The organism is Ferrovibrio sp. (assembly GCF_046297895.1).
Lineage (GTDB): Bacteria > Pseudomonadota > Alphaproteobacteria > Ferrovibrionales > Ferrovibrionaceae > Ferrovibrio.
Map to the genome: position 1 here is coordinate 112,085 of NZ_JBKBHC010000009.1, position 115,343 is coordinate 227,427.

A 115,343-nucleotide genomic window follows, 5' to 3' on the forward strand; every position below is an offset into this window, starting at 1 on the left:
CATTGCCCCAATCCCGGCGCCATGCTGGGACTGGACGCCCCCGGCAGCCGGGTCTGGCTCAAGCCCGGCCGCGGCAAGCTGGCCTGGGGCTGGGTCCTGGCCGAGGCCGGTGGCACACTGGTCGGCATCGACACCACCCTGCCCAACCGGCTGGTGGCCGAGGCCCTGGCGCTGGGGCGTATCGCCGAACTGGCGGCCTATGACATCCACCGCCCGGAGGTCGCCTATGGCGGCAACAGCCGGGTGGATTTCCTGCTCTCGGCTACCGGCAGGTCCGACTGCTATCTGGAAGTGAAGAACGTGCACCTGATGCGGCAGGCTGGCCTGGCCGAGTTCCCCGACTGCGTGACGGCACGCGGCGCCAAGCATCTGCGCGAACTGACCGCCATGGTGGCTGCCGGCCATCGCGCCGTGATGCTGTTCCTAGTCCAGCGCGGCGACTGCAGCCGCTTCCGCATTGCCGCCGACTGCGATCCGGCCTATGCCGCCGGTTTCATCGAGGCTAGGAATGCGGGGGTCGAGGCGCTATGTTACGCCTGTCGCGTTACGGAGACCGGCATCGCTTTGGACCGACCTCTGCCGATTGGCCCGTAACATGCTGATTTTACAATAATATTGGATTTCTGCCGTGAACCAGACCCAGGCCCGCGCCATCATCGACACGGACGAGGACGACGACCTCCGCCCCGGCGCCATCCGGCTGCACAGCCCGGCGGATTTCGAGGGCATGCGCAAGGCCGGCCGCCTGGCCGCCGAGACGCTGGACTACATCACGCCTTTCGTGGTGCCCGGCGTGACCACCGGCCGGCTGGACGAGCTGTGCCATACCTTCATCGTCGAGCATGGCGCCGTCCCGGCGCCGCTGGGCTATCGCGGCTTTCCGAAATCGATCTGCACGTCGGTCAACCATGTCGTGTGCCACGGCATCCCGGGCGACAAGGTGCTGGAAGACGGCGACATCCTCAACATCGACGTGACCGTCATCCTCGACGGATGGCATGGCGATACCAGCCGCATGTTCCTGCTCGGCGATGTGGGTGTGAAAGGACGGCGCATCTGCGACATCACCTATGAGGCTATGATGCGCGGCATCGAGGTGGTGAAGCCTGGTGCCACCACCGGCGATATCGGCCACGCCATCCAGACCTTTGTTGAAAAGGAACGCTTCTCGGTGGTACGCGATTTCTGCGGCCATGGCCTGGGGCGCATCTTCCATGAGCCGCCCAACATCCTGCATTACGGCGAGCCCGGCATCGGCGTGCCACTGAAGGCTGGCATGTTCTTCACCATCGAACCGATGGTGAATGCCGGCAAGTGGCAGGTGAAGCTGCTCTCCGACGGCTGGACGGCGGTGACCAAGGACCGCTCGCTGTCGGCGCAGTTCGAGCACTCCATCGGCGTGACCGAGACGGGGTACGAGATATTCACGCTCTCACCCAAGGGCTGGCATAAGCCACCCTATAGCTGATCGCCCCCTAACCCTGCTGCCAGGACCTGTCAGCAGTCTTTGCGCATCCGCATAGCGGATGTGACGGCGGATATCGTTCCTGCAACAGAGCAGTGCCATACTCCGCTGCCCGAATCGCCACAGGTTGCCATGACCGAACACCATTCCGGCCCCGCCGCCACGATGCAATCCGCCACGATGCCGTCCGCCACGATGCAGGCTGACCCGCCGCAGGCCACGCGGCGGGAATGGATCGGCCTCGCCGTGCTGGCCCTGCCCTGCCTGCTCTACTCCATGGACCTGACGGTGCTGAACCTGGCGATCCCGCATCTCAGCGCCGACCTGAATCCGACCAGCGCGCAACTGCTGTGGATCGTCGACATATACGGTTTCCTGGTGGCGGGATCGCTGATCACCATGGGCACGCTGGGCGACCGCATCGGCCGCCGCCGCATCCTGATGATCGGCGCCACCGCCTTCGGTATCGCATCCGTGCTGGCCGCCTTCGCGCCCACGGCCGAACTGCTGATCGCCGCCCGCGCCGCTTTGGGCGTGGCGGCTGCCACGCTGGCGCCGTCCACGCTCTCGCTGATCCGCAACATGTTTCACGACCCGCGGCAACGCACCTTCGCCATCGGCATCTGGATTGCCAGCTTCTCGGCGGGCGGTGCTTTGGGGCCGGTGATCGGCGGCCTGCTGCTCACCTGGTTCTGGTGGGGATCTGTCTTCCTGATCGCCGTGCCGGTGATGGTGCTGCTGCTGGTGCTGGGTCCGCGTCTGCTGCCGGAGTATCGCGATCCCGATGCCGGCAACATCGACATCCCCAGCGCCATCCTGTCGCTGGCGGCCGTGCTGGCCGTGATCTACGGCATCAAGCGCATAGCAGAGATGGGGTTCGGCTGGCTGCCGGCCCTGATCATTCTTCTTGGCATCGGCATCGGCGTCGTCTTCGTGCGGCGGCAACGCCGGCTCGCCGATCCGCTGATCGACCTGGCCCTGTTCCGCAATCCCGCCTTCAGCGCCGCTCTGGCAATCAACATCCTGGGGATTTTCGCCGCATTCGGGATTTTCCTGTATGGCGCGCAGTATCTGCAGCTCGTGCTGGGCATGGACCCCTTCACCGCCGGCCTATGGAGCGCACCATCAGGCCTAGCCTTCATCGCCGGTTCCATCCTGGCGCCGGGCCTGACCCGCCGCATGCAGCCTGCGCAGATCGTATCTGTCGGGCTGGGCATGGCTGCCATCGGATTCGCGATGCTGACCGCCGCCATCGCTTTCACCAGTTTTGCCCTGCTGATAACGGCCTTTATCGTGTTTGCCATTGGCCTGTCGCCGGTTTTCACCTTCACCACCGACCTGATTGTCGGCGCCGCACCGCCGGAGCGTGCCGGCGCCGCTTCGGCCATATCGGAAACTGCCGCGGAATTCGGCGGCGCGCTGGGCATTGCCGTGCTGGGCAGCATCGCTACCGCCATCTACCGCGACAGCGTTGCGGCGCAGATGCCCGCCGGCCTCGATGCCACGGCCGCCGAGGCCGCCATCAATACCCTGGCCGGGGCCCTGTCGGTGGCGGCCGCGCTGCCGTCGGCCATCGGTGCCGACCTGATCCGCATCGCGCGCACCGCCTTCAACGACGGCTTCCTGCTGACAGCCGGCATCTGCACCATGATCACCATCCTCGCGGCCCTACTGGCCGCCGGCATGCTGCATCCCCGCAAGCCGGCCGCGGCTCCTGCCGACTGAGCGCTGCGTCTGATTCCCCTGCCATCGCCGGCATGCTAGGCTGCGGCACCGGACCGCGAAGGCCATGACTGCCGCAGACGACGACGCAGAGGCAAAACCGCATTACCACGGCCATCGCGCAAGATTGCGCGCCCGTTTCCTGGAAAGCGGCGGCGCCGGCATACCCGATTATGAAATCCTCGAGCTGATCCTGTTCGGCGTGTTCCGCAACGGCGACGTCAAGCCGCTGGCCAAGGCGCTGATTGCCGAATGCGGCTCTCTGGGTGCCGTTCTGTCGGCGGCGCCAGAGCGGCTGATGAAGGTGCCGGGCTGTGGCGAGGCGGTGATCGCCGCACTGAAGGTCACGCGCGAGGCCGGCTTGCGGCTGCTGAAGGAAGACGCCATGCAGCGGCCGGCGATTTCCAACTGGCAGGCCCTACTCGACTACTGCCGCGCCGCGCTGCAGCATGAAGGCGTGGAGCAGTTCCGGATCCTGTTTCTCGACCGCAAAAACCAGATCATCGCCGACGAGGCGCAGCAGCGCGGCACGGTGGATCACACGCCGGTCTATCCGCGCGAGGTGGTGAAGCGCGCGCTGGAACTGAATGCCGCTGCCCTGATCCTGGTGCACAACCACCCGAGCGGCGATCCGACGCCATCGCGCGCCGATATCGAGATGACGCGCCAGGTACGCCAGGCGGCCTCCGTGATGGGCATCGAGCTGCACGACCACCTGATCGTCGGCCGCAAGGGCCATGTGTCCTTGCGCGAGAAGGGACTGATCTAGGCGACCGGCGCGTTGGCCATGCGATCGGCGCCGAAGCGCACGGTCACGCAGGTACCCTGCCCCGGCGCGGAGTCGATGGACACGCTGCCGCCATGCAGCAGCGTCAGTTCCTGCACCAACGGCAAACCCAGGCCGGAGCCCTGATGCTGGCGGGTCAGGACGTTGTCGATCTGGCCGAAACGCTGCAGCGCCTTGGCGATATCGGCTTCGCCCATCCCTATCCCCGTATCGCGCACGCCGAAGGCAATGCCACCCCCCGCCTCCACCACGGCAAACAAGGTCACCCTGCCACCGGCAGGCGTGAACTTCACCGCGTTGCTGAGAAGGTTGATCAGAATCTGGAATACCGCGCGCTGATCGGCGAATAACGGCGGCAGGATGGCCGGCAGGCCGTTGTCCAGTTCGATGCCGCCATCGCGTGCCATGCCTTCGATCTGGCGCAGGGCGCGGCCGGCCACGGCCGGCAGGTCGATCTGGCTCTCGTTCAGCTCATAGGCGCCGGCCTCGATCTTGGAGAGATCAAGCACGTCGTTGATCAGGCTGAGCAGGTGCGACGCGCTGTCGTGGATATAGCCGGCATAGGCGCGATAGCGATCTTCGAGCGGACCGACCACCTGATCCTTCATAACCTCGGCAAAGCCAAGGATGGCATTCATGGGCGTGCGCAATTCGTGGCTCATATGGGCCAGGAAGGTGGATTTGCTTTTTGACGCGCGCAGGGCCTGGTCGCGCGCTGCGGCCAGGGCGTGGTTCATGTCCTCCAGGCGGCGGCGTTGCTGCTGCTCCTCGGTCACATCGCGGCCGATGCCGATATAGCCGATAAAGGCCCCGCTCTCGTCGTAGCGCGGCATGCCGCTGACGCTGATGCAGACCAGCCCGCGCGGGCGGTTGAGCCACTGCACCAGATCGGAGAATGGCCGGCGCGCCTGCAGATCCTCGATATGCCGGCGCAGGAATGGATCGGCGGTGGCAGAATCGCTGCCATACATCTCGATACGCGAGCGGCCGATATAATGGCTGGCCGGCAGGCCTGTCACGGTCTCCACGCGGTCCGACATGAAGGTGTAGCGCAGCGCAGCGTCGGTTTCCCATATCCAGTCGGCGCTGAGGCTGGTCACGTCGCGGAACCGGCCTTCGGCGGCGCGCCGCTCCTCCTGCAGGGCACGCAGCTGCGGTCCGGCGAAGAACCCGGCCAAGTAGCTCTGCAATCCCTTCATATGCGCAAGGTTTCCCGCCCGCCGATTCGGCCCAAACAGCATGAACAGCCGGATTTGCCCTGTAAACTGTGAACTAGATTGGCAAATTCGCATTGCGGTTGTCAGGTTGACGATTGGTAATCCCTGCGCCACCATCCGTCCTACCGAGGGGGGCGCCGCTAGGGCGCTGAGATTCGGCCGGCAAGTTCGTTCCTTGCAACGCCGTGACCCTAAGAACCTGATCCGGGTCATGCCGGCGGAGGGAACGGTCGTGAGGCGCGCCAGGTCCAGCTGCCGCCTGCATTCCGCGAACATCCACCACATCCCGGATTTCCTGTCGTCTCGCGAAGAGGAAATCCCATGGACAAGCTTACCGACGCCCCGAACTTCCACATCACCACGGGCCCGCTGCCGGCCTCGGTCAAGGTCTATCAGCCCGGCCATCTTTATCCCGAGCTGCGCGTACCGCATCGCGAGATCGCGACGCATCCCTCGGCCAATGAGCCGCCCCTGCCGGTCTACGACACTTCCGGTCCCTATACCGATCCCGAGGCCGAGATCGACATCAACCGGGGCCTGCCGCGCTGGCGCAAAGCGCTGATCGAGGCACGCGGCGATGTGGAGGCCTATGACGGCCGCGCCGTGCAGGCCGCCGATAATGGCGGCATCAGCAGCGTGCCTGCATTTCCGCTTTCTCACCGGCCGCTGCGCGCCAGAGGCGATGCCGCCGTGACGCAGTTCGAATATGCCCGGCGCGGTATCGTCACGCCGGAGATGGAATACGTTGCCATCCGCGAGAACGAGGCGCGCAAGGAACTGGCCCAAAAAGATCAAAATCTGCGTGATGGCGAGGACTTCGGGGCTTCCATCCCGGATTTCGTGACGCCCGAATTCGTGCGCGAGGAAATCGCCTGTGGCCGCGCCATCATTCCCTGCAACATCAACCATCCGGAGCTGGAGCCGATGATCATCGGCCGCAACTTCCTGGTGAAGGTGAATGCCAATATCGGCAATTCCGCCGTCACCTCTTCCGTGGCCGAGGAAGTCGACAAGATGGTCTGGGCGATCCGCTGGGGCGCCGATACGGTGATGGACCTCTCCACCGGCCGCAACATCCACAATATCCGCGACTGGATCATCCGCAATTCGCCGGTGCCGATCGGCACCGTACCGATCTACCAGGCCTTGGAGAAGGTGAATGGCCGCGCCGAGGACCTGACCTGGGAGATCTATCGCGACACCCTGATCGAGCAGGCCGAGCAGGGCGTGGATTATTTCACCATCCATGCCGGCGTGCGGCTCAGCTATATCCCGCTTACCGCCAATCGCATCACCGGCATCGTCAGCCGCGGCGGCTCGATCATGGCGAAATGGTGCCTGGCGCATCATGAGGAGAATTTCCTCTACACGCATTTCGAGGAGATCTGCGACATCATGCGGGCCTACGACATCAGCTTCTCGCTGGGCGACGGCCTGCGGCCGGGCTCGACGGCGGATGCCAACGATGCCGCGCAGTTCGCCGAGCTGGAGACTCTGGGCGAACTGACCAAAATCGCCTGGGAAAAAGGCGTGCAGGTGATGGTCGAAGGGCCGGGCCATGTCGCCATGCACAAGATCAAGGCCAACATGGACAAGCAGCTCAAATCCTGCGGCGAGGCGCCCTTCTACACGCTGGGGCCGCTCACCACCGATATCGCCCCGGGCTACGATCACATCACCAGCGGCATCGGTGCGGCGATGATTGGCTGGTATGGCTGCGCCATGCTCTGCTACGTCACGCCGAAGGAGCATCTCGGCCTGCCCGACCGCAACGACGTGAAGACCGGCGTGATCACCTATCGCATCGCCGCCCATGCCGCCGATCTGGCCAAAGGCCATCCCGGCGCCGCGCGCCGCGACGATGCCCTGAGCCGTGCCCGCTTCGAATTCCGCTGGGAGGACCAGTTCAACTTAAGCCTGGACCCCGAGACGGCGGCCCAGTTCCACGACCAGACCCTGCCGAAGGAAGCGCACAAGACCGCGCATTTCTGCTCGATGTGCGGGCCGAAATTCTGCTCGATGAAAATCAGCCAGGAGGTGCGGCAGGCGGCGCAGCAGGGCATGACAGAGATGGCGGAGCGCTTCCGCAGCGAGGGAGGCGAGATATATCATCCCGCCCCATGAGCCACGACCCGCCGGTCTTCGACGAAGGTTTCCAGAACAGGCTGGCCGAACTGCTGGCCTGGCGGCGCGACGTGCGGCATTTCCGCAGCAGCCCTGTGCCGCCGGCGCTAGTGACGCATCTGCTGGAGTTGGCCGCCCTCGCGCCCAGCGTGGGTAACAGCCAGCCCTGGCGCTTTGTGCTGGTGGAAGAGCCGGCGCGGCGCGCCAAGGTGATCGCCAATTTCGAGCGGGCGAATGCCGAGGCCCTGGCCGATTACAGCGGCGAACAGGCGAGGCTCTATGCCACGCTGAAACTGGCCGGCCTGAAAGAGGCGCCAGTGCATCTGGCCGTCTTCTGCGACGAGGACACGGCGCAGGGCCATGGCCTGGGCCGCCGCACCATGCCCGAGATGCTGGACTATTCCACCGTGATGGCGGTCTACGGCTTCTGGCTGGCCGCCCGGGCCCATGGCCTGGGCGTGGGCTGGGTCTCGATCCTGGAGCCGGAGACCCTCACCCGCGACCTCGAGGTGCCGGCAGGCTGGAAGCTGGTGGCGTATTTATGCGTCGGCTGGCCCGAGGATGAGGCCGACACGCCGGAACTGGAGCGCCGCGGCTGGGAGCACCGGCGCAGCGTGGCCGGGCAGATCATGAAGCGCTGAAACGAAAACGGCCGGGCAGAAACCCGGCCGTTGCGTTATTCATTCAAAGACGACTTACGCCGCCGCCTCGAGCATGGCGGTGTATTTCTCGACATTCGCCTGGGCGCGGGCGCGGGCGTGATCGTCCTTGGCGTCCTCGACATCCTCGCGGGCATCCTTGAGCGCCTGCTCCAGCTTGGCGCGGTCGAGATGCTTCACCGGCACGGCTTCTTCTGCCAGCACGGTCAGCTTGTCGTTGGCGACTTCGGCGAAGCCGCCGGCGACGAAGATGCGCTCGGCCACGCTGCCGTTCACCGTGACCTCGATGACGCCGTTGCGGATCGTCGAGATCAGCGGGGTGTGGCCCGGCAGCACGCCGAAATCACCGCCCTCGCCCGGCACGACCACCATTTCGGCGTCGACGGCCAGGAGCAGCTTCTCCGGCGATACCAGTTCGAACCTGACGCTATCCGCCATGGTTTAACTCCTTACCTTGCGGCTCAGGCCGCCTCGGCCGCCAGCTTCTTCGCCTTGGCAATCGCCTCGTCGATGGTGCCGACCATGTAGAAGGCCGATTCCGGCAGATGGTCGTGCTTGCCGTCGCAGATTTCCTTGAAGCCGCGGATGGTCTCGGCCAGCGGAACCTGCACGCCCGGCGAACCGGTGAAGACCTGGGCCACGTCGAAGGGCTGGCTCAGGAAGCGCTGGATCTTGCGGGCGCGGGCCACGGTGAGCTTGTCTTCTTCCGACAGCTCGTCCATGCCCAGGATGGCGATGATGTCCTGCAGCGACTTGTAGCTCTGCAGGATTTCCTGCACGCGGCGGGCGACGGCATAGTGTTCGTCGCCGACGATGCGCGGATCCAGGATGCGCGAGGTGGAGTCAAGCGGGTCCACGGCCGGGTAGATGCCCAGCTCGGCGATCTGGCGGCTCAACACCGTGGTGGCGTCAAGATGCGAGAACGAGGTGGCCGGGGCTGGGTCGGTCAAGTCGTCGGCGGGCACGTAAATGGCCTGCACCGAGGTGATCGAGCCCTTGTTGGTGGAGGTGATGCGCTCCTGCAGGGCACCCATGTCGGTGGCCAGCGTCGGCTGGTAACCCACCGCCGAGGGGATACGGCCGAGCAGCGCCGACACTTCCGAACCCGCCTGGGTGAAGCGGAAGATGTTGTCGACGAAGAACAGCACGTCCTGGCCTTCCTGGTCGCGGAAATATTCCGCCAGCGTCAGACCGGTCAGCGCGACGCGGGCGCGGGCGCCCGGCGGCTCGTTCATCTGGCCGTACACCAGGGCCACCTTCGAGCCCGGGCCGTCGGTCTTGATGACGCCCGATTCCATCATTTCGTGATAGAGGTCGTTACCCTCGCGGGTACGCTCGCCGACGCCGGCGAACACCGAGTAGCCGCCGTGCGTCTTCGCGATGTTGTTGATCAGCTCCATGATCAGCACGGTCTTGCCCACGCCGGCGCCGCCGAACAGGCCGATCTTGCCGCCCTTGGCATAGGGCGCGAGCAGGTCGACGACCTTGATGCCGGTGACCAGCACCTTCTGCTCGGTCGACTGGTCGACGTAAGCCGGCGCGGCGGCATGGATCGGGGCGGCCTGCTTGGCATTCACCGGGCCGCGTTCGTCGATCGGCTGGCCGATCACGTTGATGATGCGGCCCAGCGTCTCCTGGCCCACCGGCACCGAGATCGGCGCGCCGGTATCGGTGACTTCCATGCCGCGGACCAGACCGTCGGTCGAGTCCATCGCGATGGTGCGGACGGTGTTTTCGCCCAGGTGCTGCGCCACTTCGAGCACCAGATGGTTGCCCTGGTTGGTGCAATACAGGGCGTTCAGGATCGCCGGCAGATGCCCGTCGAACTGAACGTCGACGACCGCGCCGATAACCTGGGTGATGCGACCCGCCTTGTTCGTAGCCATGATGCTGCTCCGTCCTTCTATGTCGTTCCTGCCAGCGCGCGCCGTTACACGGCCTCGGCGCCGGAGATGATTTCAATAAGCTCTTTGGTGATCTGGGCCTGACGCGACCGATTGTAGACCGTCGTCAACTTCTTGATCATTTCACCGGCGTTGCGCGTGGCGTTGTCCATCGCCGTCATCTTCGCGCCCATCTCGGAAGCCGCGTTCTCCAGCAGAGCGCGATAGACCTGCATCGACAGGTTCCGCGGCAGAAGCTGGTTCAAGATGGCTTCCTCGTCGGGCTCGAACTCATAGATCGCGCCGCCAAGATCCGGAGCCGCACCGGCGCCCGCGCCGGCGACCATGGCCGGGATGAGCTGCTGCACGGTGGGGATCTGGCTTATCACCGACTTGAAGTTGTTGAAGAAGATATGCGCGACGTCGAACTCGCCGGCCTCGAACATGGCCAGCGCGCGGTCGGCGATTTCCTGTGCCTCGGCGAAACCGACCTTCTTGACCTTCGAGAGATCGACGGTGTCGATAATCTTGGAGGCATGATCGCGACGCAGCTGGTCGCGGCCCTTCTTGCCGACGCAGAGGATCTTGACTGTCTTGCCCTGGGCGGTCAGCTCCTCGATCTTGCGGCGGGCCAGCTTGACGATCGAGGAATTGAACGCGCCGCAAAGGCCGCGCTCGGCGGTGGCGACGATCAGGAGATGCACCTGATCCTTGCCGTTGCCGACCAGCAGCTTCGGCGCGTTTTCGGCGCCGTTCTGGCCGGCCGCCAGCGAGGCCAGGATGCCGGCCATGCGTTCGGCATAGGGCCGGGCCGCTTCCGCGGCCTCCTGGGCGCGGCGCAGCTTGCTGGCTGCCACCATCTTCATCGCCTTCGTGATCTTCTGGGTCGATTTGACCGAGTTGATCCGAACGCGGAGGCTCTTGAGGCTAGGCATGACGCGCTACCCTAAAGCCGGCTCAGGCGAAGGTCTTGGCGAGCTCGTCGAGCACGGCCTTGAGCTTGGCTTCCAGGTCCGGCGTCAGGGCCTGCTGCTCGCGGATGCCCTGCAGGATGTCGGCATGCTTGGAGCGCACCAGATTCAGCAGGGTCTGCTCGTAGCGGGTGACGGCACCCACCGGATGCTTGTCGAGATAGCCCTTCACGCCGGCATAAATCGACACGACCTGTTCCTCGACCGGCAGCGGCTGGTACTGCGGCTGCTTGAGCAGTTCGGTCAGACGGGCGCCGCGGTTCAGCAGGCGCTGGGTCGCCGGATCGAGATCCGAGCCGAACTGGGCGAAGGCGGCCATTTCGCGGTACTGCGCGAGTTCCAGCTTGATCGAACCGGCCACCTGCTTCATTGCCTTGATCTGGGCGGCCGAACCGACGCGGCTGACCGAGAGGCCGACGTTGATGGCGGGGCGGATGCCCTTATAGAACAGCTCGGTCTCGAGGAAGATCTGGCCGTCGGTGATCGAGATGACGTTGGTCGGAATGTAGGCCGACACGTCGCCGGCCTGGGTCTCGATGACCGGCAGGGCGGTGAGCGAACCGGCGCCCATCTTGTCATTCATCTTCGCGGCGCGTTCCAGCAGGCGCGAGTGGATGTAGAACACGTCGCCCGGATAGGCTTCGCGGCCCGGCGGACGGCGCAGCAGCAGCGACATCTGGCGGTAGGCGACGGCCTGCTTGGACAGATCGTCATAGATGATCACGGCATGCATGCCGTTGTCGCGGAAGAACTCGCCCATGGCGCAACCGGTATAGGGCGCCAGGAACTGCAGCGGGGCGGGCTCGCTTGCTGTGGCGGCGACCACGATCGAGTATTCCATCGCGCCGGCCTCTTCCAGGGTCTTCACGACCTGGGCGACCGTCGAGCGCTTCTGGCCGACCGCGACGTAGATGCAGTACAGCTTCTTCTTCTCGTCGCCGGCCTTGTTGACCGACTTCTGGTTCAGGATGGTGTCGACGGCCACGGCGGTCTTGCCGGTCTGGCGGTCGCCGATGATCAGCTCGCGCTGGCCGCGGCCGACGGGCACCAGCGCGTCGAGCGCCTTCAGGCCGGTCTGCATCGGCTCATGCACCGACTTGCGCGGAATGATGCCCGGGGCCTTCACTTCCATGCGGGCGCGCTTAACGTCGGTCAGCGGGCCCTTGCCGTCGATCGGGTTCCCGAGTGCGTCAACGACGCGGCCGAGCAGGCCCTTGCCGACCGGCACGTCCACGATGGCGCCGGTCCGCTTGACGGTATCGCCTTCCTTGATGCCACGGTCATCGCCGAAGATCACGACGCCGACGTTGTCGGTCTCGAGGTTCAGGGCCATGCCCTTCACGCCGCCCGGGAACTCGACCATTTCGCCGGCCTGGACCTTGTCGAGGCCATGGACGCGCGCAATGCCGTCGCCGATGCTGAGCACCTGGCCGACTTCAGAAACTTCGGCTTCGGTGCCGAAATTCTTGATCTGCGTCTTCAGGATTTCCGAAATCTCTGCGGCGCGGATGTCCATCACGCAACCCCTTTCATAGCGGACTTGAGATTATTGAGTTTGGTACGGACCGACGCATCGATCATGCGCGAGCCGAGTTTGACGACCAGACCGCCGATCAGCGAGGGATCGACCTTGGCGTTGATGACAACGTTGCCGGCGGCTTCCGACGACAGCGAAGACTTGATCTGCGCAAGCTGCGCATCCGACAGCGGCACGGCCGAAACGACCTCGGCAACCGCTTCGCCGCGATGGTGGCTGAGCAGGCTTTTGAAAGCGGCGATGGCATCCGCCAGCACGAACAGGCGGCGGTTGTTGGCCACCACGCCGAGGAAACGGCGCACCAAGTCGCCGAAGCCGGCCTTTTCGGCTACGGCGGCGATGGCGCGAGCCTGTTCCTCGCGGCTGAAGACCGGCGAACGAACCAGGCGTACCAGATCGGCCGACTGGGCCAGCATGGCAGACAGGCTGTCGAGATCCTTGGCGACGGTGTCGAGCTGGCCGGCATCGCGCGCCAGATCGAACAGCGCCGTTGCGTAGCGGCCGGCAATACCGGAAACGAGCGTTGATTCCTGAGCCACGAACGACCCTTCTTCTCTAGGACGCGGAACCGCCGGCCGGGACTCGGGCCCACTGGCCCTGGCCACCCTCCCGACGCTCCGCTTAAGACCTTGAACAGTCTAAGGAATTCACGGGGCGGCCGATGCCTTCACAAAGCCCCCCGGCGCGAAAGCCGCGCTTAACTAGCATACGGGTTTCGGCGGCGCAACAGCGAGGCCGGCGCGGTCTTCTGCGCCTTTCGCCGCACTTATCCGGCAGGTCATAAAAAGCGGCGTCGGAACCGGAGAGAACGGCCCAAACTGGCCAAAACCAGCCAATCAGTATCAATTATCGACAGTTATCCCCAACCCTCGCCAATCGCCGCCAGGGCCCGCGGGTTCTCGCACTGGCAACTGCCTCAGCTCAGGCAGGCTTCGGCATGGGCGATATCCTGGGCCGCGATGGCAAGACCCGGCGGGGGCGCCTCGCCTGCGGCGAGCAGAGTCGCCGCAACGAAGGCGCAGCGGTCTTCCAGCGCCTGCTTCTGCACCGCCAGCGCGACCAGGCGCGTTTCGACCCGATGCGCGAAACCGTCCAACAGATAGCTGGCGACGAAGGTGTTGGGCGGCGACATCGACAGCCAGTTGGCCATGCCGCCCTGTTCGGCCAGCAGGCCCGTCGCCGCCTCGGCCAGGCTGCGCGAGGCGCCATCCTCGGCGCCGGCCAATTCGGCAGCCTGCCTGTCGTCGAGATTCAGGGTGGGGTCGAATCCCTCGCCCCGCAGCAGGTTGCGGCCATTGCTGCCGGCGCGGGCGATGCAGGCCTCGATCCGCCCCACCAGCAGGCCGATATTATTGCGCAGGATATCCTGCTCCGGCCCGGCCAGGCCGCGTTCGCCCAGCACGGCAATCTGGGCGCGGATCTTGGCGATCTGCCGCGCAATGTCGTCGAGCGCGCCAAGCGCCGCCTCGCATTGCGCCACCGCCACCGCCAGGCCGGCCTGCATCGCCAGAATGGCATCGGCATCATGCAGCGGCAATGCCACCTGCGTACCGCCTCCATCCGCCTGCCGCCACGGCAATAAACCCGGCTCCGGCAGCGCCGGCGCCATCAGAGTTTCCCCATCAAGAACATCTTGCCGATCCATGATCATGCCCCCTTCTGTGGTTAACCATCCCGTTCTGGGATGGTGGAAAACTACCAGAAGGCGCACAGTCGGGATTGTCTAGGAATCTCGGAAATCTGTTGTTTGCGTCTCAGGTTACTGGAGGCGCCGCGCAAAATTCATTTCCATTAACCCAACCTGTCGTTGCTCTGGGCCAAAAGGCATGCCCTAATGCCCGCTAGGCAAAACAGCAGATATGGGGGCAAGGGCTGGCATGAGCGGATCGATCCCCAGCGCTGCCCTTCTGCCGGGCATGGTCCCCGACGAGGCCTTGCCCGAATTGTGGCGTCAGAGCCTGGCGATCTATTACGACACACAGGCTCTGGCACCCGCGGCCGCGCCGCCGGCGATCCGGCAATATCATCTGGGCCAGATGCTGCTGATCGACACCCGCTTCGGGCCGCAGCGCTTCAGCCGCGATGCCGCCTGGCTGGCCCGCCACGGCGATGTGGACCATTGCACCGTCCAGTTCTTCGTGTCCGGCCGCAACCGCGTGGTCAATGGCGGCAATGACTTCGTGCAGCATCCGGACAACATCACCATGGTCAATCTGGGCCGAGAGGTGCAGGCGGAATCAACCGAAGCCGATACCCTCACCCTCATCCTGCCGCGCGAACTGCTGCAAGGGGAATTGCCGCAATTGCTGGATCGCTGTGGCGCACTGTTCGAAGACCATTCAGCCTCGGCACGGGTCTTTGCCAATCACATGCTGTCGCTGCGCCAGACACTGGATCGAGCGGCGGCAGCCGAAGCCGACGCGATCGCGCAGGGCACGCTGGCGTTGCTGGATGCGCTGACCCGCCATCGCGACATCGCGGCGACGCCGGCCAAGGGCACGACGCTGACCACGATCTGCCGCCATATCGACGCCCACCTGAGCGACCCTGCGCTGGATGCCGAAAGCCTGTGCCGGCAGTTCCGCTGCTCGCGCGCCACGTTATATCGCCTGTTCCAGCCGCTGGGCGGCGTGCGCGAGCATATCCAGCGGCGCCGCCTGATGGCCTGTTTCCGCGCCATCAGCGCGCCGGCCCGGGCGCATCGCCGCATCTTCGACATCGCGCTGGATTACGGCTTTTCCTCGCCGAGCCATTTCAGCAGCCTGTTTCGCGCCCATTTCGGCATGACACCGCGCGAGGCGCGCGAGCGTGGCGGCAACCGCCCTGCCCTGCCTGCGCTGGCCAAAGGCGGCACGGCGGAAACGGCCGTGCAGGCGATGTGGACCTGGGCGCGCGGCCTGGCCGGTAGTTGAAAGATCAGTCGGTAACCGATTAGCCGGGCTTTCTGCTCAATACGCGGCCGACGGCATCCTGCCAGCCGGCATAAAGCCGCTGGCGCGTGGCGGCATTCATGCGCGGCTCGAAGCGGCGCTCGCGATGCCAGCCATAGGCCACGGCATCCAGCCCGGAATAGACGCCCTCCGCCAGCCCGGCCAGATAGGCCGCGCCGAGCGCCGTCGTCTCGATCACCTTCGGGCGCTCGACCGCCACATCCAGCATGTCGGCCAGGAACTGGCAGAGCCAGTCGTTGGCCACCATGCCGCCATCGACGCGGAGCGCCGTGGGCGAGGCGGCACCATCGGATTTCATCGCCGCGGTGAGGTCACGCGTCTGGTAGGCGACCGATTCCAGCGTGGCGCGCGCGATATGCGCCGCACCCGCATCCAGCGTGAGACCGAGCAGCGCGCCGCGCGCATCCGGGTCCCAGTAGGGCGCACCAAGGCCGACAAAGGCCGGCACCAGATAGACGCCATGGGTTTCCGGCACGGCGGCAGCCAGTGTGGCGGTCTCGGCGGCATCCTTCACCAGATGCAAGCCGTCGCGCAGCCATTTCACGGCCGCGCCCGCCACGAAAATCGAGCCTTCCAGCGCATAGGTGGTTTCGCCGTTCAGGCGATAGGCCACCGTGGTGAGCAGGCGGTTTTCCGAACGCACGGGTTTGTCGCCGATGTTGACCAGCGCGAAGCAGCCGGTGCCGTAGGTGGATTTCACCATGCCGGGCTGGAAACAGGCCTGGCCGAACAAAGCGGCCTGCTGGTCCCCGGCGATGCCGGCCACCGGAACGGCATGGCCGAGGATGTCGGGCGTGGCGGCACCAAACATGCCGCTGCAGTCCTTCACCTCGGGCAGCATGGCACGCGGCACGTCGAAGACTTTCAGCAGCGTGTCGTCCCATGCTTGAGCATGGATGTCGAACAGCATGCTGCGCGAGGCATTGGTAGCATCTGTCGCATGCACGCCAGTCTTTCCTGGTCCGCCGGTGAGGCGGAACAGCAGAAATGAATCGATGGTGCCAAAGCACAATTCACCCTTCTCCGCCCGCGCCCGCGCCCCGGGCACATGGTCGAGCAGCCAGGCGATCTTGGTGGCGGAGAAATAGCTGTCGATCAGCAGGCCGGTCTTCTGCTGCACATGATTGCCCAGGCCATCGGCCAGCTTCTGGCGGCAGGTTTCGGCCGTGCGGCGGTCCTGCCAGACGATGGCGCGGTGGATCGGCCGGCCGCTAGCGCGTTCCCAGACCACGGTGGTTTCGCGCTGGTTGGTGATGCCGATGGCGGCGATGTCGCCGCCGCGCAGGCCGGCCTTGGCCACCGCCTCGCGCATCACGCTCTGCACGTCGCGCCAGATCTCCTCGGCATCATGCTCGACCCAGCCATCGGCGGGATAATGCTGGGTCAGCTCCTTCTGGGCGACAGCGACGGGCAGGCCTCCGCCATCGAAGACGATGGCGCGCGACGACGTGGTGCCTTGGTCGATGGCGAGAACGAATTTACTCATGTCTTATTCCGCCGCAGCCGCGCAGCCCTCGGCCTTGAATACACGCTTGGTGCTGGCGGGGTATTTGCCCAGTTTGGATGCCGGGCGGATCGGCCGCGCCACCAGCCCGCCGCCGCAATTGGGACAGACGCCTTTCAGCGTGCCTTCGCCGCAGTCGCGGCAGAAGGTGCATTCGAAGCTGCAGATCATCGCAGCCGCGTCGGGCGGCAGGTCGGTGTTGCAGCACTCACAGTTCGGGCGGAGTTCAAGCATGTCTACGCTCCCTTAGCGATCTGCACGGCCTTTTTCGCCAGGGCGGTAATGCCGGCCCAGTCGTTTTTCTGCAGCATCTCCTTCGGCGCCAGCCAGGAGCCGCCGACGCTGGCCACGTTCGGCAGCGCGGCATAGGCGCCAAGGTTGCCTTCCGTGATGCCGCCGGTGGGGCAGAACCGCATCTGCGGGAAAGGCCCGGCCAGGCTTTTTAGCGCCGCAATGCCGCCCGTCGCCTCGGCGGGGAAGAATTTGGCGCGCGTGAAACCCTGCTCCAGAGCGCGCATGATCTCGCTGGCCGTGGCCACCGCCGGCAGATAGGGCAGACCGGTATCCTTGGCGGCATAATACAGAGCCTCTGTCGCGCCGGGCGAAATCACGAATTTGGCGCCGGCCAGCTGACTGGCGGCGAATTGCGCGGCATTCAGCACCGTGCCGGCGCCGACGATGGCCTCTGGCACTTCCGCCGCGATGCGCTTGATCGCCTCCAGGGCCGCGGCCGAACGCAGGGTGATTTCCAGCACGGACAAGCCGCCCGCCGCCAGGGCCTTGGCCAGCGGCACGGCCTGGGCGGCATCTTCCACGACCAGCACCGGAATCACCGGCGCGCGGTTCAGGATAGCATCGATGGCGGCGGTACGCTCCACAGTCTTCTCACTGGCCTTGTCCGGCATGATTCCTCCCTGTGTTTGTTTTGCACAGGATAGCCGGAGAAAACCGGGGAAGGCTACTGCCTAGGCGTAGGGGTGAGCCTCGCGTGGATCGGGGCCGTAGCGATTCGGGCCGCGCGTACCAGGGTAAAAGAGCAGCACCAGCCAGAAGGCAAAACCGAGAATTGGCACATAATTCATTAAGACGGCCCAGCCGCTCCACCCGAAATCGCGGCAGCGTTGCGCACCGGCGATATTATAGAGGGTGGAGACAGGAACGACATATAGCCAGATCAGGACAAGGCCGATGGGGGCAAGTGTCGAACCAATGATCGCCACAAGAACGGCTGAGAAGAGCACGACAAGGGTTAGATTGATAAACGAGCCACGGCGACGGCGGCCCGAAAACCGGAAAAGATCATGATGAAATGGCTCACCCGCCACTATGCCCTATTCCTTCAGCCCGCCGCTTTTCAGGATGAAATCGGCGATCTCGGCCACGCCCTTCTCGGCCTTCAGGTTGGCGAAAATGAAGGGGCGCTGGCCGCGCATTTTCTTCGCATCGCGATCCATCACCTCCAGCGAAGCGCCGACCAGCGGGGCGAGGTCGATCTTGTTGATCACCAGCAGGTCGGACCGCGTGATGCCCGGGCCGCCCTTGCGCGGAATCTTGTCGCCGGCTGAGACGTCGATCACGTAGATGGTGATGTCGGCCAGTTCGGGCGAAAAGGTGGCGGCCAGGTTGTCGCCGCCGGATTCGACGAAGATCACGTCGAGACCGGGAAATTTCTTCTGCATCTCGGCCACGGCCGCCAAATTGATCGAGGCATCCTCGCGGATTGCCGTATGCGGGCAGCCGCCGGTTTCGACGCCGGCGATACGTTCGGGTGCCAGCGCGTTGGCGCGGGTCAGGAATTCGGCGTCTTCCTTGGTGTAGATGTCGTTGGTGACGACGGCGATGTTCCAGTCGTCGCGCAGGTGACGGCAGAGCCGTTCGACCAAAGCGGTTTTGCCCGAACCGACAGGACCACCGATACCGACGCGCAGGGGATTGCTATTAGAGGAACTCATGACCGGAACAGCCTCGTATACTGGGTTTCGTGCAACATCGACATCAGGTCGACCATCGGCGCCGCCGTGCCGCACTCGTCCAGCGGGCAGGCCAGCGCGCAGTCTGCCACGCTGTCCACCACCGGCAACAGGATAGAAAGCGCCCGCTGGCCATCGGTCTGGCCCAGTGGGATCAGGCGCACGGCTGCCGAGACCAGGTTGGCGGCGAAGGCATGCAGGCAGGCGGCCAGCACGGGGCGCAGCGGCAATTTGTGCGCGGCGGCCGACACGCCGATGGCGATGCTCAAGGCCACCGGCCGCTCGCCGCGCGCGGCGGCAAAGTCATCGATGGTGGGATGGCCCCAAGCGGCGCGCGTGACCATCACGAAGGAGCCGCCCTGCTGCGCGCTTTCCAGCGCGGTTTCGGCCGTGCCGCGCCAGGCGACGGCGAGATCGGCCAACTCTTCCAGCCGTGCGGCATCGCCCTCTTCTGATGTACTGGCAGCCATGTAAGCTTCCTTCAGCAGCACGGCATCGACCCAGGCAGCGCCATGGCGCAGGATATGGCCGATCCAGGCGCTGAGCGTGGCGGCATTTTTCACCCGGCCGGTTTCGACCGCAAATTCGATGCCGTGGCTGTAGGAAAAGGCACCGATCGGATAGCTGGGCGAGAACCAGGCCAGCAGGCGATAGAGATCGCCGGGCGCGATGCGATCCGCCTCAATGCTTGTGGTCATGATCGTGGCTATGGTCGTGCTCGTGCCCGGGATCGTCGGCATGGGGATGCACATGGGCATGACCCCCATGGACATGGCCGTGTTCGTGTTTGCCATAGCGCGAGCCGAGGCCATAGGGATGCGCCGGATCGTGGTTATGCTGGCCATAGGCGCCGCCTTCGGGATCGAAGGGCGCCTCCACGGCCTGCACGCTGGCGCCGAGGCCTTTCAGCATGTCGACGATCACATGGTCGTCGCGGATCAGGATGCGGTCGGCATGGATGGCGGCCGGCAGGTGGCGGTTGCCCAGATGCCAGGCCAGCCTCGCCAGCAGCTGCGGCGAGGCGGCGCGCACTTCCACCAGCGGCTCGATGGCTGCCTTCACTTCAACATAGCCGCCCTGCTCCAGTTTCAGCCCGTCGCCGTCGCGCAGCAGCGTCGCCTCGGGCAGGTCGAGCAGGAAAACCATGCCGTCATCGGCGGTGAGACGGATGCGGCGGCGATGGCGATCATGATGCGCCAGCGTGACGGTGGCACGACGCTCGGACGCGGGCCAGTGGCCGGATGGCATGACTTCGGTGGCGCGCAGCATGATCAGAACAAAAAATACCGCTGCGCCATGGCGAGCACTGAAGCCGGTTCGCAGGTGAGCAGCTGGCCGTCGGCACGCACCACATAGGTTTCCGGATCGACCTCGATCTTCGGCATGTAGGCATTGTGAACCATGTCCTGCTTCTTCACCTTGCGGCAGCCCTTCACCGCCACCAGCGGGCGCTGCAGCCCGAATTTCGCGGTGATGTTGTTGTCGATGGCCGCCTGGCTGACAAAGGTGAGACTGCTCTGCACCATGTTGCGGCCGAAGCTGGCGAACATCGGACGGTAATGGACCGGCTGCGGCGTGGGGATCGAGGCATTGGGATCGCCCATGGGCGCGGCGGCAATCGAGCCGCCCTTCAGCACCATGTCGGGTTTCACGCCGAAGAAGGCCGGCGACCAGATCACCAGGTCGGCGAACTTGCCGATCTCGATCGAACCGATCTCGTGTGCCACGCCATGAGACAGTGCGGGATTGATGGTGTATTTGGCGATATAGCGTTTGGCACGGACATTGTCGTTGTCGCCTTTTTCCTCGGGCAGCCGGCCGCGCTGCTTCTTCATCTTGTCGGCTGTCTGCCAGGTGCGAATGATCACCTCGCCCACCCGGCCCATGGCCTGGCTGTCGGACGACATCATCGAAAAGGCGCCGAGATCGTGCAGGATGTCTTCGGCGGCAATGGTCTCGCGCCGGATGCGGCTGTCGGCGAAGGCCACGTCTTCGGGGATGCGCTGATCGAGATGGTGGCAGACCATCAGCATGTCGAGATGCTCGTCCACGGTGTTGACCGTGTAGGGCATGGTCGGATTGGTGGACGACGGCAGCACATTGGCCAGGCCGGCGACGCGGATGATGTCGGGCGCGTGACCGCCGCCAGCGCCTTCGGTGTGGAAGGCATGGATGGTGCGGTGCTTGAAGGCGGCGATGGTGTCTTCCACGAAGCCGCTTTCGTTCAGCGTGTCGGTGTGAATCGCCACCTGGATGTCATGCAACTCGGCCACGTTGAGGCAGTTGTCGATGGCGGCCGGCGTGGTGCCCCAGTCCTCGTGCAGTTTGAGGCCGCAGACGCCAGCGGCGACCTGCTCGACCAGCCCATCGGGCAAGGCGGCATTGCCTTTGCCCAGCAGGCCGATATTCATCGGGAAAGCCTCGGCCGCCTGCAGCATGCGCATGATGTGGAACGGACCCGGCGTGCAGGTGGTGGCCGAGGTGCCGGCCGCCGGGCCGGTGCCGCCACCCATCATGGTGGTGACGCCCGAGTAAAGCGCTTCCTCGATCTGCTGCGGGCAGATGAAGTGGATATGGGCGTCGAAGCCACCGGCGGTGACGATCTTGCCCTCGCCCGCGATCGCCTCGGTGCCCGGACCGATGATGATATCGACGCCGGGCTGGATATCGGGATTGCCGGCCTTGCCGATGCCGACGATGCGGCCGTTTTTAAGGCCGATATCGGCCTTCACGATGCCCCAGTGATCCAGGATCAGGGCGTTGGTGATCACGGTGTCGACCGCGCCGGCGGCATTGGTGACCTGGCTCTGGCCCATGCCGTCGCGGATCACCTTGCCGCCGCCGAACTTCACTTCCTCGCCATAAAGCGGCGTGTTAGCGGCATAACCATCCGGATGGCCCTTGCTGGGCGCATGGACCGGAGGCTGCGCGGTGAAATCCTTTTCCACCTCGATGATGATGTCGGTATCGGCCAGCCGGACCTTGTCGCCCAATGTGGGGCCATACATGCCGGCATAGGCGGAACGGGGAATGCGGATCGCCATGGTTCGTACTCCCCTGCCTACCTGAGCGTGCCCATGATCTCGGCGCGGAAGCCGTAAACGTTCCGCTTGCCGGCATAGGCCACCAGCGACACGGTGCGGGTCTGCCCCGGTTCGAAGCGCACCGCCGTACCGGCCGGAATGTCCAGCCGCATGCCGCGCGCCTTGTCGCGGTCGAACTTCAGTGCCGGGTTCGTCTCGAAGAAGTGGTAATGGCTGCCGACCTGGATCGGGCGGTCGCCGGTATTGGCAACGTCGATGCTCACCGTCGGGCGGCCGGCATTCAGCTCGATCTCGCCGGGGGCCGTGATGATTTCGCCGGGAATCATGCTGCGGCCTCCTTCAGCGGATCGGGTTATGCACGGTCACCAGCTTGGTGCCGTCCGGGAAGGTGGCCTCCACCTGGATCTCATGAATCATTTCGGCAATGCCGGGCATCACCTGGTCGCGAGTGATCACGCTGGCGCCGTCGCGCATCAGCTCGGCCACCGAGCGGCCGTCGCGTGCGCCTTCCACCACATAATCGGTGATGAGCGCCACGGCCTCGGGGTGATTGAGCTTCACGCCGCGCTCCAGCCGGCGACGCGCCACCTGGGCCGCCATGGCGACCAGCAATTTGTCCTTCTCGCGGGGCGTGAGATTCATGCCGCTGCGCTCCCCCTGGCAGACTGGATTCAGACGGTAAGATAGCGGCGGACGTCGTCGCCTTCCAGCCGGGACGCGTCGCCCTCGACCACAACTTCACCACGCTGGAGCAGGATGAAGCGGTCGGCCAGGGCCTTGGCGAAGTCGAAATACTGCTCGACCAGAATGATGGCCATGGTGCCGCGGTCGGCTAGGCTGCGGATCACCCGGCCGATATCCTTGATGATCGAGGGCTGGATGCCCTCGGTGGGCTCGTCCAGCAGCAGCAACCGGGGGCGCGTGACCAGGGCCCGCGCGATCGCCAGTTGCTGCTGCTGTCCCCCCGAAAGATCGCCGCCGCGACGGTTGCGCATCTCGTGCAGCACGGGAAACAGGGCAAAAATCTCGTCGTCGATGGTGCGCTCGGCCCGGGGCAGCGGCGCCAGGCCGGTCTCCAGGTTCTCGTAGACGGTCAGGCGCGGAAATATCTCGCGGCCCTGCGGCACCATGGCAATGCCGCGCCGGGCGCGCTCATGGGGTTTCAGCCCGACTATGTCCTCGCCTTCCCACAGGATGGCACCGCTGCGCACCCCCTGCAGACCGACCAGGGCCCGCATCAGCGAGGTCTTGCCCACGCCGTTACGGCCCAACACGCAGGTGATCCTGCCGGCTTCGGCCGTCAGCGCCACGTCGCGCAGGGCATGGCTGGCGCCGTAATAAAGATTCAGTCCTTCGGCTTTCAGCATGAGATCAGCGCCGCCCCTTCATCGGCCCAGGTAGACCTCGATCACGCGCGGATCGTTCTGCACATGGTCGACGCTGCCTTCCGACAGCACGCTGCCCTCGTGCAGCACGGTGACGCGCGCACCGAGGTCGCGCACGAATTCCATGTCGTGTTCTACCACCACCAGCGTGCGTTCGCCCTTCAGCGACAGGATCAGGTCGGCAGTCTGTTTCGTCTCGGCATCGGTCATGCCAGCCACCGGCTCGTCGAGCAGGATCAACTGGGTGTCCTGCACCAGCAGCATGCCGATCTCCAGCCACTGCTTCTGGCCATGGCTGAGCGCGCCGGCGGAGTCGCGCAGCCTGGCGGCCATACCAACGGTGTCCAGCGCCCAGGCGATGCGGTCGAGCGCCTCGGAGTCCAGCCTTGCCGTAAGCGTGCGGAAAGAGCCGCGCGGCGCCTTGAGTGCCAGCTCAAAATTCTCGAACACCGTGAGGTTCTCAAACACCGTGGGCTTCTGGAACTTGCGACCGATGCCGAGATTGGCGATTTCGGTCTCGTCCAGCTTGGTCAGGTCGACGCGGCCGGCGAACAGCACCTCGCCCTCGTCAGGCCGGGTCTTGCCGGTGATGATGTCCATCATCGTGGTCTTGCCGGCACCGTTCGGGCCGATGATGGTGCGCAACTCGCCAGGCGCCACCATCAGGGCGAGGTTGTTGATCGCCCTGAAACCGTCAAAGGAGACGGTGACGCCGTCAAGATAGAGCTGCGTATCCGAGACGCGCGGTTTGTGTACCACGTCAGGCGAGATCCCGGCCGTGGCCGGCTCGATCAGCGGGGTGGGCAGCGGCATGGCTGGGCGCATCATTCAGCCGCCTTTTCTGACGGTACGGCGTAACTGCGCCGCTCGGCACGCCAGGCCTGCCACTGGCCGACCAGGCCGACGATACCCCTCGGGAAAAGCAGGGTGGAGGCGACGAACAGCGCGCCCAGCACGAACAGCCAGAGTTCGGGCGCGGCACCGGTGAGCCAGGTCTTCACCAGATTGATCAGCACGCCGCCCAGCACCGCGCCATACAACGTGCCGCGGCCGCCGACCGCCACCCAGATGGCGATCTCGATGGAATTGGCCGGCGAGAATTCGCTGGGATTGATGATGCCGACCTGCGGCACATAGAGGGCGCCGGCCAGCCCGGCCAGCAAAGCCGACAGCACAAAGGCAAAGAGCTTGGCCGAGGTGGGCGAATAGCCGAGGAAGCGCACGCGGCTTTCGGCATCGCGTACCGCCAGCAGCACGCGGCCAAGCTTGGAGCGGGTGACGAAACGGCAGAGCAGGAAGCACAATCCCAGACTGAGCACCGACGCCACGTACAATCCGATGCGCGTCTCGGGCGCCTGCACCGGAAAGCCGAGGATGTCCTTGAAATCGGTGAGGCCATTATTGCCGCCGAAGCCCATGTCGTTGCGGAAGAAGGCGAGCAGCAGGGCAAAGGTCATCGCCTGCGTGACGATGGAGATGTAGACGCCGGTGACGCGCGAGCGGAAGGCAAACCAACCCAGCACCAACGCCAGCAGCCCCGGCACCAGGAACACCATCAGCAGCGCGAAGGGGAAGCTGTCGAAGCCGTACCAGTACCAGGGCAGCTCCTTCCAGTTCAGGAAGACCATGAAATCGGGCAGTTCGGGATGGCCATAGACGCCGCGCGCGCCGATCTGGCGCATCAAATACATGCCCATGGCGTAGCCGCCGAGCGCGAAGAACGCGCCGTGCCCAAGGCTGAGGATGCCGGCATAGCCCCAGACGAGGTCGAGGCTGAGCGCTAGGATCGCGTAACAGGCGTATTTGCCCAATAGCGGGATCAGGTAACCTGGCAGATGCAGAGCCGAGCCGGATGACGGCAGCAGGTTCAGCAGCGGCACCAGTACGATCAGCACGAAGCCGATGGCTAGGAAAATCGCCCAGCCGCGCCTATCGAGCAGGGGCTTGGGCTGCGCCAGCGCTTTTAAATCGTCAAGCATCTGCGGAGCGTCCCTTGGCGGCGAACAGCCCGCGTGGCCGTTTCTGGATGAACAGGATGATGCAGACCAGCACGACCACCTTGCCCAGCACGGCGCCGGCCACCGGTTCCAGCAGCTTGTTGACGATGCCCAGCGTCAGTGCCCCGACCAGCGTGCCCATCAGGTTGCCGACGCCACCAAACACCACGACCAGAAAGCTGTCGACGATGTAGATGGTGCCGAGATTGGGCGAGACATTGCCGATCTGGCTCAAGGCCACGCCGGCCATGCCCGCGATGCCCGACCCCAGGCCAAAGGTCAGCGCGTCGATGCGGGCGGTGGGAATGCCCATCACATCTGCCATAGCGCGGTTCTGCGTCACCGCGCGCATGTGCAGGCCAAAGCTGGTTCTGCGCAGAATCAGCGCGATTAGTCCCAGCACGGCGAAGCAGAAGACGATGATGTAGATGCGGTTCCAAGTGATGGCAAAGCCGCCGGCAATTTCCAGCGCGCCGGTCATCCATTCGGGATTGGCGACTTCCTTGTTCGGGGCACCGAAGATGGCACGCACCGCCTGCTGCAGGATCAGGCTGATGCCCCAGGTGGCCAGCATGGTTTCCAGCGGCCGGCCATAGAGAAACCGGATCACGCTGCGCTCCAGCGCGATACCCACCAGGGCCGCCACCAGGAAGGCGACCGGCAAGGCGGCAATCAGGTAACCGCCGATCCAGCCGGGTGGCAGAAAGGCGCGGAAGATTTCCTGCGTCACATATGCCGAGTAGGCCCCCAGCATGATCATCTCGCCATGGGCCATGTTGATGATACCCATCACGCCGAAGGTGATGGCGAGCCCGACGGCAGCCAGCAGCAGCACAGAACCGAGCGAAATGCCCTGCACCAGGTTTTCGGCATAGCCATAAAGCTGGAGCTTGAACTGCAGTTTGCCAAAAGCCGCGTTCAATGCCGCCTTCACATCCGGATCGCTCTCCTGGTTCAATCGCGCCTGCAGCTGGGCGCGTACCCGCAGGTCGGAGGAGCCGCTCAGCGTCTGGATCGCCAGCAGGCGCCGAGTCTTGTCGGCATCGGCCAGATCGACAGCGGCCAGGCTGAGGGCCATGGCCTGCTTGGCGTCGCCATTGGTCTCTCTTGCATGGGCCTCGCGCAGAAGGGTAATGGCGTCCGGGGTGGCGCCATCGAGCAGCGCGTTCGCCGCCGCGCGGCGCTGGGCCGGATCGGGACTGGACAAACCGAGCCGGCCGACCGCCTGGCGCAGCACGTTTCGCAGATTGTTGTTGACAAAGATCACGTCCAGATCGCCCGACGACACGATGCCGAGTTTCTCCTGCGTCACCGCATCGGTCAGCGCCTGGTCGTTGCCGCTGACATTGCCGATCACCACGGCGCCGTCGCTCTTGCGCTGGAACAGCCGGCCATCCGCCAAGGCGCGGAACACAGGAATGGCACGCGGATCATTCAGTTCGGTCAGGGCATCGATCGCCTTGGCCTTGTCGGCAAAATTGTCCGCCTTCAGTGCAGTTATAGCCCCGGCAAAGTCGAGTGGCCCGGATTTCTGCGCTGCGCCAGCATCGCCAAGCAGCGCGCGGGCATCGTCGGACAATGCGATTGGCTGCAGGTCTTCTGGCCGGGCCATGTCTTCGATGTCGCCGGTGGCGGCATTGGTGACGACGATCATCTCGCCGTCCTTCTCGCCAAGCACCACGGCATTGTCTGCCAGCCGCAGATAGAGCCTGCCCTGGGCCAGCGCGGCCAGGGCGGCCTTGGCTTTTTCGTCGTCGCTGGCGACGAGCGCCGCGATGGCGGGCCTGGGATCGCTTTCAGCCAGGCCGGCCAGCGTATCGGCCAGAGTCTGGGCATGGGCGGGCCGCATCACGGCCAGCAGCGCCAGCATCAGCGCGACCATCACGATAGGCAGGAAACGGTTCATCGACACCAGATGCTCTGCGAGTTTTGAAGACGGAACGGTTTTTATGATTGTTCTGGCAACGGAGTCTGTCTTGAGGGCGGTGCCGGCCCCTTCCCGCGTTGCAAAACGTAGGAAGGGGCCGATCGCCATTACGTCACGCCGCTCAGTTGGTCAGCGCCGCGTATTTCGGCTTCTCGCAGTTCCCGCAAACCCACGGGAAAGTCCAGTCCGCGGTCAGCTTGGCGCTTTCCGGGATATATTTCGACCAGGCGTCAGCCTTCACCGGGCCCTTGGTCTGCCAGACGATGTTGAACTGGCCGTCCGGGCGGATCTCGCCGATCATCACCGGCTTGGACAGGTGATGGTTGGTGTTCATCACCGCGGTGAAACCCGACGGCGCCTTGACCTTCTGGCCATACATGGCCTGCCGCACGGCATCCACATTGGTGGTGCCTGCCTGGGCAACGGCCTGCGCCCACATCTTGAAGCCGATATAGGTGGCTTCCATCGGGTCGTTGGTGACGCGCTTGTCGTTCTTGATGAAGGTCTTCCACTGCTTGATGAAAGCGTCGTTGACCGGGTTCTTCACCGACTGGAAATAGTTCCAGGCGGCCAGATGGCCGACCAGGTTCTTGGTGTCGATGCCGGCCAGTTCTTCCTCGCCGACCGAGAAGGCCACCACCGGGATGTCGGAGGCCTTGATGCCCGCGTTGGCCAGTTCCTTGTAGAACGGCACGTTGGCATCGCCGTTGATGGTGGAGACCACGGCGGTCTTCTTGCCGGCCGAGGCGAACTTCTTGATATCCGCCACGATGGTCTGCCAGTCGCTGTGACCAAACGGCGTGTAGTTGATCATGATGTCTTCCTGCTTCACGCCTTTCGACTTCAGGAAGGCCTCAAGAATCTTGTTGGTGGTGCGCGGATAGACGTAGTCGGTGCCGGCCAGGACCCAGCGCTTCACCTCGCCGCCGTCCTTGCCCATCAGGTATTCCACCGCCGGGATGGCCTGCTGGTTCGGCGCGGCACCGGTGTAGAACACGTTCTTCGAGCTTTCCTCGCCCTCATACTGGACGGGGTAGAACAGCATGCTGTTCAGTTCCTCGAAAACCGGCAGCACGGACTTGCGCGACACCGAGGTCCAGCAGCCGAACACCACCGCAACCTTTTCCTTCGAGATCAACTCGCGCGCCTTCTCGGCAAAGAGCGGCCAGTTGGAGGCCGGATCGACCACCACGGCCTCGACCTTCTTGCCGAGCAGGCCGCCCTTCTTGTTGATGTCGTCGACCATCATCAGGACGGTGTCCTTCAGGGTCGTCTCCGAGATGGCCATGGTGCCGGACAGCGAATGCAGGACGCCGACCTTGATCGTCTCCTGCGCCTGGGCGCCCTGGCTGGCAAAGGCGGCCGCCCCAAGCATCGCGCCTGCTGCGGCCACGGTCCGCATGAATTTGCTCATTCTCTTCCTCTCCTGCTTTGGGTCTGGCCCCCCCATGGGCTCAGCCGCACAGGTCAGGATTGGCAAGGAGCGTGCCAAGGCCGGAATGTCGTTAGGGCATGATCCGATACCTTGGATAATGCGCTGATTCCGCGCCGCAATATGACAGGGCCCGGTTTGTGGATGGATTACTACCCGGATGATTCCACAGCGATCTTGTGAACTACTTGGCCGCGCAGTTGCCTATATTTTAATCCAATACCACTTAAAAACAGGCAGAGATCAAAATTCAGGCAGAGAAACAGGCCGGGTAGCGCAACACCATCAGAAATGCCAATGCCGTGGCATGGCCGCCACCCGGCCCAGACCGGGGCGCAGGGCAGCCCATAACAGGCCGAAATGGCGACGCAAGCGGGCGGGTTCACGATCAAGCAGCCGCAGCAGCAGCAAATCTTCGATCACCGTAACGGCCCATAGGCTGCCCTCAGGCAGCGCATTTGCAGGCAGCAGATCGCGCAACCGGTCTCGCGCAGCCGCCGGTTCAGGCAAGCGGGCCAGAATCAGGCCCTGAGCCACGGCGCCATCGAAGCCGGCCGAATGGTGCAATGCCGGCAGGCCGGGCTCGTCCAGCCTGGCGGCATCATGCCAGATCAGGCGACCATCATGCCGCAGCTGCCAGCGATCGAACAGCGCGCCGGCGTCGAAACGCTCGCCGCGCGCAATCCGTCCGAATACGGTGATGTCGCCGGCCAGCAGCCGCGCATCATGCTGCAGATCGATTCCGACATCGCGGCGCAACCGCGCGCCAGCGAACAGTATGGTCTCCTGCGGCAGCCATTCCAGCACTGCGCCGGCCTCGACCGAAAGCGCGATGGCGATATCGGCCGCCTGGCTGCCGGTCTCGGCGCGGTAGATCTTTTCAGCAGCCTGCGGCGTGCACAATGCATCCGCACCCGCCGCCACGCTGACGCCCAGCCGCAGACGGTCGCCGCCGGTGAGGCCGCCGGCGGTGGTGACCAGCACCGCCGTGAAAGCCTCGCCTGGATCAGGCGCCGGCATCAGGGCGCGGCAGGGGTCATGCTGGTAGAGATCGGCGATGCGGCTGAGTCGGCCGGTCGCGCCCATTGCCATGGCCGGCGGCGCGATGCGCAGTTCCAGCACGCCATCAGCCCTCTGAAGGCGCGGCGCATCACCGGTAATCGCCGCCGCCATGGCGGATCAGAGCAGATCGGGCTGGTCGGCCAGCATCGGCTGGTCGACATCCTCGGCCGGCACGACCGCATCGGCCGGCCGCACCGGCCATGCCAGCCCCAGCGCCGGGTCGCGCCAGTTGATGCCGCGCTCCAGTTCAGGCTCGAAGCTGGCGCTGGTCTTGACCAAAACCTCCACTGCCGGCTCCAGACTGCACCAGCCGAGGGCGAATCCCTGCATGGCATAGAGCTGCTCGGCGCCCATGTAGGAAATCACGGCCTGCATTGCCCGGCCAAAGGTGGAAGAGGATTTACGCACATCGATGGCGACGACATGGATGCTGCCGCGCAGCACGCGCACCAGCATGGCCTGGGTGCCGGGGGCGATCTGGTACCGCGGGCCGCGCACCGTGCCGATCTTGTCGGCATAATGGATATAGTCTTCCACGAAACGGTCATGGATGCCGATCTGGCCCATATGCTGCTCGCTGTAGATCGGACTCGACCAGCCCTCGCCCAGCATCAGGGTGGGCGCGCGCATCAGCAGGCAACCGGGCAGGACGGGTTGGGCGATCTGGAACATGGCGGGCCGGACAAAAAGATAAGGGCCCTCATCATCGATAAGGGCCCTGCTCTTGGCAAGACGCAGGAACGTCTCACCTCATATTACGGACAGGTCGTGCCGTTGGTGAAACCGATGCTGCCACTGGCCGGTGTGCCGTTGCAGGCGCCGGAGCCGCGAATATTGCCGGTCGAGCCGGCATTGATGACGGTTCCGGCACCGACCCACACCATATTGTTTGTCGTGCCGCCTGAAGCACTGATGCTGTTGTTCGCCACCGTTATGGAGGGGGAGCCGACATTCGCGGCCAACGCCGTGATCGTCGTGGCCGCCCCACTGCCGGTTGCCGTGAGCGTATTGCCGCGCACCACGGCACTGACGTTATTGCCAAGCGTCAAGGCAACGCCCCCATTGGCGCCACTCTGGGTCACGGTGATCGTATTGTTGCTGATCGTTGCGTTGCTCACGCCATCCGCAACCAAGACAGCGCGACCGCCGGTGCCGCCACTGAAGGCATTGGTGACCGTCAGGTTGGAGACCGTGCCCCCGCTATTGACCTGAACCGTGGACCCCAGGTTGCTGGCATTGACCGTTGCGCCGGTACTGACCGAGGCGAGGCGACCCGAGGCGCTACGCACCGTGACGGCACCGGTCAGCGTCTGGCCGGTGGCCAGGCTGACGGTGTTGGTCGTGTTGAATGTGCCGGACAGCAGGACCGTTGAATTGTTGCCGGCATTGGTGACGGCCGTAGCGAGGTTGGCGCCGCTGGTGCTGGCGCTGTTCAGCACTGTAAGACTGCCGCCATTGGCCGTCTGCGTCGCCGTTTCAGGTGCGCCGAAGGCACCTGACCGGCTGACGATATCGATGTCGCGCACCACCGGATCGGCCATGCGGCGCTCCATGGGCATGAGCTGCGACGCGCTCCTGCCGAAGCTCTGCAGCGGGATGCGCAGCCGGGCCGAGAGGAACCCCTGGCTGCCGCGCGGATCGTCATGCTGCCATTCCGCGCCCAGGCTGAGGCGCGCGCCGTCCCACAGGCCAGGCACCGCGTCGAACACCATTTCGGCCCGCAGGCGCGGGCCCTGTACGTCGGGCACGGCATCGTCGTCGCCGGTGAAACGGTAGCCGCCGGCATAAAGGCGGAGCTGCTGCGCTGCTTCCGAATCGAAGAAGGGCAGCCGCCAGCCGATTTCGGCATCGAAGCCGCTCAGGCTGCGCTCCTCGCCGCCGCGGAAGATCACGTTGGTGCCGGAAACCTCGGCGGTGTTGAGGGCATCGACCTGATGGCTGCGCCGCCCCTGCGGCAGATAGGCGTTGGCGCGCAGGTCCCAGTCCAGCGACAGGGCCTCGAAGCCCAGCGTCACCTGGCTGAAGTAATTCTCCAGCTCGCTCTTGCGGCGGTCGAAATAGGCATAGGCGCCGAGGTTCCAGCCGCTTTCCAGCATGTGGCGCAGGCCGAGGCCGAAATTGCCTTCCAGGCCGTCGCTGTCGTCCATGCGGGTGCGCAGGCTGGTGAACAGCAGGGTCGTGCCGTCCTGCGCCAGCGGGACGAACAGATCCGCCTCGCCCAGGTTGCGCTTGGTGCCTGTCTTGCCTTCAACATCGATATGCGGAGTCCATTTGGGCGCACGCTCGGCCGGCTGGCTCGTTGCTGCCGCAGGCAGCAGCATGATCGCGATCGCAGCGATCGCGAGGCTCCCGACCCATTGCATACGATGATAAGCCACTCCGCCGGCCCTCCCCAAGCCGCCGGATTCCCTCATTTTCCACGATCCGGCCTGACCTTCATCGCCTCGCCGTCAGGCAGGGTCAAGTGATTTCGGCCAGCGGGAAGCCATACGAAGCCACCTGCAATTATGCGGAGGCCCCACCACGCATCTCCTGTATGAATAGAAATGATAAAATCATTCATCCAGCAATTGCAGCCCGCATCAGCCACGACTCGACGGGTGCGGGGCCGTGCCGGTCAGGCCCCGTCAGGCAGGGCACATGTGGCATAATCAGGGAAATGGCGAATAGAAACACGTGCCGGCGCCTCGTCGTTGTCGAGCACTGTGGCGGAACTGACCATGCCAGCCCCAGCGCCAGGTCGCGCCAGTTGATGCTGCACTCCAGTTCAGGCTCGAAGCTGGCGCTGGTCTTGATCAGGACTTCTACTGCCGGCGGTCTAGACGGCCGTGGCGTGCCGTTCCTTGCAGATGCGCAGCACCTCGTCGGCATCGCGCCGCCACCAGTTGCCTGCCGACATGATTTCGACCTCGCAGAAACCGTCATAACCCACGCCCTCCACCATGGCACGGATGGCGGGAATGTCGATCACGCCATCGCCCATCATGCCGCGGTCGAGCAGCAGGTCGGTGGTCGGTACCAGCCAGTCGCAGACATGGAAGGCCAGAACGCGCTTGGCCGCGCGCCCGATCTGCGCCGCCAGCGTCGGATCCCACCAGACATGATAGACATCGACGGCGACGCCGAGATGGCGGTCATTCGGCCCTGAGCCCAGGCCGTCGCAGATGTCGAGCGCCTGGCCCAGCGTGTTCACGCAGGCACGGTCGGCGGCATACATGGGGTGCAGCGGCTCGATGGCCAGCGGCACACCGGCTGCCCTGGCATGCTCCAGCACGGCTGCGATGCCGTCCCGCACCTGGCTCCGCGCCCCGGCGATATCCTTGGACCCGGCCGGCATGCCGCCCACCACCAGCACCAGGCATTGCGCACCAAGGGCCGCTGCATCGTCTATGGCACGCTTGTTGTCCTCGATGGCGGCGGCACGTCCGGCGGCATCGGCGGCAGGAAACATCCCGCCCCGACAGAGTCCGGTCACGGTCAGGCCGACATCGCGGATATGCTTCGCGGCCTTGGCGGTGGTGTATTCCGCCAGCTTGTCGCGCCAGGGCGAGATGCCAGTTATGCCGTGGCGCGCGCAGCCTTCGATACACTGCTGCAGCGACCACTGTTCTTTCACGGTCGCCGTATTGAGCGAGAGCGGACCTGGCTTCGTCATGCAGCAATTCCGTGCGTCGCCATCACGGCCCTCATGCGGCTGGCCGCGCGGTCGGGATCGTCAAGCAGGCCGGCGGCATCGGCCAGGCGGAACAGTTCGGCAAGATGCAGGGCCGAACGCGTGCTCTGCTGGCCGCCGACCATGACAAAGTGATCCTGATGGCCGTTCAGATACGCCATGAAGACCACGCCGGTCTTGTAGAAGCGGGTCGGCGCCCTGAAGATATGGCGCGAGAGCGGCACGGTGGGCGCGAGGATGTCGTGAAAGGTCTTCACATCCTTGCGGGCCAGCGCACCAAGAGCCGCCGAGGCCGCCGGTGCGATGGCGTCAAATATGCCAAGCAACGCATCGGAATGGCCTTCCGTATCGCCGGCGATCAGTTCGGCGTAGTTGAAATCGTCGCCGGTATACATGCGCACGCCTTTCGGCAGGCGACGGCGCATCACGATCTCCTTATCCTTGTCTAGAAGCGAAATCTTGATGCCGTCGACCTTCGCGGCATTGGCCGCTATCACATCCAGGCAGGTCTGCATCGCCTGCATGTGGTCGCCATTGCCCCAGTAGCCGGCCAGGGCGGGATCAAACATCTCGCCCAGCCAGTGTAGGATCACCGGCTGCTTCACCTGACTCAGAATCCGGCCATAAACCTTCACGTAGTCGTCGGGCGTTCTGGCACAGGCCGCCAATGCACGACTGGCCATCAGGATGATGCGACCGCCGAATTTCTCGATTGCCGCGCACTGTTCCTCATAGGCGGCGATCACCCGGTCGATGGTGACATCGGGGCCCGGCGCCAGATGATCGGTACCGGCGCCGGAGGCGACCACGGCGCCCGGCACGTCCTTCGCGGCATCCAGCGAACGGCGGATGAGCTCCAGCGCATCCTTCCAGTCCAGACCCATGCCGCGCTGGGCGGTATCCATCGCCTCGGCCACGCCAAAGCCAAGCGACCAGAGATGCCGGCGAAAGGCGATGGTGCGCTCCCAGTCGATGGCGGGCGCCAGCCATGGGTCGTTGTCGGCCAGCGGATCGGCCACCACATGGGCGGCGGCGAAGGCCACGCGGCTGAAGGGCGGTTGCGACACCGGGAAGGCCCTCGGCGCCTTCAGGCTGTAAGGCGCCAGCTTGCCGGGACCGGCGGGCAAGTTCAGCGTCGTCATGTCAGGCCTTCAGTTCCGGCAGATCGATCCAGCGGCGCTCCTTCCAGCTTTTCAGGCCGGCCTCGGCGAGCTGCACGCCCTTGGCGCCTTCCAGCAGGGTCCAACGGAAGGGTTCGTTGTCCACCACATGGCGGATGAACATTTCCCACTGGGCACGGAAGCCGTTGGGATAGACCTTGTTGTCGGGCATTTCCTGCCAGGTCTCGAAGAAGTTGATGCTCTGCGGGATATCCGGGTTCCAGACCGGCTTGGGCGTGGCCACGCGCGGCTGCACGAAGCATTTATGCAGGCCGGCCACAGCCGAACCCAGCGTGCCATCGACATGGAAGGTGACCAGGTCATCGCGCCGCACGCGCGTGACCCAGGAGGAATTGATCTGCGCGATCACCCCGCCTTCCAGCTCAAAGGTGGCATAGGCGGCATCGTCGGAATCCGCCTTGTAGGGCTTGCCGTTCTCATCCCAACGTTTCGGGATATGGGTGGCACCGAGGCAGGAGACGCTCTTCACGCCGCCGAACAGATTGTCGAGGACGTAGCGCCAGTGACAGAGCATATCCAGAATGATGCCGCCGCCATCCTTCGTCCGGTAATTCCAGGACGGACGCTGCGCCGGCTGCCAGTCCCCCTCGAAGACCCAGTAACCGAACTCGCCGCGCACCGACAGAATCTTGCCGAAGAAGCCGCTGTCGATCAGCACCTTCATCTTCTCCAGGCCAGGCAGGAACAGCTTGTCCTGTACCACGCCGTTCTTCACCCCGTATTTCCTGGCCGCCTTCACCAGGTCCATGGCCACGGCCAGCGTTTCGGCAGTGGGCTTCTCGCAGTAGATGTCCTTGCCGGCGGCCATCGCCTTTTTCAGTAGGCCGGCCCGCGCCTGGGTGGTGGCCGCATCGAAGAAGACGGTATCGTCCTTGTTCTTGAGCGCCGTGTCGAGATCGTCGGTGTAGCGCTCGATGCCATGGTCCCTGGCAAGGCGCGCCACCTTGTCGAGATTACGTCCCACCAGGATCGGATCGGGCATGACGCGGCGGCCATTTTTCAACACCACGCCGCCATCCTTGCGGATCGCGCAGATCGAACGGATCAGGTGCTGGTTCATGCCCATGCGCCCGGTGACGCCGTTCATGATAATGCCGAGACGGATATCCTTGCTCATTGGTTTGTGTCCTTCTTCAAGAATGCAGCGGCATGGGGGCGAGGTCGCCCCAATCGGGTTCGGCGCCACTGCCGTAAGCGGCGACATCCAGCAGGCTGTCGAGCGCGATGGCGCCATCACGGATGGCTAGCCGCACGCGGCCATCCTGGCGGCGATAAAGATCGGGATGGGCGGCAAGGAAGGCCGCCTGCTCTGCTTCCGGTGCATCGCCGAAACCGTCGACATAATGGTGCCCATTGCGCTCGACATGACTCAGGCCGAGGGCAGCGACCAGCACCAGATCCTGCTGCAGCGCCAGCCCGGCCTGGCAGGTCAGATCCTCGCCAGTGACAAAATAGCCGCCGCCCCACTGGATGCAGCGGGCCGCATTCAGGACGGCGCGGTACACGCCCTTGCAGGTCTTGGACGAGATGCCGCGATAGCCCAGTTCGCGGGCACGCGGGAAGACGTCGTAATCGGCATCCGATTCATCGACAATCAACGGCACCTGAGCCGACAGGCCGTGGACCGGCCGCTCCAGCGCCGAGGCGCGTTTGATCGGCTGCTCGATATAGCGGATGGAGGCACAGAGCCGGCGTAGCGCCGGTTCGTTCTGCATGGCCTGCCACAGCGCAGCAATGCCGGCGGCATCATCGTATTGTTCGTTGCCGTCAAGGCTGGACTGATAGCCGCCGGAAATACGGTCAAGCACGACGGCAATCGCCGTCAGCCGCGCGAGATCGGCCGCGATGTCGCCGCCCACCTTCAGTTTGAACCAGGCCTGCCCATAGGCGGCGATCACCGCCTCCAGGCTTTCGGGCAGGCCGTCATTCAGCCGGCGCGCGGGCCCCAGATCGGCCTCGGTAAGCGGGTCCAGCATGCCCACGGTGTGACGCGCAGCTATGTGCCGCACCGGCTGCAAATCCCTGAGAAAGCCATCTAGCGCAAAACCGGCGAGATCGGGCGTGAGCGTGGCGGTGATGCCGAACAGATTGCGCTGCAGCGCCGGAACGAAACCCATGCCCTGCATGCGGCAGAGCGCGTCGATCACGGCCCGGTCAAGCAGGGCCGGACCATAGACGGCGACCAGCGCATTCAGCCCCCGCTTCGCCCCGGCCCGCACCAGCGCCGCATGATGGGTGGCGGAATGACCGAAGGCGCTGCGCGGTGTGGCATCGGACAGATAGGCGTCGCGCGCCAGGCGCAGGCTGAGACGCAGCTGGTCAAAATTCTGCTCATTGCTGAGCGCCGGATTCTTGTCGAACCATTTCGGCACCATCAGTTCGGCGGCCATGCCCCAGGCGGAACGGCCGTCTTGTATGTCGATGCGCAGCCGCAGGAAGGCCTGCGGCGCCTCGGTCAGCGTCACCACGCCGAAGCGGAATGGCAGGCGCAGGCGCACTGGCCGCTCATACAGCGCGATTTCGGTTATGCGGAAGGCTGGCGCGGTCACCGCGGCGCCTCCAGGAGATCGCGCAGATAACGGATGGCGAAAGCCGCCGCACCCGGACCGTCAGGGTCGTAGACGAATGGTTCGACGCCCAGATCGCCGACGTAGCCATGGCGTTGCAGCGCCGCGATGACCGGCGCGAAATCCATCTCGCCCTGACCCGGGCCCTTGCGGTTGGGATCATTGACCTGGACATGCGCGATCAAACCGCTGGGCAGCCAGCGGTCCAGCAGCACAGGGACGGGATCGGCCTCGGTGAGTCCCGCGGCGCTGCAATCGATCATGGTGCGGAAGGCGCTGTTGCCGATGGCCTCCACCACACCGATCGCCTCGGCCACCGTGTTGATGAAGTTTGTCTCATGTCGCGACAGCGGCTCGAGGCAGTAATGCACGCCCGCCTGTTCCGCCGCCCGCGCCGCCGCGGCAAAGGCCTCCAGCGCCCAACCCTTGGCCGGCAACGGATCGTGCCCGGGCAGGCGCCGCTGGGCCGGCGAGCCATGCACCAGATAGCGGCCACCAAGATCGGCGCAGAGATCGCACAGGGCTGCCATGACGTTGATCGTGCGACGACGGATATCGGCATCAGGATCGGTGATCGACAGCCCCTTGGGCGCCACCAGCAGCCAATGCAGCCCGGTAACGGCGAGGCCGGTTTGCTCGACGGCGCGACGGACCGCCCGGCGTTCGGCGGCGGTGAGCGCCAGCGGATCGTCAGCCAACGTGAACGGTGCGAGCTCCAACCCGTCATAGCCCAGTTCAGCCGCCAGAGCGCATTGCGCCTGCAGCGACATACCGGCCAGGACCTCGTTGCACAGGCTGATCCGCATCGCCTTTTCCGTTGTAACCAGATAGTTACTTATACCGACACCTAGCTGCCACCGTCAATACGACGGATCAGCCGTTTCGACCGAACAGCCCGGCGACGGGCCGCTTGACCGCTGCCATCGCGCGGTCGAAAGCCCGGCGGAAAGATGGCACGCTCAGAAGAATCATCAGCAGCACCGCCGTGGCCATGACCGCGCTGATCGGGCGGGTCAGGAAGGGCGTGAGGTCGCCGTCCGACAGCACCAGGCCGCGGCGCAGGCTTTTGTCGAGGATGTCGCCCAGCACGATGCCGAGCACCAGCGGCGCGATCGGATAGTTGAAGCGGCGCAGCACGAAGCCGATCACGCCGAAGGCCAGCATCACGTAAACGTCGAACAGGCGCGAGGCGATGGCAAACGAGCCAACGGTGCAGAGTACAAAGATCACCGGCATGATCAGTGTGCGCGGCACCAGAAGGATCTTGACCAGCAGCTTGGTCAGCACCAAGCCGTAGAAGAGAATGCCGAAACTGGCGAGCAGCATCATTGCCACCACGTCGTAAACGAAGGTGGGATTCTCGACCATGATCAGCGGGCCCGGACGAATACCGTGGATCAGCATCGCGGCCAACAGCACGGCGGCAGGAGCCGAGCCCGGCACAGCCAGGGTCAGTACCGGAATCACCGCGCCGGGAATCGAGGCGTTATCGCCGGTTTCCGCCGCCATAAGGCCCTCCACCGAACCCTTGCCGAATTTTTCCTTCTCCTTGCTTGCCCGGCGCGCCGCGGCATAGGAACTCCAGGCCGCAACATCCTCACCCACGCCAGGCACGATCCCGATGAAGGTGCCGATCAGGCCGGAACGGATCACGGTGCGCCAGTACTGCAGCACGTCGCGGATGCGCGGTATGACGCGGTCGAGCGCGTTGATCACGTATTTGCGAGGCTTCTCGCGCATCACCATCAGCACCTCGGCAAAGCCGAAGGCTCCGACCAGCGCCGGGATCAGGCCAATGCCGCCCGAAAGATCGTGAATGCCGAAGGTGAAGCGGTCATAGGCATACATGCCTTCCTGGCCAATGGCGGCGATCAGTAGCCCGAGAAACCCGGCAATCCAACCCTTCAACGGGTCGGTGCCGGTGAGCGTGCCCGAGATCACCACGCCGAACACCGCCAGCCAGAAAAATTCGTAGGCGCCGAATTTGAGCGCCATCTCGCCCAGCACCGGAGTGAACAGGGCGAGCCCCACCATGCCGATCCAGGTGCCGACCACCGAACCGGAGGTGGCGATGCCCATGGCACGGCCGGCGAGCCCCTGCCGGGCCAGCGCATGACCATCGAGGCAGGAAGCAGCCGAGGCCGGCGTGCCGGGAATGTTGAGCAGGATGGCGGTGCGGCTGCCACCGTATATGGCCCCGATATAGGTGCAGATCAGCACCAGGATTGCCTCGTTGGGCGACATCTTCAGCGTCATCGTCGTCATCAGCGCCACACCCATGGTGGCGGTGAGACCGGGCAGAGCGCCGATGATCACGCCGATCAGCGTGGCGCCGAGCGTGTAGACTATCGTGGCCGGCGTGATGGCGCCGAGGATGGAAGACCCGAAAGCGAGCAGACCTTCAAACATGGATCCCGACCTCAGGGCAGGCGCAGAAGGAACAGGTCTTCGAACACGTACTGCACCACAAGGCCCGTGATCAGGCCATGAACGGCGGCGATGAGGGCGCCGCGCGCCAGTTGGCGGCTGGCGCGCCGGTCCTGGTATTCGAAGATGAAGACGAAAACAGCAATGAAGATGGCCGCCGCCAACCAGAAAGGCAGGCCACGACCGACCATACCGACGGCGAATGCGAGACAGAGCGCCATGAGAAGCAGCAGGCGCCAATGATCGGCAAGACGGCCGCTAGCCGACGCATGACGGGCAAGGGCACCCGCGCCGATCGCGCGCAGCAGCAGCGCGCCACCCATCAGCGCCAGCACCGCGCCCAGCAGCATCGGCACTAGGCCGGGAATCGAATAGACGGGAATCGAGAGATGCGCGAGCCGGTCCATGGTCCAACCGCCCCAGACAATCGACAGGCCCAGCATGATCCAGGCCAGACCCCACCACAGATCGGCACGCGGCGACGGCTTGTCGTCTTCCATCACTCAACTCGCAGGATTATGGTCGGAACAGGAAACGGACGGCCGCCCGGCTTGAACCGGGCGGCCGCGATACTTGCGGGCGACTTATGGCCGCGGGATGCCCAGCGTGTCGGGCGAGACCTTGGCCTTGCCGCCATCCTGCAGGATCCAGGCAGCACCCTGGATCGCCGGGAAGGCAGCCTTCTTTGCCGCCTCGCCATGCTCGACGCCGAACAGCGCGCCCTTCTCGGTGGCGTATTTCTTCAGCGCCGCCGATTTCTTCATCTGCTCGGACCAGATCTTGTCGAGCGTGGCTGTCACCTCGGCCGGTACACCCTTGTGCACGAATATACCGAAATAGTTGGTCTCAGTGCGGAAGCTGGGGATCGTCTTGGTCACGGGCTCGATCGGATCGACCCCCGCCACTTCCAGCGGCCGGTCGGCCAGCACGGCCAGCGGACGCAGGCGTTTGGCGCGGATCATCTCAACCTGCTCGACACCGAGCTGGGTCGTGACTTCGGTTTCGCCCGATACGGTGGCGATCACCGCCGGATTGCCGCCATCGTAGGAGACATGCTTGTAGGTAACGCCGGCGGCCTTGGCGAAGGCCTCGATGCCGAAATGCCCCGACGAGTTGACGCCCGCGGTGGCCACCGACACGGCGCCGGGCTTAGCCTTCATCGCCGCGATCAGGTCGGCCAGCGTCTTGTAGGGCGAATTCGGATTGACGCTGATGACCGACTGGTTGGCGACGGTGAGATAGAAGTTCCAGTCGGCCATCTTGGTATCGAGCAGGCCGGACACGGCATAGGTGCCGATATCCTTGGCGGCACCGGCGGTCCAGGTATAGCCGTCCTTGGGTGCCTCCAGCGCGCTCTTTGTGCCGATCGAACCGGACGCGCCGCCCTGGTTCACCACCACGATCTTCTGGCCCAGAATGCCTTCCAGTTCGGCAGCCGCCACGCGGGTGACCTGATCGGTCGAGCCGCCAGCCGCCCAGGGCACGATGATGGTGATCGGCTTGCTGGGTTTCCACTGCGCATATGCGCCCGGTGCGGCGAGCGCGATGGCTCCCAGCGCAAAGCCTGCAACGGCCGCGCGAATCAATTGGCTGCCTGTCATGACACTGCCCGTCATGGCGTTCTCCTCCGTTGTTGTCCCGGCCCGTGGCCGTGGATCGTTGTCGTTGCGGCACAGCATTTCGCCACGCAGCGCGCTTGTCAACGAAGAAGTAACCGTTCAGTTACGAAAAATGGAGATGCCCCGTCAGGGCCGCAGAAAGCCCAGCAGCACTTCCACCGAGTGGTCGAGCCGCAGCTTCTGCTGCCTGGGATCGAGCAGGTTGCGGCCAAAAATCGTGGATAATGTGTGGACATTGGAGAAGTAGAACCAGCCCAGCGCCGCAATGGTGATGTAGAGCTGTACAGGATCGACGCCCTTGCGGAACACGCCCTCCTTTTCGCCGCGCTGCAGCAAATCGCGGATCACCGCCAGAAGCGGGGTATAGAGCTGCTGAATCTTCTTGGAGTCCTTCAGATAGACGGCTTTGTGCAGGTTCTCCGTGTTCAGCAGGGCGATGAATTCGGGATTACGGGAGCAGAATCTGAAATTGAATTCCAGCAGGTAGCGCATGCCATCGGCCGGCTTCATGCGGGCGACGTCGATGGCATGCTCTTCCTCGCGCATCCGCTCGTAGGCCTGCTCCAGCACGATCAGCCAGAGCGCCTCCTTGTTGCCGAAATATTCATAGATCATGCGCTTGTTCGAGCCCGAGCGCTTGGCGATCTCGTCCACGCGCGCACCGGCCAGACCCTTGGCGGCGAAATCCACCAGTGCGGCATCCAGGATGTTGCGCCGGGTCACCTCGGGCTGGCGCGTGCGCTTTGGCGCGGCCGCCGCCTTTTTCTTCGGCTTGGTCATGCGACTCCCCCTGCTTCGGCACCAGTGATGCGGAAGCAGGCCGGCGCCGTCAAGCGGCAAGGCGGGCGGGATCGGGTGCGACAGCTAGGCCAGCATCGCGGGCAGGGTGACGATCTGCACCCCGGCCTGTTCCAGCCCGGCACGGATATGGCGGGCCATCGAGACCGCGCCGGCACTGTCGCCATGCACGCAGATCGAGTCGACATTGCAGGGAATCCGCTTGCCCGACAGCGAAACGATGGCCTTTTCCTGCACCATGCGCAGCACGTTGGCCAGCGCCTCGTCGTTGTCATGCACCATGGCCTTCGGCTGGCCGCGCGGCACCAGGTTGCCGTCATCGTCGTAATTGCGGTCGGCAAACACCTCCTGCGCCACCGGCAGGTTCATCTTGCGCGCCGCGTCCACCATGGCTGAGCCGGCCGGCGCGAGGAAGATCAGATCTTTTGAGACGCCGGCGATGCCGCGCGCCAGCGCCATGGCGAGGTCCATGTCGGTGGCTGCCTTGTTGTTGATCGCGCCGTGGGGCTTCACATGGGTGACTCTGCCGCCTTTTGTAGCCGCCACGCCCATCAGCGCACCAACCTGATAGGCGATCAGCGCCTCGACCTCCTTGTTGTTCATGGTCATCGGCCGGCGGCCGAAGCCCTGGAGGTCGGGGTAAGAGGGATGCGCGCCGATGGAAACGCCGTTCTTGACGGCCTCGGCCACCGTTGCCTGCATCACGCTCCAGTCGCCGGCATGGAAACCGCAGGCGACATTGGCCGAAGTGACGACTGAAAGCATCGCAGCATCGTCGCCCATGGTCCAGGCGCCGAAGCTTTCGCCCAGATCGCTATTCAGGTTCACCCTCAGGGTCATCGCCACACTCCGCTCATTTCCAGTGTCCACTGGGGGCATCCACAGCGCCGCTGATCAGGTTCGCAGTATACAGGGCATCAAGGTCAAGCCATACATCCGGCATCGCCGTGCGGATGCCATCGATCAGGCGACGGATGCCCTGCTCCTGCGTACGGCGGATCGCTTCGGCCTCAGCCACCGAAATCGCTTGGAAAGCGAGGTTGTTGCCCGGCTTCATGCGGCCGACGCGCGGCAGATCGGCTGAGATCACGGTGGCGATCTTGGTGTAGCCACCGGTGGTCTGGCGGTCGGCCATCAGGATGATCGGCTTGCCGTTGCCAGGAACCTGGATCGAGCCGGTGACCAGGCCTTCGGAGGCTATGTCGGCGCCGCGAACATGCTCCACCGTCTCGCCATCCAGCCGCAGACCCATGCGATCGGCCTCCTTGGTCACAGTGTAGGTGGCCGACAGGAAGGTCTCGATGCCTTTTGCGGTGAAACGATCTTGCTGCGGCCCGAGCACGACGCGAACCGGCCCGTCACCATAATCGATGGCATCGGCCAGTTCGCGCTCCTCGCTGTCCGGCGCGGCATTGAGCACCAGCGGCAGCCGGTCACCGGCCTTCAGGGCGCGGCCCTCGAAGCCGCCGAGACCGGAGCGCATATAGGTGGAATAACTGCCCATGAACGGCGGAATGGCGAAGCCGCCCTGCACCGCCAGATAGGCCACGCTGGCATCCTCGACGGCGCCGATGGAAAGCCGGTCGCCGCGTTTCAGCAGAACAGAGCGCCAGGGTTTCACGGCACGCGCCTCCGACCCGTCGGCCGGCTGCAGTGCAAGCTTGGCGACGCCACCAAAGGCGATGCGCAGGCTCTCGGCCGCCACGGTGAAGCCCGGGCCGAGATAGCCGATTTCAAGCGCCGCCGTGTTTTCCGGATTGCCGACCAAGCAATTCACCAGCCGAAACGCGATGGGGTCGGTGGCGCCGGCCACCGGCATGCCCAGGGCCTGCGCGCCGAAACGGCCGAGATCCTGCACGCTGGTCATCAGGCCTGGCGCTACGATGTCGAGGAAGCCGGCGGCGGTCATGGCTTCACCTGCCCTTCATCGACCCGCAGGGCGGCGTAGTCGAACACACCCTGCTCCACCCGATTGAGCATCGCGGCGTAATCATCGGAGGAGATTGCCGTGTAGGTGACCTCGTCGCCTGCGGCGAGCAGAATCGGCTCGGCCCGCGATGCATCGAACAATTTGAGCGGCGTGCGGCCGATCAGATGCCAGCCGCCCGGGCTTTCCCAGGGATAGATGGTGGTCATCGATTCCGCTATGGCGACCGAACCCTGCGGCACTTTCAGGCGCGGTTCCTTGCGACGCGGCAGATGCAGCGATGCGTCCAGGCCGCCCATATAGGCCAGGCCGGGCATGAACCCGAGCATATAGACGAAATAGCGGCCTGCAGTATGCGTGGCGATCACGGCATCGGGCGTGGTCTTGCAGCGTTCCGCCACATCGGGCAGGTCGGGGGCCAGATCGGGCGCGTAGCAGACCGGCAGGCGCCAGAGCCGGCCGGCGCGCTGCCGCGGTTTCAGTCCGTCCAGCAGGCCGCGCACATGGCCTTCCAGATCGGTCCGGCTTGTGACTAGCGGGTCATACTGCACCAGCAGGGCACGGAAGGACGGGATCGTCTCGATCAGTCCGGCCGGCCGCATGTCGGCCAGCGCGGCATGCAGGGCCATGACCTTGGCATTGATGCCGCGGTCGATGCCTTCCCCGAACTCGACGCTGAAGCCGGTATCGCCGAAGGAGCGGATCTGCGGGTAGCTGGTCATGCCGCAGTCATAGGGCTTCGCGCCTCAGGCGACAACAGGCAAGGCTTCGATGTCGTAGGCGTGGCCGATCTTGCGCTTGAGCACCGGATCTTCCAGTTCCATCTCGAAGCGCGTCGCCGGCCGGATGCCGCCGATGGCGCCGATGGTGCCGCCGAACATCAGGGTGCCGGGCGGCAGGGTGGCACTGTTGCTGTAGCGCTGCATCAGGTCAGCCGGGCTGCGCAGGCCGGAAACCGCGCCTTCCTGATACAGCACGCGCTGGCCGCCGATGGTGGCCCAGGCGCGCAGGATCAGGTCGTCCCAGTGCTTCTCGACCTCTTCGTAACGCCACAGGCTGCCACCAAGAACCTTGGAGCAGAGCTGCTTGGACAAGGCCACGCCGGCGGCCTCGGCCTTGCGGTCGGTATGGTCGGAGCCGACCGTGACCCAGAGGCCATCGGCCAGCGAAACGATCACCGGCTCGACCTCACCCGAGGTGTCGGGACCAAGCACCTGAAGATGTCCGGTCTGGATAAGCTGGCCGGTGCCGATGCGGTAGAACAGCGGCACGGAAGACGGCCGCGGCACGCCGATCGCGGCCAGTTCCTCGATGTGATGTTCGATGGCATGGTGATCACGCCCGGCCCAACCGGCCACAATCAGCGTATCGATCTGCACCGCGACGCGATCGCGCCGTTCACCCCAGAGACGGTCAAAGGTCAACATGCTCAGGTATCCCGCGTTTAGCCGAAAGTATTGGGCAGCCAGAGCGCGCTGCCGGGAAACAGCGCCAGCAAGGCGATCAGCGTAATCATCATCAACACGAAGGGCAGCGAACCCTTGATCACATCGTTCAGCGTGCCGCTGCTGCGCAGCGACTGCACGACGAAAAGGTTGAGGCCCACCGGCGGCGTGATCAGCGCCATCTCGATCAGAATGATGATGACGATGCCGAACCAGATGGGGTCGAAGCCAAGGCCAAACATCACCGGCGCCACGATGGGGATCGTGGTGATCATCATGGACAGGGTCTCCATGAAGCAGCCGAGAATCAGGTAGAACGCCACGATGGCCACCAGCATCTCGAATTTCGACAGGCCAAGACCGGCGATGTAGTCGGTCAGCATGGTGGTCAGGCCGATGGCCGAGATAACGAAGTTGAGGAAATAGGCCGCTATGATGATCAGCATCACCATCGCGGTGGTGCGCATGGTGTTTTCCAATACTTCTTTCATCATGGCGAATGAAAGTTTCCTGTAGGCCGCTGCCAGGCCAAGCGCCGCCACCACGCCAAGGGAAGCCGCCTCGGTGGGCGTGGCCAGGCCGGCATAGATCGACCCGACCACGACGAGGAAGATGCCGAGTGGCGGCGCTAGGTCGACCAGGCTGTGAATCCGCTCGCCCCAGCTGGCCGAAAGCGGCTTGCCGCCCCATTCCGGCCTGATCATGCAGAAAACCGCAACCATCACCATGAACATGAAGGCCAAACCCAGGCCAGGAATGATCCCGGCGAGGTAAAGCTTGGGAATCGACGTGTCGGTCAATACCGCATAGATGATCATGTTGATCGAGGGCGGGATTAGGATGCCGAGCGTGCCGCCGGCGGCCAGCGTGCCAAGGAACAGCGGTTCATTATAGCCGTGCTTCTTGACCAGCGGCAGAGCCACGGTGCCGACCGTGGCGGCGGTGGCCACCGAGGAACCGGACGTCGCGGCGAAGATGGCGCAGGCGCCGATATTGGAATGCATCAGGCCGCCGGGCACCCAGGACAGCCATTTCACCATGGCGCCGTACATGCGTTCGGCCACGCCGGCGCGGAGCAGAATCTCGCCCAGCAGGATGAACATCGGGATCGAGACGAGCAGGAAATCCTTCGACGACGACCACGAGATTTCACCCAGCGCCAGACTGAGAGGCATCTTGGAATAGATCTTGTCGAGCAGCAGGCCGAGCGTGCCGAGTGCACCGGCCACCGGAATGGCAGCCGCCAGCAGGACAATCAGCAAGACGAGCGAAGTGGCAAGCATGGGATCAGTCCTTGAGCAGGTCGGCGGCCGGCTTCAGTTCGGCGGTATGGGCGGCCTCGTCGGCGGCGTCCTCCTCGATGGTGCGGGCACCGGCGAGGCTGCGCACCTTGGCGAGGTCACCGCCCAGCAGGGCAAACAAGCAGCGCAGCAGCAATGGAAGCCAGGTGAACAGGAAAAAGATCAGTCCGATCAGCCACAGCGACTGTGGCATCCATAACGGCGTGGCAAGCGGCGTGGTGGCGCGGGCATCGAAGGACAGTGAGGTACCCAGCACGTCCCAGGCCTGCCAGGTCAGCAGCATAAGGAAGCCGCCCAGCGCAATCAGCGCCACGATGTCGAGCAGGGCGCAGACAACCTGCGGCAGATGAATGTAGAGCGCGTCCACGCGCACATTGGCGCGGCGCAGCAGAGTGAAGGCCAGCGCCCAGGTGGTGCCGATGGCGAAGGCGTAGCCTGACAGTTCATCCGCGCCACCCAGCGACACCAGCACCAGCTTGCGCAGTAGCACGTCGATGGAAACCAGCACGGCCGAAGCCAGCACAAGCGTACCGCCGAACCAGATGGCGTAGCGGGAAAGTCGGTCGGCGAGGCCGAGCCAGCGATCGAGCAGGATCATGGGCGATACCTTGACATGGAAAAGCCGGAGCCCGGCAAGAATTCCGGGCTCCGGCGGGGAGGCAACTTACTTGGCGGCGGCGGTCAGGCCGACCACCTTGCCGATGCTGTCGTTGAAGGTGGCGATGCAGTCGCCCTGGCAACGCGCCGCCCATTTCGGCAGCACGGTGTCGGTCAGCGCCTTCTTCAGCAAGGCCTTGTCGGCATCCGAGACCGGCACGATGGTCATCTTGGCCTTGGTGCCCATGGTGCAGTTGTCCTTGCCGGCGTTGCAGTCATAGCCCTGCTGGGTTTCTTCGGCGGCCGCCTTCCAGATGCGGTCTTCCAGGCCGGCGATTTCCTTCTGCAGGAAAGTGCGCACCTGCGGGTTCAGTTTTTCCCAGGTCTTCACGTTCACGCCGTGCATGACGTGGCTCCAGCCCAGCGGCAGGGCATAGATATGGGTCGCCACCTCGTACCACTTGGCCGAGTTACCCGACAGCGTGCCGGTGATGGCGCAGTCGACCACCTTGTTCTGCAGGGCAGGCACCACCTCGTTGAAGGCCAGCGTCACGCCGGTGCCGCCAAAGGCCTCGACGAATTCGGCCAGCGTGCGGTTGCCGGTGCGTACCTTCTTGCCCTTCAGGTCGGCCAGACCCTTGATCTCGCCGTTGCAGAACAGGACCTGAGCCGAATATGGCCAGATGCCAAGCACCTGCACGCCAAAGCGCTCACGATAGAACTTGTCGTAGACCGGCTTGTAGGCATCCGAAACCTTGCGAGCGGTGGCGACATCCGGCGACAGGCCGGCCAGGTCGACCGCCTCGTTGCGGGCATCGTCGGCTGCCACATAACCAAGCACGGTGGAACCGAAATCGATCACGCCCAGGCGCATCAGGCGGAAGATTTCCGCACCTTTGAGCCCCATCTCGTTGAACGGCGTGATTTCAGCGGTGATGGCACCGTTCGACTTTTCGGTGATCTCCTTCGACCAGAAGGGCTGTTCGAAATTCTTGTACTGGGTCAGGTTGCCCCAGGCGCCAACCACCTTCAGTGCGGTTTTCGGCATTTCCTGGGCCATCGACGGTCCGGCCAGGCCGGTCAGCAGCGCGCCGGCAACGGCCAGCGTCTTAATCATGGTCTTCATTCTCTTCCCCTCCAGGTTGGTGAACTTACAGAATGGCCAAACGGCTGTTCTTCAGGTCTGTCACCAGCATGTGCCCGGGCGCATGGGTGACGCAGAAATCCGGCTTCACGGTGGCAATCACCGACTGGGGTGTGACGCCGCAGGCCCAGAAGACCGGCAGTTCATCGTCCTTCACCTCCACCGGATCGCCGTAATCTGGCTTGGCGATGTCCTTGATGCCGATCATCTCCGGTTTGCCGATATGCACCGGCGCGCCATGCACGGCAGGAAAACGCGAGGTGATCTGCACCGCGCGGATCGCATCGGCGGGCTTGAGCGGCCGCATAGAGACAACCAGCGGCCCATGGAACGGCCCGGCCGGCTGAGTCTGGATGCTGGTGCGGTACATCGGCACGTTGGTGTTGCAGGCAATGTGGCGCAGCGGGATACCGTCTTCGATCAGCGCTTCCTCAAACGAAAAGGAGCAGCCGATCAGAAAGGCCACCAGGTCGTCGCGCCAGAGGCTTTTGAGATCGGATACTGCCTCGACCATCTTGCCGTTCCGCCAGACGTGATAGAGCGGGATATCCGTGCGGATATCGACATCCTCGCCCAGCGTGGGCAGGCGCGGATCGCCGGGTTCGCTGGCCGCCAGCAGCGGACAGGGCTTGGGGTTGAACTGGCAGAAGCGGAAGAAATCGTCAGCCAGCGCCTTGGGCAGGATGGCGAGGTTGGCCTGCACGTAGCCCGGCGCAATGCCGGCGGTGGAGCCGCGATGATCGCCGCGCCGCACGGCCTGCCGCGCCGCGTGGCCGCTGCCATATACCTTGGCCGTCATTGCATTCATACCAATCCCCCGGACTGCCGCAATCCGGTTATGGCATCATGGGCAGGCCATCCTGTCCAATCGCGGTTTCGGATGACATGCGATAAGAATTTCTTATCGCCTAATAATCAGGCGCGCCGCTGCTTATTGCGGCGCTTGGCCTCTGCCTGCGCGAGTTCACGCGCGGTTTCCACCACCGCCTCGGCCATGTAGCTGTCCGGCTTCAGAGGGTAACTGGCGGAAAAGTTCAGATCCGGCAGGCTCTGCTCGGCGCGCACCAGGCGCAGGCGCTTCTCGGCCAGTTCGCGCCGGATCACCACAGGCGGGATCGCGCTGATGCCGATGCGGTCCAGCGTCATGCGCACGATGGTGCTGAGCGACGCATTGCCGTACATGCGCAGATTGGGCAGGTCAGACCGCGTCATCATCTCGCGGATGGTGATGAAGGGTCGCGTGTTGCGCGGATAGGTGATGATCGGCCAGCGCGCCAGCCGACTCAATGGCACCGGCTCCGGACCAAGATCGAGATCGGGACTGGCGACCCAGGCAAGCGGGTAGCTCGACAGCACGACATTCTTGATACGCGGCTCGCTGACCGGGCCGAGCAGGAAGGCGATATCGAGCTGATGTGCCACCAGCCGCTCACGCAAGATCGGCGAGGTATCGACCTCGATCTCCAGCGTCAATGCCGGGTAGACGGCATGCATGCGTTCGATCAGCTTTGACAGCCAGGTATGCACAATGGTTTCGGCAACACCAAGCCGCACCACACCACGCATGGCGCGCTTCTCGCGCGCGGCCTGAAGCAGGTCGGCGCGCAGTTGCAGCATGCGCTCGGCATAGGGCAGCAGTTCGTTGCCTTTCAGCGTCAGCGCCACGCCACGCGGCTCGCGGTCAAACAGCCTGACGCCCAGTTCGGCCTCAAGCAGTGCGATACGCTGCGAAACCGCCGGCTGCGTGGTGTTGAGCTTTTCGGCGGCGGCGCGGAAGCCGCCGAGATGGGCGACCCAGACGAAGGTTTCCAGGTTACGCAGGTCTGCCATAGCGATTTCCACCAATCATGCCGACAGATCATAAGAATTTTTTATCGACTGCGCTGCCGGTATTTTTGAAACAAACGTTTCTCAAATAATAGATATGAATCGTTTGTTGCATGATGCCGGGAAATCGGCTTCAATCGGCCCATGCCTAGCCCGCGCCACACAGCGCCCGACTCGCTGCCGGCCCGCATCGCGGCCGCCTTCGAAACCCTGCCGCCGCAACTGCAGGCCGCGGCCCGCTTTGTGCTGGACCATCCCGACGATGTCGCGCTGCTCTCCATGCGGGAGCAGGCCCGCCGGGCCGGGGTGCCGCCGGTGACCATGACGCGGCTGGCGCGGCAGCTGGGATTTGCTGATTTTGCCGCCTTCCGCGACGTGCAGGCCAGCCTGCTGCGGCGCAATCCGGGCAAGGCATTCAGCGCCGAATTCAGCAACCGGGCTGGCAGACTGCAGCAGCGCCAGCAACAGGGCGGCGATGCCGCCCTTGCCGGCCAGATCGGCTGGGCGATGGCCGAGCATATCGCCAGCAGCCACGACGAAACCGGCATCACCGCCTTGGTAGCTGCCGCGAAGGCGCTGGAGGGCGCGCACCGGCTGCATTTCCTGGGCCTGCGCTCCTGCCATGCGGTGGCCTTCCATGCCGGCTACATCTATGGCCTGTTCCGCGCCAACGGCGTGCTGCTGGATGGCGCCGGCGATACCGGCATCGACGCCCTGCGTCATGCCGGCCGCGGCGACGCCTTGCTGACCATCAGCGTGGCGCCCTACGCCAGCGCCACGGTGGAGCGCGTGGCCTATGCGCGGCAACGCGGCCTGACCATCGTGGCGATCACCGACAGCCGCGTCTCGCCGGTGGCGAGCCTGGCCCAGCACAGCCTGCTGGTGCCAACCGAGACGCCTTCATTCTTCCACGCCATCACCCCCGCCTTTGCCATGGCCGAGACGCTGGTGGCGCTGATCGCCGCTCGTGCCGGCGAGGAGGCGCTCGCCGCCATCCGCAATGCCGAGGCGCAACTCGGCGCCTTCTCAACCTACTGGTCACCCAAGCGCAAGAAAGCCAGCCCATGACGAGCCGTATCCTGCACCGCATGATCAATCACGCCTATCCGGTTGCCGTCGGCGGCGAAGGCATTGAGATCATCGATTCCACTGGCAAACGTTATATCGATGCCTCTGGCGGAGCGGCGGTGAGCTGCCTTGGCCACGGCCACCCCGACGTCACCCGGGCGATCCATGAGCAAGCCGACAAATTGGCCTTCGCCCATACCAGCTTCTTCACCACCGAGCCGGCCGAAAAGCTGGCCGACAAGCTGGTGGGTAGCGCGCCGAAGGGCATCAGCCATGTCTATTATGTCTCCGGCGGCTCGGAAGCGATTGAGGCCGCGCTGAAAATGGCGCGGCAGTATCATGTCGAGCGCGGCGAGCCGCAGCGCCGGCATTTCATTGCGCGGCGCCAGAGCTATCACGGCAATACCGTTGGCGCGCTGAGTGTTGGCGGCAATGCCTGGCGACGCCAGCAATTTGCGCCGATGCTGATTGAAGCGCACCACATCGCGCCCTGCTTCGAATACCGCGACCGCCGGCCCGACGAGACGCCGGAAGCCTACGGAAAACGCGCCGCCGACGAACTGGAAGCCAAAATCCTGGAGCTGGGCAAGGACAGCGTGATCGCCTTCGTGGCCGAGCCGGTGGTGGGCGCCACCCTGGGCGCCGTCACTGCAGCGCCGGGTTATTTCAAGCGCATTCGCGAAATCTGTGACAAGTATGGCGTGCTGCTGATCCTGGACGAGGTGATGTGCGGCATGGGCCGCACCGGCACCCTGAATGCCTGCGAGCAGGAAGGCATCTCGCCCGACATCATGACCATCGCCAAGGGTCTGGGTGGCGGTTACCAGCCGATCGGCGCCGTGCTGCTGGGCCAGCATATCTTCGATGCCTTTACCCAGGGCTCGGGCTTTTTCCAGCACGGCCATACCTATCTGGGCCATCCGATGGCCTGCGCGGCAGCCCTGGCGGTGCAGGAGGTGATCGAGCGCGACCATCTGCTGGACAACGTGAAGGCCATGGGCGTGCATCTGATGGACCGCCTGCAGGATCGTTTCGGTAATCACCGTCATGTCGGCGATATCCGTGGCCGAGGGCTGTTCCAGGCCATCGAACTGGTGCAGGACCGCGCCACCAAGTCCACCTTCGACCCGGCGCTGAAGCTGAATGCGCGCATCAAGAAGGAGGCGATGAATATCGGCCTGATGTGCTACCCCATGGGTGGCACCATCGACGGCAGGTATGGCGACCATGTTCTGCTGGCGCCGCCCTTCATCTGCAAGCCGGGCGATATCGACACCATCGTCGCGCGGCTGGGCGACGCGGTGGACGCCGCACTCAAGAGTGTTGCCTGATGAGCCACGCCCCGATCATCCCGGCCGTATTGGCCCCTGCCCTGATCGCCGTCGCCCCGAACGGTGCCCGCAAGCTGAAAAACGATCATCCTGCCGTGCCGCTCAGCGCCGATGAGTTGGGCGCCTGCGCGGCACAATGCCTGAATGCCGGCGCCGCCATGATCCACCTGCATGTGCGCGAACCCGGCAGCGGCCGGCATTCCCTGGATGCCGATCTCTACCGCGCCGCCACAATCGCGATACGTCGCGAGGCCGGCGACGACATCATCATCCAGGCCACTTCGGAAGCAGCCGGCATATACAGCCGTCACGAGCAGATGGCCGCGATGCGCGCCCTGATGCCGGAAGCCTGCAGCCTGGCCATCCGCGAGATCGTGCCGGATGCCGAAGCCGAGTCCGATGCCGCCAGCTTCCTGGGCGAGATGCACAAGACCGGCGTGATGGTACAATACATCCTGTACTCCGATGTGGACCTACAGCGCTTCCACGATCTGAAGGCGCGCGGCATCGTGCCAGGCGAGAAGCATTTTGTGCTGTTTGTGCTGGGCCGCTACAGCGCCGGCCAGAGGTCGGAACCGACCGACCTGCTACCTTTCCTGCACGACTGGAGCAATGCCGACGGTGCCTTCGCCGTCTGCGCCTTCGGCCCGAAGGAATCGGCCTGCGCGCTGGCGGCACTGGGCCTCAACGGCCATGCCCGCATCGGTTTCGAGAACAACACCCTGCTGAGCGACGGCAGCGTCGCGGCCGACAATGCCGCACTGGTGCGCCAGACCGTGCAGCATGCCGGGCTGATGGGGCGCGCGATCGCGGACGCGAGAACCGCGCGCGAAATGCTGGCCGGATTGCGCTGAGCCTCAGGCCGCCTGCAGGCTGAAATCCTGCTCCGGCACCGGCGCGGCGCGGCCTGCAAGTTTGGCGGCCACCGCCTCGGCCGAACCGAAGGCAAGCGTGAAGCCGAGCGCGCCATGGCCGACATTCAGCACCAGATTGTCGATGCCGCTGTTGCCCAGGATCGGCAAGCCCTTCGGTGTGGCCGGGCGCAGGCCGGTCCAGGGCTCGATCTGCTGCCAGGTTGCCGCCTGAGGGAAAGCCTCGCGCGCCTGAGATACCAGCTGGCCCAGGCGGGCGGGATCGATCCGATCATTCGCGCCGACGATATCCGCCATGCCGGCCACCCGCAGCCGCGTGCCCAGCCGGGCATAGACGGTCTTGCAGGCGGTATCGGTGATCGATACCTGTGGCGCGGCTGCGTCATTGGCAATGGGTAGCGACAGGCTGTAGCCCTTGATCGGGTAGATCGGCAGATCGAGCCCGGCACTCAGACCGAGCCGCCGGCTGGCCACGCCGGCCGCCAGCACATAGGCATCGGCTTCGATCACGCCGGCCTCGGTCTGCACGCCCAGCAAGCGGTTGCCAGCGCGCAGAAGACTGCGCACCTTCGAGCCATAGATGAAGCGCGCCCCGGAATTGTCGCCCGACAGCAGAGTCTCGATGCCCAGGCAGAGCCGGAAGGGGTCGGCCGCCTCGTCGCCCGGCGTGAAGACGCCGCCATGGATACGGTGCGCGATCGCTTTCAGCGCCGGCTCTACGGCCAGGCAGCCTTCCCGATCCAGCACCTGCTGCTCGCTGCCCAAACGGCTCTGATATTCTGCCTGTGCCCGCGCCCCGGCCAGGCCGGCGGCATCGCCCTGCAGCACCAGCTTGCCCGCCCGGCTCCACAGGAAATCAAGCGCGCGGATATCGGCCGCCGCATGCAGCATGTCGCGACTCAGGTAAGCCAGACGTAACAGCTTTTCGGTAGTGGCCAGTGCTTCCGTCCGCGTGCAGGCGGCCAGGAACTTGAGCAGCCAGCGATACTGGAACAGTTCGAAATTCGGACGAAACCGCACGGGCGACTGGCGCCCGAACAGGTATTTCGGCAGGTCGAACCACACGCCGGGCGAGGCCAGCGGCGCCACATAGGAATAGCTGAGCTGGGCGCCATTGGCGTGGCTGGCGCCTTGGGCGGTGGCACCGGCGCGGTCGACCACGGTGACGCGATGACCATCGCGCGCCAGCCGCCAGGCCGTCGTCATGCCTACCACGCCCGATCCGATCACCACGATATCCATGCCAAACTCCGTTTGCCGTCCTAAAGCTAGGCAGCGCGGACAAGCCCCACTACTGCCGATGCAGCCGGCAGCCATAACATTGGGTTATGCCGCCTCTTGGGGGAAGGCCGCGGTAAAGCTACAGTGCGGGCGCCAGAATCGGGATCGACCATGCAACTGCGCCACCTCGAAGTCTTCCACGCCATCATGCTGACCGGCACGATCACCGCCGCGGCCAAGCTGCTCAATATCTCGCAGCCGGCCGCCACCCGCCTGCTGCTGCGCGCCGAGGACCAGCTTGGTTACAAGCTGTTCGACCGCGTGAAGGGCCGACTGCTGCCGACCCGCGAGGGTCAGGTGCTGCATGCCGAGAGCGAACGGATCATCAGCGGGCTGGAGAACCTGCGCAAACTCTCGCGCAACCTGGGCGCCGCCACCAGCGGACACCTGCGCATTGCCGCGGCGCCGGCTTTGTGCATCGACCTCGTGCCGCTGGCGATCAGCCGTTTTCGCCAGAAGCATCCCGATGTGAGCTTCGAGGTCGAGACGCGCCAATATGCCGACCTGGTCCGCGTGGTGCTGAACCACGAGGTCGACCTGGGGATTGGCTTTGACATCCAGTCCCATCCGGGGCTGGACATCCAGAAACTGGCCGAAGCCCAATTCTACGGTATTTTCCCGAAGAGTATGGAAAACCAACTGCCAGCGAGTGTGAAACTCGACTGGTTCCGCAAGCATCCCTTCATCGGATTGCGCAGCGACGATCCGCTGGGCGCGGCATTCGGCGCAGCGGTCAAGCTTTCGGGCGTGGACCTGCAACCCATCGTCGAGGTCAAGACCAACCAGATCGCGTTGTCGCTGGTGGCGCGCGGCGCCGGCGTGGCCATCGTCGATCAGTATACCGCGGCCGCCCATGATCCGCGCCTTGTGACGGCCAGGCCCCTGCTGCCCAATATCGATTTCGCAGTGCACATCATGCGGGCCAAGCATCAGCCCGCCTCGGTGCTGGCCCGCAAGTTCGGCGCTGTGATGGCACAGGCGGAAAAATCGGTTTCCGGCACTCTTGTGACGACAAACAGGCCGCAACGGACTTGACGAAACCGGCCGGACCGGTGTCCATACCGTTGGGTTATGGACAGGGTACCGATACGCATGGCGGGAAGCTGCGGCTTTCCATTATCACAGGGGCGTATGGGCCGGTATGTCGCAGCGGGGTGCGACCTGCCATCACGCAGTCCTAGCCTGTGCTGAAGCCGCCAACATGGCCGGCGATCATCAGTCAATCCGACTGCTGCCAGCGTGGCCGCAGTCCATTACGGAGGAGAAGTAACATGCAGTTCGCAACCAAGCACCTGCTGGGCGGCATGCTCGGCGCGGCCCTGCTGGCCGCCCTGCCCGGCACCGGCCTTGCGCAGCAGAAATTCGTTACCATCGGTACCGGCGGCGTGACCGGCGTGTACTACGCTGCCGGCGGCGCCATCTGCCGCCTGCTCAACAAGGACCGCAAGGCGCACGGCATCCGCTGTTCGGTGGAGTCGACTGGCGGCTCGGCCTACAACATCAACACCATCAAGGCTGGCGAGCTCGATTTCGGCATGGCGCAGTCCGACGTGCATTACAACGCCCTGAAGGGCGTTGGCGCGTTCAAGGACAGCGGCGCTTTCGCCGACCTGCGCTCGGTCTTCTCGGTGCATCCCGAACCGTTCACCGTGCTGGCCCGCAAGGAGGCCAATGTCGCCAAGTTCGAGGATCTGAAGGGCAAGCGCTTCAACGTCGGCAATCCGGGCTCGGGCACCCGCGCCTCGCTGGAAGAACTGCTCGGCGCGCTGGGCTGGAAGCTGTCGGATTTCTCGCTGGCCTCCGAACTGAAGGCCGACGAGCACGGCCCGGCGCTGTGCGACAACAAGATCGACGGCTTCTTCTACGGCGTGGGCCATCCCTCGGCCAACATCCAGGATCCCACCACCACCTGCGGCGCCAAGCTGGTCTCGATCACCGGCCCGGCCGTCGACAAGCTGGTGGCGGCGAATTCCTACTATGCCAAGGCGACGATCCCCGGCGGCCTGTACAACAACAACCCGCAGCCGACCCAGACCTACGGCGTGCTGGCCACGCTGGTCTCCTCGGCCAAGGTCGATAACGAGACGGTCTATCAGCTGGTGAAGGCCACCTTCGAGAATTTCGACGAATTCAAGAAGCTGCACCCGGCCTTCTCGGCACTTGATCCGAAGAACATGATCAAGGACGGCAACTCGGCCCCGCTGCATCCGGGCGCCGTGAAGTACTACAAGGAGAAGGGCTGGATGTAATCCGGCTTAACACCGTTCGGCCGGCCCGCTTCACCGCGGGCCGGCTTTTTTTTGAGCAGACCAGACGACTTTCCCCAGGAACCAACCATGAGCAACGCCGCAACGACCCGCCCCGTCTCCGAGCAGGAATTGCAGCAACTCGTCGCCGACGCCGATCTCGGTGGCCGCGACCCTAAAGGCGCCGTAGGCAGGCTGATCCTCGCCGTCGCCGTGGCCTGGTCGGCGTTCCAGGTCTGGTATGCCTCTCCGCTACCCTTTGTGCTCGGCGTCTTCATCCTGAATGACACGGAAGCCCGTGCCATCCATCTGGGTTTCTCCGTCTTTCTCGCCTTCACCTGCTATCCGGCCTTCAAGCGATCGCCGCGCGCCTATATCCCTGCGCTCGATTGGTTTTTCGCCATCGCCGGCGCGCTCGCGGCTTCCTATCTGTTCCTGTTCTATGCGGCGCTGGCAACCCGGCCCGGCCAGCCGACCTGGTATGATCTCGCTGCTAGCGGCATCGGTCTCGCGCTGCTGCTGGAGTCGACCCGACGCACACTGGGACCGCCGATGGTGATCGTGGCCGCGGTCTTCATCGCCTTCACATTCGCGGGGCCCTGGATGCCTGAGGTGATCCAGCACAAGGGCGCTTCGCTGACCAAATTCCTGCAGCATCAGTGGCTCACCACCGAGGGCGTATTCGGCGTGGCGTTGGGTGTTTCCACCGGCTTCGTCTTCCTGTTCGTGCTGTTCGGCTCGCTGCTGGAGAAGGCCGGCGGCGGCAACTGGATGATGCAGATATCGGTCGCCCTTCTGGGCCATCTGCGCGGCGGCCCCGCCAAGGTGGCGGTGGTATCATCGGCTCTGAACGGCGTGGTGTCGGGTTCGTCGGTTTCCAACGTCGTTTCGGGCGGTATCTTCACAATACCGATGATGAAGCGAACCGGTCTGTCCGGCGTGAAGGCCGGCGCCATCGAAACCGCTTCCTCAGTCAATGGCCAGATCATGCCGCCGGTGATGGGTGCCGCTGCCTTCCTGATGACGGAATATGTCGGCCTGCCGTATTCCGAAATCGTCAAACATGCCTTTCTGCCGGCGGTGATCTCATACATCGCGCTGTTCTACATCGTCGATCTGGAAGCGCAGAAGATCAACGCCAAGCCGCTGGAACGTGCCGTTCAGCGCAGCCGGCGTGACTACTGGCTGCGTCAGGGCCTGGGCTGGAGCGGCAGCATCGCGGTAATCTGTGCTCTGTATTACGGCATCCTGGCCGTGCAGGCGGTGACCGGCGCGGCGGCCCCGTGGCTACTTGGCATCGGCGGCATCGGTTTGTATCTGCTGTCGCTGTGGTATGCGGCAAAATTCCCCGACCTTGAATTGGACGACGCAGACAATCCCGACATCAAGATTCCGGAAGCCTGGAGCGTAGCGCGCACCGGTCTGCATTTCCTGCTGCCGATCGTGGTTCTGCTGTGGTGTCTGATGGTGGAAGAACTCTCGCCCGGCCTGTCGGCCTTCTGGGCCACGGCCACCATCATGGCCATCGTGGTGACCCAGCGGCCGATCATCGACATTTTCCGCGGCAGCCACGCTTTGGGCGCCGCCGCGAGACAGGGCATTGCCGACCTGGTCGATGGCTTCAATCTCGGTGCGCGCAACATGATCGGCATCGGCATTGCCACGGCCACGGCCGGTATCATCGTCGGCACAGTGACGCTGACCGGCATGGGCCTGATGATGACCGACTTCGTCGAGTTCATCTCGGGCGGCAACGTGATCGCCATGCTGCTGCTGACCGCCTTCATCTGCCTGATCCTCGGCATGGGCATCCCGACCACGGCCAACTACATCCTAGTCGCCACCCTGATGGCGCCCGTGATCGTGGAACTCGGCGCCCAGGCCGGCCTGGCCATCCCGCTGATCGCGGTGCACCTGTTCGTGTTCTACTTCGGCATCATGGCCGACGTGACGCCGCCGGTGGGCCTGGCCTCGTTTGCCGCCGCCGCGATCTCAGGCGAAGACCCGATCAAGACCGGCCTGCAGGGCACGATCTACAGCATGCGCACCGCCGTGCTGCCCTTTGTTTTCATATTCAATCCGCAGATCCTGATGATCGATATCGGCCATGCCGGCGAGGCGATCCTGGTAATCGCCATAGCCACGCTGGCGATCCTGGTCTTTGCCGCCGGCACCATGGGCTGGTTTCTCACCAAGAGCAGGTTATGGGAGTCGGCCCTGCTGTTGCTGGTCTGCTTCGCGCTGTTCCGCCCCGGATTCTTCTGGGACAAGCTGTACGAGCCCTATACGCAGGCACCGGCCAGGCAGGTCTTCGACATCGCCGCCAAGCTGCCGGAAGATGGACGGTTGCTGATGGTGGTGTCGGGCATGACTCTGGAAGGCGACGATGTCACCAAGACGATCAGCCTGCCGCTGACCGCGCCCGGCGATGGCCGCAAGCGGCTAGCCGATGCCGGCCTGAGCCTGACCGCGCTGGGCGACCAGGTGCAGGTCGGCGCCATCAAGTTTGGTTCGGCAGCCAAGCGCGTCGGCCTGGAAAGCGGTTTCACCGTTGACCATGTGTTGCTGCCGGCCGACCGGCCGAGCAAACATTGGGTCTACCTGCCGGCACTGGCCCTGTTGGGACTGGTGGCGCTGGTGCAGTGGCGCCGCAAGAAGGCCGCGGCGGCATGAAGGCTGTCGTTCTGTGCTCGGGCGGCATCGACTCCGTCACTCTGGCCTATCGGATTGCGGCTGAGAACGGGCTTGACCGCCTGATCTCCTTCGACTACGGCCAGCGCCATCGTCGCGAGATTGAGCATGCCGCCGGCATCGCCGCCGCACTGAAGGCCCGGCATGACGTGATCGATATCGCCGGACTGGGCCGTTTCCTGACCTCATCCTCGCTGATCAGCGGCGGCGACGCGGTGCCGGACGGCCATTACGCCGAAAGCAACATGAAGTCGACGGTGGTGCCCAACCGCAACGCCATCATGCTGAGCATCGCCTTTGGAATCGCCGCCGGTGCCAAGGCGGATGCGGTGGGCATCGCTGTGCATAGCGGCGATCATTTCATCTATCCCGATTGCCGGCCGGCTTTTGTCGATGCCTTTCGCGCCATGCAGGCCTGCGCGCTGGAAGGCATGTGGGAGGTGCAGCTCTACGCGCCATTCGTCGGCTTCACTAAGGCCGACATCGTGCGCGAGGGCATGCGCCTTGGCGTGCCGTATGAAAAGACCTGGAGCTGCTACAAAGGCGGCGAAATACATTGCGGCCGCTGCGGCACCTGCGTGGAACGGCGCGAGGCCTTCCATCTGGCCGGTATGCCGGACCCGACCAGCTACGAAGACCCCGATTACTGGATCGAGGCCATCGCCAAGATGAAGGCGGAGAACGAAAAAGGCGGCTGAACGGCCGCCTTTTCGCTCAGGCCGTGGCGGTTATGCCGAGCCGGTGGTCGCGGTCGCGCAGCAGGCGGATCACCGGGATGCTGGCCAGCACCATCCAGGCTTTGCCGATGATCTGGCCGGCCAGGTAGTCCAGGCTGCCGAAGGCGAGATAGAGGAACACCACCGAGTCCACACACAGGCCGACCAGGCTGGAAAGCAGTACGGCGCGCACCAGGCCGCGTTTCTGCAGCGGGGTGTAAACCGCGAAGTCGGCCAGTTCGGACAACAGGAAGGCTGTGGCCGAGGCCACCACCAGGGCGGGCGGCGCGATCAGGCCCGACAACGCCGCACCGACGGCGATGGCAGCGAGCGTCCAGCCCTTGCCCAGCCGGCGCTGCACTAGGTCACGCAGCACCAGGGCCAGGCCGATCATCAGCACGCCGCTTGGGGCCGTGATGCCGAAGGGCGCGACCGGAATCAGGCAGGGTCCCTGCGGCACGCAGATCGTGCCAAGATTGCCGATCAGCCAGTTCGCCGCCGGCACGCAGGCTATGAATGCCGCCAGAAAGGCATATCCCTCGAAACGCACGCGATCCATGGTCTGAAAAACCCTTATGTTGCGGGGCGGGATATACGGCGCGACACCCTTTTGCGCAAGGGCGGCATAATTAGTGCCTGATCCGCCTAGGTTTTGCGGGCCAGGGCGCTGCTCGCCAGGAACACACCCAGCATGGTGGAGAGGATGCCGGCCAGCACCAGCGGTTCGGGGATTTCGCCCAGAACCAGCGCGCCGCCCGCGGCCGACATCACCGGCACCAGCGCTCCCACCGCCGCGGCACGGCTGGGGCCGATATGATGCACGCCCAAGGTAAAGGTCCACAGCCCAAGCAGGCCTGCGATCACGCCCTGCCAGCAGACCTGCAGGATCAGATCGGCCAGCGGCGCCTGCAGCAGCCTGGCATCATCGCTGATCAGCCACAGCGGCAGGATAATCAGCGCCGACCAGAAATTGATCACCGCCGTGGCCTCCCATGGGCCCAGCCCGCTGCGGCGAAAAGCAATGGTGTAGATCGACCACAGAAAGGCCGCCGACAGGAACAACAGATCGCCACGCCAGGCGCCATCATCCCGGATCAGCAGGGCCTTCAGTCCGATGGCGAGGACCCCCAGCAGGATAAATGCAAAACCGAGCCGCCGCAGGCCGGATATCGCCTCGCCCAGCACGACCGCCGCCATCAAAGCGACAAAGAGCGGCATCGTTCCCGGCAGCAATGCACCCATATGGGCAACCGGCGCGAATTGCGAGCCTGCCATCACGAGCAGGCCAAAAGCCGGACCGGCACCCAGCAGCATGGCAGACAGGATTTTCCAGTCGGTCTGCGATGGCAGCGGCCGGGCCCGCCACCATAGCGGGGCCAGGACTAAGGCCGGGATGCAATAGCGCAGCAGGGCCAGATCAATCGGCGCCAGCGTCGTGGTCGTGCCCAGCCGGGTCGCCACCTGCCAACCCGCGCCGATCACGCAGGCGCCGATGGCAGCCGCAAAGCCAATGAGCGGACTGCGCAGCCCGGACTGCATCACTGCAATCAGGCTCCCGCCATGCCGGCCCAGGGCTGGGCGATCTCGGTCATGCCGACGCGGTTGCCGTCGGACTCGATCATCACCGCCGAGGGGCAGGCGTAGGCCAGAGGGAACGGATCGCGCCGCTTCTCGCCCGCCTTGGGAAAGCGCGCCCGCACCGCCGCACGGGTAGCCTCGTCCAGCAGCGGATCGCAGAAGGGCTGTCCCGGGATGCTGGCATCGATGCGCGGCTGGTGGAAGGCATCCGCCAGCGGCATGCGATAATCGATCAGGAAGGATAGCAACTGCATCACAGCCGGCATGATGCGCCGACCGCCCGAGGCGCCGATGGCCAGCCAGGGTTCGTCGCCATCCAGCACCAGCGTGGGCAGCATATTGGACAACGGACGCTTCGCTGGCCCCAGCGAGTTGGGACGGCCCGGGCGCGGGTCAAACCACATGATGCCGTTATTCATCAACACGCCGCTTTCAGGCAGCATAACTCGACTGCCGAACAGCGACAGCAGGGTCTGGGTCAGGGCCACCATGTTGCCCTCACCGTCGATCACGCAGAAATGCGTGGTGCAGCTCTTGCCATTGTCATCCCCCATACCGGCCAGGCGCTTTTCATAGGATGCCGTCAGGCCTTCGGCATAGGCGACGAAACTCTGCGGCGAAAGGACGCCCCCTGTCAGTTTCGGCGCCGCGACCTCGAGCGCGTCGCACAAGCTGGGCCCGGCGGTGAGTCCAGGCGGCAACAGCAGGGTCTTGTCGCCATGGGTATAGCGCAACGGCTCGACCAGACGGGCGCGATAACCAGCCAGATCACTTGCGGCGATCTTCGAACCGCCGGCCTGCAGGTCGCGCACCAGCTTGGCGGCCAGTTCGCCCTCGTAATAGTCCCGCGCGCCGGCGGCGCTCAGCCTCTGCAGACTGGCCAGAAGCGCCTCGTTCTTCAGCCGAGGTGCCACGCCGGCCCAGTCGGCCGAAGGGGGCAGGCCATCGGGCAGGAACATCGCGCGCGAGGCCGGGAATCTGGCGAGGTCCTTGGCTGCCGAGGTCACGACCATGGACAGGAACCAGTCCACCTCGATACCCTCGCGGGCAACCTCGATGGCCGGCCCCAGGCTCTGCTGCCAATTGCGCGTACCGAAGCTCTCCAGCGCCAGCCTCATGCCCTCGGGCTGCCCAGGCACGGCTATGGAGGGATAACCGAGGATGTTACGGTCGTCGACCACCAGCGGCCAGCCGAACAGGTCGCCGCCCACACCCTCGGCCAGCGGATAATCGGCCGGATGCAACGCGGCAGCACTGATCATGCCGTAATCGATGACATGGGCCTTTTTCCGCTTCGCATCCCACACCACCATAAAGCCGCCGCCGCCGATGCCGCTCATCCACGGTTCGAGAACGGCGAGTGAGAAAGCGGTGGCGACCGCCGCATCGATGGCGTTGCCGCCGCTGCGCAGCACCGAGGCGCCGATATCAGCAGCCTTCTGGTTCTGGGCGGCAACGACGCCGCCTTTGCTGCGCACCGGTTCCTTGCTGTACCGCAGGGAGCGGCTGAGATTCTGTGACATGGGAATCCTCTTTCTTCTGTTATCCGGCGGCGAAGGGATCGGCGACGCGGGGCCAATAAGGCCCCCGTACCTTCTGGAAGGGGATATCGGCAAAATCCGAGCGCATCGCGCCAGGAGCCTGCACATGCAGGATCTCTCCCGCCATCGGCGCGAAGCCGGCATAGAAATGCTGGGTCGACTTCACGACGATGATCGCCTTGGACGCAATATCGATGCCGAACTGGGCGAAAGCATCGGGGTGGAAGGTCTGCGTTCGGTTGGAGATCAGTACCAGGTCGCGCTCGCCCTGGGTCTGAACCCAGACGGCATCCCCGATCGGCACCGCGCCACTCAGGGCCGGCTGCATGCCATCGCGGATGATTTTCTTGACCGTCACGACAAGGTCGAGCGGATCTCCGGAGGCCGGACCACATTTTCCGCCCATGCGCAGGTCGAAACTGGCGCCCTCGCCGGCATCGCAGCAGAAACGCACCGCCATCGGATCCCAGTAGAGGCCCGAGGCGACGCCGCGAATGTCGCGCTCGATGATGCGCCGCAGAATGAACGTGGCATCGCCAGCAGCGCCCCCGCCCGGATTGTCGGTGACATCCGCCAGCACGACGGGGCGTCTTGCGGTGGCGGCCGTCGCCCGGTCGAGCGCCTCGTCTATGCTCAGATTCCGCGTGGCCGTCTGGTCGCGCATGTCCCATATGCGCCGGCCGAGCCGTTCGGCTACCGCCTGAGCCTTGGCGACATCGCCGTTGGCGACCACCACCATCTTCGCGGTGGCATCGGGAACATCCTGCATGGGAAAACCATGCGCGAACGAGACGGACAGGATGCCATCCTTGCCCTCGCAGGCCTGCATTTCGCGCACGAAAGAGGCCATCGGCTCTACTGGCGTGCGCCAAAGATTGATCATGCGGGTGTCGTATACCGCCATCACCGGCTGCGCAGCGCCCTGCAGCTTGGCCAGCAGGATATCGTAGAGTTCCCGGGCGCGTTCCTTGCTGTCGACATGCGGGTATTCCTTGAAGGTGATCAGCGCATCGGCGCTGACCAGCATCTTCTCGGTGATCGAGCAATGCAGATCGAGCTCGGCGCCCACCGCCGCCATTGGTCCGACAATGGTTCGTATCTTTTCCAGCAGGTCGCCTTCGCAATCGTCATAGCCATCGGCCACCATGGCGCCGTGCAGGCTGAGTAGCACCATGTCGACCGGCATGGCCGCCTTCAGGTCGGCCAGTATTTCCTCGCGGAAACCTTCATAAACCTTCCGCACCGTTATGCCTGCCGGCTGGGCGAAAGCCGACAGACTCTCTACCACTTCTGCCTGTTGCGCCTCGGCAGCGCGACGCCAGACATGCAACGGCGCCGAAAACAGGTTCTCCGGCCGCCGGGTGGCATCGCCGCGGTACAGCATCCATTCCCTGAAGCCCTGCTCGCCTGTGGGCAGGGGTGAGAAAGTGTTGGTTTCCGTTCCCAGGCAGGCAATGAAGACTTTCATCGGCGGCAACGGCCGGCGGCCGCCTCCCGTTCTGGCGTTCCACGGTATGTGACGGATTTCGGCATGAACCAATGTCTCCCGGTTATATGAGGAACGCCACGCCAACGGGCATGCTGCACAGCGAAATGGCAGCCGTCCGTCGGTCTACGGAATCAGTAAAGACCCGCTTGACCTCCGTATGCATACCATGATCAGCTTTCGTTAGAGGTCGAACAAATACAAGGGGGAGTGCCATGCGTTCACGTCATTTTCGTTATCTCGTCTCCGCGATCGGTCTGAGCATCGGGCTCGGCCTGCTGGCCGGCGCCGCCCCCGAGGCGGTCGCTCAGGACAACAAGAAGGTATTGCGCTTCATCCCGCATGCGGGCCTGCGCATCACCGACCCGATCCTGACCACGGCCTTCATGTCGCGCAACCACGGCTACATGATCTACGACACGCTGTTCAGCGTGGACGACAAGATGCAGGTCAAGCCGCAGATGGTGGAAAAGTACGAGATCAGCGGCGACAAGCTGACCTACACCTTCACCCTGCGCGACGGCCTCAAGTTCCATGACGGCGCCCCCGTCACCTCGGCTGACGTCATCACATCGCTGGCGCGCTGGGGCAAAAACGACACCATGGGCCAGAAGCTGTTCTCCTATACCAAGGAGTGGAAGGAGGTCGACGCCAAGACCTTCCAGCTCATCCTGAAGGAACCCTACGGCCTGGTCCTCGATTCGCTGGGCAAGCCCAGCTCGAACGTACCCTTCATCATGCCGAAGCGCATTGCCGAGACCCCGGCAACCACAAACGTGCCGGAAGAAATCGGCTCGGGCCCCTATCGCTTCGTCAAGGCCGAATTCCAGCCTGGCGTAAAGGTGGTTTACGAGAAGAACACCGATTACAAGCCGCGCAGCGAGGCCCCCAGCTTCACCAGCGGCGGCAAGGTGGTAAAGGTCGACCGGGTGGAGTGGCTGACCATTGCCGACCCGCAGACGGCGATGAACGCCCTGATCAAGGGTGAGGTCGACATCTGGGAACAGCCGGCCTTCGATCTGCTGCCCGAATTGAAAAAGCAGAAGGACATCGAGATCCGCAACCTGCAGCCGCTGGGCATGAACTACATGCTGCGCATGAACTGGCTGCAGCCGCCGCTGGATAACGTGAAGGTGCGCCAGGCCATCCTGCATGCCATCCAGCAGGAGGATTATCTGGCCGCGCAGGTCGGCGATCCCGACTATTACAAGGTCTGCGGCGCGATCTTCGGCTGCTCGACCCCGCTGGCCAGCGAAGAAGGCGCCGTCGGCACCAAGAAGGCCGATGTAGCCAAGGCCAAGAAGATGCTGGCGGAAAGCGGCTATAAGGGCGAGAAGATCGTCATCATGGCGCCGACCGACCTGAACAGCATCAACCAGCTGCCGCTGGTTTCGGCTCCGCTGCTGCGCGCCATCGGTATGAACATCGAAGTGCAGTCGATGGACTGGCAGACCCTGGTGGGCCGCCGCGCCAAGATGGACCCGATCGATCAGGGTGGCTGGCACATCTTCCACACTGCCTGGGGCACGGCCGACATGATGAACCCGATCGCCAATTCCGGCGTGAAGGGTTTGGGTAAGCAGGGCGGCTTCTTTGGCTGGACCGAAGATCCGGTGATCGAAAAGCTGCGTGACGACTATGCCCGCGAGACCGATGCTGCCAAGCAGAAGGCCATCGCCATCGCCGTGCAGAAGCGGCTCTACGAAATGGTGCATTACATTCCGCTGGGCGAATACTTCCAGCCCTCCGCCATTCGCAAGAATGTCAAGGGCAACCTGCCCAGCCCGGCTTATGTCCTGTGGAATGTCGAAAAAGAGTGAGCGAGACGCATCTGGCATGATCGTTGCGTAAAATATTTCCATGCTGCGTCTCATTCTTTCGCGTCTGCTGGCCGCCATCCCCGTCATGGGGGTGGTGGCCATTTTCGTTTTCCTGCTGCTGCGCCTGAGCCCGGGCGATCCCGCAGCGATTCTGGCCGGCGACACCGCCACGCCCGAGACCATCGCCGCGATCCGGGCGGATCTTGGCCTGGACCGGCCGATCCTGGAGCAGTTCGTCACCTGGATCGGGCAGTTGCTGCAGGGCGACCTGGGCAAATCGGTGCTCTCTAAACAGCCTGTGACGATGATGATCGGGCAGCGCGTCGAGCCGACCATGTCGCTGGCGCTGACCACGCTGTTCTTTGCCATCATGGTTGCCGTGCCGATGGGGATATTGGCGGCCTGGAAGCACGGCAGCTGGTTCGACCGCGGCATCATGGCCCTCTCGGTGGCCGGCTTTTCGATTCCGGTCTTCGTGCTCGGTTATCTTGTGGTCTTCTTCTTCTCGATGAAGCTCGACCTGTTCCCCGCCCAAGGTTTCGCCTCCATCAGCGAAGGCCTGCCAGCCTTCCTGGAGCGGATCGCCCTGCCCACCTTCACGCTCAGTTTCATCTACATCGCCCTGTTCGCCCGCATCACGCGCGCCGCGATGCTGGAGGTCCTGAACGAGGACTACATCCGCACGGCCCATGCCAAGGGCCTGAAGGAGCATGTGGTGCTGGTCAAGCATGCCCTGCGCAATGCCGCGATCCCGATCGTTTCGGTGATCGGCATCGGCTTCGCCCTGCTGATCGGCGGCGTGGTGATCACCGAAACCGTGTTTAACATCCCCGGCATCGGCCGCCTGGTGGTGGACGCTGTGCTGGGCAGGGACTATCCGATCATACAGGGCGTGATCCTGGTATTTTCCGGCGTGTATGTCCTGATCAACCTGGCGATCGACATCGCCTATGTGCTGCTCGACCCCAGGATTCGATACTGACCATGCGGCAAGTCTTCCGTCATGCGGCCTTCCGCAATCCTTCCGTATTGATCGGTGGCGGCATCCTGCTCCTTCTGCTGGCGATCGCCCTGCTCGCACCGCTGCTCACCCAGTTCGATCCCGGCCAGATCGCGCCGCGCTTCCGGCTCAGGCCGCCGTCGGACGATTTCCTGATGGGGACCGACATGCTGGGCCGCGATGTGTGGACCCGCGTGGTGCATGGCGCCCAGATTTCCCTGCTGGTCAGCGCCTGCGTTTCCACCATCGCCATATCGATCGGCCTTACGATCGGCCTGGTCGCCGGCTATATCCGCTGGCTGGACGGCCCGATGATGCGCACGATGGATGGCGTAATGGCAATTCCCGGTATCCTGCTGGCCATTGCGCTGGTTTCGCTCTCAGGCGCTTCCCTGTTGACGGTGATCGTCGCGATCGTCATTCCGGAAATCCCGCGTGTGGCCCGCCTGGTACGCGGCGTGGTGCTTTCGATCCGCGAGGAGCCCTATGTCGAGGCCGCCGTTGGCCTGGGCACGCCGACCTTCAAGATCCTGATCATGCATATCCTGCCCAATACCATCGCACCGTTAATCGTGCAGGGCACATATATTTCCGCCTCGGCCATCCTGGTGGAGGCGATCCTGAGCTTCCTCGGCGCCGGCCTCCCGCCGGAAATCCCGACCTGGGGCAACATCATCGCCGAGGGTCGCGCCGTGTTCCAGCGCGCCCCGTGGATCATCCTGTTTCCAGGCGGCTTCCTCGCCGTCACCATCCTGGCGGTCAACATCCTGGGCGACGGCCTGCGCGACACGCTCGATCCTCGCATGAAGAAACGGCTGGGGGCCTGAGCATGTCCGAGACCAAGAGCGCCCCGGTCCTCAGCGTCAAGAACCTGTCGGTTGCCCTGCCCAAGGGCGGCGATCGCAGCCTGGCCGTGCAGAATGTCAGCTTCGATGTGATGCCGGGTGAAATCGTCTGCCTGGTGGGCGAATCCGGCTCCGGCAAATCGGTCACCGCCAGCACGGTGATGGGCCTGGGCAGCCTGCCCATCGTGAATGGCGAAGTGCGGCTGGAAGGCGAGGACCTGCGGCAAGCCAGCAAGGCGCGTCTGCGCAGTCTGCGCGGCAGCCGCATGTCGATGATCTTCCAGGAACCGATGACCGCCCTCAACCCCGTGCATCGGGTAGGCGAGCAGGTCGCCGAGCTGATGCGCGCCCATGGCTGGGACTCCAACAGCCAGGGCCGCGGCCTGAGCGTGGAGGAACGTGTCGAACAGCTTTTCGGCGACGTGCACCTGCCCGACCCCAAGCGCCTGATCCAGGCCTATCCGCACCAGCTTTCGGGTGGTCAGCGCCAGCGCGTGATGATTGCCATGGCACTGGCGCTGGAACCCGCCCTGCTGATTGCCGACGAACCGACCACGGCACTGGACGTCACCACCCAGGCCCAGATCCTGACCCTGCTGCGCGAATTGCAGCAGAAACGCGGCACCGGAGTGCTGTTCATCACCCACGATTTCGGCGTGGTGGCCGATATCGCCGACCGCGTGGTGGTGATGCGCTATGGTGAGGTGGTCGAAAGCGGACGGGCACAGGATGTGCTCTATAATCCCCAGCATGATTACACCAAAATGCTGATCAGGGCGGTGCCGCGACTTACCCCGCGACAGGCTACGCCGATCTCCGGCGCCCCTCTGCTGCATGCCGAGAACCTCACCAAGACCTATGTCACGGCCAGCATGTTCAAAGGCACCCGCGTGGTGCATGCCGTGGCTGGCGTGACGCTGGACCTGCACAAGGGCCAGACGCTGGGCATTGTGGGCGAATCCGGCTCGGGCAAATCGACGGCCGCGCGATGCATCGCCCGCCTGATCGAACCGAGCGGCGGCAGCATCATGCTGGATGGCAAGGATATTGCCGGACTGAAGGAACGCGGCCTGCATCCCTTCCGTCGCCGCATCCAGGTGGTTTTCCAGGACCCCTACCGTTCACTCAACCCGCGCCGCACCGTCGGCCAGTCGATCATCGAAGGGCCGCTGAATTACGGGATTTCGCGCGAACAGGCTCTGGAGCGTGCCCGCAGCCTGATGCAGACGGTCGGGCTGGACGGCGCCGCGCTCGACCGCTATCCGCATCAGTTCTCTGGCGGCCAGCGCCAGCGCATTGCCATCGCCCGCGCGCTGGCCATGGAGCCGGAAATCCTGGTCGCCGACGAGGCCGTCTCCGCACTCGACGTTTCGGTGCAGGCCCAGGTGCTCGATCTGCTGGAAAGCATCCGCGACCAGTTCGGCATCGCCATCCTGTTCATCACCCATGATCTGCGCGTGGCCGCCCGGCTATGCGACCGCATCGCGGTGATGCAGCAGGGCAAGGTGGTGGAATTTGCCGAGACGGCGAAGCTGTTCGCCAGCCCGCAGCACGAATACACGCAGCAGCTTTTTGCCGCCCTGCCGGGGCGGCACTGGCTGGAGGCCGCCGCCACCTGAACCTGTCGGCACTGGCGGGGCGGAAGGAGGAACGCGATGTCGGCAACCCTGGACGCACCTGCAAGCCAGACGCAGATCGAGGCCGCTGTCGCCGCCTTGCGCGACGATGCCGTCAGCCTGCTTTGCGATCTCGTCCGCGAGCCCTCCCTGCTGGGACAGGAGCGCAGCGCGCAGGACCGCATGCGCGAGGTCTTCGCCGGAATGGGCCTTCGGGTCGACGAATTCGCCATCGATGAGGCGAAGATCAGGGATCACCCGGGCTATTCACCCTCCATCGTTTCCTATGACGGTCGCCATAACATTGTCGGCATCCATGAACCGCAGCGCGGCACACACGGCCGTTCGCTGATCTTCAACGGCCATATCGACGTCGTGCCGGTGGGGGCGGAGAACCTTTGGTCGCAGCCGCCTTTCGACCCCTGGATCAAGGACGACCGACTTTACGGCCGCGGCGCCGGCGACATGAAGGCCGGCATCGTCGCCTACGTCATGGCGCTGAAGGCGCTGCAACGGCTGGGACTTGAGCCAGCGGCAAAGGTGATCCTGCAGTCGGTGGTGGAAGAGGAATGCACCGGCAATGGTGCCCTGGCCTGCCTGGTGCAGGGTTACACCGCCGATGCCGCCATCATCCCTGAGCCGACGCCGGGCATCCTGCAGGCGCAGATGGGCGTAATGTGGCTGGCGCTTGAGGTTTCGGGCAAGCCGGTGCATGCCTCGGTGGCGCATACCGGGGTCGGCGCCATCGACTTCGCCGCCTACATGTTCGGCGAACTCAAGAAGCTCGAACACCGCTGGAACGCGGCTGAACATCGCCATGCCTGCTATCACAGGCACGAACATCCGGTAAATTTCAACCTCGGGAAAATCCAGGGCGGCGAATGGGCCTCCTCGGTGCCGACCGCGGCGCGCGCCGATATCCGCCTCGGTTTCTACCCCGGCAAGAGCCCGGCCGAAGTGCGGGCGGAGGTTGAAGCGTTGTTCGCCGACGCCTACCGCCGGCACCCGATGAGCAACAGCCTGACCTATCGGGTGATCTACGAAGGCTTCCAGGCCGAGGGCTTCGAACTGGACATGAACCAGCCCGTGATCACGACCTTGAACGACTGTGTGCGCGACGTGACCGGACAGACAGCGGATTACACCGCCTTCACCGGCACCACCGATGCCCGCTTCTTCAACCTCTATGGCAATACACCCGCCACCTGTTACGGCCCCCGTGCCGAAAACATTCACGGTATCGACGAATGGGTGTCGATCAACAGCATGATGCAGGTTGCCACCGTGCTGGCGCTGTTCACCGCCCGCTGGTGCGGCCTCAACCGCCTGTAAAGACAGAAAGCACCCGCCTGTTCTCTCGCCGGAGAGCACCATGACCGATCTGCATGACCTGACCGCGCACGACCTGTGGATGGGCTACCGTACCGGCCGCCTCTCGCCGGTGGAAGCCACCAGGGCGGCGCTGAAGCGCATTGCGCTGTGGGAACCGAAAATCAATGCCATGTACATCATCGATGAGGCCGGCGCCCTGGCCCAGGCCAGGGCCTCGGAACAGCGCTGGCGGAAAGGCGCGGCGCTGAGTCCGCTGGACGGCGTGCCGATCACCCTGAAGGAGAATATTGCCAGCAAGGGCGTGCCCACGCCGGTCGGTACGGCCGCCGCGATCCTCGCCCCCAGCGCGGTCGATGCGCCGCCGGCCGCGCGGGTTCGTGAGGCCGGATGCGTGATCCTGGGCAAGACCACGATGCCCGATTTCGGCATGCTGGCCTCGGGCGTATCCAGCCTGCATGGCACCACGCGCAATCCCTGGAACCTGAAGCGCAACACCGCCGGCTCGTCATCGGGCGCCGGCGCTGCGATTGCCGCCGGCTACGGCCCGCTGGCCCTCGGCACCGATATCGGCGGCTCGGTGCGGCTGCCGGCTGCCTATAACGGCATTTTCGCGCTCAAGCCCAGCCTCGGCCGCATTCCGATCCATCCCCCCTATCTCGGGCGCGTCACCGGTCCGATGACCCGGACGGTGATGGACAGCGCCCTGTTGATGAACCACCTGACGCGGCCGGACGGCCGCGACTACATGTCGCTGCCCTATGAAGACTTGGATTACCCCAAGCTGCTCGACGGCGAGGTGAAGGGCCTGAAGATCGGCCTTCTGCTCGATGCCGGCCTCGGCATCCCGGTGCAACCGGCCGTGAAGGATGCCGTGCAGCGGGCGGCCAGGCTGTTCGAGGCAGCCGGCGCCATCATCGAGCCGGTAAAACCCTTCATGACCCAGGCGATGGCCGACGGACTCAACACTTTTTTCCAGTCGCGGGCCTATGCCGATTTCGCCGCGATGCCGCCCGAGCGCCAGGCTAGGGTGCTGCCCTACATCGCCACCTGGTGCCGGGCCGCTGCCGGCTACACTGCCGTGGATGTCATGCGGGCGCTCGGTCAGGTGTTCAGCCTGCGCGAGGCCACAATTGCCGCCACCCTGCCCTACGATTATGTGTTGACACCGACCTCGCCGATTACCGCCTACGATGCCGAGGAAGCCGCACCGGGCAACGATCCGCAGTTCAAGTCGGAGCACATCCGCTTCACCGCGCCGTTCAACCAGTCGGAACAGCCGGCATCCTCCATCTGCGCCGGCTATGACGCCGAGGGCCTGCCGATCGGCCTGCAGATCGTCGGCCGCCGCTTCGACGATGCCGGCGTGCTGCGCCTGTCCCGCATCTATGAGCAGATGCGGCCGGCCTTGCGGCCCTGGCCGGAGCCGTAAGCCCGGCTGGACTTGTATATACAATTGAACCTATACTGCCGCGGAGATCGATCCGAGGGCAGGAAACCGCATGTCCGGGGCCAGAGCAGACGCGCAGAACGGGCCAACCCCGCGCTATCGCCGGGTGAAGGAATTCATCGTCCGCCATCTGGAAGCGGGTGACTGGCGCGCCGGCGACCAGGTGCCATCGGAAAGCACGCTGGTGCGGCAACTGAAAGTCAGCCGCATGACCGTGAACCGGGCCCTGCGCGAACTGACCCATGAAGGTCTTCTGGTGCGCGTGCAGGGCACCGGCACCTTCGTGGCCGAGAAGCGGCCGATCTTCAATCTGGTGGAACTGCGCAACATTGCCGAGGAAATCCGCGAACGCGGTCAGCGGCACGCAGCTCGCGTCGAACTGTTGAAGGCGGAAAAGGCCACGCCTGAGACCGCCCGCGAGCTTGGTCTATCCTCCGGCGCTGGCGTCTATCATTCCTTGCTGGTGCATATGGCCGACGGCATCCCCCTGCAGGTGGAGGACCGCTTCGTCAATCCGCAGACCGCACCCGGCTATCTGGATGCCGATTTTGAAGCGGTGACCCCGAACGAGTTCCTGATGCGCGTGGCGCCGGCAACGGAGGTCGAACATATCGTCGAGGCCGCCATGCCCGATGCGCGTATCCGCAAACTGCTGAAGATGGCGGCGAACGAGCCTTGCCTGCGCCTGCGCCGCCGCACCTGGTCAGGTGCCCAGATCGTGTCTGCCGCGACGCTGTGGTATCCCGGCCATGCCCATCGTTTCGCCACCCGCTTTTCCTATCGCGCCGACGGCACGTCGAAGCGCACCTATTTGTAAGCAGAGGGTTCCATGACCGCCACGCCGCTTGCCTCCCGCCGCGACAATTCCCGCGTCATCCGCAGCCCGCAGGGCAGCGACCTGCATACCAGCAACTGGCAGATCGAGGCAGCCTACCGGATGATGCGCAACAACCTCGATCCCGATGTGGCCGAGAAGCCGGAAGAGCTGGTGGTCTATGGCGGGATCGGCCGCGCTGCCCGTAACTGGCAGAGCTTCGACCAGATCCAGAAGGCCCTGACCGCGCTGCAACCCGACGAAACGCTGCTGGTGCAGTCGGGCAAGCCGGTGGGTGTGTTCCGCACCCACGAGGACGCGCCGCGCGTGTTGATCGCCAATTCCAACCTGGTACCCGCCTGGGCCAACTGGGAACATTTCAACGAACTCGACCGCCAGGGTCTGATGATGTACGGCCAGATGACCGCCGGCTCGTGGATCTATATCGGCAGCCAGGGCATCGTGCAGGGCACTTACGAAACCTTTGTCGAGATGGGCCGCCAGCATTACGGCGGCAGCCTGAAGGGCCGCTGGATTCTCACCGCGGGGCTGGGTGGCATGGGCGGCGCACAGGCCCTGGCTGCCACCATGGCCGGCGCCTCGATGATCGCCATCGAATGCCAGCCCTCGCGCATCGAAATGCGTCTGCGCACCGGCTATCTCGACATGCAGGCCGGCAGCCTGGATGAGGCGCTGGCCATGCTGGACGACGCGAAGAAGGACGGACGGGCTGTCTCGATCGGCCTGCTGGGCAATGCCGCCGAAATTCTACCCGCGATGGTCAAGCGCGGTATCCGCCCTGACGCGGTCACCGACCAGACCAGCGCCCATGATCCGCTGAACGGTTACCTGCCCGCCGGCTGGACGCTGGATAAATGGGAGAAGGCCAAGGAACACGATCCGCAGGCCGTGGTGGCGGCTGCGAAGGCCTCGATGGCCGAGCATGTCCGCGCCATGCTGGCCTTCCAGAAGATGGGCATTCCCACCTTCGATTACGGCAACAACATCCGCCAGATGGCCAAGGAAGTGGGCGTGGCGGAAGCCTTTGACTTCCCCGGATTCGTGCCGGCCTATATCCGCCCGCTCTTCTGCAAAGGCATCGGCCCGTTCCGCTGGGTAGCCCTCTCCGGCGATCCGGAAGACATCTACAAGACCGATGCCAAGGTGAAGGAGTTGATCCCCGACGATCCGCATCTGCATACCTGGCTCGACATGGCGCGCCAGCGGATCAAGTTCCAGGGCCTGCCGGCACGTATCTGCTGGGTCGGCCTGGGTCAGCGCCATCGCCTCGGCCTTGCTTTCAACGAAATGGTGGCAAAAGGCGAATTGAAAGGCCCGATCGTGATCGGGCGCGACCATCTCGATTCCGGTTCGGTGGCCAGCCCGAACCGCGAGACCGAGGCCATGAAGGACGGTTCGGATGCCGTATCGGACTGGCCGCTGCTGAATGCCCTTCTCAACACCGCGTCGGGGGCGACATGGGTTTCCCTGCATCACGGCGGCGGCGTCGGCATGGGGTTCTCTCAGCACGCGGGCGTGGTGATTGTGGCCGATGGCACTCCGGCAGCGGCACGGCGACTGGAGCGCGTGCTGTGGAACGATCCTGCCACCGGCGTGATGCGCCATGCCGATGCCGGCTACGACATCGCGGTAGCGTGCGCCCGGGAACAGGGACTGAACCTGCCCTTCCTGGCAAAATAACGACCGTCATTCAGAATCGCCCTGCCGCAGGGGCGGCATTCCGGTCTATGCTGTGTCTCGACGCGGAGACCGGATGCCTTGCCACAACTTTCTCTTCAGCAGATGACCCCCCGCCGCCTGGTCAAGGTTGCCTCGGCGGTTGCCGTCGTGCTTGTTCTGGGAACGATCGGCTGGATGATCCGCCCCGGCGGCCGCAGCGATGATCGCTATTACGTGCCTGGCGTCACGCCAACCCGGGAAGACTGCGTAATGGCAAAGATGAAGAACTACGCCAAGATCGACCGCCTGGTACTGGCCAGCATCGCCAACGAGTGCGAACTGACCGTGCAGAGCATCGAAGGTCATGAGAAACTGCGCAAGGCGTGGGAGGAACGGCAGGCCGTGCGCGAAGCCGCTCCCAAACCGGCCGCACCGGCAGCGCCTACCGAACAGCCGGAAGGCGACCGCGTCCGCCGTGTATGGCGTTAGCCAACATCACGACACGATGTCTTCCGCTACACAGCCGGGCCAGTCCGATCCCGCCGGCAATCGACGGGCCGTAAACGGCGTTCCCGTCTGCACATGTCGGTAATGCAGGACCTCGTTTTCCAGCTTCTCGATCAGATATCGATGCCGAATGTCGACGCGTGCGCCGTCGGTCATATAGACATGCGTGGCCAGGATATTGCCCCCTGCGGTCCAGCGGCCGACCTGCCGTTCGATGCGATCAGGCCTGCAATCCTTGAAGTAACGAAACTCGATGTCGAAGAAACCGTCCGGACGACGGTTTGACAGCCATTGCACGAACATCCCGCCGCCGAGCTTACGCTCGCCATACCATGAACCTGCCAGATCCATGGCGAAGGCGGGCATGGACGTCAGAAAACAGAGCAAACCGACCAGGATGATTCGGTAATGCATGCCCGCCATATCAATGAGCGCCCTGGAACTGGGTGCGTACCAGTTCGGCGAACAATCCACCCTGCCGTACCAGCTCGTCGAAGCTGCCGCGTTCGATGATGCGTCCCTGCTGCAGCACCAGAATCAGATCGGCCTGGCGCACGGTGGCCAGCCGATGGGCGATGATGAAGGTGGTGCGGTTTCGCATCAGGGCATCCAGGGCCTTCTGGATGCGGGCTTCGGTGGCGGCATCGAGGGCCGAGGTCGCCTCATCGAGAATCAGCACCGGCGGATTCTTGAGCAAGGCGCGGGCGATCGCCAGGCGCTGGCGCTCGCCGCCGCTTAAATTCACGCCCCGCTCGCCCACCATCGTGGCATAGCCTTTCGGCTGACGCATGATGAAGTCATGCGCCTCAGCCAGCTTCGCGGCCTGCTCAACCTCGGCGTCGCTGGCTTCCGGCCGGCCGATGCGAATGTTGTCGGCGATCGAGCGGTGGAACACCGCGCTGTCTTGGAATACCACGCCGATGTTGCGGCGCAGACTTTCCAGCGTGTAATCGCGGATATCGACACCGTCGATCAGGATGCGGCCCGATTGCGGGTCCCACAAGCGGCTGAGCAGAGCCATCGACGACGTCTTGCCCGATCCGGTCGGACCGACCAGCGCCACCGTCCTGCCGGCCGGTACCTCGAAACTGAGATCGGTGACGGCCAGCCGCGCGGTGTCGTAGGACAGGGTGACATTCTCAAACGTCACATCGCCCTTCAGCGTGCCCGCATCGCGCGCCCCAGGCCGGTCGCGCACGGCGGCTTCGGTATCGAGGACCTGGAAGAATTCGCCCAGGCTGTGCATCTGGAAGAACATGCGGCTGACGAAACCCATGGCTGCCTCCAGCCGGCCGATCAGCATGGTGGCGAAACCCATGAAGCTGACGATTTCGCCAACCGTGGTTTCGCCATGCAGATGCAGCCAGCTTCCCAGTACGAAGATGGCGATTATGGTGATGGTGGAGGCCATCCGGCTGAGCACGGTCATCAGCGCCCAGAGATTGAGCACCGGGAACTGCGCTTTCAGCAAGCGCTCCATGACGGTGGCCAGATCGCGCGCCTCCAGCGCCAGACGCACGAAACTCTGCACCAGTACCACATTGCCCAGCGCGTCGCCCGCACGCGCGGCCAGCTCGGAATGATAAGCCTCGACCTGACCCTGCGCCTTCTCAGTTTTCGCCACTACGATGGCGCTGACCAGGGCAAAGATCACGATCAGACCAATCAGCAGCAGGCCGAGCCGCCAGTTGAGGTACAGCGACAGCGGCAGCAATGCGAGCACGGCCACGAAAGTGGAAAGGTGCTCGCGAAAGAAGGCGAGCCATAGGCCGAACAGGTTGTCGGCACCATTCAGCATGATCTTCAGCAATGTGCCCGAGTGTGTGCCGCTGTGGAAAGCGGCCGGCAGGCTCAGCACATGCTCGAAATACAGGGCCATGGCGGCTAGGCGGCGGCGATGCGCCAGGCGGTCGGCATGCAGGGCGACCATGATGCCAGCGACGATGCCGCCGATGCCGGCCGCGCACCAGATCAGCAGCAGATCGATGGTTTTGGCCCAGCTTTCGTCCGGCGAGAGGTTGGCGGAATTCGACAGCACGTCGATGATGCGGCCGAACAGAATCGGTTCGATAAAGCCGACTCCGGCTAGGCCGATATTGGCTACCGCCAGCACGATGGCGAGCGGCCGCTCGGGCTTCAGCAGCGCCAGGACACGGGCATAGATTCGAACGAAATCCATGCTGGGAGTATGAAGCGCGGCCAAGCGGGCCGCTAGGGCTTGCCGTCAGGACAGGATCGGCGATAGTGCGGCCTGTTCCCGTTCCATACAGCCCGGCCGGAGAGTCCCATGACCGTTTCGCCCAAGTCCCCAACCGCCCGCGAGCGACTGGAAGCCTGCCTGGCGAAAGCCACGGATCCGAGCGGCGAAGGCAGCCGGGTCTATACGCGGCTTTATGCCGACCGCGCGCGCGCCGAGGCCGAGGCTGCCGACGCCCGCGCCCGCCAGGGCCTGCCTCTGGGGCCCCTGGATGGGCGCATCGTTTCGGTAAAGGACCTGTTCGACATGCCTGGCGAGCCAACCACGGCAGGGTCGAAGTTGCTGCGCGATGCCGCCCCGGCCACGGCCATGGCGCCGGCGATAGCCCGGCTGCGTCAGGCTGGCGCGGTGATTATCGGCAAGACCAACATGACGGAATTCGCCTTCTCCGGTGTGGGCATCAATCCGCATTACGGCACGCCCGGCAATCCGGCCGACCGCAGCCGGATTCCGGGCGGTTCCAGCTCGGGCGGTGCCGTCTCGGTCGCCGACGGCATGGCCGAGATCACCATCGGCTCGGATACCGGCGGCTCCACCCGCATCCCGGCGGCGATGTGCGGCATCGTCGGGCTCAAGCCGAGCCAGTACCGGGTGCCCACCGTCGGCGCCTTCCCGCTCTCCTTCGCGCTCGACAGCATCGCCCCCATGACCAGCAGCGTGGCCGACTGCGCCCTGGCCGATGCGGTGATGGCCGGCGAGGCGCCGCGCCCGCTCGCCCCTATGCCGCTGGCCGGGCTACGGCTGGGCATCCCACGCGGTCCGCTGCTGGAGGGCATGGAAACCGAGGTGGCCCAGGCCTTCGAGGGGGCATTGGATCGGCTGGGCAAGGCTGGAGCGGCGCTCGCCGACCATCCCCTGCCGCTGCTGGCAGAGATGCAAGCGGTGAATGCGAAAGGCGGCTTCGCCGCCACCGAGGCATTTTTCGTGCACCGGGCTGCCCTGGATAACCGGCCCGGCGAGTTCGATCCCATCGTGCGGGGCCGGATCGAGCGCGGGCGGACAATCCCGGCGGCTGACTACATTTTTATGCAGCGGCGCCGGGCCGAACTGATCCGGGCCATGGATGCCGCACTGGCCGATCTGGATGCCCTGATCCTGCCGACCACACCGATCCGGGCGCCGAAAATCGCCGATCTCGCCGCCAGTGAAGAGGCCTTCACGGCCGCCAACATGCTGCTGCTGCGAAATACCTCGGTGGGAAATTTCTTCGATCTCTGCGCTATTTCCCTACCCCTGCCTGCCGGACTGCGCGCCGGCACCCTACCCATCGGACTGATGCTGATGGCCCGGAATGGTCAGGATCACCGGCTGCTGCGAATCGCAGCCGCTGTCGAGGGTTTGTTAGCCTAGAGAAACATATTATGAATCAATAAGATATTCTGTTTGACCCAGCCGGTCGCAGGCTCTATCGTTCACGCCATGAACAACAAGGCGGACAAAACTGGCGAGATTGGCTCCGACGCCGCCACCCTGGTGACGTTACTGGCTGCCGTTGATGGCTCGGAGAAGCATACCCAGCGGACTCTGGCCAGCCAGTTGGGAATGGCCCTGGGTCTGGCCAATGCCCTGCTGCGCCGCTGCGTATCAAAGGGCCTGATCAAGATACAGGCCGCGCCAGCCCGCCGATATGCCTATTACCTCACGCCAAAGGGTTTCGCCGAAAAGAGCCGCCTAGTCGCGGAATATCTGACGGTATCCCTGAATTTTTTTCGGCAGGCCCGCAGCCAGTACGAAGACGCTTTCCAAGCGGTTCTCGCGCGCGGCATGACGAAGGTGGCCATTGCCGGCAATGGCGAGCTGGCCGAAATCGCCCTGCTGTCGGCTTCGTCCGCCGGCATCACCGTAGCGGCCATCATTGCCCCTGGCCGCAATACCGAACGTTTCCATGGCCGCCCGGTGGTCGGCGACCTCAACGCGGCTATAGCAACGGGCGCCGAAGTCGTTGTGATAGCCGACAGCCTCGCACCGCAGCGCGTCTATGATCAGTTCGTCTCCATACTGGGCCCTGATCGCCTGATCGTGCCGCGGTTGCTGCATGTCAGCCTGCAATCAGACCGGAAACGGGAAGACGCAGCATGATGAAGTGGTATGCGGTCTACACCCAGCCCGGCAAGGAAATGCTGGCGGCGCGTGAGTTGGCGAACCAGAATTTCGGCGTTTACCTGCCGGTCTATCAGAAGATGCGACGCCATGCCGGGCGCACCGGCATCGTCGATGCCCCGCTGTTCCCACGCTATCTTTTTGTCGGCATCGATACCGAAACGCAGCGCTGGCGTTCAGTGAACGGTACGCGGGGCGTGGTGGGCCTAGTCATGGGCGGCGACAGACCGATCCCGGTGCCCGATCCGGTGATTGCCGAAATCCGTTCCCGCGAGGATGAACGGGGTTATATCCGCTTGAATCCTCCTGGCTTCCGGCGCGGCCAGACCCTGCGGATCGTCGAAGGGCCGATGGCGGATACCGAGGCGATGTTCGAGGAAGCGGTCGACGGAAATCGGGCGATTCTGCTGATTTCGCTGCTCGGGCGCCTGGTGCGGACCAAAATGCCGCTTCGGCAGGTGGAAGCCGCCTGACCAGTTCCTCCTAGCCAGCCAGCCCGTTCGGGCGTATAAGCCCGCGCCATGACTAAAACCGCCCCCACAAAACCCGTTTTGGCCGCCGAACCGGCCAAGATCGGCATCGTCAGCCTCGGCTGCCCCAAGGCCCTTGTCGACTCCGAACGCATCATCACGAAGCTGCGTTCCGAGGGCTATGTCATATCGGGTTCCTACGATGCTGCCGACGTGGTTCTGGTCAACACCTGCGGTTTCCTCGACAGCGCCAAACAGGAATCGCTCGAAGCCATCGGCGAGGCCATGCGGGAGAATGGCCGTGTTATCGTCACCGGCTGCATGGGCGTGGAAGCCGACAAGATCCGCGGGCTTTTCCCCGATGTGCTCGCCGTGACAGGCCCGCAGCAGTATGAAGCCGTGGTCGAGGCGGTGCATGATGCCGCACCGCCGGCCCATGATCCCTTCGTCGATCTGGTGCCGCCTCAGGGCATCAAGCTGACACCACGGCACTACGCCTACCTGAAGATATCGGAGGGCTGCAATCATAGCTGCAGCTTCTGCATCATCCCGTCCATGCGTGGCAAGCTGAAAAGCCGCCAGGCCAACGATGTGCTGTTCGAAGCAGAGCGACTGGTCAAGGCCGGCGTGAAGGAGCTGCTGGTCATCTCGCAGGATACTTCCGCCTATGGTGTCGACCTGAAGCATGCAGAAAGTCAGTGGCGCGAACGCAAAGTTAAGGCCCGGCTGACCGAACTTGCCGATGCCATGGGCAGCCTGGGCGCCTGGGTGCGCCTGCATTACGTCTATCCCTATCCGCATGTCGACGAGATCATCCCGCTGATGGCGGACGGCAAGATTCTTCCCTATCTCGACATCCCCTTCCAGCATGCCGAGCCGCGCGTGCTGAAAAGCATGCGTCGCCCCGGCAATCAGGAAAAAGTGCTGGCGCGCATCAGGGCCTGGCGCGAAATCTGCCCCGATCTGGCGATCCGCTCGACCTTCATCGTCGGCTTCCCCGGCGAAACGGAATCCGATTTCGAATTCCTGCTGGACTGGCTCGATGAGGCCGAGCTCGACCGTGTCGGCTGCTTCAAATATGAGAATGTCGAGGGGGCCAGCGCCAATGATTTGCCCGGCCATGTGCCGGACGAGGTGAAGCAGGACCGCTGGGAACGCTTCATGGCGCACCAGCAGAAGATCAGCGCGAAGCGGCTGAAACGGTTTGTCGGCCGGACCATGGATGTGCTGGTTGATGAGGTGAAGCGGACCACGGCTATCGCCCGCAGCTTCGCGGACGCCCCGGAGATAGACGGCATCGTGAGGGTAAAGAATGCCGCCAACCTGCAGCCGGGCGACATGATCAAGGTGAAGATCGAAAAGGCCGGACCTTACGATCTGAGCGGACGGCGGCTGTAAATCGTTAATATTTCATTCCCGGCAGCGCCAAATACCCCAAATCGTCCAGTTAAGTATTTTTAAGAATTTCCCGCGTTAATTTGCGGGTAATAATAATTATATTTCATGCAACTATGGAATTTGTTCTGAACGGTTGCACGCCGGTCAGATCCGTAAAGCAAAAAACAAAACTCGGGGACTCCAATGGATCGACGCTGGAACAAATCTCTGGCCGCCGCACTGGCCTTGGCATTGGCGGGCTGCGCCTCAACCGAAACGGCCGGCCCGGCCCCGATCCCTCTACCAGAACCGACCGCCTATCTCGCCGAGGTTCGCGGCAAGCGCGACAAGACGCTGAACGCCCCCGATATCGAACAAGGCATCCAGGCTCTGGAAGCCCGCAAGCTGACTGACGCCTCCCGTGCCTTCAACCGCGCCCTTAAATACGATCCGACCAATGCCGGCCTGCATTTCCTCAACGCTCTGACCTATCACCTGATGGCTGCGGATGGCGACACCAGCCGTCTGGAATTCGCCAAGATCGGCTATGAGCAGTCGCTGAAATTCGACCCCGCCAACGCCTGGGCCGCCTACCAGAAGGGCCTGGTCGAGTATCGCCTGCAAGCCTTTGCCGAAGCGCAGGATTCCTTCGCCTATGCCGCCTCTTTCCAGCCTGACAATCGGGAAATCCTGACTGCGCTGACCGCGGCATCCTATCAGTTGCAGGATCTGCGTACGGCCACAGCCGCGATGAAACGCCTGGTCGACAACGAGCAGCCCGATGCCACCACCCTGCGCAATGCCGTGGTCGTATTCGGTGCCGTCGGCGAATTCCAGGAAGCCGAAAACTCGCTCAGCCGGTTGGCCAGCCTCGACGATGGCAGCGCCTATCGTCGCCAGCGCCTGCAGCAGCGCCTGAGCGAATGGCGGCGCCTGCATGACCGGCTGCCGCAACTGGCACAGGCCGACATCCTGGGCACCGACAACACGACCGAAGGCGTCAGCCCATCCCAGTCCGGCGACAGCAGCTACTCTGGCTCTGGCACATCGGACTCCTCGTCATCCGCGGCCAAGCCCGGCAAGACACCGCGCATGGTGCAGGCCGATGTGGTGATCATCCGCACCCAGGAACTGGCCACCAGCCGCCGCGGCTTCAACCTCCTCGATGGCCTGCAGCTGCAGTATCAGGGCAACATCGTCACTTACAATTTCAACAATAACACTGCCGGAAAGGACAGAAACTGGACCCGCTCCCACGCCCTGACCGTGCCGGCCGTCACCTACAACCTGAACATCTTCAACGATACGGGTAATCTCAGCGAGGTGCTGGCACGGCCGACCCTGGTTGCCACGGAAGGCAAGAAATCGGAGTTTTTCCACGGAGCGGTCTGGCATGTGGAACTTTCGTCCAGCGCCGCTGCCGGCGTTAGCGGCGACGTGACCGATGTGCCGATCGGCATCCGGCTGGAACTGACCCCCAGTTTCGTCGCGGCGGACAGGATTCAGCTTGATGTGACCGCAGCGCGCGCCTCCATTGAAAGCCGCGCCTCGGAAGCGGCCTTCAACAATTTTGCCCAGACCACCAAGACAACGGTCACTGCCAATGTGGTGATGGAATTCGAACAGACCCTGGTTCTGTCCGGCCTGAGCGAAAAGGAAACCGCAGTTTCCAGGTCCGGCGTGCCCATCCTGCAGGACCTGCCGATCATACAATATGCCTTTTCCAACAAGACAACGACCGACATCAACAACTCGATCCTGATCCTGATCACGCCGCGCGCGCCGCGGTTCACCGAAGCCGATGGCTCGCCGAAACTGGGCGAGGCGCCGCCGCAGGCTCCGGCACCCGGCGCAAACCTGAACAGGCTGCAGGCGCGTTCCGACTGGGCCTTCAAACCGGCTCCCAATCTCGACGCCGTCATGAACCACCTGAAGAATCGCCGCTTCTTCCGCGAGTTCCGGTCCGGTGACGTCACGCTCGAACAATGGGACAGCCCGGATAGCCTGAAGTACAAGATCCTGCAGGCGATCGATATGATCTATTTCTAGAGCTGCGCCCGGCAGCAGGCAGCGAAAAAGCGGTCCCCGTTCTGCGGGGACCGCTTTTTTCTTGGCTGACCGCCTACTCGCTGAGCAGGTACTCGAAGCTGGTGGCCGTGGCCACGCTCTCGCCCTGCGCGAAACGGCATACGCCGCCGGATGCCGAGCCGAGCCTGACCTGGTTCTGCACCACCGTGCGGCAGGCATATCGCAGATCCAGCCCCTTGCGGGCAGCATGAATGGCATCGAATGGCGCACTTGGACCGCCGAAGCCAGCCCATTTCGGCTTGGCAACGGATTTCAGCACCTCGAAATTTTTCACCCGCTGCACCCGGCCGTCATCGCCCGGGATGGCACAGTCGCCCAGGCGGTCGATCTGGCCGATCCAGGATTCCGCGTTCAGCCCGGCGGCGGCGGCCGGGCCGCTGGCCGGCGCCGACACGCGGCACAGGAACGTGGCGTCCGTCTGACCCGCCGGCGCGCCTTCGGCGGCGTTGTAGGCCGCCAGCCGGCTTGGCGGTCGCACGCCCGTATCGGCAAAAATGTGGTTGTTGGTGGCAACGATCCACGGATTGTCGGCCGGGCCGCCGCTGATCCGCAGGGCATTGCTGCCGGCGCTCGGCTCTAGCGCCCAGGCCTGGCCGTTCCAGCGATTTACCTGGAACTTGTCGTCGATCATCCAGGCCGTGCCGTCAGCCCCGAAGCTGACATCGATGGCTGTGCCGGGCAACTGACGCCACTGTTTGCCATTGCCGGCATAAACCTGTTTTTCAGCGGACGCGAACAGGATTTCACCGCCCGGACCCACATCGACCGTCACCGCATCTGCAGGCGCGGCAACGGCCTGCCAGGCCGAACCGCCCCAGCGGTACAGCTTCTTGTCCCGACCGGCGATCCAGACCTCGCCATCGGCGCCGATACCGACATCGAAGGCCTTGCCTGGCCTCTTCTGCCAGTTGCCGCGACCATTGCCTGACAGGACGTCACCGTCAGCAGTCACGAACCACACCTCGCCATTCGGGCCGACATCCACCGTAGCGGCCGTCTTCACCGCCATGGCCGGCGCAGCCCACCGCCCGCCTTGCCACTGATACAGATTGCGGTCGGTACCCACCATCCAGACGCTGCCATTGGCGCCAACACCGATATCGATGGCCCGTCCGATTTCGCCGCGCCAGACCACCGGCTTGGGCGGCGGTGCCGCCTGACTGGCATCGGTCGCGGCCCATTGTGCGGGCGGCGGCGGGAGGGCGAAGCCCAGAATCTGGTTCGACGTCCCGCTGCACATGGTCTGCGCAGCCATCCACTGATTGCGGTTGACCGGGTTGGGCACAATATCGAAACACAGCTTGCTGTTCAGGTTCCGCAACTGCATGCCGCCGGCCGCTGGCAGTTTCTGCCAGAACATGTCGTTGGAATGATCGCAGGGACGGCTGACCAGCAGGCTGCCCGCACGCTGCTCCAGCGGGAGCAGGCAGTTTCCGCTGTGGTCCGTGATCTTGACGAAATCACTGCCGTCAACCGTCGTCTCCACGTAGTTCAGCTTCATGCCGGCGGCCCATGGTGCCGCCGCACTGTCCGTCGCCACATCGCAGGCAATGGCGAAGACCGGGTTGTACTTGGTGTTCACGCTCAGGAACGGATGGGCCTGGCGACTGAAATCATACGCACCGACGCACAGCCCCGAACGCTGGGATGCCAGCGGTACGTTGCCATGGAACACTGGCTTGGCCTGCTTCAGCGGCAGGAAAGCCTGCGCATCCGAACCATCGCAGGGCGCCCACTGGCTGGCCGACTTGCCTGGCGCCGCGCTGGGATCGGGGAAATGCACGCATTTCTGGGTCTTGCGATTGGCAAGGTTATAGAATTGTGGATCATGGCTCACCACGCGCCAGTGCATGTTCTGATCCGTCCGCTGGCAGGCATTGATGATCAGCGGCACATTCAGATTGCCGAGAGCGCCGGACGGGATCAGGCAGAGCGGGCCGCTTCTTATGAAGGCATAGCCTGCATCGAGGGGCTCGGTTGTCCAACGCTGTGCCGGGTCACCTTCATTGCAGGGCTGCTGCAGTACGGCATTGCCGGCCGCCGTTAGGCACAAGCCGCTATGGCCGACTTCGAGCATTGTGCTTTCCAGGCGGAAGCTGGGAGGGGCCACATCTAGGCTGGACTTGATGCTGCTTTGCAGCGTCTTGGTCACCTCGTCATCCCGCGCCTCCATGGCCTTCTGCAGATCGGCCTGACGCTGATTGACGGCGGCGAATTCCTTCTGATGTTTGGCCATTTCCGCTTGGTTCGACGTATTCAGGTCATTCATTAGTGTCGCGACGGATTCGCGGAACTTGTCGGCGATTGGGCCCGGAATATCCTTCAGGCCGGTATTGACCACGAAGTTGACGATCTGCAGGCCGACATAGCCCAGTTCCTTGGCGTCATAGGCAGGATCCTTGAGCTTGAAGACGAAGCTGCCCTTGATCGGCTGACTGAAGATGGCGTAGTCCATGTTCAGCAGCCAGGGTTCGTCATTCTTGATCGAGCCGCTCAGGCTGCCGGAGAAGGCCACATCGTTGATCACGATCGGCTTGGCCCCCTGCAGGCCGTTGATGGCGGAATCGACGATCCGCTGGGCGAAATCGTCCAGCCTTTCGACGCCCTCAATGGCAAGCTGAGCGGCCTTGAGTGCGGCCAGCGCGACTTCCTCGGCTGCCAGCGGGCCGGCGACACGCGGATCGAGATCGACTGGAATGGTGTCAACGGCTTTTCGGGCGGCATCCAGCACGCCATCGGCAACTGTTTTTGCCGCCTCATATGCGAGGTATTCCGCCTCGTATTTGGCCTTGCAGGCCAGCTGATACCAGTGGCAATGGTTGCGGTGGCTGCGGGCATCATCCGCATCACCCTGCAGTTCATTGACCCGCGCCTCCGCCGCATTAATGGCGTTCTCGGCGCGGTTGCGTTCGGCGCGCACGATCGCACGCTCCTTTTGCACGGTGGCATCGAGGCCGTCGACCTTGGCCTGAGCATCCTTCACGGCCTGTTCGGCGGCCTGGAAAGCCGCCTTCACGTCGGCAAGCACGGCATCGACCTGGCCCTTCACCGTCTTTTCCAGCCAGCCGGCAAAATCCGAGTGCTGGATTTCGCCGTTGATCAGGAAATCGGGGTTGCTGGCCTTGCCGGTTCGCACGTCGTAGCCAACGCCTTCCACCAGCAGCTTGCCCTTGCCCAGCAGGCCGAAATCGCTGTCCATCTCGAACATCACCTTGGCAGGGATGACGAACTGGACGGCAACGCTTTCCTTCAGACCCAGGAAATCGACATTGCCATTGACCTTGAAATACGGATCCGACGTGGGTCCGATGGCAACATCGATATTGTTGTTCTGCAGCTTGAGCGGACCCAGGTCCATGTCGGCGATGGCGCCTTTCATGGCAAGGCCGGCCGTCTCAGAAATACTGAGCAGCGCGTTGCCCAGATTGTGATCCATGAAGGACAGGCTGCCCTGGGCGGCGAAACCGGCATTGATGATGCCCAAATCCGGGTCCTCGGCACCCGGGGTGGCGAAAGCCAGCTTCACATTGTGCAACTCGAAACCGGGGATGTTGTCAGCCTTGAACTTGTCGTTCTTGCCCGCAATCGCCTCGATCAGTTCGGCGATCTCCACCACGCCCAGCGAGGTGATCGCGCCGGCGAAGGCGATCGATTTCGGCACCCCCAGAAGCTCCGGATCGGGCTCGATATCGGCAGCCATCTGGATAGTCTCGGGCCCGATCGTGGTGGTACCCTTGAAGCCGAGCTTGACCGAGCCGTCCGGCGACACGCCGGCCTTGAGCGCCACATTGGCCAGCGTCAGCGCCTTGATGCTGAAAGGCTTCTCCCATTTGCCGTCCATCTCGCCTTCGATGTCGAAGGTCACATCGGCCTCGTTGACCTCCATCTCCACCTTGGTGGCGAAGACAAGCTGGTCGTCGCCGGCTTTCACCTGCATGTCGACCTCGATGCCGACCTCGACCGCTTCTTCCGTCAGGGTGACGAAGAAAGCCGGCTGTATGCTTTCCGGCCAGTGCATGAATTTCGGCAGCCCGCCGGGTTTGCCGAATTTTGGCAGGAAAGCCTCGATCTTGACCAGCGGCGTGCCGCCGAAGATACCGCCCAGTTCGCCCATGATGAAAGTGGCGCTGCCCAGACCCAGCTTGCCGAAGGCCTTCTTGGCATCGTCGCTGGCGCTCGGATCGAATACGGCCGCCAGGGTGAGGCCGTCGGTCACGGTCGTCGCGCCGGGGTGGATATCCAGGATGGGTTTCAGCAGCGGCCGCGCGAAATCCGGCAGGCCTGCCGGATTCAGCTGCAGACCGTTCTCGCTGAGCATAAACAGCGAATGGGTCAGCGGCATCTTCTTGAGAATACCGGTCTTGTCGAACGGAATCAGGTCGCCCAGCGTCTTGCCATCGCGCTCCAGGATCATCGTCCAGCCGCTGGTGCCGTTCGGGCTCGGCGCATTGATCAGCGCGGTGTTGAACACCTTGCCGTCCAGGATCGCGCCGGCGCCGATGCCGGCCGTCGAGATCACCAGATCCTTAAGGCCGAACTTGCTGGCATAGGGGATGCCCTTCAGCACGGGGATATCTGATAGGTCGATCTGGCTGGCGATACGGACCTCACCGCTGGACAGCTTGCCGCCATCGATGGTGAAGGCAACATCGGCCGGCAGGGCGGTCTTCTTGCCCAGGCCGACATTGCCCGAGAGGCTGAGCGCCAGTTCGCGCGAACCGCCGGTCGCCGATTTCAGATCGAAATCGACGGCCAGGCCGGTCAGGCTCAGCCAGGGGATATCCAGCGGGGCATGCCAGTCGCCGCCCGAGCCCTTGAAGGATATCTCGCTGCCCGCGGTGTGCTTGGTGAAATCGAACTCGCCCGGCAGCGACAGATTGGCGCTGCCCACCTTGAAGCCGAAGGTGGTCGGGATCGAGATGGTCGGCTGGTTGTTCTTGCTGCTGATACTCAGCTTCGGTGTGTGGAAGCCGATGCCATCGGGGATGCCCGGAATGGTGATGTTCGGCAGGCTGCCGGTGAGGTTCAGGCTGGACAGCCAGCTGCTCGCACCGGAACCGCCGCCCGAGCCGCCGCCTGAGCCGCTGGCCGACAGGAAACGCGGATCGACGGCGCCGGTGATCGGGATGCTCTTGCTGATACCCAGCGAGCCCATGACATCGCCAAGGCTCGACCCGCTTTTGGCTTCGAACATGCTGAATATATTAGCGCCACTCGTGAGCGTGACGGTTTCGCCTGCCACCGCCTTCACCTTGTCGGCCACGATGGCCGGCAGCGCGGTCGACTTGACCGCGCCAACCACACCGTCCTTGGGCACAACGACCAGCGCCATATCAGCGAAGGAGATATCGGTGAGCGGCGTGCCGGACGCGCCCGGGATACTGTCGCCAAGATTGAAATTCGACAGGGCCAGGGCGATATGCGCCTTCTTCTGCGGATCGGGGTGGTAGACGAGGATATCCACCTCCTCGGTCTTGTATTTCATCTTCGCGCCGACCTGCAGGCGGGTCAGCTTGACCTCGGTGATGGAAAAATCATCCAGGCCGGGGATCGAATTCCCCGCACCCAGCAGCTGCGAGATGGTCAGGGCGTCGGTGATGGTGACCGTGTAGTCCGGCGTGCCGTCGCCCGCGTTCTTCACCAGCTCGGCGGTCACGCTGACCGGCTTGTTTTGCAGCGTGGCATTGGCCTTGGCATCGAAAGACCAGTCGGCCGCCGTCTTGGCCGCCGTGAAGCTGCCGCCATTCAGGGTGAAGCCGGGGAAGTCGACCATCTTCGCCGACTTGAACGCCGCCGTGATGGTGGGCTCCCAGTTGCCGCCCTGGTTCTTGGCCGCCAGCTTGAAGCCGTCCATCTCGAAGCCGCTGGCCCGCGGCAGCGCCTTCAGCGCCGGCAGGTCGGCCATCGTCAGGGCGCCGGTGAAATCCAGGCTGGCGTTGCTGAGCTGGCGATTCTGGACCTCGAGTGCGGCGGCAACCTGCAGCGGCGCCTTGCCCAGGCCGGTCGCCGCGCCGGCGAAGCTGAGCTTTATGTCGCGTGTCGTGCCTGTACCGGTCAGCGATGCGTTCAGGGCGAGATTGTTCAGATGCAGCCAGGTCAGGCCGAAGGGACCGTCCCAGCCGCCCTGCACCTTGCCGGCAAAGGCCACGTCGGTATTGCCGCCCGAACGCGTGAAACTGAAGCTGCCCGGTGCCTGCAGGCTGTTCTTGCCCTCGGCAAAGACCATGGTCGTATCGATCGACAGGCTGAAGCCGCCCTGGCCGCTGATCTTGACCTTGGGCGACTGGAAGCCGGATTTATCCGGCAGGCCCGGAATCGTGATGCTGGGCAGCGTACCACTCAGATTCAGAGACGAAGCCCAGCTGGCCGCCGCGGAAGCCGCGCCGCCGGCCGAGCTGGAACCGGTGCGGCCCGAGGCCAGCACGCGCGGATCGACGCTGCCGACAATCGGAACTTCCTTGGAAATGCCCAGCGCGCCAAACGCCTGCCCCAGGCTGGAACTTGCCTTGATATCCATCTGGGCGAAGATATTGGCGCCGGTGCCGAGCGTGACGGCATCGCCGGCCACAGCCTTGGCCTTCGCCGATACGATGGCCGGCAGATTGGCAGTCTGCATCGCGCCTGTTACGCCGCCCTGCGGCACGATCACCAGCGCCATGTCGCTGAAGCCCACATCGCTCAGCAGCGTGCTGGACGCGCCCGGAATGCTTTCGCCCAGGTTGAGGTTCGACAGCGCCAGGGCCACGTGCACCTTGCTCTGCGGTCCGGGGCGGTAGAACAGGATATCCACCTCCTCGGTCTTGTAGGTCATCACCGCGCCGACCTGCGACCGCGTCAGCTTGACCTGCTTGATGGCAAAATCGTCCAGGCCGGGGATCGAGTTGCCACTGCCGATCAGCCCGGCCACGGTGAGGTCGTCGGTGATCGTGACCGTATAATCCGGCGCGCCGTTGCCGGCATCCTTCACCAATTCGGCGGTCACGTTCACCGCCTTGCCCTGCAGGGTCGCCTTGGCATTGGCATCCAGCGACCAGCCTTCGGCATTCTTTTTGGCAGTAAAATCGCCGCCATTCAGCGCGAAGCCGGGGAAATCCACCATGCCGCCCGAGGTGAAGGCGGCGGTGATGGTCTCATCCCAGGCCGTGCCCTGACGCGCCATCGCCAGCTTGAAGCCGTTGAGCTGGAAGCCATCCGCCCGCGGCAGCGCCGAGAGCGGCGGAAGATCCGACATCTTCAGGCCGCCGGTGAAATCCAGGTTCGCCGCGCTGACCTGTGCGTTGGCCATCTGCAGGTCGATGGCCAGCTTCAGCGGAGCACTCTTGCCAAGGCTGGCCTGGCCGGCGAAATCGAGTTTCAGCGCGCGGTTCGTGCCGCTGCCGGTCATGTTGCCGTTCAGACTCAGATTGGTGATATGCAACCAGGACTGGCCGAACGGGGCCGACCAGCCATCTGGCACCGTCGCCGCAAACGCCACCGCCGTGTTGCCGCCACTGCGCGTGAAGCTGAAACTGCCTGGTGCGCGCAGGGTGCTGGATTCCTCGACGAAGACAAAGGTGGTGTCGATGGAAACGGCAAGACCGCCCTTGCCGCTGATATTGATCTTCGACTGCTGGAACCCCGAACCGGACGTCAGGCCTGGCACCTTCAGATCGGGCAGCGCACCGCCGAAGCTGAGCGAGGAAACCCAGTTCGACGCCGCGTTGGCGCCGCCGCTGACCGGAGCCGCCCCCTGGCTGCGGCCCGAGGCCAGCATGCGCGGATCGACATTGCCGACGATCGGGATGCCCTTCGAGATGCCGAGCGTGCCGAAGGCGTCGGCCAGGCCGGAACCCGCCTTCACGTCGAGTTCGGCGAAGATGTTGGCGCCGGTGCCTAGCGTGACGGTAGAGCCGGCCAGCGCGGCCGCCTTGGCCGACACGATGGCGGGCAGGCTGCTGGTCGGCATCGCGCCGGTGGTGCCGCCCTGCGGCACGATCACCAGCGCCAGGTTGCTGAAGCTGATATCGTCCAGCGGCGTGCTGGAAGCACCGGGAATATTGTCGCCCAGATTGAAGTTCGACAGGGCTAGCGCGACATGCACCTTCTTCTGAGGATCGGGGCGGTAGAACAGGACATCCACCTCCTCCGTCTTGTAGGTCATGCGTGCCGCCACCTGGGCGCGCGACAGCTTGACTTGCTTGATGGCGAATTCGTTCAGGCCCGGAATCGCGTTCGCGGTGCCGAGCAGGTTCGCCACCGTCAGATCGTCGGTGACGGTGACTGTGTAATCTGGCGCGGCACCGCCGGCATCCTTCGTCAGTTCCGCCGTCACGTTCACCGCCTTGCCGTTCAGCGTGGCCGTGGCGCTCGCATCCAGCGACCAGCCGTCGGGCGCCTTCTTGGCGGTGAAATTGCCGCCATTCAGCGCGAAGCCGGGGAAATCCACCATGCCGCCGGCCTTGAAAGCTGCCGTGATGGTCTCGTCCCAGGCCGTGCCCTGGCGGGCGGCGGTCAGCTTGAATCCGTCGAGCTGGAATCCGTCAGCGCGCGGCAGCGAAGCCAGCGCCGGCAGGTCCGACATCTTCAGGCCGCCGGTGAAAGTAAGGTCGCCGCTGTTGAGCTGGCCGTTGGCGGCATCCACCGCGATGGCCAGCTTCAGATTCGTCGCCTTGCCCAGATCGGCCGTGCCGTTGAAATCGAGCTTGGCGCCGCGGCTGCCGCCCGTGGAGGTGATCCCCGCCGTCAGGGTCAGGTCGTCGACATGCAGCCAGCTCAGGCCGAATGGCGACTGCCAGCCGCCGGCCACCCCACCGGCGAAATTGATCGCCATGTTTCCGCCGCTGCCCGAGAAGCTGATGCTGCCCGGCGCCGTAAGGGCCGGCTTGCCGCCGCCTTCGGAGAAGGACAGCGTGCCGGCGAAGCTGGCGAACAGCCCCGTGGCGCTGGTGCCTGGGGCAGGATTCGGATTCTGGCCCGAAATGCGGAACACCATGTCGGAGAAACCCGAGCCGGCCGGCAGACCGGGCAGGCTGATCGCACCCACAGGCGCCTGCAGATCCAGGTTGGCCAGCGCCGCACGCGCCGCCGCCGCACCCTGGCCTGCGGCCTGACCGGCATTCTGCCCCGCACGACCGGCCGACTGATAGGCCGCAGCGATCATGCTGGGATCGACCGTGCCCTTGATGGGGATCACGTTCGGCACCGACAGCGTGTCGAATACCTGCTTGGCCGGACCGGCACCCGAGACATCGAGCTGCGCCAGGATCGTCACGCCGTCCTTGATGTCGAGCGAACCACCGGCCACATCGGTCACGGCCTTCGCCAGGGCGGTGGGCAAAGCCGAAGCCGGCACGCCCGACTGCGCCGCACCCTTTTTGGCCACCAGCACCGACACATCCTTCAGCACCGCGCCTTGGAAGGCAGCGCCGATGCCGGGAATCGTCTTGGCCAGGTCGAGCGTGCCGGCGGTGACCGACAGGTAGCGATGGCCGGCCGCACCGGTCTTGAACAGGGCGATGTCAAGCGGCTCCTGCCCAAGCGACAGCTTGGCATCCAGCTTGTCGCCCGTGATGGCGATCTGCTGCACCGCCAGCGTGTCCAGCGCGGTCGCATAGGAACCGGCCAGGTCGGAAAGTCGGATATTGCCGGTCAGCGTGGCTGCGTATTCCTTGGCGGCTACCGCGCTGTCAAACCGCGCGTCGATCTGCACCGGCTTGGCATTCAGGCTGCCCGAACCGGTCAGTGCGATAGCCCAGTCGCTGCCCTTCTCGGTAGCGGTGAAACTGCCGGTCGAGAATTTCAGGCCCTCGAAAGAAAAGATATCAGCGGTATCGACGGCACCGCTCAGGCTGAGATTGCGGTCATTGCCCAGGCCGGCAATCTTGATGTCGAGATTTTTCAGCGCGACCTTGGACACCACCGGCAGGGCCGAAATCGGCGGCAGGTCCTTCAGGGCCAGGCGGTTGGCCAGCTTGAATTCGGCGCCCCCGATCCGGCCATTGGCAACGGCTAGGTTGATCGCCAGCGGGATATTCTTGCTGCTGCCTAGATCGGTCACGCCATTCATGGCAAAGCTGAATGCCTGCCCACCCTGCGCTGTGGCCGCGAGCGCGATATTGGCCTGCAGACTGCGGATCTGCAGCCAGTTCAGCCCGAACGCCGCCGGCCAGCCGGTGGTGTTGGCACCGGCGAATTGCAGGTCGGGGACGCGGCTGCCCTGCCGCTGGGCGAAGGTCAACTCTCCGGGAAAGCTCACCCGGCTGCCGGCGATGCTGAGATCGAATTCGCTGGCGATCGCCACCTTGATGCCGCTGCTGGCGGGCGCAGCAGCCGTACCGGCCGGCGCTGCACCGGCCGAGGCAGGCGTGGCAGTGGCTGCAGTAGCGGTGGCAGTGGCAGCCGTGGCCGCCGGCTGGCCGCGCGTAATACGCAGGGTGGGCAGCTTGAACAGGCCTTCCTGCGGCATGCCGGGCAGATTCAGCGCCGGCAACGGCACGCTCAGGTCGATTTTGGCCAGGTCGCTTCCGCCACTGACCCGTGCCTGGCTGCCGCGCGCATGTGACAGCAGATCGGCCAGGATACGCGGGTCGATGGCGCCTTTCAGCGGCAGCGGCTTGTCGAGACCGATCTGCGCCAGCGTGCCGGCGGCGGCCGACTTGGTCGGATCCAGCGTGGCGAACACGTTCAGGCCCGGCTGCAGGCGCATGCTGTTGCGGATGCCCACCTGTTCCAGGGCACGCACCAGTTCGGCTGGCAGGCCAGCCAGCGAAAATTCGCGCGCCTCGCGACCCGGTTCGACCAGCAGGATCGGATTGACGATATCGAGGTTGTTCAGGAACGACGTCGCCGCACCGGGGATCGCCTCGGCCAGGTTCAGTTCGTCGGCCTTGATGACGGCAACCATCGCGCCGCTGCTATCGGGATGCAGGGCCAGGGTGTAGGTGTGGGTTTTGCTGGCTAGGCTGGCAGAGACCTGCTTGCCGCCGAACGTCACGTTCTGCAACGTCAATCCGGACAGGCCGGGCACCTTGTCCAGCGCGGGCACCAGATCGGCCAGGGTGAGACCAGAACTGACGCTGGCCTGAAAATCGCCGCTGCCATCCTGGGCCGCCGCATATGCCAGCGTGGCATTCAGCGTCTTGCCATTCAGGCTGCCATTGCCAGCAAGACTGAGGGCCCAGCCATTCCCGGAGTTGTCGGCGCCGAGCGTCAGATTCGACACCGTCAGGCCCGAGAAGGCGATCGAGGCATTGCCCTGCACCTGGCCATCGATGCGCCCCACCATGGCCTTGTTGCGCAGGCGTCCCTGCACGGTCATTGCGACCGGCAGGGTCTGTCCCAGCATGCTCATCTGGGCATTGGCTGCGGCCTTGAGGACGAGACCATTGCTGTCACTGGCGAGTTGTAGCACCGCCTGGCCCGGAAGTGTCATCGCATCGCCGGGCACGCCATTCAGGGCCATCTGCCCGATCGCCGCCGTCAGGTTGAAGCCGGCAGTCGACGCGTTGGCGGCCGGACTGGTCGCTGCGCGACCGAACTGGCCGGTGAAGACCGCATCCGGCACCATGCCAGTGAAGCCGATGACCGAAGCATTCAGGCCAAGCTGCTGCTGCAGGAAGCTGCCGGCAGCGGAACCGGAGAAATCGGTTTCCAGATAGGCATTCACGCCCCTGGCGATAGCCAAGCTGTCGGGCAGTCCGCCGGGCGTGGCTTGCCGCAGGGCATTGCGCACCGGCGAAGGCAGGTCGGCAACGCGAAGGCTGGCCGGGGCATCGGCATAGACGAACGTGGCCTGCGAAAGCTTCACGCCCTGCAGCAGGGCGGCACCGGGCAGGGCGAAGCTGCCGCCGCTGACCGACAGGGCATAGGCATAGCCGCTTTTTGATGCGGCATTGGGAAATGCCACCACGCTGGGGGCATTGCCGTCGAGCGTCAGGATCACGGCGCCGTCGGATTCCTGGGCCGCCACAACCTTGCGGCCGGCGAAGGGCGCCAGAGTGGCCAGGCGGGAGGAGAACTGCCGCGCCAGATCGGAACTGGACTGCGCCCAGCTTTCCCCGGCGAAACCATGCGCCAGCACAAGCGTGGCAAACGCTGCTGCAATTTTCTTCATTATTTCCCCCTGCCCCTCAAGCGACCACAATCTGCGCGGGTCGCTTATAGTCCGTATAGGTGGCAATAATTGCGACGGCTTGCGCAATACTTTTCTGAACTTCCGCCCCGTTTGTCGGGGGCGCCGCAACGATGCCGTGCTTAGAAAATCAGATTATCCATAGAAATCAAACGATTAAATTAATTTAATACTTCCTTGATGCCGCCTTCACGTGGTGGCCTGCATATCTGATCGTGGCGACAACCGGGTCTGACAGTCCGATGCAGGCCCGGATGGGCCACAGCCCTTATCCCGAAATGAGAGGGGGAGGCCGGTCGACCACCTCCTGGAACCAGAGCTCAAGATTGATCATCTGCCAGAGGAACATCATGTGGTTCTCCATCGGCTTGCCCGATGAGACGATGGCCACATGCTCGTCGAGCAGCCCCTGGACGACGGCCGGGTCGTATATGCCCCGCTGCCTGAAAGCCTGCGAGTTCACCAGATCGCGGGTCTGCACCAGCGCTTCGCCGCTGAACCATATATGCGCCGGCGCATTCCATCCCGTCTTCTTGATCCGCGTGCGGGTCTCTTCAGGCAGGATGCCCTTCATGGCTTCACGCAGGAGTCGCTTGGTGACGCCATCCCGGATCTTCATGCTTCCCGGCACCCGGAACATGAACTCGATCAGGCGATGGTCGAAGAACGGATCGACATGGGCCAGGTGATGCGCAGAGCAATCGCGGTCTTCCGCCCGCAGGCAGCAGGGAGCTGTCTCGCGGAAGATGTCCTGATAGGTGCGGTTCTTCAGGCTAAATGAGAAACGATGATCGAGGATCGGCTCAAACGAAGCCAGATCGTGATATTCGCGTTTCACAGCCGGATAATATCGCGTCAGACGCTGGCGCTCGGTCTGGATGAAGCCAGCCTGCGCCGGGTCGGTCAGCTTGCCAACCAGCTCCAATGCGACCTGACGGTTCTTGCGATAGATCGGATGGTCGTGATGCAGGGCCCACTTCTCGATCTCGTGTTCCAGCTCGGCATTCCTGCCCTGCCGCAGCAGGTCGGCGAAATGGAAAATGAAGTATTCGTATTCTCCGGCATTCAGCTCGTCGCCACCCAGCCCACCAAACAGAACGTCGTGCCTATCGGCGGCAACGCGGTCGCAGAGCAGGTAATGCGAGAGCCATGTTGCGGTAGCGACCGGTTCATCATGGGCCCGCACCATCCGCCGGACCACATCGAACAGGTCAAAACCCTCGATATGGACCTGACGCCATTCGGCCACCTTATCGGCGACAAATCCCTTGATATCGTCGCTCTCGTCATAGGTCTTGTCGGAATACACCGATGAATAGGCATATTGGCGCTGACCCGTGACCAGCGTGGCGCAGGACAGGACGGAGGAACTGTCCATGCCGCCTGACAGCGTGAAGGCCGGCGCGTTGGATATTGCCAGGCGGCGGCGGACCGCATCCACGAGCAAATCGCGATACCGCTCGGACAGCCGTTCCTCACCCTCTTCCCATTCCGGCTGCTCTGACAGATCCCAATAGCGGCGCGCGACGCCAGCCTTGCCAGCGTTCAGCTCGATGGCATGGGCGGGGGGAACCTGGCGAATGGCCTCGAACGGGCTCTCCTCTGGGCGGTTGTCGATATAGCGATAATGTGAACCGGCGAAGACTGCGGAGAAACGCGCATTGGCCCCACCGCGCGCCCAGGCAAAGGACCGCAGCGCCTGTGGCCGCGAGGCGAAAACGAAGCCCGTGCCGCCGGTGGAATAGTAAAGCGGATGATGCCCCACGCGATCGCGGCCGATCCAGTTCTTGCCTTGCTCGGCATCGTACAGCGCAAAGGCAAAATCGCCATTGATACGCTGCAGCGCCGCTTCGCATCCATACTGCCGGTAAAGGTGGATGAGTTGCACTGCCGCGCTTTCGGCGGAACCGCCGGGCAACTCATCCGCGTTATAGAAAAATCCGTCGACCGCCGCGGACAGGCCCTGCAACTGCGCCAGCGATCCACCCTTGCCTCGCTGAACGGCAAGACCGGCGCCCTCGCCTTGCCATATATCGATATCACCTTCCGCGCAGCGCCATTGTTCAGCCAGAACTGGCCGCCATTGCGGCAGCAGCGCACGGGCATTCGGATGCGTGATACCGGCGATGCGCGTCACTCGATTTCTCGCTTTCTTTCGGCTGCTGATACCCGATCCGCCACCAGGAAGGTCCAGTAGTGGGGATATCCGATCACGGTCTCCGGCTCGCCGCCGGTCCGCAGATCGGTGATGATCGTGGTGCGATATCCGTATGACCGGACGAAACCCGTGATCTGCCCGACATCGTAGTGATTCACATGCACTTTGAGATCGACGCCGGGGTCCAGGAACGCGTCGCGGACGTAGCTGTATTCGGCGCCATCCTTGAGGGACTCGCGCAGAATGACGCCCTTGCGCGCCATCTTGAGAAATCGCTCGAGCGGCCGGTGGTAATTGTCGATGTTGCTGAGCACGTTCAGGCAGACTATGAAGTCGGCCTCACCGTCCAGATCCTCGATCCTGGCCTCGATCAGGCGGCCCTGCGGCAGGCCGTGATCCGGCAGGATGCTCCGTCCGATATCGAGGAGGGCACGGCATGCATCCACGCCCCAGTATTCCGCCGGAATACCCCGACGCACCAGCGAATGATAGAAATAACCGCTGCCGCAGCCGGCATCGAGAACCACATCTCCAGGCTCAACCCTTTGCGCCAGAAGATCCGCGGCCTGGGCATGCGCCGTCATCTCCTCGACTTCCCGGCGGCAACGGCGCGCATACAGATCGCGCACGCTCTGGCTTTGCCCCCAGATGGAGTAATGATTCCAGCCGTCGGTGCGGATCATGCCTTGCGCGCCATCACGAAAAATGCCGATGCCATGAACAGGCCCCGCCAGTTTTCGGGGTCTGCCTCCATGCCGATGCTGGCGCGCCGGAACAGTTCGGGCGCATGCTCGGCAACCATCGGCGGCAGACAGTGGAAGTGATAGAACAGCAGCCGTACCTGATCGAAGCCCGCGGCCTGGAACTGTTCGCGCAGCACCAGGGGATTATGCACGCGTGACAGGACCTCGTCATAACCCGGCTCGTCTTCCTTGCCCTTGCGTATCGGCGGCAGATCGTTGCGGAACATGTCGCCGACCTGCTGCAGCGCCCGCTCAAGCCCCTCCCTTTCCCCGCCGGCATCGCGCCGCAATGCGTCGACCGGTATCAGCCGGTCGAGAAAGAGCTGGTGCGAATAGCGATTGAGCGTGAACAGCGAGAACAACTCGTTGCGCGCCTCGACGATGGCATAGCCGCCGGGGCGCAAAACAGAGGCCATATTTTCGATGCAGACGACATCCGCCTCTTCGGGGATATGCGGCAGCACGCCACAGCAAAGCACGGCGTCGTAGGCTTCCGCCGCCTCCCCGGGCGCGGCGTAGCAATGCCGGTCCAACGCGCTGCCTTCCCAGATCCGCACCGGCGAATCGCCTTGCCCGGCCATGACCCGTTTTGCTTCGGCCACCATTTCCGGGGTCAGGTCGAAGCCATACAGGGCTCGCCCGGGGGCCGTCAGGTGGCGCAGCATCGAAGCCGGACCGCAACCGGCATCGAGCAGCCGCTGCGGGGCCAGTTCGGCGATCAACCGCTTCACCATATCCAGGTGCACCGGTGGGTAAGGGGCAGAGGGGCCGTAATAGTCGGTGTAATAGCTGGTGCCCCAGGTCGAGTAGCAGTGTTTTACCGCGGCCTCGACGGCTGCTTTCGGGTCGACGGATTTCTGCATCGGCTTATCCCTGGTCATCAGAGGGTCGCACCAACAAGGCCACGCAGCGTGAATTTCGTGCTGGGCTCGCGCAACCGTTCCAGTTCAAGGAGGCGGAAGCCGGCCCGCGCCACCAATATGGCATACGAAGCCGCGCTGAACACATGATGATGATCGACGTAGAATTCTTCCCGGTCCGGCCCCTCGGCAGCGGCGGCCTCTCCATCCGGCAGTTCGACATAGACCATGCCGCCCGGATTCAGGAACCGCGCCGACCTGGCCAGCATGGCGACCGGATCCTCGACATGCTCTATCACCTTGTTGAAGGTGATGAGATCGAAGCGGCCAAGATCGTCTGCCTGCATGAAATCCGCGCATATGGCATCGACTCCGGCGACTTCCTGCGCATGCCGTGCGGCGCGCTGGTCGGGATCGAGGGCCACGCAGCGCCAGCCGGTTTCGCGGTGCAGCCGGTGCAGGAACACGCAGGTTCCAGCCCCCACATCCAGCACGGCGGGGTTGCGGCCAGGCAAGCGGCGGCGAACGGCGTCAACAACATAGCGGACACGTCCGACATTGTCCGATTTGGATGGGTCAAGCGCCACGACCCGCTCAAACACGCGCCGCAGCCCATCGGCCCCATAGGTTGCATCGACATACGGCCCGGAATACAGGCTGCTCATATCCATGTCGTGTACGGACAGGTAATGATCGCACCGCCGGCAGCGCATAACGGTGCGACGATAGCCCTCGGCGGATGAAAAATCGAATGCCACCTCGCCCTTCGGCGGGGCGGAATAGTTAAAGACCGGGTCAAACCGGTCATGCCCACAGATGCAGGCGCTGCCTGGCCGCATGTCAGGCCCCGGTCCGGCCGAGCGCATGCTCGACCCCGTTCAGAGCCTCCGTGGTATCCATCCAGGTCACCACCGCAAGATTCTCCTGCTGGCAATAGGCATCGAAGCCACTTTCCTGGCCACGCTCCACAAGCAGGACGAAATAACGCCCCGTGCCGCGATTCTTGATCAACACGGCACGCAGGCCAAACTGCGTCAGGCGGCCGTTCAGCGATGGCGTCGCATAAAAGCCCCAGTCTTTTCGCGTCACATCGTATTCGGCGCCGGCCTCGGTTTTCAGCGTCACCTGCTCGTCGGGATCAAGATGCAGATCCCCGCAATCCATCAACTCGAACTGGATGGAATTTCCGACCTTGAAGCGGCGGGGTGGCGACTTGATGTCGAATTTCATGTCCAACTCCAGTCGTGCAGGAGGAAGTCCGGCATATACCATACGCCCTTGTCGTTCCGCTTCCAGATGTCGTGATTGCGGAAGCGTTCGGCAATCTCGTAGAACCGCGCCGTATCGATCCCGGCGAACGCGCAAAACTTGGCGATGTCGGCATGCGGCGTCTGGTCGCCGCTTCTCCTGATGATGGCAACCGCCTCGTCGCGGCTGATCCGGCCATTGCGGATTTCCAGCGACAGGTTGTCGAACAGCCGGCTGAAGCCGAATTTATACCATTTCATCCAGTGGTGGATGGAAATGAAGTCATCGTCGATATCGGCATAGTCGTAGTAGCCGGTGCGGACGCCGCCGTCATCGACGCTGAAGCCGTGCTGACGGGCCACTGCAACCGTAACCGCCGGATCCCACGGCAGGTAATAGCCCAGGAAGATCGCACGCACACCATGCGATTCCAGGTCGTCCGCATCGGGGCCAAAATAGGCCGACAGGGCCTTTTCCGTCAGGTCGCTGTCGATCCAGTCGGCCGCGGAGGTTCCGTGCGTAACGCCGTAGGTGCGCAGCCAGTTGGCATCGAGGCGGAAACCCATATCCTCGTCCGCCGCGCTGCCGTATTCGAAGGCGGAGTTCTCGCCCCATATCACCAGCGGGATGTCGAAGCGAACGGCGATCGTCAGCGGGATGTTGAAGATCGCCAGGTGCATGGGAATTGCAGTACTGCCGAAGCGCTCGAAAGCCTTCAGCATGAAGCGCCGCTCCACCTTCGGACTGATCTGGTAGTCGATATGGTCGACCCCCAGCGCAACCAGATTGTCCAGATTGCGCTGACCGATCGGTGTGCGCGCCGGCGTCTTCCACGTCACGGCCAGCGGCGTGAGGCCGTATTCCAGACATTTCACCACCTGCCAGGTGCTGTCCTTGCCGCCGCTGACCGGGATCACGCAGTCATAGCGCCGGGTCTTCTGCCGCGCGCCGGTGATCAGACGCCGCAGCGCCTGCTCGCGCGCGGCCCAGTCGATTGCCGGCCGCGTTCCATGGGTGGCGCAGGCATTGCAGATGCCCTCGGCATTGAGGCGCAGGTTCGGTCGCGTATCCGGCAGAACGCAGGAGCGGCAGTAGCGCATGGTGGGAGCGGCCGCCGTCATGCCGTGAACTCCTCCAGGAACACCTTGGCATTGACAAGGTTGAACAGGAACTTGCTCTGGCTGTTCGGCAGGGCACGCTTGTCCAGCAGGGCTTCCACCTTGTCGCGCCGCAGCAGATCGAACAACGGGCCGTCCGCCAGGAGCTCGTCGCGCACGGCCGGGTCGGACGGATCAAGGAAGGACAGGACAGGCGCGTTGAAGCCGACCTTGATCCGGCGATCAAGCGCCACGTCGGGGGCGATCCCGCGTGCCGCGTCGCGCAGGATAACCTTGTTGAACCCATCCCGGATCAGGTGCCGCGTCGGGATCGTGTAGCAGAATTCGAACAGTCCGCGATCAAGATAAGGCGAGCGGTTTTCGATGGAATAGTACATCGCATTAAGGTCGTCCTCGTGCAGGATGACCGGAACGGCTTCGTGGAACATCTCGTTCATCATGCGGTTGCGCAGCAGCGAACCGCAGTAGGCCTCCTCCGCGAAACCCTCGGCGAATGGTCGGACTAGGTATTCGGCAAAGCCGTCGGCGCCCAGATAGATATGGTTGCGCTCGCCCGGATTGTCGATGAACAGGGACGGATTGCCCAGATAGGGGTTGCGCACGACCGGTTTGATATGCTCCTCCCAGGCCTTTAGCGCCGGGGCATGCAGCGGCGTGCCGTTGATCTCCGCCAGATGCATCAGGTAGTGATCGTAATAGCCTGTCACCAGTTCGTCGGCGCCGGTGCCGCTGAACGTGATCTTGTAGCCATGAGCGTGAACCTGCTGCATCAGCAGCCACTGAACGTAATAAGTAATGGTGAAGACCGGGGCGTCGTGATAGCGCACCAGCTCGCGCAGGCGCGGTAGGAAATCCGCCGGCGTTATCGGCACGGAAGTATGCCGGATGCCCAGTTCCTGTACCGCGGCGTTGACTATGGCCCGCTCATCATAGCGTTCGTCGTCGTTGATGATTGTAAAGCCATGCACATCGTAGTTGAAAACGCGCTTGGCAATGCCAATCAGGACATTGGAGTCGACGCCACCGCTCATCAGAAAGGCCAGCGGCACATCGCTGCGCAGACGCAGGCGCACCGATTCGATCAGTCGTTCCCGCATGCCGGCCACGGCTTCTGCCTGGCTCATGCTCTCGTCCGGCGCGAAAACCGGCCGCCAGTAGGCCTCGCGCTTTTCCGATCCGTCGCCGTCGATCCGCATGGTCGTCGCCGGCGGCAGTTCCTCCAGCCCTTCGAAGAAGGTGGCTGGCACCTTGTACAGCGACTTGTAGCCATTCACCAGATAGCGCCGCAGCTGGGTCTGGTTCACGGGCAGACGGCGGCCGAGCAGGGCCATGATGAATTTCGGCTCGGAGCCGAAATAGATCCCGCCGCCGTCGCGATAGAGATACAGCGGCTTTTCGCCGAAGCGGTCGCGCGAGAGCAGCAAGTGCCCGCTCGCTTCGTCATAGCAGGCCAGCGCCCACATGCCCTCGGCCGAACGGAAGGCATCGCCGCCTTCGCACTCGATCGCGGCCAGCAGCACTTCCGTGTCGGAGCTGGTGCGGAACTGCGCCCCCGCAGCCTCCAGCTCCTTGCGCATTTCCAGGTAATTGTAGATCTCGCCGTTAAAGGCGAGCCACTTGCCGCCGCGCCCGAACGGCTGGTTGGAGCGCTCGTCCAGGTCGATGATGGCCAGCCGCGTATGCAGCAGCAGGGCGGAACCGCCGCCGTGCCGCGCGAACTGACGATAATCGGCAGCATCGGGCCCCCGTCGGCGCATCAGATGCAGGCATTGCCTGATCCTGGCTTCAGGGATCACGGAAGGGCCAAAATATCCTGCTATGCCGCACATGATCTATTCCCACACCACGGCATGATGCCGATGAAAAATCAGACTGGCGTCGCTGAGGCGGAATCCGAGACGCTGATACAGCGCGAAGGAATCCCTGTTGGCGAGCTGGGTTCCGACGCGCAGCCCAGCTTCGCCCGCCCATTGCGCGGCGGCATGGGCGATCATGGCCGAGGCCAGCCCGCGGCCCCGCCAAGCCGATCCCACCGCGATCAGGTCGATCACCAGCCGCCGCTCGGAATCATACAGCAGCTGCAGGAAGCCCGCGATGCTGCCATCGGCTTCCGCCACCACCATGTGGTCGCCGCGCCGGCCGCTGAAATAGTTAGCCGCCCAGGCGCCCTTGATGCGGTTGGCCAATGCGTTCGGCACGGCCGGGTCGAGATGGAAGCGCGACCAGCGAAAGGCGCTGGCAGCCAGTGCCGCGACGGCAGCCTCATCCTGCGGCGTGGCCGGCCGCACGCCCGTCGTTGCCCGCGCTGGCACCGCCGACCTGTCGGCATCCAGGACGATCCCGACATCGACATAGCGGAAACCGGCATCCTCCAGCCGCTGGGCGGCAACCACCGCCTGACAGGGCAGCTTGGCATAGCTGAAGCCGGGCGCGGCCAAGGCCTCGGCCCAGGCCGCCGCGCCGGTCGCATCGGGCGCGGCCGCGCGCGATATCCGGTTGACCCGGCAACCCATCACCGCCGACAGCCAGGCATCGACATCGGCCGTGAAGTGCGGCACGCCATCGGCTTCAAATATAGTCGACACGGACCGGCCGCCCCTCATGGGCGCTCCTCTCGATGGCAAAGCAGACCGACATTGCGGCGAAGACATCCTCCGTCGTCACCATTTCGGCGCTGCCCCACAGGCTGTCGATGAAACTGCCAACGACAAGTGCCTTGTCATGGCCTGGATAGTCGGTTGCCAGTGCGGCTGGCGCCGCTGCTGCTTCACGCGAGGTGTAGAGCAGCGCGGCATCGGGCCGGTTTTCGAAGGTGGCGCTCGTTCCATAGACCTGCAGGCGATGAAAATGCGGCCGGACACAGCCGAAATTGACCCCCAGCTTGCCGACCGCGCCGCCGCGGAAGCGCAGGGCCGCCACCACCATGTCGAAATTCGCGAAGCTAGATCCGGCACTGGCGATCGCATTGCCATAGGCGCTGACCTCCTCGACGCGATCCTGCGCGAGCCACATCAGCAGATCGGCGATATGCACGCCGCCGCCATGTACGGCGGAATAGAAAGGCAGCCGGCCACGCCAGCCATCCACGATCTTGGCCAGCCGGCCATAATCGTAATCGCCCTCCAGATGGAAAAGCTGCCCCAGTTCTCCGCCTTCGATGCGGCGCTTGAGGTCGCGGAACCGAGGCACCGTACGCAGCACGAGGTTCGAGGAAAGCCGGCAGCCGGGCCTCTGCCCCAGAAGCGCGCGAATTTCACGCGCCTCCTGTTCATACAGCACAAAGGGTTTTTCCACGAAGACATGCTTGCCATTCAGCAATGCCTGCCGGGTTTGCGCAAAATGATAATTGTCGTAGGAAGCGATGCACACCATGTCGACGCTATCGTCGTCCAGGATATCCGCGTCCCTGGTCGTCACGGCTGCCTGCGGGAAGCGCTCCTTCGCGCTGGCAAGTTTGCCGGGATCGATATCGCACAGCGCGACCAGACTGCAGTCTTCGCGGGCCGCGATGGCCTCCGCCAGGCGCTGCCCCACCCCGAGGCCAATCACGGCACAGTGGAGAGGGCGCGACGGCATCACACAACCATGATGCGCTTCAGATGGAAGGGATCTGCCGGCACGGCATTCACCCCGTCCTCAGCCGATGGGCTGCATTCCACACCGCGAGACCTCAGGCAGTCGATGACCCGCTGCGAATAGCAATACTGCATCCCCTCGGGATAGCTGTAATGCCGGCTGACTATGCCCGACTTGTCGCGCAGCAGGCCGATGCTGGTATCGATTTCCCATTGCAGCGTGGCATCATCCAGATATTCGAGGATTCTGTGGGTGTGGGAATGCCCCGCGACTGTAAACAGCGGATCCGAGTCGAGCTCGCGCACCTCGTCCCAGGTCAGCTTGCGGTCCAGCGGATCGTCGCTGCAGAAGACCGGTTCGAACCCAAGCTGCCGCTGGATATCGGAGGCGACATCGTCGGGCTCCAGGCGTCGATCCTGCTTCACATGGCGGCGGATTTCGGAAAGCAGCGCCTTGCTGTTCTCGACGCCGGAATAGTCCCGCCTGCCCCAGGGCAGCTCGAGGCTACCGCTCGGGCGCCGTTCGATGGCATATTCGATACGGTCGATCCAGCCCATGCGATTCTGGTCGACGAAAGACGATGTCACGTAGAAGGTCGCGGGCACATTCTGCTCAGCTAGCACCGGCGCCGCGACCGACAGGTTGTTGTGAAAGCCGTCATCAAACGTGATTGCAAAGGGACGCGGCGGCAAAGGCCCGCCATCGCGGCTGTAGCGCAGCACGTCGTCCATACTGATGGGCGTGCCTGCCGCGCGCAATTCCCGGATGAATGCCGCGAAATAATCCCTCTCTATGTGCTTTCTGGTGTAGTTGCGCACAAGGGCAGTCTGGCGCTCGATAACGCCATGCAGCAGATAAATGGCGATATGACCATCCTGCAGGCGAGAGGCGTAGCTCATGGCAGGTTCTCGCAATAGGCATCGAACCTGCGTTCGCATTGCGCTTTTAGCACCGACGGCATGAATGAATAATATCGTCCGCGCATGCGCTGTGGGCGGCTCATCACGCGCCCGGTTTCGGCGAACTCCCGGATCGCATCGTGGCTGAGGCGCCAGGCCGTCTCGGTATTGCTGGCCCGCAGCTGGTGCAGCTTCATGCCGCGTGCCAGCGCAACCGGCCGGATGGAAACGATGGCCCCATCGTCCAGATCCCTGTTCACCACATGCAGGCAGGTCAGCAGATTGTCAAAATCCCGGTGATAGATGGCCCACAGATGGCTGTCCAGGCCGCGATACTGCTCAGGATCACCGCCATGCAGGTTCAGGACCGTATCCGCCGCCGCAATGACTGCCTCGGCGAGGCGGGAGGTCCCGAACACGATCACCAGATCCGGTTTGTATTCTCGGATCATGGCCGCCGTTTCGGGATCGTTTATGGAGTCGACCCGACGGATATCGGCGTAATCGCCCAGGCCGGACCGGCGCCCTGCGAACCACAAATCGTATTCATAGTCATCGCGCCGGACTTCGAAACCGTGCGCCACGTCGAAGGGCGGCGACAGATGCCTCAATTCCTCGACGACCTGCAGCCTCACCCCGCATTCTGAAACGCGTTTCACAAAATAGGCGTGATGGGGCGTATCGGTCGTTAAGACGGAGACCTTCATTACGTCTCCCGAAGATGCTTGAGAGTGATGCTTTCGCCGCGCCCGAGGGGGGCGGCCAGCGTCCGGCCGAGCAATGAAGGCAGGTCGGCGGCCGAAAAATTGCCGGCCGGGCGGGCATATATCAGAGCTCCGGCGGTCAGAATCTCGCCGGCCGCGATATCCCTGGCGGCAATGAGGCCCTTGCGCATCGCATTGCGCAGCGGCCGTTCGCAGGCCTCGGGCTTCTTTTCGAACAGCCCCAGCGAGGCACGGATCCTGCGCGACCGCACGACCATTTCGGCGAACTCTTCCGGCGAGAACGACATGGCGTGATCGCGGAATTCCCGTCCGTGCTTCTGATCGGTGAAATGCGCTTCGATCACCGTGGCCCCCAGGGCTACGGCCGCATAGATCGCCTCCGGTTCCACCACATGGTTGGAGTATCCCGTCTGCAGGCCGAACCGCCGCTGCAGGTATGGCACGCTCAGGATATTCGCCTGTTCTATCGGGGCGGGATAGGAGGCCACGCAATGCATGATAATCACACGCTGCGCGACGGCCTCGGGACCGGCCTCGTCGCGGAACCAGCCCAAGGCGGCGTCGATCTCGTCCACCGTGGCATTGCCGGTCGAAATGATGACGGGCTTGTTGGTGGCGGCGACAGCCCTGATGGTGGGCTCGAACACCAGGTCGCCGCTGGCTACTTTTATGACTGGGCACCATTCCGCCAGGAATGGCACGACATCCTCGGTCAGGGCCGTTGAAAACAGGATGCCACCGCGTTTTTCCGCATGCCGGGCCAGGCGCCGATGCGCATCGTGACTCAGCGAGAATCGCGTCACGCGCGCCAGACGCGCAGGATCGGAGGCCGAGGCATAACGCTCCGGCGTATATGTTTGCAGCTTTACCGCATCCGCGCCGGCATCGATGGCCAGATCGATCAGCTTGAGGGCGGATTCCTCGCTGCCCTCGTGATTGACGCCGATTTCGGCGACAATGGCGACGTCCTGCTGGAGATTCCGACCAAAGAGCTGCACGTTCCGGCCCGTCTTAGTTATGTGGCACGAAAAGCTGCGGATTCTTCTCCGCCAGATCCTTGTACCAGCGGATATATTTCACGAATCCCTTTTCGAGCGGGAAGTTGGGCTGATAGCCAAGCAGCCGCTTGGCCTTCTCGATCGACAGGGTTCCGCGCTCCGGCATCAGGGCATCTCGTGGATTGTATTTCACCGTTACGCCAGGAAATTCCTGCTCGACGATGGCGATCATCTGCTTGAGCGTGCGTCCGCCGCCATAGGTGAGATTGAAAATCTCGTTCTTCGCCTCGGGCTTGGCAATCGACAGGATCAGCCCCTGCACAAGATCTTCGATATAGGTGAAGTCCAGTGCATCTGATCCGTCTCCGTTGACAGTGAGCGGAATGCCGCGCAGGGCGTTCTCGATGAAAGCCTGACCCACGCGGCGGCTGACACAGCGCTCGCCATATAGAGCCGAAGGCCGCACGATTGTATACGGCATGCCGAACACCTGATTATAGGCGATCACCAGCTTCTCGCCGCCGTATTTGAGGGCGCCGTAAATACCGATCGGCTCGCAGCGCCGGTCTTCCGTCACTGCCTCGCCATCAAAATTCCCATAGACCATGGAGGACGAGAAATAGACGAAATGGCGCCCCTCGCTGCGGCAGAAATCAAGCGCATTCTCCAGCGTGCGGAAACTGTGGTCGAAGGTGCTGAAGGGATCCTTGTTGGCGCGGTTGGCATGGGCGATCGCCGCAAGCTGGACGACGACATTGGGGTTTATGTCGCTCAGTGCGCGCGAAAGCATGTGGTAATCGCGCGCATCGACGATATGAAGCGGCACCCGCGCCTCGCGCAGCAGCGCCAGACGCTCGTCGATCAGCTTGAGATAAAGCGCCTTGTTCGAATCGCCCGACGCGTTCGAGAAAGCCCCCATATTGTTGACCTGCAGGCTGTCGATGATATGCACGTCGGCGCCCAGGCGCGTCAGTGCCAGCGCCAGGTTATGGCCGATGAAGCCGGCGCCGCCAATGAGCGCAACGCGCTTGCCCGTCAAATCGATCTTCACGGCATTTCCCCCTTCATGACCTTCTTGAGCGTTTCCGCGATATATTCGGCATCGCCCGGTTTAAGATGCGGCGCGACCGGCAGGGCGATCGAACAATCGCTCAGCCAGGCGGCGACCGGATAGGCGCCATCCGTCCAGCCATATTTCTCGCGATAATAACTCAGCCTCGGCACCGGATGCGGATAGTGCACACTGGTGCCGACGCCGGCCTCGTTCAGCCGGGCTATGATATCGGTGCGGCGCTCCAGCAGGGCGGGCGCCAGCACAGGCGACATGCAGTAATAGCTGCTGGTGAAGCGGCCGCCCGTGGATTGCAGCAGGGTGATGTCCGGCGCGTCGCGCAGCGATTCTGCCATAAAATCAAAGTTGCGTTGCCGCTCGGCCAGAAACCCATCGATCCGGCGCAGCTGCACGCTGCCGATCGCGGCATGCAGTTCGCTCATGCGGTAATTGAAACCCAGCGCAACGATGTCATAGACGCCCGGCACCTTGCGCTCGCCGTGGGCGCGATCGACGCCAAAGGCCTTGCGCAGCTTCAGGCGCGCGGCCAGGTCTGCGTCGCGGGTGATGATCATGCCGCCTTCGGCGGTGGTCATGTGCTTGACCGGATAGAAGGAAAATACGCCAACATCGCCATGCAGGCCGGCATGAACGCCATCCAGCCGCGTGCCCACGGCCAGGGCGCAATCCTCAAGCACGAACAGCTTGTGGCGGCGCGCGATCGCCATTACCGCCGGCATGTCCACCGGCATGCCCAGGTAATGCACAACCGCAATCGCCCGCGTGCGGGGCGTGATCGCGGCTTCCAGGGCTTGCAGGTCGATGTTACCGGTCCGGCGCTCGGCGTCGACGAAGACCGGCTTTGCGCCGACCAGCTCAACCGCATGGGCCGTCGCGGCATGGGTCTGCGCCGGCACTACCACCTCGTCGCCCGGCCCCAGGCCGAGCGTGAACCAGACCAGGTGCATGCCGGCTGTGCAGGACGACACCGTGATCGCGTGTGGCGCGCCGGTATAGGCGGCAAAGGCTTCCTCGAACTGCGTGGCGCGTGGCCCGTGAACCAGGATCGGCCCCGACAGAACGTCCATCACCGCCGCGCGTTCTTCATCGCCGATCTGCGGCATGCCGAAGGGGATATTGCGTTTCTCGCTCATTGCATCAGCCTCGGACGAGCAGGATTTCTTCGAACCCGTATTCCCAATGCGGCCGCTTCAGCCGCGCGATGGTCGACCTGAACATCTCCAGATCCTCCGGCGTGTCGACCGACATCTGCACGCCGCTGAGGTCGGTCTTGCATGCGAAATTCCTGATCTTGAAACGCTCGGGGTGGTTATAGAAAAACCGCGTGACATGCTCGCGATCGTCCGGATCCGATGTCTGCCCGGCGACCCGCGCCAGGGCCGCGACCGAGATCACCTCCACCGACTGTCCCTTGGGGAAAGAGCGGGGAAACACGTTGGTCACGATATCCGCGTCACCGGCATCGAATTCGGCGACGCCGCGGTCGACCAGCGCCTGGTCGAGCAGCGGACTGTCGCCGTTCACCCGCACGATGGCGGAGGCATCCGCCAGGCCGGCCGCGGCCAGCAGCCGGCCGAGTACATCCTCGAGCGCGCCGCGGAACGAACGGATGCCGAGCTGTTCGCATAATCCGATCACTGGATCGTCCTCGGGCGCCTGCGACGTCGCGACGATCATCGACTGCAGCCGCCTGGAATGCCTGAGCCTTTCCACAAGGTAAGCCAGCAGCGGTTTGCCCGCCACCTCCATGAGGATCTTGCCGGGCAGCCGCCGCGACGACATGCGCGCCTGGATCACGGCCACCGGGGTCATGATCGAAACCGTTGCGTGGGAGCGGAAGAGATATATGCAGGCGCGCGCATGGCGGCCGCCGGGCCGCCGGCAGGCAGGCCCCCATTGCCCTCTGGCCATACAGGGCTGCGCCGCAGCTTCCGCCTGTCGTTTCTCATAATGTACTGAAATCAAATGATTATTAACAAAGCATTATCCGGGCGGCAGGCCGGCGGAGAATACGGCCCGGAATACCCGATTTGACCGGAAAACCAGACGATTGCTTCGGCTCAGGCCGACAGGGCCACCGGCGAGGTCCGGGCAACGGCGAAGACCCGGCCGATACCGACCAGTACCGGCTGATCGCCGGCCAGGGCCTGCAGGCCGTCGCCGAGCCGATCCAGCCGGCCAAGCCAGCGGGTTTCCTCCGGTCGCGAGAGCGCGGCCAGCGCCACCACGGGCGTGTCAGCCGGCAATCCTTCCCCGATCAGGCGGGCGGCAAGCTCGGCGCCGGTGCGGCCGCCCATATAGACCATCAGTGTGCAATCCGGATCGGCCAGGCCGCGCCAGTCCAGATCCCGCGGCAGGCCGCCCCGCCGCGAATGGCCGGTGACGAACCGCACCGAATGCGCCGCCTCGCGATGGGTGAGCGACACGCCAAGCCGGCTGGCGGCGGCCAGGGCCGCGGTAATGCCGGGCACCACATCGACCGGGATACCCCGCTCCTGCAGGGCCGCGATCTCCTCCCCGGCTCGGCCGAACACCATCGGGTCGCCGGATTTCAGCCGTACGACCCGTTTGCCCTGGCGCGCCAGCTTGATCATCAGCGCGTTGATGTCGTCCTGCCGACAACTCGCGCGGCCGCCGCGCTTGCCCACCATCATGCGCTTGGCCTCGCGCCGGGCCAGATCGAGCACGCCATCCGACACCAGATCGTCGAACAGGATCACATCGGCCGTCTGCAGCGCGCGCATGGCCTTCAGCGTCAGCAGATCGGCATCGCCCGGCCCCGCCCCCACCAGCGTGACATGGCCGCCTGCCGCGACGGGCTGCAGGCGAAGCAGATCGGCATCGGCCGGCACCGTCGGTTCGATGAAGGCGCGCTCGGCCAGTCGCTGCCAGAAGGCCCGGCGCTGCGACGGCGCCGCGAAAGTGTCGGCCAGCGTCTTGCGGATACGCTTGGCGGCGGCGGCCCAGGCGCCCAGCGTGGCCGGCAGCAGGGTCTCGATGCGCCGGCGCACGGCCTGGGCCAGCACCGGCGCGGCGCCGTCGGTGGAGATGCCGACCACCACCGGCGAGCGGTTGACGATGGACCCGAATTGCACGTCGCCATGGCTGGGCCTGTCGATGGCGCTGCAGATCGCGCCGGCCGCCCGTGCGGCGATATGGAAGTCGGCGGCTTCCGTCTCGTCCGCCGCCTCGATCACCGCGATGACGGCACCGGCAAGATCGCCCGGCTGCCAATGGCGGCGCTGCAGGGTGATTCCATCCTGCAAGGCCAGCAGTTCCGCGCAGGGTTCGGGCGTGAAGACATCGACCCGCGCGCCGGCCGCGGCCAGCAATTCCGCCTTCCAGGCCGCCGGCATGCCACCGCCCGCCACCACGACACGCTTGCCATGCAGGTCGATGAACAATGGCAGCACGGCCAGCGGCGCGATGCGCCGCGCCGCCGCCTCAGCCGGCTTTCTGGAGTCCGATGGCATCGATGATCCTCCGGATTTCGCTGCGGCAGGAGCCGCAATTGCCACCGGCCTGGGTGGCGGCCGTCACGGCCTCCACCGTGCTGCAACCGCCGGCCGCGGCCGCGGCAATCTGACGGCTGCCGACGTCGAAGCAGGCGCAGACGATGGCGCCGCGATCGGGCTGGTCGGCGCCGGTGCGCCCGGCCAGCAGGCGCAGGCGCGCCGTGGCGGTGGCGAACGAAACGCCGAGCTGATCGGCCGCCCAGGCGCGGGACACCGCCACCGGCTGCGGCGCCACAAACAGCGCACCGGTCAGGCGGTCGTGACGGAAAGCGGCGAAGCGATGCTGGCCGGCAGCGGCATCGTGATAGGCCAGCAGGTCGATGCCATCGCCGTCGCCGAGACCGAACAGGCCGCGGGCCAGCATGATCCAGTCCGCCGGCCGTTCTGTGTCGGCCAGTTCCAGCCGCCAGCCATCGCGGGCCGGCGCCAGGGTCCAGTACCCCGTGTCTGGCAGGGCCGGCTTTGTCGCCAGCACGGCGAAGCCATACCAGGTCGCGGCATAAGGCTGCATGGAGACCGGGGTGAATTTCAGCTCCGGCTGGCCCGAGACCGGATCGGTGGCTGGATTGACCAGCACATCGACGCGCGCCCGTGCGCTGAACTGGTCGGTCCAGTGCAGCGGCGCGAAGACCGTGCCGCGCTGCTGCTCCTCGCTGACCAGGGCGCGCAGGACGGCGCTGCCGCGATGGTTCTGCACCTGCACCAGCCCGGCAGGCGCGATGCCATGCGCGGCGGCATCGGCCGGATGGATTTCCAGGAATGGTTCCGCGATATGGCCCATCAGTCGCGGCGCGCGGCCGGTGCGCGTCATGGTGTGCCACTGGTCGCGGATGCGGCCGGTATTGAGCACCATCGGATGCGCCTCGTCGGGCTGTTCAGCCGCCGCCCGCCAGGGCGTGGCGATGAAGCGGGCCTTGCGGTCCGGCGTGTAGAACTGCCCATCGGCGAAAAAGCGGCGCTCGTCGCGGCCCCCCTGCCCGGCAGGCCAGGGCCACTGAAAAGGTTCAAGTGCGTCGTATTCCCCGGCCGTGATGTCGCCCAATGCGGAAATGTCAAAATCACGACGGCCGTCATTCTCAAGACCGCTCAGCCGCGCATATTCGGCAAAGATCGCCGCCGGATTCCGGTAGGCGAAAGCCTGCGGCCAACCCATGCGCTGTCCGACCTGGGCGAAAATCCACCAGTCGGGTTTCGCCTCGCCGGGTAGCGGCAGGAAACCACGCTGGCGCGAGATGCGGCGTTCGGAATTGGTGACGGTGCCATCCTTTTCGCCCCAGGCTGCCGCCGGCAGCAGCACATGGGCATGGCGCGCCGTGTCGGTAACCTGCAGAACATCGGACACCACGACGAAGGGGCAGGCCCGCAATGCCGCCTGCACATCGTCGGCATCGGGCAGGCTGTCGACCGGATTGGTGCCGGCGATCCAGATTGCCTTCACGCGGCCGCCCTTCACGGCGCGGAACAGATCCACCGCTTTCAGGCCGGGCTTGTCGGCGATACGCGGCGCGGCCCAGAAATCCTGCACGATGCGGCGATGATCGGGATTTTCCAGCTCCATATGGCAGGCGAGCTGGTTGGCCAGGCCACCCACCTCGCGGCCGCCCATGGCATTAGGCTGGCCGGTGATCGAGAACGGCCCCATGCCGGGCCTGCCGATGCGTCCGGTGAGCAGATGGCAGTTAAGTATGGCGTTCACCTTATCGGTGCCATGGCTCGACTGGTTCACGCCCTGGGAATAGGCGGTCACCGTGCGCTCATGGCGGGCGAAAAGGTCGTAGAAGCGTTTCAGCAAGACCTGGCTCAGGCCCGTGATCATGGCGATCTCGGCCAGCGGCATCGCACGCGCCGCCGCCAATGCCTCGTTCAGGCCGCCGGTATGGCTAGCGACGAAAGCGCCATCGCTCCGGCCCTGTTCATGCAGATACGTCAGCAGACCGTTGAACAGGGCCACGTCTGAGCCGGGCCTGAGCGCCAGGTGCAGATCGGCATTGCGTGCTGTCATGGTGCGGCGCGGAT

Annotated in this window: 96 protein-coding genes and 1 riboswitch (2 of these 97 running past the window's edge); of the genes, 28 read left to right on the plus strand and 68 right to left on the minus strand. The window is 64.2% G+C overall.

What is annotated here, in order from left to right:
- The 4 genes from sfsA to radC form a co-directional block, all read left to right on the plus strand.
- Positions 1–594, plus strand: partial view of a DNA/RNA nuclease SfsA gene (sfsA, locus tag ACK4FK_RS16075; RefSeq protein ID WP_409746187.1) — the 3' portion only. The gene continues 99 nt to the left of window position 1, outside the view; only the last 594 of its 693 coding nucleotides appear in the window; its start codon lies beyond the left edge, outside the window; its stop codon occupies positions 592–594.
- Between the two features lie 61 nt (positions 595–655).
- Entirely contained in the window at positions 656–1,468 is an 813-nt protein-coding gene (gene map / locus ACK4FK_RS16080; RefSeq protein ID WP_409746299.1) for a type I methionyl aminopeptidase, read from the plus strand.
- Between the two features lie 177 nt (positions 1,469–1,645).
- Positions 1,646–3,190, plus strand: a complete 1,545-nt coding sequence (locus tag ACK4FK_RS16085; protein WP_409746300.1) for an MFS transporter — start codon at positions 1,646–1,648, stop codon at positions 3,188–3,190.
- A gap of 64 nt (positions 3,191–3,254) precedes the next feature.
- Positions 3,255–3,956, plus strand: coding sequence for a RadC family protein (gene radC / locus ACK4FK_RS16090; RefSeq protein ID WP_409746188.1), 702 nt, complete (start codon positions 3,255–3,257; stop codon positions 3,954–3,956).
- On the opposite strand, the gene ACK4FK_RS16095 is transcribed toward radC, so the two are convergent.
- Positions 3,953–5,173: an ATP-binding protein gene (locus ACK4FK_RS16095; protein ID WP_409746189.1), complete on the minus strand. Its 1,221-nt coding sequence runs from the start codon at positions 5,171–5,173 to the stop codon at positions 3,953–3,955. The genes radC and ACK4FK_RS16095 overlap by 4 nt on opposite strands.
- 136 nt (positions 5,174–5,309) lie before the next feature.
- Positions 5,310–5,435, plus strand: a riboswitch (TPP riboswitch).
- A gap of 77 nt (positions 5,436–5,512) precedes the next feature.
- Here ACK4FK_RS16095 and thiC point away from each other — a divergent pair.
- Together thiC and bluB are read left to right on the plus strand one after the other, a co-directional pair.
- A complete protein-coding gene (gene thiC / locus ACK4FK_RS16100; protein WP_409746190.1) occupies positions 5,513–7,315 on the plus strand; it encodes a phosphomethylpyrimidine synthase ThiC in 1,803 nt (600 codons plus the stop codon).
- The gene (gene bluB / locus ACK4FK_RS16105; RefSeq protein WP_409746191.1) at positions 7,312–7,956 is read left to right on the plus strand and encodes a 5,6-dimethylbenzimidazole synthase; all 645 of its coding nucleotides are present in this window, start codon (positions 7,312–7,314) and stop codon (positions 7,954–7,956) included. Before thiC ends, bluB begins: the two co-directional genes overlap by 4 nt.
- A 54-nt stretch (positions 7,957–8,010) precedes the next feature.
- Here bluB and ACK4FK_RS16110 read toward each other — a convergent pair whose 3' ends face one another.
- The 6 genes from ACK4FK_RS16110 to ACK4FK_RS16135 all read right to left on the minus strand — a co-directional run bounded on the left by ACK4FK_RS16110 (position 8,011) and on the right by ACK4FK_RS16135 (position 13,974).
- Positions 8,011–8,412, minus strand: coding sequence for a F0F1 ATP synthase subunit epsilon (locus tag ACK4FK_RS16110; protein WP_409746192.1), 402 nt, complete (start codon positions 8,410–8,412; stop codon positions 8,011–8,013).
- A gap of 23 nt (positions 8,413–8,435) precedes the next feature.
- Complete coding sequence (gene atpD, locus ACK4FK_RS16115; RefSeq protein WP_409746193.1) at positions 8,436–9,860, minus strand: F0F1 ATP synthase subunit beta; 1,425 nt, start codon at positions 9,858–9,860, stop codon at positions 8,436–8,438.
- 44 nt (positions 9,861–9,904) lie between these two features.
- Entirely contained in the window at positions 9,905–10,792 is an 888-nt protein-coding gene (locus ACK4FK_RS16120; protein ID WP_409746194.1) for a F0F1 ATP synthase subunit gamma, read from the minus strand.
- Positions 10,793–10,814: 22 nt separating this feature from the next.
- Entirely contained in the window at positions 10,815–12,344 is a 1,530-nt protein-coding gene (atpA, locus tag ACK4FK_RS16125) for a F0F1 ATP synthase subunit alpha (RefSeq protein ID WP_409746195.1), read from the minus strand.
- Positions 12,344–12,904 (minus strand): F0F1 ATP synthase subunit delta, encoded by a 561-nt coding sequence (locus tag ACK4FK_RS16130; protein ID WP_409746196.1) that lies wholly within the window; start codon positions 12,902–12,904, stop codon positions 12,344–12,346. The genes atpA and ACK4FK_RS16130 overlap by 1 nt, the downstream gene beginning before the upstream one ends.
- A gap of 377 nt (positions 12,905–13,281) precedes the next feature.
- A complete protein-coding gene (locus ACK4FK_RS16135) occupies positions 13,282–13,974 on the minus strand; it encodes a hypothetical protein (RefSeq protein WP_409746197.1) in 693 nt (230 codons plus the stop codon).
- 268 nt (positions 13,975–14,242) lie between these two features.
- On the opposite strand from ACK4FK_RS16135, the gene ACK4FK_RS16140 reads away from it, so the two are divergent.
- A complete protein-coding gene (locus tag ACK4FK_RS16140) occupies positions 14,243–15,277 on the plus strand; it encodes a helix-turn-helix domain-containing protein (RefSeq protein WP_409746198.1) in 1,035 nt (344 codons plus the stop codon).
- 19 nt (positions 15,278–15,296) lie between these two features.
- Here the strand turns inward: ACK4FK_RS16140 and glpK are convergent, their stop codons facing one another.
- The 36 genes from glpK to ACK4FK_RS16320 all read right to left on the minus strand — a co-directional run bounded on the left by glpK (position 15,297) and on the right by ACK4FK_RS16320 (position 50,146).
- Entirely contained in the window at positions 15,297–16,802 is a 1,506-nt protein-coding gene (gene glpK / locus ACK4FK_RS16145; protein WP_409746199.1) for a glycerol kinase GlpK, read from the minus strand.
- Between the two features lie 3 nt (positions 16,803–16,805).
- A complete protein-coding gene (locus ACK4FK_RS16150; protein ID WP_409746200.1) occupies positions 16,806–17,054 on the minus strand; it encodes a DUF1272 domain-containing protein in 249 nt (82 codons plus the stop codon).
- Between the two features lie 2 nt (positions 17,055–17,056).
- A complete protein-coding gene (locus tag ACK4FK_RS16155) occupies positions 17,057–17,725 on the minus strand; it encodes a bifunctional 4-hydroxy-2-oxoglutarate aldolase/2-dehydro-3-deoxy-phosphogluconate aldolase (protein WP_409746201.1) in 669 nt (222 codons plus the stop codon).
- A gap of 60 nt (positions 17,726–17,785) precedes the next feature.
- Positions 17,786–18,145 (minus strand): DUF805 domain-containing protein, encoded by a 360-nt coding sequence (locus ACK4FK_RS16160; RefSeq protein WP_409746202.1) that lies wholly within the window; start codon positions 18,143–18,145, stop codon positions 17,786–17,788.
- A 6-nt stretch (positions 18,146–18,151) separates the two neighbouring features.
- The gene (gene ureG, locus ACK4FK_RS16165; protein ID WP_409746203.1) at positions 18,152–18,772 is read right to left on the minus strand and encodes an urease accessory protein UreG; all 621 of its coding nucleotides are present in this window, start codon (positions 18,770–18,772) and stop codon (positions 18,152–18,154) included.
- The gene (locus ACK4FK_RS16170) at positions 18,769–19,488 is read right to left on the minus strand and encodes an urease accessory protein UreF (RefSeq protein ID WP_409746204.1); all 720 of its coding nucleotides are present in this window, start codon (positions 19,486–19,488) and stop codon (positions 18,769–18,771) included. The genes ureG and ACK4FK_RS16170 overlap by 4 nt, the downstream gene beginning before the upstream one ends.
- Positions 19,472–20,059: an urease accessory protein UreE gene (locus tag ACK4FK_RS16175; RefSeq protein ID WP_409746205.1), complete on the minus strand. Its 588-nt coding sequence runs from the start codon at positions 20,057–20,059 to the stop codon at positions 19,472–19,474. The genes ACK4FK_RS16170 and ACK4FK_RS16175 overlap by 17 nt, the downstream gene beginning before the upstream one ends.
- Positions 20,060–20,061: 2 nt before the next feature.
- The gene (gene ureC, locus ACK4FK_RS16180) at positions 20,062–21,834 is read right to left on the minus strand and encodes an urease subunit alpha (protein WP_409746206.1); all 1,773 of its coding nucleotides are present in this window, start codon (positions 21,832–21,834) and stop codon (positions 20,062–20,064) included.
- 17 nt (positions 21,835–21,851) lie between these two features.
- On the minus strand, positions 21,852–22,160 hold the full coding sequence (locus tag ACK4FK_RS16185; RefSeq protein WP_409746207.1) for an urease subunit beta: 309 nt from the start codon (positions 22,158–22,160) through the stop codon (positions 21,852–21,854).
- Positions 22,161–22,173: 13 nt separating this feature from the next.
- Positions 22,174–22,476, minus strand: coding sequence for an urease subunit gamma (locus ACK4FK_RS16190; RefSeq protein WP_409746208.1), 303 nt, complete (start codon positions 22,474–22,476; stop codon positions 22,174–22,176).
- Positions 22,477–22,505: 29 nt separating this feature from the next.
- On the minus strand, positions 22,506–23,201 hold the full coding sequence (gene urtE, locus ACK4FK_RS16195; RefSeq protein WP_409746209.1) for an urea ABC transporter ATP-binding subunit UrtE: 696 nt from the start codon (positions 23,199–23,201) through the stop codon (positions 22,506–22,508).
- 18 nt (positions 23,202–23,219) lie between these two features.
- Positions 23,220–24,047 carry an urea ABC transporter ATP-binding protein UrtD gene (urtD, locus tag ACK4FK_RS16200; protein ID WP_409746210.1) on the minus strand — a complete coding sequence of 276 codons (828 nt, stop codon included), beginning with the start codon at positions 24,045–24,047 and terminating at the stop codon, positions 23,220–23,222.
- Entirely contained in the window at positions 24,044–25,198 is a 1,155-nt protein-coding gene (gene urtC / locus ACK4FK_RS16205; protein ID WP_409746211.1) for an urea ABC transporter permease subunit UrtC, read from the minus strand. Before urtC ends, urtD begins: the two co-directional genes overlap by 4 nt.
- Positions 25,191–27,122, minus strand: a complete 1,932-nt coding sequence (gene urtB, locus ACK4FK_RS16210) for an urea ABC transporter permease subunit UrtB (RefSeq protein WP_409746301.1) — start codon at positions 27,120–27,122, stop codon at positions 25,191–25,193. Before urtB ends, urtC begins: the two co-directional genes overlap by 8 nt.
- 142 nt (positions 27,123–27,264) lie before the next feature.
- Positions 27,265–28,545 carry an urea ABC transporter substrate-binding protein gene (gene urtA / locus ACK4FK_RS16215; protein WP_409746302.1) on the minus strand — a complete coding sequence of 427 codons (1,281 nt, stop codon included), beginning with the start codon at positions 28,543–28,545 and terminating at the stop codon, positions 27,265–27,267.
- A gap of 315 nt (positions 28,546–28,860) precedes the next feature.
- Entirely contained in the window at positions 28,861–29,748 is an 888-nt protein-coding gene (locus ACK4FK_RS16220; RefSeq protein ID WP_409746212.1) for an urease accessory protein UreD, read from the minus strand.
- A gap of 6 nt (positions 29,749–29,754) precedes the next feature.
- Positions 29,755–30,309, minus strand: coding sequence for a dTDP-4-dehydrorhamnose 3,5-epimerase family protein (locus ACK4FK_RS16225; RefSeq protein WP_409746213.1), 555 nt, complete (start codon positions 30,307–30,309; stop codon positions 29,755–29,757).
- Between the two features lie 83 nt (positions 30,310–30,392).
- Complete coding sequence (locus ACK4FK_RS16230) at positions 30,393–32,000, minus strand: inverse autotransporter beta domain-containing protein (protein WP_409746214.1); 1,608 nt, start codon at positions 31,998–32,000, stop codon at positions 30,393–30,395.
- A gap of 455 nt (positions 32,001–32,455) precedes the next feature.
- The gene (locus ACK4FK_RS16235) at positions 32,456–33,292 is read right to left on the minus strand and encodes a sugar phosphate isomerase/epimerase family protein (protein ID WP_409746215.1); all 837 of its coding nucleotides are present in this window, start codon (positions 33,290–33,292) and stop codon (positions 32,456–32,458) included.
- Positions 33,289–34,452: a dihydrodipicolinate synthase family protein gene (locus ACK4FK_RS16240; protein ID WP_409746216.1), complete on the minus strand. Its 1,164-nt coding sequence runs from the start codon at positions 34,450–34,452 to the stop codon at positions 33,289–33,291. The genes ACK4FK_RS16235 and ACK4FK_RS16240 overlap by 4 nt, the downstream gene beginning before the upstream one ends.
- Position 34,453: 1 nt before the next feature.
- Positions 34,454–35,608 carry a Gfo/Idh/MocA family protein gene (locus ACK4FK_RS16245; protein WP_409746217.1) on the minus strand — a complete coding sequence of 385 codons (1,155 nt, stop codon included), beginning with the start codon at positions 35,606–35,608 and terminating at the stop codon, positions 34,454–34,456.
- Between the two features lie 16 nt (positions 35,609–35,624).
- The gene (locus tag ACK4FK_RS16250) at positions 35,625–37,040 is read right to left on the minus strand and encodes a mandelate racemase (protein ID WP_409746218.1); all 1,416 of its coding nucleotides are present in this window, start codon (positions 37,038–37,040) and stop codon (positions 35,625–35,627) included.
- Positions 37,037–37,864, minus strand: a complete 828-nt coding sequence (locus ACK4FK_RS16255; RefSeq protein WP_409746219.1) for a sugar phosphate isomerase/epimerase family protein — start codon at positions 37,862–37,864, stop codon at positions 37,037–37,039. The genes ACK4FK_RS16250 and ACK4FK_RS16255 overlap by 4 nt, the downstream gene beginning before the upstream one ends.
- Positions 37,865–37,931: 67 nt before the next feature.
- Complete coding sequence (locus tag ACK4FK_RS16260; RefSeq protein ID WP_409746220.1) at positions 37,932–39,467, minus strand: tripartite tricarboxylate transporter permease; 1,536 nt, start codon at positions 39,465–39,467, stop codon at positions 37,932–37,934.
- Between the two features lie 11 nt (positions 39,468–39,478).
- On the minus strand, positions 39,479–39,985 hold the full coding sequence (locus ACK4FK_RS16265; protein WP_409746221.1) for a tripartite tricarboxylate transporter TctB family protein: 507 nt from the start codon (positions 39,983–39,985) through the stop codon (positions 39,479–39,481).
- Between the two features lie 84 nt (positions 39,986–40,069).
- Positions 40,070–41,101 carry a Bug family tripartite tricarboxylate transporter substrate binding protein gene (locus ACK4FK_RS16270; RefSeq protein WP_409746222.1) on the minus strand — a complete coding sequence of 344 codons (1,032 nt, stop codon included), beginning with the start codon at positions 41,099–41,101 and terminating at the stop codon, positions 40,070–40,072.
- Between the two features lie 129 nt (positions 41,102–41,230).
- The gene (locus tag ACK4FK_RS16275) at positions 41,231–41,884 is read right to left on the minus strand and encodes a TetR/AcrR family transcriptional regulator (RefSeq protein ID WP_409746223.1); all 654 of its coding nucleotides are present in this window, start codon (positions 41,882–41,884) and stop codon (positions 41,231–41,233) included.
- Between the two features lie 84 nt (positions 41,885–41,968).
- A complete protein-coding gene (locus ACK4FK_RS16280) occupies positions 41,969–42,742 on the minus strand; it encodes a LamB/YcsF family protein (RefSeq protein ID WP_409746224.1) in 774 nt (257 codons plus the stop codon).
- Positions 42,743–42,755: 13 nt separating this feature from the next.
- A complete protein-coding gene (locus ACK4FK_RS16285; RefSeq protein WP_409746225.1) occupies positions 42,756–43,811 on the minus strand; it encodes a biotin-dependent carboxyltransferase family protein in 1,056 nt (351 codons plus the stop codon).
- On the minus strand, positions 43,808–44,551 hold the full coding sequence (gene pxpB / locus ACK4FK_RS16290) for a 5-oxoprolinase subunit PxpB (protein ID WP_409746226.1): 744 nt from the start codon (positions 44,549–44,551) through the stop codon (positions 43,808–43,810). The genes ACK4FK_RS16285 and pxpB overlap by 4 nt, the downstream gene beginning before the upstream one ends.
- A 24-nt stretch (positions 44,552–44,575) precedes the next feature.
- Positions 44,576–45,256: a DUF2848 domain-containing protein gene (locus tag ACK4FK_RS16295; RefSeq protein ID WP_409746227.1), complete on the minus strand. Its 681-nt coding sequence runs from the start codon at positions 45,254–45,256 to the stop codon at positions 44,576–44,578.
- A 17-nt stretch (positions 45,257–45,273) separates the two neighbouring features.
- Entirely contained in the window at positions 45,274–46,557 is a 1,284-nt protein-coding gene (locus ACK4FK_RS16300; protein ID WP_409746228.1) for a TRAP transporter large permease, read from the minus strand.
- A gap of 4 nt (positions 46,558–46,561) precedes the next feature.
- Positions 46,562–47,173, minus strand: coding sequence for a TRAP transporter small permease subunit (locus ACK4FK_RS16305; protein WP_409746229.1), 612 nt, complete (start codon positions 47,171–47,173; stop codon positions 46,562–46,564).
- A 66-nt stretch (positions 47,174–47,239) separates the two neighbouring features.
- Positions 47,240–48,298, minus strand: coding sequence for a TRAP transporter substrate-binding protein (locus ACK4FK_RS16310; RefSeq protein WP_409746230.1), 1,059 nt, complete (start codon positions 48,296–48,298; stop codon positions 47,240–47,242).
- 25 nt (positions 48,299–48,323) lie between these two features.
- Positions 48,324–49,115 (minus strand): putative hydro-lyase, encoded by a 792-nt coding sequence (locus ACK4FK_RS16315; protein ID WP_409746231.1) that lies wholly within the window; start codon positions 49,113–49,115, stop codon positions 48,324–48,326.
- Positions 49,116–49,231: 116 nt separating this feature from the next.
- Positions 49,232–50,146: a LysR family transcriptional regulator gene (locus ACK4FK_RS16320; protein ID WP_409746232.1), complete on the minus strand. Its 915-nt coding sequence runs from the start codon at positions 50,144–50,146 to the stop codon at positions 49,232–49,234.
- 141 nt (positions 50,147–50,287) lie between these two features.
- On the opposite strand from ACK4FK_RS16320, the gene ACK4FK_RS16325 reads away from it, so the two are divergent.
- Genes ACK4FK_RS16325 through ACK4FK_RS16335 form a run of 3 tightly spaced genes read left to right on the plus strand, consistent with a single transcriptional unit; the run spans position 50,288 to position 53,396 of the window.
- The gene (locus tag ACK4FK_RS16325) at positions 50,288–51,211 is read left to right on the plus strand and encodes a MurR/RpiR family transcriptional regulator (RefSeq protein ID WP_409746233.1); all 924 of its coding nucleotides are present in this window, start codon (positions 50,288–50,290) and stop codon (positions 51,209–51,211) included.
- On the plus strand, positions 51,208–52,542 hold the full coding sequence (locus ACK4FK_RS16330) for an aspartate aminotransferase family protein (RefSeq protein WP_409746234.1): 1,335 nt from the start codon (positions 51,208–51,210) through the stop codon (positions 52,540–52,542). The genes ACK4FK_RS16325 and ACK4FK_RS16330 overlap by 4 nt, the downstream gene beginning before the upstream one ends.
- Positions 52,542–53,396: a 3-keto-5-aminohexanoate cleavage protein gene (locus tag ACK4FK_RS16335; RefSeq protein WP_409746235.1), complete on the plus strand. Its 855-nt coding sequence runs from the start codon at positions 52,542–52,544 to the stop codon at positions 53,394–53,396. Before ACK4FK_RS16330 ends, ACK4FK_RS16335 begins: the two co-directional genes overlap by 1 nt.
- A 3-nt stretch (positions 53,397–53,399) precedes the next feature.
- On the opposite strand, the gene ACK4FK_RS16340 is transcribed toward ACK4FK_RS16335, so the two are convergent.
- Positions 53,400–54,656, minus strand: coding sequence for a D-amino acid dehydrogenase (locus ACK4FK_RS16340; RefSeq protein ID WP_409746236.1), 1,257 nt, complete (start codon positions 54,654–54,656; stop codon positions 53,400–53,402).
- A gap of 150 nt (positions 54,657–54,806) precedes the next feature.
- Here ACK4FK_RS16340 and ACK4FK_RS16345 point away from each other — a divergent pair, with 150 nt between their 5' ends.
- The 4 genes from ACK4FK_RS16345 (at position 54,807) to queC (ending at position 60,330) form a co-directional block, all read left to right on the plus strand.
- The gene (locus ACK4FK_RS16345) at positions 54,807–55,730 is read left to right on the plus strand and encodes a LysR family transcriptional regulator (RefSeq protein ID WP_409746237.1); all 924 of its coding nucleotides are present in this window, start codon (positions 54,807–54,809) and stop codon (positions 55,728–55,730) included.
- A gap of 236 nt (positions 55,731–55,966) precedes the next feature.
- The gene (locus ACK4FK_RS16350) at positions 55,967–56,944 is read left to right on the plus strand and encodes a TAXI family TRAP transporter solute-binding subunit (protein ID WP_409746238.1); all 978 of its coding nucleotides are present in this window, start codon (positions 55,967–55,969) and stop codon (positions 56,942–56,944) included.
- A gap of 87 nt (positions 56,945–57,031) precedes the next feature.
- On the plus strand, positions 57,032–59,614 hold the full coding sequence (locus ACK4FK_RS16355) for a TRAP transporter permease (RefSeq protein ID WP_409746239.1): 2,583 nt from the start codon (positions 57,032–57,034) through the stop codon (positions 59,612–59,614).
- Complete coding sequence (gene queC / locus ACK4FK_RS16360) at positions 59,611–60,330, plus strand: 7-cyano-7-deazaguanine synthase QueC (protein ID WP_409746240.1); 720 nt, start codon at positions 59,611–59,613, stop codon at positions 60,328–60,330. The genes ACK4FK_RS16355 and queC overlap by 4 nt, the downstream gene beginning before the upstream one ends.
- 16 nt (positions 60,331–60,346) lie before the next feature.
- Here queC and ACK4FK_RS16365 read toward each other — a convergent pair whose 3' ends face one another.
- From ACK4FK_RS16365 to ACK4FK_RS16380, 4 genes are all read right to left on the minus strand, one after another.
- Positions 60,347–60,907 (minus strand): VUT family protein, encoded by a 561-nt coding sequence (locus ACK4FK_RS16365; RefSeq protein ID WP_409746241.1) that lies wholly within the window; start codon positions 60,905–60,907, stop codon positions 60,347–60,349.
- Between the two features lie 86 nt (positions 60,908–60,993).
- The gene (locus ACK4FK_RS16370) at positions 60,994–61,887 is read right to left on the minus strand and encodes a DMT family transporter (RefSeq protein ID WP_409746242.1); all 894 of its coding nucleotides are present in this window, start codon (positions 61,885–61,887) and stop codon (positions 60,994–60,996) included.
- A gap of 8 nt (positions 61,888–61,895) precedes the next feature.
- Positions 61,896–63,449 carry a gamma-glutamyltransferase family protein gene (locus tag ACK4FK_RS16375; protein ID WP_409746243.1) on the minus strand — a complete coding sequence of 518 codons (1,554 nt, stop codon included), beginning with the start codon at positions 63,447–63,449 and terminating at the stop codon, positions 61,896–61,898.
- Positions 63,450–63,468: 19 nt separating this feature from the next.
- The gene (locus ACK4FK_RS16380) at positions 63,469–64,935 is read right to left on the minus strand and encodes a M81 family metallopeptidase (protein WP_409746244.1); all 1,467 of its coding nucleotides are present in this window, start codon (positions 64,933–64,935) and stop codon (positions 63,469–63,471) included.
- 233 nt (positions 64,936–65,168) lie between these two features.
- On the opposite strand from ACK4FK_RS16380, the gene ACK4FK_RS16385 reads away from it, so the two are divergent.
- From ACK4FK_RS16385 to ACK4FK_RS16425, 9 genes are all read left to right on the plus strand, one after another.
- Entirely contained in the window at positions 65,169–66,773 is a 1,605-nt protein-coding gene (locus ACK4FK_RS16385; RefSeq protein WP_409746245.1) for an ABC transporter substrate-binding protein, read from the plus strand.
- Between the two features lie 40 nt (positions 66,774–66,813).
- Complete coding sequence (locus ACK4FK_RS16390) at positions 66,814–67,755, plus strand: ABC transporter permease (RefSeq protein WP_409746246.1); 942 nt, start codon at positions 66,814–66,816, stop codon at positions 67,753–67,755.
- 2 nt (positions 67,756–67,757) lie between these two features.
- A complete protein-coding gene (locus ACK4FK_RS16395) occupies positions 67,758–68,600 on the plus strand; it encodes an ABC transporter permease (protein ID WP_409746247.1) in 843 nt (280 codons plus the stop codon).
- A gap of 2 nt (positions 68,601–68,602) precedes the next feature.
- Positions 68,603–70,237 (plus strand): ABC transporter ATP-binding protein, encoded by a 1,635-nt coding sequence (locus ACK4FK_RS16400; RefSeq protein WP_409746248.1) that lies wholly within the window; start codon positions 68,603–68,605, stop codon positions 70,235–70,237.
- A gap of 36 nt (positions 70,238–70,273) precedes the next feature.
- Positions 70,274–71,566, plus strand: a complete 1,293-nt coding sequence (locus ACK4FK_RS16405; RefSeq protein ID WP_409746249.1) for a M20 family metallopeptidase — start codon at positions 70,274–70,276, stop codon at positions 71,564–71,566.
- A 40-nt stretch (positions 71,567–71,606) separates the two neighbouring features.
- A complete protein-coding gene (locus ACK4FK_RS16410) occupies positions 71,607–72,995 on the plus strand; it encodes an amidase (protein WP_409746250.1) in 1,389 nt (462 codons plus the stop codon).
- Positions 72,996–73,065: 70 nt separating this feature from the next.
- A complete protein-coding gene (gene hutC / locus ACK4FK_RS16415; protein ID WP_409746251.1) occupies positions 73,066–73,830 on the plus strand; it encodes a histidine utilization repressor in 765 nt (254 codons plus the stop codon).
- Between the two features lie 12 nt (positions 73,831–73,842).
- Entirely contained in the window at positions 73,843–75,528 is a 1,686-nt protein-coding gene (gene hutU, locus ACK4FK_RS16420; protein WP_409746252.1) for a urocanate hydratase, read from the plus strand.
- 102 nt (positions 75,529–75,630) lie between these two features.
- A complete protein-coding gene (locus ACK4FK_RS16425; protein ID WP_409746253.1) occupies positions 75,631–75,996 on the plus strand; it encodes a hypothetical protein in 366 nt (121 codons plus the stop codon).
- A 6-nt stretch (positions 75,997–76,002) separates the two neighbouring features.
- Here the strand turns inward: ACK4FK_RS16425 and ACK4FK_RS16430 are convergent, their stop codons facing one another.
- Together ACK4FK_RS16430 and ACK4FK_RS16435 are read right to left on the minus strand one after the other, a co-directional pair.
- The gene (locus tag ACK4FK_RS16430) at positions 76,003–76,437 is read right to left on the minus strand and encodes a hypothetical protein (protein WP_409746254.1); all 435 of its coding nucleotides are present in this window, start codon (positions 76,435–76,437) and stop codon (positions 76,003–76,005) included.
- A 1-nt stretch (position 76,438) separates the two neighbouring features.
- On the minus strand, positions 76,439–78,193 hold the full coding sequence (locus ACK4FK_RS16435) for a glucan ABC transporter ATP-binding protein/ permease (RefSeq protein ID WP_409746255.1): 1,755 nt from the start codon (positions 78,191–78,193) through the stop codon (positions 76,439–76,441).
- Between the two features lie 108 nt (positions 78,194–78,301).
- Between ACK4FK_RS16435 and ACK4FK_RS16440 the strand changes: the two genes are divergently transcribed.
- From ACK4FK_RS16440 to ACK4FK_RS16460, 5 genes are all read left to right on the plus strand, one after another.
- Positions 78,302–79,621: an amidase gene (locus ACK4FK_RS16440; protein WP_409746256.1), complete on the plus strand. Its 1,320-nt coding sequence runs from the start codon at positions 78,302–78,304 to the stop codon at positions 79,619–79,621.
- 69 nt (positions 79,622–79,690) lie between these two features.
- Positions 79,691–80,350 (plus strand): MarR family transcriptional regulator, encoded by a 660-nt coding sequence (locus ACK4FK_RS16445; RefSeq protein WP_409746257.1) that lies wholly within the window; start codon positions 79,691–79,693, stop codon positions 80,348–80,350.
- Positions 80,347–80,844, plus strand: coding sequence for a transcription termination/antitermination protein NusG (locus ACK4FK_RS16450; protein ID WP_409746258.1), 498 nt, complete (start codon positions 80,347–80,349; stop codon positions 80,842–80,844). Before ACK4FK_RS16445 ends, ACK4FK_RS16450 begins: the two co-directional genes overlap by 4 nt.
- A 48-nt stretch (positions 80,845–80,892) precedes the next feature.
- A complete protein-coding gene (gene rimO, locus ACK4FK_RS16455; protein ID WP_409746259.1) occupies positions 80,893–82,239 on the plus strand; it encodes a 30S ribosomal protein S12 methylthiotransferase RimO in 1,347 nt (448 codons plus the stop codon).
- A 183-nt stretch (positions 82,240–82,422) separates the two neighbouring features.
- The gene (locus ACK4FK_RS16460; RefSeq protein WP_409746260.1) at positions 82,423–84,267 is read left to right on the plus strand and encodes a hypothetical protein; all 1,845 of its coding nucleotides are present in this window, start codon (positions 82,423–82,425) and stop codon (positions 84,265–84,267) included.
- Positions 84,268–84,340: 73 nt separating this feature from the next.
- Here the strand turns inward: ACK4FK_RS16460 and ACK4FK_RS16465 are convergent, their stop codons facing one another.
- The 18 genes from ACK4FK_RS16465 to ACK4FK_RS16550 form a co-directional block, all read right to left on the minus strand.
- On the minus strand, positions 84,341–96,397 hold the full coding sequence (locus tag ACK4FK_RS16465; protein ID WP_409746261.1) for a tectonin domain-containing protein: 12,057 nt from the start codon (positions 96,395–96,397) through the stop codon (positions 84,341–84,343).
- Between the two features lie 286 nt (positions 96,398–96,683).
- The gene (locus ACK4FK_RS16470; protein WP_409746262.1) at positions 96,684–98,552 is read right to left on the minus strand and encodes an asparagine synthetase B family protein; all 1,869 of its coding nucleotides are present in this window, start codon (positions 98,550–98,552) and stop codon (positions 96,684–96,686) included.
- Entirely contained in the window at positions 98,549–99,256 is a 708-nt protein-coding gene (locus tag ACK4FK_RS16475; RefSeq protein WP_409746263.1) for a class I SAM-dependent methyltransferase, read from the minus strand. The genes ACK4FK_RS16470 and ACK4FK_RS16475 overlap by 4 nt, the downstream gene beginning before the upstream one ends.
- A complete protein-coding gene (locus tag ACK4FK_RS16480; RefSeq protein WP_409746264.1) occupies positions 99,253–100,179 on the minus strand; it encodes a class I SAM-dependent methyltransferase in 927 nt (308 codons plus the stop codon). The genes ACK4FK_RS16475 and ACK4FK_RS16480 overlap by 4 nt, the downstream gene beginning before the upstream one ends.
- Positions 100,180–100,196: 17 nt before the next feature.
- The gene (locus ACK4FK_RS16485) at positions 100,197–101,015 is read right to left on the minus strand and encodes a class I SAM-dependent methyltransferase (RefSeq protein WP_409746265.1); all 819 of its coding nucleotides are present in this window, start codon (positions 101,013–101,015) and stop codon (positions 100,197–100,199) included.
- Position 101,016: 1 nt separating this feature from the next.
- Positions 101,017–101,406 carry a hypothetical protein gene (locus ACK4FK_RS16490; protein ID WP_409746266.1) on the minus strand — a complete coding sequence of 130 codons (390 nt, stop codon included), beginning with the start codon at positions 101,404–101,406 and terminating at the stop codon, positions 101,017–101,019.
- A complete protein-coding gene (locus tag ACK4FK_RS16495; RefSeq protein WP_409746267.1) occupies positions 101,403–102,545 on the minus strand; it encodes an N-acetyl sugar amidotransferase in 1,143 nt (380 codons plus the stop codon). The genes ACK4FK_RS16490 and ACK4FK_RS16495 overlap by 4 nt, the downstream gene beginning before the upstream one ends.
- Positions 102,542–104,371, minus strand: coding sequence for an asparagine synthase (glutamine-hydrolyzing) (gene asnB / locus ACK4FK_RS16500; RefSeq protein ID WP_409746268.1), 1,830 nt, complete (start codon positions 104,369–104,371; stop codon positions 102,542–102,544). Before asnB ends, ACK4FK_RS16495 begins: the two co-directional genes overlap by 4 nt.
- A 3-nt stretch (positions 104,372–104,374) precedes the next feature.
- Positions 104,375–105,127 carry a GNAT family N-acetyltransferase gene (locus tag ACK4FK_RS16505; RefSeq protein ID WP_409746269.1) on the minus strand — a complete coding sequence of 251 codons (753 nt, stop codon included), beginning with the start codon at positions 105,125–105,127 and terminating at the stop codon, positions 104,375–104,377.
- Positions 105,111–106,118 (minus strand): Gfo/Idh/MocA family protein, encoded by a 1,008-nt coding sequence (locus ACK4FK_RS16510; protein WP_409746270.1) that lies wholly within the window; start codon positions 106,116–106,118, stop codon positions 105,111–105,113. The genes ACK4FK_RS16505 and ACK4FK_RS16510 overlap by 17 nt, the downstream gene beginning before the upstream one ends.
- Positions 106,118–107,017 (minus strand): polysaccharide deacetylase family protein, encoded by a 900-nt coding sequence (locus ACK4FK_RS16515; RefSeq protein WP_409746271.1) that lies wholly within the window; start codon positions 107,015–107,017, stop codon positions 106,118–106,120. Before ACK4FK_RS16515 ends, ACK4FK_RS16510 begins: the two co-directional genes overlap by 1 nt.
- Positions 107,014–107,652 (minus strand): formyltransferase family protein, encoded by a 639-nt coding sequence (locus ACK4FK_RS16520; RefSeq protein WP_409746272.1) that lies wholly within the window; start codon positions 107,650–107,652, stop codon positions 107,014–107,016. The genes ACK4FK_RS16515 and ACK4FK_RS16520 overlap by 4 nt, the downstream gene beginning before the upstream one ends.
- Before the next feature lie 71 nt (positions 107,653–107,723).
- Positions 107,724–108,740 carry an N-acetylneuraminate synthase family protein gene (locus tag ACK4FK_RS16525; protein WP_409746273.1) on the minus strand — a complete coding sequence of 339 codons (1,017 nt, stop codon included), beginning with the start codon at positions 108,738–108,740 and terminating at the stop codon, positions 107,724–107,726.
- A gap of 13 nt (positions 108,741–108,753) precedes the next feature.
- Positions 108,754–109,791: an NAD-dependent epimerase/dehydratase family protein gene (locus ACK4FK_RS16530; protein ID WP_409746274.1), complete on the minus strand. Its 1,038-nt coding sequence runs from the start codon at positions 109,789–109,791 to the stop codon at positions 108,754–108,756.
- A complete protein-coding gene (locus ACK4FK_RS16535; protein WP_409746275.1) occupies positions 109,788–110,945 on the minus strand; it encodes a DegT/DnrJ/EryC1/StrS family aminotransferase in 1,158 nt (385 codons plus the stop codon). The genes ACK4FK_RS16530 and ACK4FK_RS16535 overlap by 4 nt, the downstream gene beginning before the upstream one ends.
- Before the next feature lie 4 nt (positions 110,946–110,949).
- A complete protein-coding gene (locus tag ACK4FK_RS16540) occupies positions 110,950–111,624 on the minus strand; it encodes a cytidylyltransferase domain-containing protein (RefSeq protein ID WP_409746276.1) in 675 nt (224 codons plus the stop codon).
- A gap of 248 nt (positions 111,625–111,872) precedes the next feature.
- Complete coding sequence (gene cysG, locus ACK4FK_RS16545) at positions 111,873–113,285, minus strand: siroheme synthase CysG (RefSeq protein ID WP_409746277.1); 1,413 nt, start codon at positions 113,283–113,285, stop codon at positions 111,873–111,875.
- Positions 113,257–115,343: the 3' portion of a molybdopterin-dependent oxidoreductase gene (locus tag ACK4FK_RS16550; protein WP_409746278.1), read on the minus strand. It continues 592 nt past the right edge of the window; 2,087 of the gene's 2,679 nt are visible here — the last part of the coding sequence; its start codon lies off the right edge, out of view; the stop codon is at positions 113,257–113,259. Before ACK4FK_RS16550 ends, cysG begins: the two co-directional genes overlap by 29 nt.

What these genes read in the sequence shown, in the direction of transcription:
- urtB (WP_409746301.1), bottom strand. Translation starts at nt 27,122, where the DNA reads ATGAACCGTTTCCTGCCTATCGTGATGGTCGCGCTGATGCTGGCGCTG.
- ACK4FK_RS16185 (WP_409746207.1), bottom strand. Translation starts at nt 22,160, where the DNA reads ATGATTCCCGGCGAAATCATCACGGCCCCCGGCGAGATCGAGCTGAAT.
- thiC (WP_409746190.1), top strand. Translation starts at nt 5,513, where the DNA reads ATGGACAAGCTTACCGACGCCCCGAACTTCCACATCACCACGGGCCCG.
- ACK4FK_RS16370 (WP_409746242.1), bottom strand. Translation starts at nt 61,887, where the DNA reads ATGCAGTCCGGGCTGCGCAGTCCGCTCATTGGCTTTGCGGCTGCCATC.
- atpA (WP_409746195.1), bottom strand. Translation starts at nt 12,344, where the DNA reads ATGGACATCCGCGCCGCAGAGATTTCGGAAATCCTGAAGACGCAGATC.
- ACK4FK_RS16390 (WP_409746246.1), top strand. Translation starts at nt 66,814, where the DNA reads ATGCTGCGTCTCATTCTTTCGCGTCTGCTGGCCGCCATCCCCGTCATG.
- ACK4FK_RS16300 (WP_409746228.1), bottom strand. Translation starts at nt 46,557, where the DNA reads ATGCTTGCCACTTCGCTCGTCTTGCTGATTGTCCTGCTGGCGGCTGCC.
- asnB (WP_409746268.1), bottom strand. Translation starts at nt 104,371, where the DNA reads ATGTGCGGCATAGCAGGATATTTTGGCCCTTCCGTGATCCCTGAAGCC.
- ACK4FK_RS16155 (WP_409746201.1), bottom strand. Translation starts at nt 17,725, where the DNA reads ATGCCGGACAAGGCCAGTGAGAAGACTGTGGAGCGTACCGCCGCCATC.
- ACK4FK_RS16450 (WP_409746258.1), top strand. Translation starts at nt 80,347, where the DNA reads ATGATGAAGTGGTATGCGGTCTACACCCAGCCCGGCAAGGAAATGCTG.
- urtC (WP_409746211.1), bottom strand. Translation starts at nt 25,198, where the DNA reads ATGCTTGACGATTTAAAAGCGCTGGCGCAGCCCAAGCCCCTGCTCGAT.
- ACK4FK_RS16460 (WP_409746260.1), top strand. Translation starts at nt 82,423, where the DNA reads ATGGATCGACGCTGGAACAAATCTCTGGCCGCCGCACTGGCCTTGGCA.
- ACK4FK_RS16495 (WP_409746267.1), bottom strand. Translation starts at nt 102,545, where the DNA reads ATGACGGCGGCCGCTCCCACCATGCGCTACTGCCGCTCCTGCGTTCTG.
- ACK4FK_RS16270 (WP_409746222.1), bottom strand. Translation starts at nt 41,101, where the DNA reads ATGACGGGCAGTGTCATGACAGGCAGCCAATTGATTCGCGCGGCCGTT.
- ACK4FK_RS16485 (WP_409746265.1), bottom strand. Translation starts at nt 101,015, where the DNA reads ATGCGGCCAGGCAGCGCCTGCATCTGTGGGCATGACCGGTTTGACCCG.
- ACK4FK_RS16220 (WP_409746212.1), bottom strand. Translation starts at nt 29,748, where the DNA reads ATGGCGGCGGCGATTACCGGTGATGCGCCGCGCCTTCAGAGGGCTGAT.
- ACK4FK_RS16285 (WP_409746225.1), bottom strand. Translation starts at nt 43,811, where the DNA reads ATGACCGCCGCCGGCTTCCTCGACATCGTAGCGCCAGGCCTGATGACC.
- ACK4FK_RS16400 (WP_409746248.1), top strand. Translation starts at nt 68,603, where the DNA reads ATGTCCGAGACCAAGAGCGCCCCGGTCCTCAGCGTCAAGAACCTGTCG.
- bluB (WP_409746191.1), top strand. Translation starts at nt 7,312, where the DNA reads ATGAGCCACGACCCGCCGGTCTTCGACGAAGGTTTCCAGAACAGGCTG.
- ACK4FK_RS16260 (WP_409746220.1), bottom strand. Translation starts at nt 39,467, where the DNA reads ATGTTTGAAGGTCTGCTCGCTTTCGGGTCTTCCATCCTCGGCGCCATC.
- radC (WP_409746188.1), top strand. Translation starts at nt 3,255, where the DNA reads ATGACTGCCGCAGACGACGACGCAGAGGCAAAACCGCATTACCACGGC.
- ACK4FK_RS16295 (WP_409746227.1), bottom strand. Translation starts at nt 45,256, where the DNA reads ATGTTGACCTTTGACCGTCTCTGGGGTGAACGGCGCGATCGCGTCGCG.
- ACK4FK_RS16265 (WP_409746221.1), bottom strand. Translation starts at nt 39,985, where the DNA reads ATGGAAGACGACAAGCCGTCGCCGCGTGCCGATCTGTGGTGGGGTCTG.
- ACK4FK_RS16535 (WP_409746275.1), bottom strand. Translation starts at nt 110,945, where the DNA reads ATGAGCGAGAAACGCAATATCCCCTTCGGCATGCCGCAGATCGGCGAT.
- cysG (WP_409746277.1), bottom strand. Translation starts at nt 113,285, where the DNA reads ATGCCATCGGACTCCAGAAAGCCGGCTGAGGCGGCGGCGCGGCGCATC.
- ACK4FK_RS16325 (WP_409746233.1), top strand. Translation starts at nt 50,288, where the DNA reads ATGCCTAGCCCGCGCCACACAGCGCCCGACTCGCTGCCGGCCCGCATC.
- glpK (WP_409746199.1), bottom strand. Translation starts at nt 16,802, where the DNA reads ATGAGTAAATTCGTTCTCGCCATCGACCAAGGCACCACGTCGTCGCGC.
- urtD (WP_409746210.1), bottom strand. Translation starts at nt 24,047, where the DNA reads ATGATGCGCCCAGCCATGCCGCTGCCCACCCCGCTGATCGAGCCGGCC.
- ACK4FK_RS16245 (WP_409746217.1), bottom strand. Translation starts at nt 35,608, where the DNA reads ATGAGCAAGGATATCCGTCTCGGCATTATCATGAACGGCGTCACCGGG.
- ACK4FK_RS16355 (WP_409746239.1), top strand. Translation starts at nt 57,032, where the DNA reads ATGAGCAACGCCGCAACGACCCGCCCCGTCTCCGAGCAGGAATTGCAG.
- ACK4FK_RS16515 (WP_409746271.1), bottom strand. Translation starts at nt 107,017, where the DNA reads ATGAGCTACGCCTCTCGCCTGCAGGATGGTCATATCGCCATTTATCTG.
- ACK4FK_RS16385 (WP_409746245.1), top strand. Translation starts at nt 65,169, where the DNA reads ATGCGTTCACGTCATTTTCGTTATCTCGTCTCCGCGATCGGTCTGAGC.
- ACK4FK_RS16425 (WP_409746253.1), top strand. Translation starts at nt 75,631, where the DNA reads ATGACCCCCCGCCGCCTGGTCAAGGTTGCCTCGGCGGTTGCCGTCGTG.
- ACK4FK_RS16330 (WP_409746234.1), top strand. Translation starts at nt 51,208, where the DNA reads ATGACGAGCCGTATCCTGCACCGCATGATCAATCACGCCTATCCGGTT.
- ACK4FK_RS16235 (WP_409746215.1), bottom strand. Translation starts at nt 33,292, where the DNA reads ATGACGAAGCCAGGTCCGCTCTCGCTCAATACGGCGACCGTGAAAGAA.
- hutU (WP_409746252.1), top strand. Translation starts at nt 73,843, where the DNA reads ATGACCGCCACGCCGCTTGCCTCCCGCCGCGACAATTCCCGCGTCATC.
- hutC (WP_409746251.1), top strand. Translation starts at nt 73,066, where the DNA reads ATGTCCGGGGCCAGAGCAGACGCGCAGAACGGGCCAACCCCGCGCTAT.
- ureG (WP_409746203.1), bottom strand. Translation starts at nt 18,772, where the DNA reads ATGAGTTCCTCTAATAGCAATCCCCTGCGCGTCGGTATCGGTGGTCCT.
- ACK4FK_RS16405 (WP_409746249.1), top strand. Translation starts at nt 70,274, where the DNA reads ATGTCGGCAACCCTGGACGCACCTGCAAGCCAGACGCAGATCGAGGCC.
- ACK4FK_RS16280 (WP_409746224.1), bottom strand. Translation starts at nt 42,742, where the DNA reads ATGACCCTGAGGGTGAACCTGAATAGCGATCTGGGCGAAAGCTTCGGC.
- ACK4FK_RS16440 (WP_409746256.1), top strand. Translation starts at nt 78,302, where the DNA reads ATGACCGTTTCGCCCAAGTCCCCAACCGCCCGCGAGCGACTGGAAGCC.
- ACK4FK_RS16480 (WP_409746264.1), bottom strand. Translation starts at nt 100,179, where the DNA reads ATGCAGAAATCCGTCGACCCGAAAGCAGCCGTCGAGGCCGCGGTAAAA.
- ACK4FK_RS16255 (WP_409746219.1), bottom strand. Translation starts at nt 37,864, where the DNA reads ATGCGGATCAGCCTGTGCAACGAGGTCCTGGCCGGTATGTCGCTGCAG.
- ACK4FK_RS16475 (WP_409746263.1), bottom strand. Translation starts at nt 99,256, where the DNA reads ATGATCCGCACCGACGGCTGGAATCATTACTCCATCTGGGGGCAAAGC.
- ureC (WP_409746206.1), bottom strand. Translation starts at nt 21,834, where the DNA reads ATGGCGATCCGCATTCCCCGTTCCGCCTATGCCGGCATGTATGGCCCC.
- ACK4FK_RS16430 (WP_409746254.1), bottom strand. Translation starts at nt 76,437, where the DNA reads ATGGCGGGCATGCATTACCGAATCATCCTGGTCGGTTTGCTCTGTTTT.
- ACK4FK_RS16365 (WP_409746241.1), bottom strand. Translation starts at nt 60,907, where the DNA reads ATGGATCGCGTGCGTTTCGAGGGATATGCCTTTCTGGCGGCATTCATA.
- ACK4FK_RS16225 (WP_409746213.1), bottom strand. Translation starts at nt 30,309, where the DNA reads ATGTTCCAGATCGCCCAACCCGTCCTGCCCGGTTGCCTGCTGATGCGC.
- ACK4FK_RS16465 (WP_409746261.1), bottom strand. Translation starts at nt 96,397, where the DNA reads ATGAAGAAAATTGCAGCAGCGTTTGCCACGCTTGTGCTGGCGCATGGT.
- ACK4FK_RS16110 (WP_409746192.1), bottom strand. Translation starts at nt 8,412, where the DNA reads ATGGCGGATAGCGTCAGGTTCGAACTGGTATCGCCGGAGAAGCTGCTC.
- ACK4FK_RS16435 (WP_409746255.1), bottom strand. Translation starts at nt 78,193, where the DNA reads ATGGATTTCGTTCGAATCTATGCCCGTGTCCTGGCGCTGCTGAAGCCC.
- ACK4FK_RS16275 (WP_409746223.1), bottom strand. Translation starts at nt 41,884, where the DNA reads ATGACCAAGCCGAAGAAAAAGGCGGCGGCCGCGCCAAAGCGCACGCGC.
- ACK4FK_RS16135 (WP_409746197.1), bottom strand. Translation starts at nt 13,974, where the DNA reads ATGGCGCCGGCGCTGCCGGAGCCGGGTTTATTGCCGTGGCGGCAGGCG.
- ACK4FK_RS16445 (WP_409746257.1), top strand. Translation starts at nt 79,691, where the DNA reads ATGAACAACAAGGCGGACAAAACTGGCGAGATTGGCTCCGACGCCGCC.
- ACK4FK_RS16240 (WP_409746216.1), bottom strand. Translation starts at nt 34,452, where the DNA reads ATGACGACGCTGAACTTGCCCGCCGGTCCCGGCAAGCTGGCGCCTTAC.
- ACK4FK_RS16315 (WP_409746231.1), bottom strand. Translation starts at nt 49,115, where the DNA reads ATGACGGCCAAGGTATATGGCAGCGGCCACGCGGCGCGGCAGGCCGTG.
- ACK4FK_RS16340 (WP_409746236.1), bottom strand. Translation starts at nt 54,656, where the DNA reads ATGGATATCGTGGTGATCGGATCGGGCGTGGTAGGCATGACGACGGCC.
- ACK4FK_RS16095 (WP_409746189.1), bottom strand. Translation starts at nt 5,173, where the DNA reads ATGAAGGGATTGCAGAGCTACTTGGCCGGGTTCTTCGCCGGACCGCAG.
- ACK4FK_RS16350 (WP_409746238.1), top strand. Translation starts at nt 55,967, where the DNA reads ATGCAGTTCGCAACCAAGCACCTGCTGGGCGGCATGCTCGGCGCGGCC.
- urtA (WP_409746302.1), bottom strand. Translation starts at nt 28,545, where the DNA reads ATGCGGACCGTGGCCGCAGCAGGCGCGATGCTTGGGGCGGCCGCCTTT.
- ACK4FK_RS16395 (WP_409746247.1), top strand. Translation starts at nt 67,758, where the DNA reads ATGCGGCAAGTCTTCCGTCATGCGGCCTTCCGCAATCCTTCCGTATTG.
- ACK4FK_RS16175 (WP_409746205.1), bottom strand. Translation starts at nt 20,059, where the DNA reads ATGCTGCGCGCCACCGAAGTCATGCCATCCGGCCACTGGCCCGCGTCC.
- ACK4FK_RS16170 (WP_409746204.1), bottom strand. Translation starts at nt 19,488, where the DNA reads ATGACCACAAGCATTGAGGCGGATCGCATCGCGCCCGGCGATCTCTAT.
- ACK4FK_RS16510 (WP_409746270.1), bottom strand. Translation starts at nt 106,118, where the DNA reads ATGCCGTCGCGCCCTCTCCACTGTGCCGTGATTGGCCTCGGGGTGGGG.
- ACK4FK_RS16085 (WP_409746300.1), top strand. Translation starts at nt 1,646, where the DNA reads ATGCCGTCCGCCACGATGCAGGCTGACCCGCCGCAGGCCACGCGGCGG.
- rimO (WP_409746259.1), top strand. Translation starts at nt 80,893, where the DNA reads ATGACTAAAACCGCCCCCACAAAACCCGTTTTGGCCGCCGAACCGGCC.
- urtE (WP_409746209.1), bottom strand. Translation starts at nt 23,201, where the DNA reads ATGCTGAAAGCCGAAGGACTGAATCTTTATTACGGCGCCAGCCATGCC.
- ACK4FK_RS16190 (WP_409746208.1), bottom strand. Translation starts at nt 22,476, where the DNA reads ATGAATCTCACGCCCCGCGAGAAGGACAAATTGCTGGTCGCCATGGCG.
- ACK4FK_RS16310 (WP_409746230.1), bottom strand. Translation starts at nt 48,298, where the DNA reads ATGAAGACCATGATTAAGACGCTGGCCGTTGCCGGCGCGCTGCTGACC.
- ACK4FK_RS16150 (WP_409746200.1), bottom strand. Translation starts at nt 17,054, where the DNA reads ATGCTTGAACTCCGCCCGAACTGTGAGTGCTGCAACACCGACCTGCCG.
- ACK4FK_RS16345 (WP_409746237.1), top strand. Translation starts at nt 54,807, where the DNA reads ATGCAACTGCGCCACCTCGAAGTCTTCCACGCCATCATGCTGACCGGC.
- atpD (WP_409746193.1), bottom strand. Translation starts at nt 9,860, where the DNA reads ATGGCTACGAACAAGGCGGGTCGCATCACCCAGGTTATCGGCGCGGTC.
- ACK4FK_RS16305 (WP_409746229.1), bottom strand. Translation starts at nt 47,173, where the DNA reads ATGATCCTGCTCGATCGCTGGCTCGGCCTCGCCGACCGACTTTCCCGC.
- ACK4FK_RS16380 (WP_409746244.1), bottom strand. Translation starts at nt 64,935, where the DNA reads ATGAAAGTCTTCATTGCCTGCCTGGGAACGGAAACCAACACTTTCTCA.
- queC (WP_409746240.1), top strand. Translation starts at nt 59,611, where the DNA reads ATGAAGGCTGTCGTTCTGTGCTCGGGCGGCATCGACTCCGTCACTCTG.
- pxpB (WP_409746226.1), bottom strand. Translation starts at nt 44,551, where the DNA reads ATGACCAGCTACCCGCAGATCCGCTCCTTCGGCGATACCGGCTTCAGC.
- ACK4FK_RS16410 (WP_409746250.1), top strand. Translation starts at nt 71,607, where the DNA reads ATGACCGATCTGCATGACCTGACCGCGCACGACCTGTGGATGGGCTAC.
- ACK4FK_RS16375 (WP_409746243.1), bottom strand. Translation starts at nt 63,449, where the DNA reads ATGTCACAGAATCTCAGCCGCTCCCTGCGGTACAGCAAGGAACCGGTG.
- ACK4FK_RS16540 (WP_409746276.1), bottom strand. Translation starts at nt 111,624, where the DNA reads ATGACCCCGGTGGCCGTGATCCAGGCGCGCATGTCGTCGCGGCGGCTG.
- ACK4FK_RS16120 (WP_409746194.1), bottom strand. Translation starts at nt 10,792, where the DNA reads ATGCCTAGCCTCAAGAGCCTCCGCGTTCGGATCAACTCGGTCAAATCG.
- ACK4FK_RS16335 (WP_409746235.1), top strand. Translation starts at nt 52,542, where the DNA reads ATGAGCCACGCCCCGATCATCCCGGCCGTATTGGCCCCTGCCCTGATC.
- ACK4FK_RS16140 (WP_409746198.1), top strand. Translation starts at nt 14,243, where the DNA reads ATGAGCGGATCGATCCCCAGCGCTGCCCTTCTGCCGGGCATGGTCCCC.
- ACK4FK_RS16320 (WP_409746232.1), bottom strand. Translation starts at nt 50,146, where the DNA reads ATGGCAGACCTGCGTAACCTGGAAACCTTCGTCTGGGTCGCCCATCTC.
- ACK4FK_RS16230 (WP_409746214.1), bottom strand. Translation starts at nt 32,000, where the DNA reads ATGCAATGGGTCGGGAGCCTCGCGATCGCTGCGATCGCGATCATGCTG.
- ACK4FK_RS16490 (WP_409746266.1), bottom strand. Translation starts at nt 101,406, where the DNA reads ATGAAATTCGACATCAAGTCGCCACCCCGCCGCTTCAAGGTCGGAAAT.